At 71.6% G+C, this 90,334-nt stretch carries 83 protein-coding genes, 2 tRNA genes, 2 pseudogenes and 1 riboswitch (1 of these 88 running past the window's edge); of the genes and pseudogenes, 48 read left to right on the forward strand and 39 right to left on the reverse strand.

Features of this window, described 5'->3' with window-relative positions:
* The 5 genes from C2L58_RS11835 to C2L58_RS11855 all read right to left on the reverse strand — a co-directional run.
* Nucleotides 1–1,132, reverse strand: the beginning of a protein-coding gene (locus C2L58_RS11835) for a CHAT domain-containing protein (protein WP_103337616.1). Its footprint begins 1,925 nt before the window's first position; the window shows 1,132 of its 3,057 coding nt (coding positions 1–1,132); the start codon lies at nucleotides 1,130–1,132; its stop codon lies off the left edge, out of view.
* Nucleotides 1,129–2,001, reverse strand: coding sequence for a hypothetical protein (locus tag C2L58_RS11840; RefSeq protein WP_103337617.1), 873 nt, complete (start codon nucleotides 1,999–2,001; stop codon nucleotides 1,129–1,131). The genes C2L58_RS11835 and C2L58_RS11840 overlap by 4 nt, the downstream gene beginning before the upstream one ends.
* Nucleotides 1,998–2,849: a hypothetical protein gene (locus C2L58_RS11845; RefSeq protein ID WP_146073570.1), complete on the reverse strand. Its 852-nt coding sequence runs from the start codon at nucleotides 2,847–2,849 to the stop codon at nucleotides 1,998–2,000. The genes C2L58_RS11840 and C2L58_RS11845 overlap by 4 nt, the downstream gene beginning before the upstream one ends.
* Nucleotides 2,850–3,155: 306 nt before the next feature.
* Complete coding sequence (locus tag C2L58_RS11850; protein WP_103337619.1) at nucleotides 3,156–4,499, reverse strand: hypothetical protein; 1,344 nt, start codon at nucleotides 4,497–4,499, stop codon at nucleotides 3,156–3,158.
* Complete coding sequence (locus C2L58_RS11855; protein WP_103337620.1) at nucleotides 4,496–5,641, reverse strand: hypothetical protein; 1,146 nt, start codon at nucleotides 5,639–5,641, stop codon at nucleotides 4,496–4,498. The genes C2L58_RS11850 and C2L58_RS11855 overlap by 4 nt, the downstream gene beginning before the upstream one ends.
* 202 nt (nucleotides 5,642–5,843) lie before the next feature.
* Here C2L58_RS11855 and C2L58_RS11860 point away from each other — a divergent pair, with 202 nt between their 5' ends.
* Genes C2L58_RS11860 through C2L58_RS11875 form a run of 4 tightly spaced genes read left to right on the forward strand, consistent with a single transcriptional unit; the run spans nucleotide 5,844 to nucleotide 8,371 of the window.
* Nucleotides 5,844–6,353: a PadR family transcriptional regulator gene (locus C2L58_RS11860; protein ID WP_103337621.1), complete on the forward strand. Its 510-nt coding sequence runs from the start codon at nucleotides 5,844–5,846 to the stop codon at nucleotides 6,351–6,353.
* A complete protein-coding gene (locus C2L58_RS11865) occupies nucleotides 6,350–7,564 on the forward strand; it encodes a cytochrome P450 (RefSeq protein WP_103337622.1) in 1,215 nt (404 codons plus the stop codon). The genes C2L58_RS11860 and C2L58_RS11865 overlap by 4 nt, the downstream gene beginning before the upstream one ends.
* 4 nt (nucleotides 7,565–7,568) lie before the next feature.
* Nucleotides 7,569–7,766: a ferredoxin gene (locus C2L58_RS11870; protein ID WP_103337623.1), complete on the forward strand. Its 198-nt coding sequence runs from the start codon at nucleotides 7,569–7,571 to the stop codon at nucleotides 7,764–7,766.
* A gap of 41 nt (nucleotides 7,767–7,807) precedes the next feature.
* Nucleotides 7,808–8,371: a TetR/AcrR family transcriptional regulator gene (locus C2L58_RS11875; RefSeq protein ID WP_103337624.1), complete on the forward strand. Its 564-nt coding sequence runs from the start codon at nucleotides 7,808–7,810 to the stop codon at nucleotides 8,369–8,371.
* Here the strand turns inward: C2L58_RS11875 and C2L58_RS11880 are convergent, their stop codons facing one another.
* Nucleotides 8,372–11,107 carry an FAD-binding and (Fe-S)-binding domain-containing protein gene (locus tag C2L58_RS11880; RefSeq protein ID WP_103337625.1) on the reverse strand — a complete coding sequence of 912 codons (2,736 nt, stop codon included), beginning with the start codon at nucleotides 11,105–11,107 and terminating at the stop codon, nucleotides 8,372–8,374. It lies immediately after the preceding gene.
* Between the two features lie 84 nt (nucleotides 11,108–11,191).
* On the opposite strand from C2L58_RS11880, the gene C2L58_RS11885 reads away from it, so the two are divergent.
* The 8 genes from C2L58_RS11885 (at nucleotide 11,192) to C2L58_RS11920 (ending at nucleotide 18,830) form a co-directional block, all read left to right on the forward strand.
* On the forward strand, nucleotides 11,192–12,331 hold the full coding sequence (locus C2L58_RS11885) for a GAF domain-containing sensor histidine kinase (protein ID WP_103337626.1): 1,140 nt from the start codon (nucleotides 11,192–11,194) through the stop codon (nucleotides 12,329–12,331).
* Between the two features lie 5 nt (nucleotides 12,332–12,336).
* On the forward strand, nucleotides 12,337–12,960 hold the full coding sequence (locus C2L58_RS11890; RefSeq protein WP_199191223.1) for a response regulator: 624 nt from the start codon (nucleotides 12,337–12,339) through the stop codon (nucleotides 12,958–12,960).
* Nucleotides 12,961–12,973: 13 nt separating this feature from the next.
* Nucleotides 12,974–13,783 (forward strand): PHP domain-containing protein, encoded by an 810-nt coding sequence (locus C2L58_RS11895; RefSeq protein WP_103337627.1) that lies wholly within the window; start codon nucleotides 12,974–12,976, stop codon nucleotides 13,781–13,783.
* A 195-nt stretch (nucleotides 13,784–13,978) separates the two neighbouring features.
* A complete protein-coding gene (locus tag C2L58_RS11900) occupies nucleotides 13,979–14,788 on the forward strand; it encodes an ABC transporter ATP-binding protein (protein WP_103337628.1) in 810 nt (269 codons plus the stop codon).
* Nucleotides 14,785–15,558: an ABC transporter ATP-binding protein gene (locus C2L58_RS11905; protein WP_199191224.1), complete on the forward strand. Its 774-nt coding sequence runs from the start codon at nucleotides 14,785–14,787 to the stop codon at nucleotides 15,556–15,558. Before C2L58_RS11900 ends, C2L58_RS11905 begins: the two co-directional genes overlap by 4 nt.
* A complete protein-coding gene (locus tag C2L58_RS11910; protein WP_103337630.1) occupies nucleotides 15,555–16,433 on the forward strand; it encodes a branched-chain amino acid ABC transporter permease in 879 nt (292 codons plus the stop codon). The genes C2L58_RS11905 and C2L58_RS11910 overlap by 4 nt, the downstream gene beginning before the upstream one ends.
* Nucleotides 16,426–17,583, forward strand: coding sequence for a branched-chain amino acid ABC transporter permease (locus tag C2L58_RS11915; RefSeq protein WP_233225679.1), 1,158 nt, complete (start codon nucleotides 16,426–16,428; stop codon nucleotides 17,581–17,583). The genes C2L58_RS11910 and C2L58_RS11915 overlap by 8 nt, the downstream gene beginning before the upstream one ends.
* Nucleotides 17,580–18,830, forward strand: coding sequence for an ABC transporter substrate-binding protein (locus tag C2L58_RS11920; RefSeq protein WP_103337632.1), 1,251 nt, complete (start codon nucleotides 17,580–17,582; stop codon nucleotides 18,828–18,830). Before C2L58_RS11915 ends, C2L58_RS11920 begins: the two co-directional genes overlap by 4 nt.
* Here the strand turns inward: C2L58_RS11920 and C2L58_RS11925 are convergent.
* The gene (locus C2L58_RS11925; RefSeq protein WP_103337633.1) at nucleotides 18,772–19,833 is read right to left on the reverse strand and encodes a Glu/Leu/Phe/Val dehydrogenase dimerization domain-containing protein; all 1,062 of its coding nucleotides are present in this window, start codon (nucleotides 19,831–19,833) and stop codon (nucleotides 18,772–18,774) included. The two genes, C2L58_RS11920 and C2L58_RS11925, sit on opposite strands and share 59 nt — an antisense overlap.
* A gap of 80 nt (nucleotides 19,834–19,913) precedes the next feature.
* Here C2L58_RS11925 and C2L58_RS11930 point away from each other — a divergent pair, with 80 nt between their 5' ends.
* The 3 genes from C2L58_RS11930 to C2L58_RS11940 all read left to right on the forward strand — a co-directional run bounded on the left by C2L58_RS11930 (nucleotide 19,914) and on the right by C2L58_RS11940 (nucleotide 21,379).
* Nucleotides 19,914–20,369 carry an Lrp/AsnC family transcriptional regulator gene (locus C2L58_RS11930; RefSeq protein WP_103337692.1) on the forward strand — a complete coding sequence of 152 codons (456 nt, stop codon included), beginning with the start codon at nucleotides 19,914–19,916 and terminating at the stop codon, nucleotides 20,367–20,369.
* A 139-nt stretch (nucleotides 20,370–20,508) separates the two neighbouring features.
* Nucleotides 20,509–20,766 carry a hypothetical protein gene (locus tag C2L58_RS11935; protein WP_199191225.1) on the forward strand — a complete coding sequence of 86 codons (258 nt, stop codon included), beginning with the start codon at nucleotides 20,509–20,511 and terminating at the stop codon, nucleotides 20,764–20,766.
* A gap of 40 nt (nucleotides 20,767–20,806) precedes the next feature.
* Nucleotides 20,807–21,379, forward strand: coding sequence for a GNAT family N-acetyltransferase (locus C2L58_RS11940; RefSeq protein WP_103337635.1), 573 nt, complete (start codon nucleotides 20,807–20,809; stop codon nucleotides 21,377–21,379).
* Nucleotides 21,380–21,421: 42 nt separating this feature from the next.
* Here C2L58_RS11940 and C2L58_RS11945 read toward each other — a convergent pair whose 3' ends face one another.
* Both C2L58_RS11945 and C2L58_RS11950 read right to left on the reverse strand, forming a co-directional pair.
* Nucleotides 21,422–24,124 carry a GH92 family glycosyl hydrolase gene (locus tag C2L58_RS11945; RefSeq protein WP_103337636.1) on the reverse strand — a complete coding sequence of 901 codons (2,703 nt, stop codon included), beginning with the start codon at nucleotides 24,122–24,124 and terminating at the stop codon, nucleotides 21,422–21,424.
* A gap of 225 nt (nucleotides 24,125–24,349) precedes the next feature.
* Nucleotides 24,350–24,982, reverse strand: a complete 633-nt coding sequence (locus tag C2L58_RS11950; RefSeq protein WP_103337637.1) for a YigZ family protein — start codon at nucleotides 24,980–24,982, stop codon at nucleotides 24,350–24,352.
* Between the two features lie 541 nt (nucleotides 24,983–25,523).
* On the opposite strand from C2L58_RS11950, the gene gltB reads away from it, so the two are divergent.
* Nucleotides 25,524–30,095 carry a glutamate synthase large subunit gene (gltB, locus tag C2L58_RS11955; protein WP_103337638.1) on the forward strand — a complete coding sequence of 1,524 codons (4,572 nt, stop codon included), beginning with the start codon at nucleotides 25,524–25,526 and terminating at the stop codon, nucleotides 30,093–30,095.
* Complete coding sequence (locus tag C2L58_RS11960) at nucleotides 30,088–31,539, forward strand: glutamate synthase subunit beta (RefSeq protein ID WP_103337639.1); 1,452 nt, start codon at nucleotides 30,088–30,090, stop codon at nucleotides 31,537–31,539. The genes gltB and C2L58_RS11960 overlap by 8 nt, the downstream gene beginning before the upstream one ends.
* A gap of 362 nt (nucleotides 31,540–31,901) precedes the next feature.
* Here the strand turns inward: C2L58_RS11960 and C2L58_RS11970 are convergent, their stop codons facing one another.
* Nucleotides 31,902–32,777, reverse strand: a complete 876-nt coding sequence (locus C2L58_RS11970) for an SDR family oxidoreductase (RefSeq protein ID WP_103337640.1) — start codon at nucleotides 32,775–32,777, stop codon at nucleotides 31,902–31,904.
* 83 nt (nucleotides 32,778–32,860) lie between these two features.
* Between C2L58_RS11970 and C2L58_RS11975 the strand changes: the two genes are divergently transcribed.
* Both C2L58_RS11975 and C2L58_RS11980 read left to right on the forward strand, forming a co-directional pair.
* Nucleotides 32,861–33,433, forward strand: a complete 573-nt coding sequence (locus C2L58_RS11975; protein ID WP_103337641.1) for a TetR/AcrR family transcriptional regulator — start codon at nucleotides 32,861–32,863, stop codon at nucleotides 33,431–33,433.
* 274 nt (nucleotides 33,434–33,707) lie between these two features.
* Nucleotides 33,708–35,104 (forward strand): annotated as a pseudogene (locus C2L58_RS11980) (Dyp-type peroxidase).
* Between the two features lie 52 nt (nucleotides 35,105–35,156).
* On the opposite strand, the gene C2L58_RS11985 reads toward C2L58_RS11980, so the two are convergent.
* On the reverse strand, nucleotides 35,157–36,053 hold the full coding sequence (locus C2L58_RS11985; RefSeq protein ID WP_103337642.1) for an ROK family protein: 897 nt from the start codon (nucleotides 36,051–36,053) through the stop codon (nucleotides 35,157–35,159).
* Nucleotides 36,054–36,246: 193 nt separating this feature from the next.
* On the opposite strand from C2L58_RS11985, the gene C2L58_RS11990 reads away from it, so the two are divergent.
* Together C2L58_RS11990 and C2L58_RS11995 are read left to right on the forward strand one after the other, a co-directional pair.
* The gene (locus C2L58_RS11990; protein WP_003069169.1) at nucleotides 36,247–36,456 is read left to right on the forward strand and encodes a CbtB domain-containing protein; all 210 of its coding nucleotides are present in this window, start codon (nucleotides 36,247–36,249) and stop codon (nucleotides 36,454–36,456) included.
* Nucleotides 36,457–36,475: 19 nt separating this feature from the next.
* Nucleotides 36,476–37,231 (forward strand): CbtA family protein, encoded by a 756-nt coding sequence (locus tag C2L58_RS11995; protein ID WP_103337643.1) that lies wholly within the window; start codon nucleotides 36,476–36,478, stop codon nucleotides 37,229–37,231.
* Between the two features lie 382 nt (nucleotides 37,232–37,613).
* Here the strand turns inward: C2L58_RS11995 and C2L58_RS12000 are convergent, their stop codons facing one another.
* The 3 genes and pseudogenes from C2L58_RS12000 to C2L58_RS12010 all read right to left on the reverse strand — a co-directional run bounded on the left by C2L58_RS12000 (nucleotide 37,614) and on the right by C2L58_RS12010 (nucleotide 40,529).
* Nucleotides 37,614–39,095 (reverse strand): cobyric acid synthase, encoded by a 1,482-nt coding sequence (locus C2L58_RS12000; RefSeq protein ID WP_103337644.1) that lies wholly within the window; start codon nucleotides 39,093–39,095, stop codon nucleotides 37,614–37,616.
* Nucleotides 39,092–39,334 (reverse strand): annotated as a pseudogene (locus tag C2L58_RS50370) (IS30 family transposase); the annotation flags it as partial. The gene C2L58_RS12000 and the pseudogene C2L58_RS50370, both read right to left, overlap by 4 nt.
* 211 nt (nucleotides 39,335–39,545) lie before the next feature.
* Nucleotides 39,546–40,529, reverse strand: a complete 984-nt coding sequence (locus C2L58_RS12010; protein WP_103337693.1) for a cobalamin biosynthesis protein — start codon at nucleotides 40,527–40,529, stop codon at nucleotides 39,546–39,548.
* Between the two features lie 36 nt (nucleotides 40,530–40,565).
* Between C2L58_RS12010 and C2L58_RS12015 the strand changes: the two genes are divergently transcribed.
* The 5 genes from C2L58_RS12015 (at nucleotide 40,566) to C2L58_RS12035 (ending at nucleotide 44,208) form a co-directional block, all read left to right on the forward strand.
* Nucleotides 40,566–41,246, forward strand: a complete 681-nt coding sequence (locus C2L58_RS12015; RefSeq protein WP_103337645.1) for a bifunctional adenosylcobinamide kinase/adenosylcobinamide-phosphate guanylyltransferase — start codon at nucleotides 40,566–40,568, stop codon at nucleotides 41,244–41,246.
* Nucleotides 41,247–41,259: 13 nt separating this feature from the next.
* On the forward strand, nucleotides 41,260–42,273 hold the full coding sequence (gene cobT, locus C2L58_RS12020) for a nicotinate-nucleotide--dimethylbenzimidazole phosphoribosyltransferase (RefSeq protein ID WP_103337646.1): 1,014 nt from the start codon (nucleotides 41,260–41,262) through the stop codon (nucleotides 42,271–42,273).
* Between the two features lie 128 nt (nucleotides 42,274–42,401).
* Nucleotides 42,402–42,692 (forward strand): hypothetical protein, encoded by a 291-nt coding sequence (locus C2L58_RS49195; RefSeq protein WP_158264103.1) that lies wholly within the window; start codon nucleotides 42,402–42,404, stop codon nucleotides 42,690–42,692.
* 23 nt (nucleotides 42,693–42,715) lie between these two features.
* Nucleotides 42,716–43,432, forward strand: coding sequence for an adenosylcobinamide-GDP ribazoletransferase (locus tag C2L58_RS12030; protein ID WP_103337648.1), 717 nt, complete (start codon nucleotides 42,716–42,718; stop codon nucleotides 43,430–43,432).
* Between the two features lie 89 nt (nucleotides 43,433–43,521).
* Entirely contained in the window at nucleotides 43,522–44,208 is a 687-nt protein-coding gene (locus C2L58_RS12035; protein WP_233225681.1) for a helix-turn-helix transcriptional regulator, read from the forward strand.
* On the opposite strand, the gene C2L58_RS12040 is transcribed toward C2L58_RS12035, so the two are convergent.
* The 5 genes from C2L58_RS12040 to C2L58_RS12060 form a co-directional block, all read right to left on the reverse strand.
* Nucleotides 44,192–44,548, reverse strand: a complete 357-nt coding sequence (locus tag C2L58_RS12040) for a VOC family protein (RefSeq protein ID WP_103337650.1) — start codon at nucleotides 44,546–44,548, stop codon at nucleotides 44,192–44,194. The genes C2L58_RS12035 and C2L58_RS12040 overlap by 17 nt on opposite strands.
* Nucleotides 44,549–44,629: 81 nt before the next feature.
* Nucleotides 44,630–45,646: an Rv2231c family pyridoxal phosphate-dependent protein CobC gene (gene cobC, locus C2L58_RS12045; protein ID WP_103337694.1), complete on the reverse strand. Its 1,017-nt coding sequence runs from the start codon at nucleotides 45,644–45,646 to the stop codon at nucleotides 44,630–44,632.
* On the reverse strand, nucleotides 45,639–46,976 hold the full coding sequence (locus C2L58_RS12050; RefSeq protein ID WP_103337651.1) for a cobyrinate a,c-diamide synthase: 1,338 nt from the start codon (nucleotides 46,974–46,976) through the stop codon (nucleotides 45,639–45,641). Before C2L58_RS12050 ends, cobC begins: the two co-directional genes overlap by 8 nt.
* Entirely contained in the window at nucleotides 46,970–47,584 is a 615-nt protein-coding gene (cobO, locus tag C2L58_RS12055) for a cob(I)yrinic acid a,c-diamide adenosyltransferase (RefSeq protein ID WP_103337652.1), read from the reverse strand. Before cobO ends, C2L58_RS12050 begins: the two co-directional genes overlap by 7 nt.
* Nucleotides 47,584–49,530 (reverse strand): putative cobaltochelatase, encoded by a 1,947-nt coding sequence (locus C2L58_RS12060; protein WP_103337653.1) that lies wholly within the window; start codon nucleotides 49,528–49,530, stop codon nucleotides 47,584–47,586. Before C2L58_RS12060 ends, cobO begins: the two co-directional genes overlap by 1 nt.
* Before the next feature lie 68 nt (nucleotides 49,531–49,598).
* Between C2L58_RS12060 and cbiE the strand changes: the two genes are divergently transcribed.
* From cbiE to C2L58_RS12090, 6 genes are read left to right on the forward strand one after another with little or no spacing between them, the layout of a single operon-like run.
* Nucleotides 49,599–50,783: a precorrin-6y C5,15-methyltransferase (decarboxylating) subunit CbiE gene (gene cbiE, locus C2L58_RS12065; RefSeq protein ID WP_103337654.1), complete on the forward strand. Its 1,185-nt coding sequence runs from the start codon at nucleotides 49,599–49,601 to the stop codon at nucleotides 50,781–50,783.
* Nucleotides 50,780–51,541: a precorrin-4 C(11)-methyltransferase gene (gene cobM / locus C2L58_RS12070; RefSeq protein ID WP_103337655.1), complete on the forward strand. Its 762-nt coding sequence runs from the start codon at nucleotides 50,780–50,782 to the stop codon at nucleotides 51,539–51,541. Before cbiE ends, cobM begins: the two co-directional genes overlap by 4 nt.
* Nucleotides 51,538–52,554, forward strand: a complete 1,017-nt coding sequence (locus tag C2L58_RS12075) for a Gfo/Idh/MocA family protein (protein ID WP_103337656.1) — start codon at nucleotides 51,538–51,540, stop codon at nucleotides 52,552–52,554. Before cobM ends, C2L58_RS12075 begins: the two co-directional genes overlap by 4 nt.
* Nucleotides 52,551–53,270, forward strand: a complete 720-nt coding sequence (locus tag C2L58_RS12080) for a cobalt-precorrin-6A reductase (protein WP_103337657.1) — start codon at nucleotides 52,551–52,553, stop codon at nucleotides 53,268–53,270. The genes C2L58_RS12075 and C2L58_RS12080 overlap by 4 nt, the downstream gene beginning before the upstream one ends.
* Nucleotides 53,267–53,926, forward strand: a complete 660-nt coding sequence (gene bluB / locus C2L58_RS12085) for a 5,6-dimethylbenzimidazole synthase (protein ID WP_103337658.1) — start codon at nucleotides 53,267–53,269, stop codon at nucleotides 53,924–53,926. The genes C2L58_RS12080 and bluB overlap by 4 nt, the downstream gene beginning before the upstream one ends.
* 18 nt (nucleotides 53,927–53,944) lie before the next feature.
* Nucleotides 53,945–57,037: an arabinosyltransferase domain-containing protein gene (locus tag C2L58_RS12090; protein ID WP_103337659.1), complete on the forward strand. Its 3,093-nt coding sequence runs from the start codon at nucleotides 53,945–53,947 to the stop codon at nucleotides 57,035–57,037.
* 61 nt (nucleotides 57,038–57,098) lie between these two features.
* On the opposite strand, the gene C2L58_RS12095 is transcribed toward C2L58_RS12090, so the two are convergent.
* From C2L58_RS12095 to C2L58_RS12110, 4 genes are read right to left on the reverse strand one after another with little or no spacing between them, the layout of a single operon-like run.
* Nucleotides 57,099–58,589 (reverse strand): precorrin-2 C(20)-methyltransferase, encoded by a 1,491-nt coding sequence (locus tag C2L58_RS12095; protein ID WP_103337660.1) that lies wholly within the window; start codon nucleotides 58,587–58,589, stop codon nucleotides 57,099–57,101.
* On the reverse strand, nucleotides 58,586–59,209 hold the full coding sequence (locus C2L58_RS12100) for a precorrin-8X methylmutase (RefSeq protein ID WP_103337661.1): 624 nt from the start codon (nucleotides 59,207–59,209) through the stop codon (nucleotides 58,586–58,588). Before C2L58_RS12100 ends, C2L58_RS12095 begins: the two co-directional genes overlap by 4 nt.
* Complete coding sequence (locus C2L58_RS12105) at nucleotides 59,206–60,282, reverse strand: precorrin-3B synthase (RefSeq protein WP_103337662.1); 1,077 nt, start codon at nucleotides 60,280–60,282, stop codon at nucleotides 59,206–59,208. Before C2L58_RS12105 ends, C2L58_RS12100 begins: the two co-directional genes overlap by 4 nt.
* A gap of 4 nt (nucleotides 60,283–60,286) precedes the next feature.
* A complete protein-coding gene (locus C2L58_RS12110) occupies nucleotides 60,287–60,601 on the reverse strand; it encodes a DUF6191 domain-containing protein (RefSeq protein ID WP_103337663.1) in 315 nt (104 codons plus the stop codon).
* A gap of 109 nt (nucleotides 60,602–60,710) precedes the next feature.
* Between C2L58_RS12110 and C2L58_RS12115 the strand changes: the two genes are divergently transcribed.
* The 3 genes from C2L58_RS12115 to C2L58_RS12125 are packed head-to-tail and all read left to right on the forward strand — an operon-like array spanning nucleotide 60,711 to nucleotide 62,721.
* Nucleotides 60,711–61,637 carry an ABC transporter ATP-binding protein gene (locus C2L58_RS12115; protein ID WP_103337695.1) on the forward strand — a complete coding sequence of 309 codons (927 nt, stop codon included), beginning with the start codon at nucleotides 60,711–60,713 and terminating at the stop codon, nucleotides 61,635–61,637.
* On the forward strand, nucleotides 61,634–62,485 hold the full coding sequence (locus C2L58_RS12120) for an ABC transporter permease (RefSeq protein ID WP_103337664.1): 852 nt from the start codon (nucleotides 61,634–61,636) through the stop codon (nucleotides 62,483–62,485). Before C2L58_RS12115 ends, C2L58_RS12120 begins: the two co-directional genes overlap by 4 nt.
* 2 nt (nucleotides 62,486–62,487) lie before the next feature.
* Entirely contained in the window at nucleotides 62,488–62,721 is a 234-nt protein-coding gene (locus C2L58_RS12125) for a helix-turn-helix transcriptional regulator (protein WP_013228830.1), read from the forward strand.
* Here the strand turns inward: C2L58_RS12125 and C2L58_RS12130 are convergent.
* Nucleotides 62,718–63,446 (reverse strand): hypothetical protein, encoded by a 729-nt coding sequence (locus C2L58_RS12130; protein WP_103337665.1) that lies wholly within the window; start codon nucleotides 63,444–63,446, stop codon nucleotides 62,718–62,720. The two genes, C2L58_RS12125 and C2L58_RS12130, sit on opposite strands and share 4 nt — an antisense overlap.
* A gap of 85 nt (nucleotides 63,447–63,531) precedes the next feature.
* A riboswitch (cobalamin riboswitch) is annotated at nucleotides 63,532–63,639 on the forward strand.
* A 49-nt stretch (nucleotides 63,640–63,688) separates the two neighbouring features.
* On the opposite strand from C2L58_RS12130, the gene cobN reads away from it, so the two are divergent.
* Together cobN and C2L58_RS12140 are read left to right on the forward strand one after the other, a co-directional pair.
* Nucleotides 63,689–67,252 carry a cobaltochelatase subunit CobN gene (gene cobN, locus C2L58_RS12135; protein ID WP_103337666.1) on the forward strand — a complete coding sequence of 1,188 codons (3,564 nt, stop codon included), beginning with the start codon at nucleotides 63,689–63,691 and terminating at the stop codon, nucleotides 67,250–67,252.
* A 177-nt stretch (nucleotides 67,253–67,429) separates the two neighbouring features.
* Nucleotides 67,430–68,635, forward strand: a complete 1,206-nt coding sequence (locus tag C2L58_RS12140) for a chitinase (protein WP_103337667.1) — start codon at nucleotides 67,430–67,432, stop codon at nucleotides 68,633–68,635.
* A gap of 4 nt (nucleotides 68,636–68,639) precedes the next feature.
* Here C2L58_RS12140 and C2L58_RS12145 read toward each other — a convergent pair whose 3' ends face one another.
* A complete protein-coding gene (locus C2L58_RS12145; RefSeq protein WP_103337668.1) occupies nucleotides 68,640–69,731 on the reverse strand; it encodes a dihydrofolate reductase family protein in 1,092 nt (363 codons plus the stop codon).
* 88 nt (nucleotides 69,732–69,819) lie between these two features.
* On the opposite strand from C2L58_RS12145, the gene C2L58_RS12150 reads away from it, so the two are divergent.
* Entirely contained in the window at nucleotides 69,820–70,071 is a 252-nt protein-coding gene (locus C2L58_RS12150; protein ID WP_103337669.1) for a hypothetical protein, read from the forward strand.
* A 58-nt stretch (nucleotides 70,072–70,129) separates the two neighbouring features.
* Here C2L58_RS12150 and C2L58_RS12155 read toward each other — a convergent pair whose 3' ends face one another.
* The 3 genes from C2L58_RS12155 to C2L58_RS12165 form a co-directional block, all read right to left on the reverse strand.
* Nucleotides 70,130–71,362, reverse strand: a complete 1,233-nt coding sequence (locus tag C2L58_RS12155) for an aldehyde dehydrogenase family protein (protein ID WP_103337670.1) — start codon at nucleotides 71,360–71,362, stop codon at nucleotides 70,130–70,132.
* Between the two features lie 458 nt (nucleotides 71,363–71,820).
* The gene (locus tag C2L58_RS12160; RefSeq protein ID WP_103337671.1) at nucleotides 71,821–72,606 is read right to left on the reverse strand and encodes a M50 family metallopeptidase; all 786 of its coding nucleotides are present in this window, start codon (nucleotides 72,604–72,606) and stop codon (nucleotides 71,821–71,823) included.
* Between the two features lie 156 nt (nucleotides 72,607–72,762).
* On the reverse strand, nucleotides 72,763–73,668 hold the full coding sequence (locus C2L58_RS12165; protein ID WP_103337672.1) for a DNA-3-methyladenine glycosylase family protein: 906 nt from the start codon (nucleotides 73,666–73,668) through the stop codon (nucleotides 72,763–72,765).
* A 148-nt stretch (nucleotides 73,669–73,816) separates the two neighbouring features.
* On the opposite strand from C2L58_RS12165, the gene C2L58_RS12170 reads away from it, so the two are divergent.
* The 3 genes from C2L58_RS12170 to C2L58_RS12180 all read left to right on the forward strand — a co-directional run bounded on the left by C2L58_RS12170 (nucleotide 73,817) and on the right by C2L58_RS12180 (nucleotide 77,046).
* Nucleotides 73,817–74,566: a class I SAM-dependent methyltransferase gene (locus C2L58_RS12170; RefSeq protein ID WP_103337673.1), complete on the forward strand. Its 750-nt coding sequence runs from the start codon at nucleotides 73,817–73,819 to the stop codon at nucleotides 74,564–74,566.
* A gap of 39 nt (nucleotides 74,567–74,605) precedes the next feature.
* The gene (locus tag C2L58_RS12175; protein ID WP_103337674.1) at nucleotides 74,606–75,928 is read left to right on the forward strand and encodes a M20 family metallopeptidase; all 1,323 of its coding nucleotides are present in this window, start codon (nucleotides 74,606–74,608) and stop codon (nucleotides 75,926–75,928) included.
* 98 nt (nucleotides 75,929–76,026) lie between these two features.
* Entirely contained in the window at nucleotides 76,027–77,046 is a 1,020-nt protein-coding gene (locus C2L58_RS12180) for a S1C family serine protease (protein WP_103337675.1), read from the forward strand.
* A gap of 115 nt (nucleotides 77,047–77,161) precedes the next feature.
* Here the strand turns inward: C2L58_RS12180 and C2L58_RS12185 are convergent, their stop codons facing one another.
* On the reverse strand, nucleotides 77,162–77,536 hold the full coding sequence (locus C2L58_RS12185) for a DUF3224 domain-containing protein (protein WP_103337676.1): 375 nt from the start codon (nucleotides 77,534–77,536) through the stop codon (nucleotides 77,162–77,164).
* A gap of 68 nt (nucleotides 77,537–77,604) precedes the next feature.
* Nucleotides 77,605–79,125, reverse strand: a complete 1,521-nt coding sequence (locus C2L58_RS12190) for a helicase HerA-like domain-containing protein (RefSeq protein WP_103337677.1) — start codon at nucleotides 79,123–79,125, stop codon at nucleotides 77,605–77,607.
* A gap of 113 nt (nucleotides 79,126–79,238) precedes the next feature.
* Between C2L58_RS12190 and orn the strand changes: the two genes are divergently transcribed.
* The 3 genes from orn to proP all read left to right on the forward strand — a co-directional run bounded on the left by orn (nucleotide 79,239) and on the right by proP (nucleotide 81,632).
* Complete coding sequence (orn, locus tag C2L58_RS12195) at nucleotides 79,239–79,847, forward strand: oligoribonuclease (RefSeq protein ID WP_103337678.1); 609 nt, start codon at nucleotides 79,239–79,241, stop codon at nucleotides 79,845–79,847.
* Between the two features lie 77 nt (nucleotides 79,848–79,924).
* Nucleotides 79,925–80,000 (forward strand) — tRNA-His (locus C2L58_RS12200).
* A gap of 225 nt (nucleotides 80,001–80,225) precedes the next feature.
* On the forward strand, nucleotides 80,226–81,632 hold the full coding sequence (gene proP / locus C2L58_RS12205) for a glycine betaine/L-proline transporter ProP (RefSeq protein WP_103337679.1): 1,407 nt from the start codon (nucleotides 80,226–80,228) through the stop codon (nucleotides 81,630–81,632).
* On the opposite strand, the gene C2L58_RS12210 is transcribed toward proP, so the two are convergent.
* Nucleotides 81,629–82,822, reverse strand: a complete 1,194-nt coding sequence (locus C2L58_RS12210) for a L,D-transpeptidase family protein (protein WP_199191227.1) — start codon at nucleotides 82,820–82,822, stop codon at nucleotides 81,629–81,631. The genes proP and C2L58_RS12210 overlap by 4 nt on opposite strands.
* A 166-nt stretch (nucleotides 82,823–82,988) precedes the next feature.
* Between C2L58_RS12210 and C2L58_RS12215 the strand changes: the two genes are divergently transcribed.
* A tRNA-Lys gene (locus tag C2L58_RS12215) sits at nucleotides 82,989–83,061 on the forward strand.
* 107 nt (nucleotides 83,062–83,168) lie between these two features.
* On the opposite strand, the gene C2L58_RS12220 is transcribed toward C2L58_RS12215, so the two are convergent.
* From C2L58_RS12220 to C2L58_RS12235, 4 genes are all read right to left on the reverse strand, one after another.
* The gene (locus C2L58_RS12220; protein WP_199191228.1) at nucleotides 83,169–84,485 is read right to left on the reverse strand and encodes a tyrosine-type recombinase/integrase; all 1,317 of its coding nucleotides are present in this window, start codon (nucleotides 84,483–84,485) and stop codon (nucleotides 83,169–83,171) included.
* 764 nt (nucleotides 84,486–85,249) lie between these two features.
* The gene (locus C2L58_RS12225) at nucleotides 85,250–85,576 is read right to left on the reverse strand and encodes a hypothetical protein (protein WP_103337696.1); all 327 of its coding nucleotides are present in this window, start codon (nucleotides 85,574–85,576) and stop codon (nucleotides 85,250–85,252) included.
* 341 nt (nucleotides 85,577–85,917) lie between these two features.
* A complete protein-coding gene (locus tag C2L58_RS12230) occupies nucleotides 85,918–86,556 on the reverse strand; it encodes a hypothetical protein (RefSeq protein WP_103337682.1) in 639 nt (212 codons plus the stop codon).
* Nucleotides 86,557–86,558: 2 nt separating this feature from the next.
* Entirely contained in the window at nucleotides 86,559–87,176 is a 618-nt protein-coding gene (locus C2L58_RS12235; protein WP_103337683.1) for a hypothetical protein, read from the reverse strand.
* A gap of 115 nt (nucleotides 87,177–87,291) precedes the next feature.
* Between C2L58_RS12235 and C2L58_RS12240 the strand changes: the two genes are divergently transcribed.
* Nucleotides 87,292–87,888, forward strand: coding sequence for a TetR/AcrR family transcriptional regulator (locus C2L58_RS12240; RefSeq protein WP_103337684.1), 597 nt, complete (start codon nucleotides 87,292–87,294; stop codon nucleotides 87,886–87,888).
* A 64-nt stretch (nucleotides 87,889–87,952) separates the two neighbouring features.
* On the opposite strand, the gene C2L58_RS12245 is transcribed toward C2L58_RS12240, so the two are convergent.
* On the reverse strand, nucleotides 87,953–88,588 hold the full coding sequence (locus C2L58_RS12245) for a hypothetical protein (RefSeq protein ID WP_233225682.1): 636 nt from the start codon (nucleotides 88,586–88,588) through the stop codon (nucleotides 87,953–87,955).
* Between the two features lie 17 nt (nucleotides 88,589–88,605).
* Between C2L58_RS12245 and C2L58_RS49810 the strand changes: the two genes are divergently transcribed.
* Nucleotides 88,606–88,779: a hypothetical protein gene (locus C2L58_RS49810; protein WP_199191229.1), complete on the forward strand. Its 174-nt coding sequence runs from the start codon at nucleotides 88,606–88,608 to the stop codon at nucleotides 88,777–88,779.
* Here C2L58_RS49810 and C2L58_RS51475 read toward each other — a convergent pair.
* Together C2L58_RS51475 and C2L58_RS12255 are read right to left on the reverse strand one after the other, a co-directional pair.
* Nucleotides 88,698–89,120 (reverse strand): putative zinc-binding metallopeptidase, encoded by a 423-nt coding sequence (locus tag C2L58_RS51475; protein WP_103337685.1) that lies wholly within the window; start codon nucleotides 89,118–89,120, stop codon nucleotides 88,698–88,700. The genes C2L58_RS49810 and C2L58_RS51475 overlap by 82 nt on opposite strands.
* A gap of 269 nt (nucleotides 89,121–89,389) precedes the next feature.
* Nucleotides 89,390–89,677: a helix-turn-helix domain-containing protein gene (locus tag C2L58_RS12255; protein ID WP_441296303.1), complete on the reverse strand. Its 288-nt coding sequence runs from the start codon at nucleotides 89,675–89,677 to the stop codon at nucleotides 89,390–89,392.
* Here C2L58_RS12255 and C2L58_RS51275 point away from each other — a divergent pair.
* A complete protein-coding gene (locus tag C2L58_RS51275) occupies nucleotides 89,636–89,770 on the forward strand; it encodes a hypothetical protein (RefSeq protein ID WP_255410526.1) in 135 nt (44 codons plus the stop codon). The genes C2L58_RS12255 and C2L58_RS51275 overlap by 42 nt on opposite strands.
* A gap of 175 nt (nucleotides 89,771–89,945) precedes the next feature.
* Here the strand turns inward: C2L58_RS51275 and C2L58_RS12265 are convergent.
* On the reverse strand, nucleotides 89,946–90,334 hold a 389-nt coding region (locus C2L58_RS12265), incomplete at its 5' end, for an aromatic-ring hydroxylase C-terminal domain-containing protein (protein ID WP_441296301.1).

Here is a 90,334-nt window from a genome sequence, read left to right on the forward strand (position 1 = left end):
ACGGCGCGTTGATGCCGATCTGGTGCCAGCACGCCTCGGCCACGTCGAGCCACGCCGCCGGCTCGACCTCCGCGCTGCAGTTGCGGTACCCGGCATTGGCGAGCGCGTACGCGGCGTTGCCGACCGCGATCAGCCGGTGCCGGGCGCCGGCCGCGTGCAGGCCGGCCACGAACGTCAGGACCTCCGACGGCGACGGCGGCGTGGTGCCGAACGGGCTCCCGGCTCGGGCCGCGATGGTCCCGATGCAGTCCTGGGCGAGTTCGATGACCCGGTCCCAGTCCCCCAGTGCTTCCGCGTTGCCCATCCGCATGCGGATGACCTCCGGGTGCGGCAGCCCGCCTTCGTCGGGGAACACCCGGCCCAGCTCGGCCTCGAGCCGGCGGAACGCGTCCCGGTCGCCCTGGGCGCGGGCGATCGCGGCCCGGTGCATCAGGCTTTCCGAGTACAGCGAGGACCGTGCCCCGATCAACGGTTCGGCGTGCCGGCGGAACCGCTCACAGGCGGCGGCCCAGAAGTCGTAGCGGCCGGTGGATTCGGCCACCCGGCACAGGAGGTGGAGGCATTTGCACACCAGGGTGCGGAGCAGGACTTCCGGCGGCGGCAGCCAGCTCGGCCCGCCCGCCGCGGCGGCGATCGTCCCGGCCGGCCGGGACACCGAGCCCAGCGCGTGCTCGAGGCAAGCCGCACCCGACTCGAGGTGGGCGATGGCGTCGTCCCAGCTCATCTGCCCGTAGGCCGCTTTCCCGGCCCGGAAGTGCGCCCAGCCGATGAGCTCGGGGGCACCGAGGGCGTTGGCGGCCACGACCGCCTGTTCGCAGGAGCCCCGGAACGCGGCGAGGTCGAGATCGAGGCGGGCACCGGCGGTCAGCCCCCGGCTCGGCGACGCGTACCGCGCGATCAAGCCGATCACCTTCTGGTGCGGCGTGGCTTCCGGGGAATCGAGGAGCATCGCCGCCGCCCGGCGCACGGTCCACCTGGCCGGCCGTCCACCCGGCCGGCCCTCGACCGACTCGCTGAACACGTGGTCGGCGACGATGTCGTCGCCTGCCACGCACAGCATCGCCAGGGTGCCGGCCGCGCCGTCGCGCTCGGCCGCCGCGAGCACCTCGGACCACTCCGAGCGAGCGGTCATGGATGGCGGAGCCGTGGCTCCGTACCGGACCTTCGCCGCACGACGGTGAGCTCGATGTCCATCGGCGCGGCGTTCAGACTGCCGTGGGGCAGTTCGAGCGCGCCCCGGACGAACTCGGTCGGCGATTCGCGGGTTTTGGGCTTCGGGTCGAGCGGAACGTCCCAGCGCCCCGCGTTCTGCATCACGACGGCGGTGATGTGCCGCCCGGGAACGGGCAGGTCCGGCACCGGCATCTCCAGGCTGAGCAGATCGACGCGGTCGGACCGGCTCAGGGAAACCTGGATCTCCGGCCACGATTCGGCGCGCCGCGGATCCCGGCCGAACGCCTCGCGGAAGAACACCAGGTCGTCCACCACGCGCGTCGCGTCGATGGGCCACAGCTCCTCCACGTCGCCGCGGGTACCGGCGCCGGACAGCTCGAGCTGCCCGGTCCAGCTCGCCAGGGAGACGCGCCGATCGTCGCCGCTCTCCGCCAGGAGCCCGCGCCACCTGGCGACCAGCGAACCGATCTGCCCGGCCGGCACGCTCGTCTCGGCCGACGCCGTCCCGGCGGCCGCGGTCCTGCGCGCGAACGCCCAGACCGGTTCGCCGACGAGCGCGCACACCCACGCCTCGTCCTCCGGCGACAATCCGGTGGGGTGGACGACGCACAGCGAAGTCAGGTGGGGTTCCTCCCCGGGGTCCGCGGTGTCGAAGCCCGCGGAGACGAACTTGCCGTGGTCGAGTTCGTGCGCGGCGGGCGCGTCGACGAAGCCGATGAGCACAGCGTCGGCTTCCGGCCGGAAGGCGATCTCGACGGTCGCGTTCGCCCGCCACCAGGCGCGCACGAGCAAGAGATCGAGGAGGTTCTCCCCGCGGTCATCGCTCATGACACATCAGTCCCGTCCCGGTAGAGGAAGACCTGCAGCTTGCGCACGGCGGAAACATAGACCTTCTCGAACTCGTCAGGCGCCAGAGCGGGTCCGGCGGTCTCAGCTCCGCCGGCCAGCCCCTCGACGTAAACGGTCTTGAGTACATCCGCTTCCTCCTTGGTCCACCCGACCGCCGTCCGGAACCGCTTGATGGCCCGCACCTTCGCTTGCCGGAGACTCGTCGCGCGCATCTTGGCCGACTCGCCGTCCCGAGCCGGGTCTTCCGCGACGGCCATGTCCTGCATCGACATGCCGGGGCTCGAGAGGAGCCGCTCGAAGATGGCGCGCTCGGTCTCGGTCAGGCCGACGCGGTCCAGCACGTCGCGCAGGAAGCCTTCCGCGAGCACTTCGTCGGCCGGGTCGGCCGTGGTCGCCACCCCGAAGGCGTGGACGTCGGTTTCCTCCGCCGCGTCGCCGAGCAGATCCGGCTGCCGGCGTTTGAAGAACTCGGCCACCTGCCAGCCGACCTGCTGGGAGACGAACGCCATCACCTTTTCGACGTCGTGATCCGGGTCGAACCTCGGATTGGCCAGCACGACCTGCAGCGCCTGCTGGACGATGTCTTCCGCGTGCCTGCGGTGCGCGCCCAGCTTCGCCTTGGCCTGCCGGACGAGCATGGCCCACCCGCGCTCCGTCACCAGGCCCAGCACGTCCCGCGCGCGCGTCGGGCGCGGCCGGGTGTGCTCGAAGTGGCGCCGGAGGCTCCGGGCGTCGGCTCCGGGCGTACCGGCCGCGCCCTCTTGCGGCGGCTCGCTCCCGGCCGGCGACGGGTCTTCCTCGTCAGGGACGCTTCGTGGTTCGGTCACGAGCTCACCCACGCATCGGCGGCACCGCGGCACCGGGATCCGGCCGTACTGTGGGATCGACTCGACGTACTGCGCGATGCGCACCGCACTCAGCCGGCAGGCCGGCCGAAGGTGCCACACCGAGCGGGTCTGGGTCTCCACCCCCTGACAACGGCTTGAAGCGGCGCGTGTGTGACGCGCCGCGGGGGAATTCCGGAAACCGGGTGAACCGGATCGCATGAATCACGCCAGGGGGTCGTTCACCCGCCACCGGACGCAACAGGGGTGCCGGCATCCGGTGGATGTCGACACCCCATCGTTACTCCGTCAGGCGACCGCGCCCCATGGTCCGTCCGGATCATCGGGTTCCGGTTCGCCGGGGTCGTCCGCGGGTTGTTCCGGCTCGAACAGCCGCTTCAACGCCTCGTCGACGGCCGACTTGTCGGCCCTGATCGCGCCGGCGAGCGTCTCGGGAGCGACACCGCCCTGGCCTTCGGCGGAATCGGGGAGGAGCGCGAGCCGCCCCGACCGCTGGTGCAGGCTCCGCGCCATCGTGACAACCTTTTCGACGAACGCGGCCTTTTTGTCGACCACACTCCCTTCCGTTTGACCGATCTTCTTCGCCCGCGCGTACAGCGATGCCGCCCGCTCCTTTTCCTTGGCCGCCGCTTCCTCGGATTTCAGCACCGCGTCGTTCGATTCCTGGACGATCTTCGTCAGCGCGTCGATCGTGCGGATTTCCAGCGAACCGGAACGCATCTGGTCGATGACGACCAGCCAGGGCGCCAGCACCGCGGCGGACGCGACCAGGATGCCCAGCACCCAGCCGAGAACGGGGTTGTCGATCTGGGTCGCCTCCTCGACCACCCGGGTGAGGATCGAAAGCCCGCTGAGCACGCTCACGACGAACAGGCCCAGCATCTTGGCTACGAGCGTCGCCTTGCGCGGCGGGAATTCCCCCGGCCACGGCGTCGGGGCACCCGCGCTGGCCGGCTTACCCGCTCCGCCGTCGCCGGCCGGGCGCGCGGTGGCCCGCGCTTCCCAGACCGTGTGCCCCGTCGAGTGCGCCAGGTGACCGAGCACGCCGGCGGCGATCACCGAGAACCCGCTGACCGTGACGAGCTTCGTCACGTCGAGCTCGGTGAACTTCACGTTGTAGAGCAGGGCGAACGCGTTGAAGATGGCCGCGACGTCGACCGAAACGAGCACGTAGGCGAAGCCCCGGCGGACCTTGGACGGCCGGTCGAGGTGCCGTGTCTCGCCCTGCTCGACCTCCTTGCGCACCTTCGCCTGCTGCTCGGTCAGCAAGCGCTGCGCGGCCGACGCGGTGATCGGCCCCGCCGCCACCGTCTTCACCTCGGAGACCGGCGTGCGGAGCCGGGCGCGCTCGTTCACCACCTCCCGCTGTTTGCGGGCGGCGGCGTAGAGGGCGGCCTGCTGCTCGGCGGCCAGGGCGTTGATCCGGGCCGCCGCCGCGGCGACCGAGGTCCGGATCCGCGCCTGGACCCGCACGAACAACGCCTTCTCGCCCCACGTCAGCGCGTCGGGCCGGACGTTTTCGGATTCGTGCCGGTGCGCCTCGCGGATCAGGAAGGTGATCCAGTAGGCCTGGATGGGGTGCAGCAGCCACAGCCACCAGCTGACCCTGGGGACGAGTCCACGCTGGATCATGACGACTCCTCGTTTCGCAGGTTGTGAATGGTGAGCACGACGACCCGGTTCCGTTCCGCCGCCGCGGGGATCAGCTGCCCCCGCGCGTCGACGTCGGGCTCGATCACCGGCCGGAACCCCACCCCGGTGACGCTGGTGAACACCGCGCGAGCCACGCCGAAGCCGATCAGGGCCTCGACGACCCGCCGGCTGCGCGCGAGCGACAGGTCCTGCGCGCCCGGCAACGGTCCCCAGGTGGCGGTGTGTCCCACCGCGGTCGCCGTGGCCCCGCGCCCGAACAGGCCGGTCAACCCGCGCAGCGCGTTCGCGGCGCCCGGCTGGAGGTCGGCGGAGTTCGGCAGGAAGAAGACGGCCGCCGGGATCGTGACCTCCTTGACGCCGTCGCCCTTGGGCACCACCGAGGAACCCACTTCGGGCACCGCGACCGTGGGCACGGGCTTCGTCCCGGACGGACCGCCGGCCGCGACCGACTCGGGGTCGATCGAGCACTCGTCGGCCCCCGCCTTGCGGCAGACGCCGAGCCACAGCCGCTCCACGTTCCGCCGCATCTCCTCGGGCAGCGCCCGCTGCGGACCCGCCACCTGGCCGAGGCCGGCGAACACGACCTTCTTGCCCGCGAGGTCGGGGAGGGACTTCCCGGGAAGCGCCGCCAGCGTGCGGTCGACGTCGAAGTCCGAGCCGGCCGGAAGCAGGTTCAGCATCCCCGTCGTCTGCAGGCCGCTGCTGTACACGAGCAGCTTCCGCGCGTCCGGAACGTGCGACAGCTGGACCAGCAGGCCGAACAGGTCGAGCTGGCCGGTCGTGTCCGCCGCCGTCCGCAGGCTCGACTGCACGGACTCGAGCTTCGCGGCGAACCCGTCTTCCACCCGCTGCGCGTTGTTCTCCTGATCCCGCCCACGGCGCACGGTCAGGTCCTTGTCGAACACGGACATCGGGCTCCCCGAGCGAAAGATCACCACGCGCGTCTCGCCCTGGGTGATCGCCTCGTGGAGCGTGTCCTTGCCCTTGGTGGTCAGCGCGATGGCGGGCTCGTTCGCGGTGGCCGTCACGCCCACCACGACGACCGTCTTGACCGGCGGCTGGCAGGCACCGACCAGGACGACCAGGAGCGTCGCGACCACGGCCGACGCAACCGAGCGCACCGCGCCGCCTGGGTGAAAACGCTTCGTGTCGGCATCCATGCCTGAACAAGGGATTGACTCGGCGCCGGTGTGACCGACCGCGACCGTTTCGTGTCATGGCGACTTCCGGACGGCCTGCCCCCTCGGTGCAACGGAAAGTTTCCGTCCGGATGTCACGGTGAGCCATTGCCGGGTCACCGAGTCCTAGGTTACGGTGACCTAGGTGTGGATCGAAATCCTTCTGCTGTCGAAGCTGGCCGTCGAGCCGATGCACGGCTATGAGCTGCGCAAGGCCGTGGAGGCTTCGACCGGCCACACCCTGTCGAACAACTCGCTCTACCCGACCCTGCGGCGCTTCGTCGACGCGGGCGCGGTGAGCCGCAGCGCGGAGGAGCAGGCCGCCAAACCGCCGCGGCACGTCTACACGATCACCGAAGTCGGGCGGGAACTGCTGCACGACATGCTCGCGGACTTCCCGGCCGACCTGGCGCTCAACGAGCCCGAGTTCCTGGCCCGCGTCGGGAACTTCGCCTGGCTGCGCCCGGCGGAACGAGCACGTGTGCTCGAGACCCGGACGACCGCGCTGACCGCCGAACGAGCCCGGCTCACCGGGCTCGCCGCCGGGCAGGCCGACCCGTGGAGCCGGGCCGCGCTGCAGCACGTGCTCGGGAAGTTCGACGCCGAACTCCGCTGGCTCGCCGACCTCACCACCGATCCGAGGGAAGACGCATGACCACCACCGAAGAGACGCCTCGCCTCCCCTTCTCCCGCGCGAACGCGCTCGCGATCGCCCCGGACTACGCAGCCCTCCGGCGGCGGGCGCCGGTGAGCCGGGTGCTCACCCCGGCCGGCGACCCGGCCTGGCTGGTGACGTCCTACGAAGAGGCCAAGGAGGTCTTCCGCGACCGCCGCTTCGGCCGGTCGCACCCGGCGCCGGAACAGGCGTCGCGGATCTCCTTCGCCGCCTTGCAGAACGGCCCGAACGGGGACTTCGACACCGAGGAGCGCGACCACAAGCGGATGCGCCGGATGCTGGCGCCCGCGTTCTCCGCGCCCCGGATGCGCGCCCTCGGCGACCGCATCGCGGAACTCACCGACCGCTGCCTCGACGACCTCCAGGCCGCGCGCGACGCAAACCCCGGCGAGCCGGTCGACCTGACCGACTTCCTCGCGTTCCCCCTGCCGGTGCTGGTGATCTGCGAACTGCTCGGCGTGCCCTACGCCGACCGGGAGCACTTCCGCGGGCTGTCCGAGCGGATCGCGGTGATGGACGGCGGCGAAGACGCCCAGGCGGCGATGGCCGAGTTCATGGCGTACATGACGAAGCTGGCCGACGCCAAGCGCGCGAACCCGCAGCCCGACGTCATCTCCGACATGGTCGCGGTCCAGGCCGAAGACCCGGCCTTCACCGACGAGGACCTCGCCCGGATGGGCGCCGGACTGCTGTTCGCCGGGCACGAGACGACGTCGACGCGCATCGCGATGGGCACGCTGTTCCTGCTGAGCGACCCCGCCCGCCGCGACCGGTTCGCCGCCGACCCCGATGGCCAGGTCGACCGGACCGTCGAGGAGATCCTGCGGCTGACCGCGACCAGCGGCACCGGCCTGCTGCGGTACGCGCACGAAACCGTCGAGATCGCCGGCACGCGGATCATGCGCGGCGACGCCGTGCTCATCTCCAGCGACGCGGCCAACCGGGACGCCTCGGTGTTCGCCGACCCGGACGGGTTCGACCCGGACCGGACGCCGAACGTGCACCTCGCCTTCGGCACCGGCGCCCACGTCTGCATCGGCGCCAACCTCGCCCGCACCGAGCTGCGGACGGTGTTCCCCAAGCTGTTCCGCCGCTTCCCGGGCCTGCGGCTCGCCGTCGGGATCGACGAGATCCCGGTGCGCACCAACCGCGTGGCCGGCGGCGTCGAGCGCGTGCCCGTGGAGTGGTGAGCCGATGAAGATCACCGCCGACACGGAAAGCTGCGTCTCGTCCGGCCAGTGCGTGCTGCTCGCGCCCGGGACGTTCGACCAGAACGAGGACGACGGCACGGTCGTGCTCCTCACCGAGGAGCCGGGCGCCGGCGAGGAGGAGGCGGTCCGGCAGGCGGAACTGACCTGCCCGGCCGCCGCGATCCGCCTGTCCGGCGCGTAAGCCGCCGCACCCCGGCCCGGCCCGGCGGTTAACCTTCACGGGTGACCGAACAGCCTGGCCGCAAGCGGGACGCGGCCGCGACGCGGCAGGCGTTGCTCGACGCCGGTGCGAAGCTGTTCGCCGAGCGCGGGTTCGACCGGACGACCGTGCGGGACATCGCCGACCTGGCCGGGGTCAACCAGTCGCTGCTGTTCCGCTACTTCGGCAGCAAGGAAGCGCTGTTCGAGGAGGTCATCGCCCGCAGCGGGCGCGAGCACCTCGAAACCCACCCGCCGGAGCGGCTGCTCAGCGCGTCGTTGCGCAGCATGCTCGAGCCGGGCGGCGACCGGAACCGGACCCTGGAAACGTACCTGCGTTCGTCCGGCAGCGGCGAAGTCGGGGCGGTGCTGCGCGAGGAGATCGGCGACGAGTACGCCCGGATCCTGGCCACGCTGACCGACGCCCCGGACGCCGAGCTGCGCGCCGACCTCGCGCTGGCCTGGCTGATGGGCATCGGGGTGGTCCGCGAGCTCACCGGCAAGCAGCCGCTGGCCGGGGCCGATCCCGACGCCATCGTCCGGCTCGTCCTCACCGCCGTCCGGACGCTGCTGGAGCGCGCCGAATGATCACGGGAGCGCGCGCCGCAGCAGTTCCGCCAGGTGCACCGGGGTCCGGCCCGACTCCTGGGCGATCTGCGTCCGGCAGCTGAAGCCGTCCGACACCACCACCGTGTCCGGGCCAGCCGCGCGGATCGCGGGCAGCATCCGGTCCTCCGCCACCGCCTTCGAGACGTCGTAGTGGCCGCGCTCGAAGCCGAAGTTGCCCGCCAGGCCACAGCACCCCGAGTCCAACGTGGTGTTCCGGACCCCGGCGGCCGCCAGCGCGGACTCGTCGGCGCCGAAGCCGAGGACCGCGTGCTGGTGGCAGTGCACCTGCGTGATCGCGTCGACGTCGAGGTCCGCGAACGGGATCGGGGCCCGCGCCAGCAGCTCGGCGAAGGTGAACGTCCGCGACGCCAGCAGCTCGGCACGCGCGTCGCCCGGCATCAGCGCGGGCAGGTCGCCGCGGAACAGGGCCGTGCAGCTCGGTTCCAGGCCCGCGACTTCGTAGCCTTCGTCCAGGTACGGCGCCAGCACGGAAAGCGTCCGGTCCAGGACGCGCCGCGCGACGCCGAGCTGGCCCGTCGACACCCACGTCAGTCCACAACAGACACCGCGGTCCGGCAGCACGACGTCGTACCCGGCCGCGGTGAGCACCTCGTGGGCGGCGTCGAGCACCGACGGCGTCAGGTAGTTGTTGAACGAGTCCGGCCACAGCACCACCCGCCGCTCCCCCGCGGCCTTCCGCCGGAGATCCGCACGCGACGACGTGAACGGGGCCGGAGCGAACGTGGGCAACGACCGCTCCGGCGCGATCCCGCCGAGCCGTTTCACCAGGCCCGCCAGGCGAGACCGGCCGACGGCGTTGGCCCAGCGCGGAGCAAGAGCGCTGAGCCGCAGCCACAGCGGCAGCCAGCCCATCGAATAGTGCGACGCCGGGCGCAGCCGCCGCCGGTAGTGCTGGTGCAGGAACTCGGCCTTGTACGTCGCCATGTCGACGTCGACCGGGCAGTCCGACAGGCAGCCCTTGCAGGACAGGCACAAATCCAGGGCGTCACGGACTTCGGCCGAACGCCAGCCGTCCTTGATCACCTCGCCGTTGAGCATCTCCGCGAGCAGGTGGGCGCGCCCGCGCGTCGAGTGCTGCTCCTCGCGGGTGGCCCGGTAGCTCGGGCACATCACGCCGCCACCGCTGGTGTTGCGGCACTTCCCCACGCCGACGCAGCGCCGCATCGCCTGACCGAAGTTCCCGCGGTCCTCCGGATAACCGAGGAACACACTGTCCTCAATGGACTGAGAGGTCGATCGCACCCGTAGATCGGCGTCGATCGGCCGCGGCGCGACCAGGATGCCGGGGTTCATCCGCCCGGCCGGGTCGAAGATCGCCTTGAACCGCGCGAAGACGTCGAGCATCTCCGGGCTGTACATGCGGGACAGCAGCTCGGAGCGCGCCTGGCCGTCGCCGTGCTCGCCGGACAGCGACCCGCCGTGCGCCGCGACGAGGTCCGCGGCCTCCTCCAGGAACCGCCGGAAGTCCGCCACGCCGGACGCCGACAGCAGGTCGAAGTCGAGCCGCATGTGCAGGCAGCCTTCGCCGTAGTGCCCGTAGACCACGCTGCGACGCCCGTGTGCCCGCATGAGGTCCTTGAACTCGCGCAGGTACGCGCCGAGCCGCTCGGGCGGAACGGCGGCGTCCTCCCAGCCCGGCCAGGCTTCCGAGCCGTCCGCGAGACGCGTCGCGAGCCCCGCGCCTTCCTCGCGGATGCGCCACAGTCCGCGTTGCGCCGCCGGGTCGTCGACGATCGCGAAGCCCGTCAGGTCGAGCGACGCGGCCAGTTCCCGCGCCCGCGAAGCCGGGTCGTCGCCGGCCAGCTCGACGAACAGCCACGCCCCGCCCGGCGGCAGGTCACCCGCGCGGCCGGGGAGCATCGCGACGAGCTCGGCGTCCACGCCTTCGACGGTCAGCGGCGACCACGGCAGGATCGACGGCACCGCGTCCGCCGCCGCGATATCGGAGGGAAAGCCCAGTACCGCAAGCACCTTCCGGTCCGGGAGCCGCGCGAGCGAAACCGTCGCCTCCAGGATCGTCACGCAGGTGCCCTCGCTGCCGACGAGCGCCTTGGCGACGTCGAAACCGTTCTCCGGCAACAGGTGCTCGAGCCCGTAGCCCGACACCCGGCGCGGCCACGTCGAGAGCTCCCGGCGCAGCAACGCCAGGTTGTCGCGCACCAGCGCGCGCAGCTCGTCGAAGATCCGGCCCTCGGCGGGCTCGTCCGGGCCCACCCGCAGCCGCGTGCCGTCGTAGAGCAGGACCTCCAGCGAGCGGACGACGTCGACCGTGCGCCCCCACGCCACCGAGTGCGAGCCGCACGCGTTGTTGCCGATCATCCCGCCGAGCGTGCAGCGGCTGTGCGTCGACGGGTCCGGGCCGAACCGCAGCCCGTGCGGGGCCGCAACCGCCTGCAGGTCGTCCAGCACCGTGCCGGGCAGGACCCGCGCGAGCCGCGCGTCCGGGTCCAGCGAGAGCACCCCGCCGAGGTGGCGGGAGGTGTCGATGACCAGGCCGGGGCCGCACGCGTTCCCGGCGACGCTCGTGCCGCCGCCGCGCGCGATCACCGGCAGGTCACGATCGCGGGCGGCGGCGATCGCCGCGACGACCTCGTCGACGGTCCGCGGCAGCACCACGCCGCGGGGCACGTGGCGGTAGTTGGACGCGTCGGTCGTGTACAGCGCGAGCGTGGCGGCGTCGGTGAGGATCTCCACACCCCCATTCAAGTCGACCGGGCGCCGCCGTACCTCTCCAGCCGGGTATGTCCGGAACCACACCCGGTGTGCCATCGTGATCAGGTGACGGCCAAGGAGCACGTCGCCGAGTACAGCGCGGTGCTGGGCGAGCTGCTGCGCGAGCGCGAGAAGCTGCTCGGCACGCTCGACCGGGTCGCCGCCCTGCACGGGACCGCGCGCCTGATCCGGGAGACGGTCGGCGCGAAGGCCGGGTTCGTCGCCGAGCTCGACCGGCCCGAGCTGGCGGTCATCCGCTGGATGTCCGGCACCCGGACGGACTCGCTGCAGGACCTCGAGGTGCCCGTCGGCCAGGGCATCGGCGGGCGGGTGCTGGCGCTGGGCCGGCCGGTGAAGGTCGCCGACTACGTCAGCTCGCCGGCCATCACCCACCAGTTCGACGCCCAGGTCCGCGGCGAGGGCCTGGCCGCGATGCTCGCCGTCCCGATCGTCGCGCGCGGCGAGACCGTGGCCATCGCCTACGCCGCCATGCGCGAACCCGCCGACTTCGGCGACGACGCCGTCCGGCGGATGGAAGAGGTGGCGCGCGAGGCCGGGACGGCGTTGCACCTGGCGAAGGTCGCCGAGACCGACCGCACGGCCGCGGTGGCCGGCGAACGCCTGCGCATGCAGAGCGCGCTGCACGACTCCGTCGGCGCGCTGCTGTTCTCCATCGGCGTCCAGGTGCGCGACCTGCACGAGGACCTCCACGGTAACCCGGGTCTGGAGGCGCGGCTGCGGCGCCTGGAAGGCGACGTCTCGGCGGCGGCCGGGGCGTTGCGGGAGTCGCTGCTGGCGCTGTCGGAGTGCAGCCCGGAGCGGGCGCTGCCGGTCGAGCTGGCCGAGCACTGCCGCTCGTTCCAGGCGCGCTGCGGCGTCCCGGCGCGGTTCGTGCAGCTCGCGGCGGTACCGCCGCTGGACGCCGAACGCACCGCCCTGCTGGTGGCCGCGGTCCGCGAAGGGCTGCTCAACGTCGAGAAGCACGCCCGGGCGTCCTCGGTGATCGTCAGCCTGCTGCCCAGCGACGACGGCGTCCAGGTGGTCGTCGCGGACGACGGCACGGGCGCCGACGCGGTGCCCGGCACCGGCATGGGCCTGCGAACGCTGTCCGGGCGGGCCGCGCGGCTCGGCGGCCGGGTCAGCCTGGTCCGCGACGACGACGACGGCTGCACCCTGCGCGCGTGGGTGCCGCTGGTGCGACGGTGACCCCCATGACCCCCGCGACCGTCTTCGTCGTCGACGACCACCCGGTGGTCCGCGACGGCGTGACGCTGCTGCTGCGCTCCGACCCGTGCCTGACGGTGGTCGGCTCGGCGGAGTCCGGGCGGCTGGCGATCGAGCGGGTGGCGTCGCTGGCCCCGGACCTGATCCTGCTCGACCTGCGGCTGCCGGACATGCTCGCGCCGGAGGTCGTCACCGAGCTGCGCCGGGCGCACCCCGAGGGCAAGATCGTGGTCTTCACCGCGCACGGCGACCACCAGGGCGCGCTGGCGGCCCTGGAGTCGGGCGCGCACGGCTGCCTGCTCAAGGACGCCGCGGGCGCGCAGCTGGTGACCGAGCTGCGCCGGGTCCTGCGCGGCGAGCGGGTCGTCGACCCGCGAATTCTGCCCGACGCGGGGCAACGCTCGGACGCCCTGGCCCGCAGCGGCCTGACCCGCCGCGAGTACGAGGTGCTGCGGCTGGCCGCGCAGGGCCAGACGAACCCGGAGATCGCGGAGTCGACCGGCCTGGCCCGCAACACGGTGAAGACGTACCTGCAGTCGGCCCTGCACAAGCTGGGCGCCCGCAACCGCGTCGAGGCCATCGGCAAGGCCAGCGAAGCCGGGCTGCTGTGAGATCCTCCCCCGGGTGACGATCGACCTGCACGCGCACAGCACGGCCTCCGACGGGACGACCCCGCCTGCCGAACTGCCCCGGCTGGCCGCCGAAGCCGGGCTGACGGTGCTCGCCCTCACCGACCACGACACCTTCGCGGGCTTGGCCGCCGCTTCCGCGGCCTCCTCCGGGGTCGAGATCGTGCCCGGCGTCGAGATCTCCTGCCGGCTCGACGACGCGGAGGTGCACCTGCTCGGCCTCTTCGCCGACCCGCTGTTCGCGCCGCTGGCGGACGAGCTGGAGCTGATCCGCACCGACCGCGTCCGCCGCGGGGTACGGATGGTGGAGCGCTGCCGGGAACTCGGCGCGCCGATCACCCTGGCGCAGGTCGAGGGCATCGCCGCGGGCGCGCCGCTCGGCCGTCCGCACATCGCCGCGGCGCTGGCCGCGGTGGGCGTCACCGACGCCTTCACCTCCGAGTGGATCGCCGACGGCGGCCGCGCCGACGTGCCCAAGCACGTCCTGTCCACTGTGGACGCGATCGCGCTGGTCCGCGCGGCCGGCGGTGTGGCGGTGCTGGCTCACCCGCGCTCGGTCAAGCGGCGGGCGGAGGTCTCGGACACGCAGCTGGCGGCCCTGGCCGAAGCCGGGCTCGCCGGGATCGAGGTGGACCACCCGGAGCAGCCCCCGGAGATCCGTGACCGGCTGCGGACGGTGGCCGCCGACCTGGGGCTACTCGCCACCGGGTCGAGCGACTTCCACGGCGACCGCAAGCCGGTCCGGCTCGGCGAGCACACGACCTCGCCCGACGTCTTCGCCGCGCTCTGCTCCCTCCGGTCGTGAGTGGTAAGGCGGGTTCTAACCCGCCTTACCACTCACGACCCGCCGCGGCAGACCACTCCGCCGTGTCCGTTTCGTAGCCGCCTACCTCTCCAGGTGGGGGTAACGGATCACTCCCGCCGAACGCAGGATGACCGCCACCGACCGTGACTCACGTCACATGAGTGGAGGAGGCCTCTTGCGTCCCGGAGTGAGCTCGTGCTGACCGTGCGTGGCCTGCGGGTGCGGTACGGCCGGTCGACGGCCGCCCTGCACGGGATCGATCTCGACGTCTCCGCCGACGGCGTGCTGGCCGTGCTGGGCAGCAACGGGGCCGGGAAGTCGACCTTGCTCCGCGCCGTCTCGGGCACGCTTCGCATGCACCGGGGCTCGATCGACGACGGCGAGATCCGCTACGACGGGCACGCGCTCGGCCGGCTCGACCCCGCCCGGATCGTGCGGCTCGGCGTCGCCGGCGTGCCCGAGGGGCGGCAGATCTTCGCGCGGATGACCGTCGAGGAGAACCTGCGGGCCGGCGGCATCGGCGCCCGGACCGCGGCCGAGCGGGCCACGGCCCGCGAGCGGGTCGACGCCCTGTTCCCCGTGCTCACCGAACGCGCCAAGCAGCGCGCGGGCCTGCTGTCCGGCGGGGAGCAGCAGATGCTCGCCATCGGCCGGGCGCTGATGGCCGCGCCGAAACTGCTGCTGCTCGACGAGCCGTCGCTGGGGCTCGCGCCGAAGGTCGTCGAGCAGATCGCGCGGACCGTCCGGGAGATCCACGACCAGGGCACCGCCGTCGTGCTGGTCGAACAGAACGCCGTGATGGCGCTCGGCGTCGCCGACCACGCCGTGGTGCTTGAGGTCGGCCGGGTCGCGCTGGCCGGGACGGCGGCGGAGCTCGCGGCCAGCCAGGACGTCCAGCGGCTCTACCTCGGCGGGCACGCCGAGTCGCAGGAGGCCGCCGACGCCGAAGCCGAGCAAGCACGCCGGCGCCTGGCCGGCCGGACACTGTCGAGGTGGGCCGGATGACGCCGCCGGAGCTGCGGGTCGAGGCCGTCTCCCTGCGGTTCGGCGGGATCCGCGCGCTCGACGACGTGAGCTTCACCGTCGCGCCCGGTTCGCTGCACGCGCTGATCGGGCCGAACGGCGCCGGGAAGTCCAGCTGCTTCAACGTGATCAGCGGCCTCTACCGGGCCGACACCGGCCGCGTGCGGCTCGGAGACACCGAGCTCACCGGGCTCGCGCCACACAGGCTCGCCCGGCTCGGCATCGGGCGGTCGTTCCAGAACGCCGCCCTCTCGCCCGGCTCGACCGTGCTGGACAACGTCATGCTCGGCCGGCACGCGCTGACTCGCGGCGGGTTCCTGGAGACCGGGCTGCGGCTGCCGTGGACGGTCCGCGCCGAACGCCGGCACGCCGAGCGGGCCCGCGAGATCTGCGCGTTCCTCGGGCTCGGGCCGGTCGTCGACGCACCGGTGGGCGTGCTGCCCTACGGCGCGGTCAAGCGCGTCGACCTCGCCCGCGCGCTGGCCGTGGAACCGGTGCTGCTCCTGCTCGACGAGCCCGCGGCGGGGATGAACGCGGCCGAGACCGCCGAGCTGGCCGGCACCATCAGCGGGATCCGCGCGGAGCTGGGCATCTCGATCCTGCTCGTCGAACACGACATGGGCCTGGTGATGGGCATCGCCGACCGCGTCACGGTGCTCGACTTCGGCCGGCGGATCGCCGACGGCACCCCGGCGCAGGTCCAGTCCGACCCGGACGTCATCAAGGCCTACCTCGGTACGGAGGCGGCGTGAACACTTTCCTGCAGCTCGTGGTGAACGGCCTCGGCAAGGGCGCGGTGTTCGCCTTGCTGGCGCTGGGGTTCGTCATCATCTTCAAGGCCACCGAGGTGGTCAACTTCGCGCACGGCTCGCTCGTGCTCTTCGGCGGCTACCTCGTCGTGGTGACGCGGGACGCGCTGGGCTGGGTGGGCGCGTCGCTCGTCGGGATCGTCTCGGCCGGGCTGCTCGGCCTGCTGGTGGAGCGGCTGCTGCTGTCACGCTCCCGGCACGCCGACGCGAACAGCCTGGCCCTGCTCACCATCGGCGTCGACGTGATCATCACCGAAGAGATCGTCCGCCGCCTCGGCGTCACGCTGCCGTTCCTCGGCGGCGCCTGGGACGCGAAGCCGTTCCAGCTCGGCGGGATCACGCTGTTCCGCACGCACCTGGTCGCCCTCGGCGTGGCCGCGGTGCTCATCACGGCGTTCTGGCTGGCCTTCAAGTACTCGAACTGGGGCGTGGCCATGCGGGCCCAGGCGGAGAACCGCGAGGCCGCCGCGCTGATGGGCATCCGCAGCTCGCGTGTCACCGCGACCGCGTGGCTCGTCGCCGGGCTGCTGGCCGGCGTGGCCGTGCTGTTCATCGCGACGCAGGACTTCTCCGGCGCCGGGCTGTCCCGCGGGACGCACTCGATCGCGCTGGCCGCGTTCCCCGCGGCGATCCTCGGCGGCCTCGACTCGACGGCGGGCGCGGTGGTGGGCGGCCTGGTCGTCGGGCTGGTGGAAGCGCTGTCCGCGCAGTACGTCTCGTTCGACTTCTCCAAGAGCGCGGTGTTCCTGGTGATGCTGGTCGTCCTGGTGGCGCGGCCGTCCGGGCTGTTCGGCACGAGGGAGCGCACGCGTGTCTGACCAAGCCGTGTCCGAAGTGGACACCCCGGCCGAACCGGCCGCGCCGCCGCGGCCGCGCCGCAGCCCGGCGAGCCTGCTCCGCACGGCCGCCTGGCTCGCGCTGCTGGTCGTCCTGCTCGCCGTGCCGCTGTACCTCGACGCGGCCTGGCTGAAGGCCGGGCAGTACATGATGATCGGCGCGGTCGGCGCGATCGGGCTGACGCTGGTGGTCGGGCAGGCCGGGCAGCTTTCCCTGGCCCACGCCTTCTTCCTGCTCGCCGGCGGCACCGCCTACACCCTCCTGTCCGGACCCACCGGGGACGACCGCGTCATCGGCTTCGGTCTCGACCCCGGCCTCTCGCTGCTGGGCGCGGTGGTCGTCGCGGCCCTGCTCGGGCTGGCCTTCGCCCCGGTCGCCGGCCGGCTGCGCGGGATCTACCTCGGCGTCGCGTCCCTGGCGCTGGTGTTCCTGGGCCTCTACTTCGGACAGTCCGCCGAAGAGCTCACCGGCGGGACGTCGACCGGGCGCGCGCCGGCGCCGTTCTCCCTGTTCGGCTTCCCGTTCACCAACGACGGCCCCGAAATCACCCTGCTCGGCGTGCCGATCCGGCAGGCCGAGCGCATGTGGTACCTGTTCCTGCTGCTCACCGTGCTCGCGTTCGTGATCGCGCGCGGGGCCGTCCGCGGCCGCGTCGGCCGCTCGTGGCGGGCGGTGCGCGACAACGAGGCCGCGGCCGCGGTGATGGGCGTCAGCGTCCTGCGCGCCAAGGCGGGCGCGTTCGCCGTCTCGTCGGCTTACGGCGGCCTCGCCGGCGCGATGACCGTGCTGTGGTTCGACATCCTCAAGCCGGACGAGAGCGAGTTCGGCACCTACGGCATCAACGTGTCGATCGCCTACCTGGCGATGGTGATCATCGGCGGCCTCGGCTCGGTCCCCGGCGCGCTGGTCGGCGCGCTGATCGTCAACGGCCTGCCGCAGGTCCTCGCCCTGTATTCGGCCGACCTGGGCTGGTTCTCCGGCACCGGCGACGGCGCGCTGACCCCGGTCCTCGTCAGCTCGTTCGTCTACGGCGCCGCGATCATCCTCGTCGTGCTGTTCGAGCCGGGCGGGCTGGCCGCGCTCGGCCGCCGGCTCACCCGTCTTCGCCGTCAACCCCCGGAGGAACCATGAAACGCACACACCTGGCGGCGGCGCTGGTGGCCGTCCTCGCGCTCTCGGCGTGCAGCACGAAGGCGAACAACTCGGGCTCGTCGGGCTCGGACAGCTCGGGCGTCAAGACCGGCAAGGGGGTGACGGCGACCGAGGTGACCCTCGGCGTGATGACCGACAAGTCCGGCGTGTTCAAGAACCTCGGCCTCGGCGTCACGCAGGGCAACGAGCTGTGGGCCAAGGACTTCAACGCCGCCGGCGGCGCGTGCGGGCGGCAGGTGAAGCTCGAAGAGGCCGACCACGGCTACAAGGCCGACACGGCGAAGACGCTGTACCCGCAGATCGAGCCTAAGGTGCTCGGGTTCGTGCAGCTGCTGGGCTCGCCGGTGGTGGCCGCGCTGAAGCAGAACCTGGCCACCGACAAGGCCGTCGCCGCGCCGGCGTCGTGGTCGTCGGAGCTGCTGGACAACCCGTACGTGATGATCGTCGGGACGACCTACGACCTGGAGATGATCGACGGCCTGTCGTACCTGCAGGAGCAGGGGCTGATCAAGGACGGCGACACGATCGGGCACGTCTACATCGACGGCGAGTACGGGAAGAACGGCCTGCGCGGGTCGCAGTTCTACGCGAAGAAGCACAGCCTGACGGTCAAGGAAGTGAAGATCACCTCGACCGACAGCGACCTCACCAACGTCGTCACCGGGCTCAAAGGCGCCGGTGTGAAGGCGATCGCGTTGACCACCACGCCCGCGCAGACCGGGTCCGCCGTCGCGGCGAACAAGGCACTCGGGCTGAACGTGCCGGTGCTGGGCAACAACCCGACGTTCGACCCGGTGCTGCTGAAGAGCCCGGCCGCCGGGGCGCTGGACAAGCTGACGGTCGTCGCGAGCAGTGTGCCGTTCTCCGCGGACCTGCCGAAGGCGAAGGACGTGGCGGCGAAGTTCAAGGCCGCGTACAAGGAAACGCCGAACGGTGGCGTCCCCTACGGCTACGCGGTGGGCGAAGTCTGGGGCGCGGTGCTGAAGAAGGCCTGCGACAACAAGGACCTCACCCGCGACGGCATCGCGGCGGCCCTGAAGCAGACGACGTCGGCCAGCACGGACGACCTGGTCGCGGCGCTCGACTTCTCCAAGCCGGGGACGCCGGCGACGCGCCAGGTGTACGCGGCCACCCCGGACGCCTCCGCCGAGGGCGGCGTCAAGTACGTCAAGCCGTTGTTCGAAGCGCCCGAGGCGAAGGAGTACGTGGCACCGCACCAGAAGTGAGCCGGCGCCCGGCCAGCGCGGCCGCCTCCCGCAGCGGGGTGGTCGCGTGGGCCTCGGCGGCGGCCAGCAGGCCCGCGACGGTCTGCTCGATCGTCTCGACGCGGGCGAGCGCGGCCTCGTGGCCGAGCCCCTCGGCTTCCCGCGAAAGCGTGTAGAGGATGCCGCCCGCGCTCGCCACGTAGTCCGGGATCCACAGCACGCCACGGGCCGCCAGCGCGTCGGCGACGGTGTCGTCGGTGAGCTGGTTGTTCGCCGGGCCGACGACGAGCGGCGTGTCGAGCCGGGCCACGGTTTCCGGGTCGAGCACCCCGCCGACGGCCGCCGGGATGACGACGTCGGCGGTGAGGGTGAGTGCCTTCGCCGGCTCGACCCAGGTCAGGCCCTGCTTTTCGGCATCGGCCCGCTTGGCCGGATCGATGTCGGAGACGACGACGTCGGCCCCGGCGGCGTGGAGGCTCGCCGCGAGGTGGGCGCCCACCGAGCCGTAGCCGCTGATCACCACCCGGCGTCCCGTCATGGCCGCCGAGCCGGCCGCGGCGCGGAGCGCGGCCAGCACCCCGGCGGCGGTCGGGCCGCTGGATGAGCCGGTGCCGCCCGCGGACTCGGGCGTGCAGAAGGCGTACGGCGAGGCTTCGCGGAGCACCAGCATGTCGGCCGGGCCGGTGCCCACGTCCGGGCCCGCCTGGTAGCGGCCGCCGAACTCGGCGATCAGGTCGGCGTGGTCGAGCAGGACGGCCCGGCGCTCCTCGGGCGAGAGCAGGCGGCCCGGCTCGGGCGCGATGACGCTCTTGCCACCGCCGAACGCCAGCCCGGCGACGGCGCACTTCGCCGTCATGGCGGCCGACAGGCGCAGGACGTCGCCGATGGCGTCTTCCAGGCTGCCGTAGGGCTTGAAGCGGCACCCGCCGACGGCGGGGCCGAGCGCGGTCGAATGGATCGCCACCATCGTGGTGATGCCGGATCGGCGGCCCCGGCGGACTACGAGCTGCTCATGTGCGGTCATGAGGGCCGAAGTTAGAGTGAACATCGGCGGCCGAGCGCGGTTGCCGAACGAAATTCGGTATGGATACGGAGGGCCCGGTGCTGGACGAACTTGATTCGGCGATCGTGCGGCTGTTGCAGGAGGATGCGCGCCAGACCAACCGCGACATCGCCCGGAAGGTCGGCATCGCGCCCTCGACGTGCCTCGAACGCATCCGGCTGCTGCGCGAACGCGGTGTCATCCGCGGCTACCACGCCGACGTCGACCTGGCGAGCCTCAACCGCGGCGTCCGGGCGCTCGTCACGGCGCAGGTGCGGCCGTTGAGCCGGGCGGTGATCGACTCCTTCCAGCGGTCGATCGCCGAACTCCCGGAGGTGCTCTCGGTGTACGTCACGGCGGGAAACGACGATTTCCTGATCGAGGTGACCACTCCGGACATCGACGCGCTGCACGCATTCCTGACCGACCGGCTGGCCCTGCGCCGCGAGATCGTCGGGTTCCGGACGTCGATCGTTTTCCGGCACCTGCGGAAGACGACGCTTGAACCCCTTCCCTAGGGGTATCCGGGGGCTACCCCTGTCCGGCACGACACGCCACCCCTAGGGAAACACCCGGAATACCCGGGTTCGCACGCTAAAAGGCGGAAACTGTCGGTGGCAGGGCGTCTAATGGGTACAACGGGAAGGAGGCGCCGCCATGATCACCGCATTGAACCATCGTGAGCGGGCCACATTGAGAGCCGTGGCCGGGGGCCACGCCGAGATCAGCTGCAGCTGCGAGCCCGACCTCTTCATCGACGGCCTGAGCTGCTGCGACCAGACCACCGTGCACCGCCTCGCGCGGCTCGGCCTGATCGCACCCGCACGGCCCGGCAAGTGCGGCGAGCGCGTGCCCGCGCTGCTCACCGAGGCCGGCTTCGCGGCGCTGGGCGAGGTCTTCGCCGCCGCCGCGTAAACACGTTGCCACACACTGGGGTCACTGACAGCATCACCCGATGCAGGTATTCCTCGAAACCGGGCGGCTGATCCTCCGCCGGTTCACCGAGAACGACGCCGATGCGCTCTTCGAGCTCTACGACGACCCGGCCGTGATGAAGTACCTCAATGGGGGACGGCCGGCGGACCGCACCGAGATCGTCACCCTGGATCTCCCCGCGTTCCTCGGCTACTACGAGCGTTTTCCCGGTTACGGGTTCTGGGCGGCGATCGAAAAGAGCACCGGCGACTTCCTGGGGTGGTTCCATTTCCGTCCCCGCCCGGACGACCCGCCGGACGAGCCCGAGCTCGGCTACCGGCTGCACCGGAGGGCGTGGGGCAAGGGCTACGGCACCGAAGGCTCCGCGGCCCTGCTCGCGAAGGGGTTCACCGAACTGGGGGTCACCCGCGTGACGGCGTCCACCATGGTGGTGAACGAGCGCTCGCGGCGCGTGATGGAAAAGCTGGGGATGACGCTCGTCCGGACCTACTTCGAGGAGTTCCCGGAGCACGAACGCGCCCCGGGCAGCGAGCACGGTGACGTCGAGTACGCCATCACCCGCGAAGAGTGGTCTACCGCAGCCCGGTCGTGAGTGTTTAGGCGGGTTAGAACCCGCCTAAACACTCACGAGGGGTCAGCGGTAGACCTCGAACTCGTAGATCCGCGCCGCGCCGTTGCCGTCGTTGGCCGGCGTGGTCAGGTTGAGCTTCACGTACCGCGCCGATCGGGTGGTGATCGGGTGGTACGTGCGGCTCGCCCGTGACCCGGTCACGGACGCGACCGTCGTCCACGTCGAGCCGTCGGTCGACGTCTGGATCGTGAAAGCGCCCGTGTTCCAGCCCGTGGTCTCGCCGCCGAGACCGGCGTGCTTGACCACGAACGAGGACACGTTCTGCGCCGACCCGAGGTCGACCTGCAGGTACTTCGTCGCGGCGGTGCTGCAGAACTTGCTGTTGTTCGCCAGGCTGCCGTCGACCGCGTTGGCCGCACCCTCGGCCGAGTTGCACGTCGCCGAGCCCGTGGCCGCCTTGCCCAGCGCCAGGTTCGTGCCCAGCTCCGGGGCGGCGGGCGGCGGCGTGAACCCGTCGTTGTACGACGGCGGCACGTCCGACACGTTCGTGCCCCAGCCGCTCGGCGACGAGCCCATCGTGTAGCTCAGCGTGCTCGCGCCCGCGATGTCGCCGTAGCGGATCCACGACTTCGTCGTCGAGACGCCGTTGACGCTCACGCTCTGCACGTACTGGGCGCCTTGGCCCGCGCCGCTGCCGGTGATCTGGATCGTCCCCGACGGCCGGATGATCGACGCCGACGGGAACAGCGGCCCGTGCAGGGCCAGGACGTCGGCGCCGGGCGTCGCCGGGTACATCCCCAGCGCGGCGAAGACGAACCACGCCGAGGTGGCGCCGAGGTCGTCGTTGCCGGGCAGGCCGCCCGCCCCGGTGGTGAACGACTCGTTCATCACGCGCCGCACCGCGGAGCTGGTGCCCTGCGGGTGGGCGGCGTAGTTGTACGCCCACGGCACGCCGTGCTCGGGTTCGTTGCCGATGTAGAAGTACGGCTGGGTCAGGCCGCCGTTGAGCTGGGTGAAGTGGTGGTCCAGCCGCTGCACGGCGGTCTGGCGGCCACCCATCAGGTTGATCACGCCCTGGTAGTTGTAGGGCACCATCCAGGTGTACTGCGAAGGATTGCCCTCGGTGTAGCCGCTGTTGCTCGACGGCACGACCGGCCACGCCCAGTTGCCGTCACTGCCCCGCGGCTGGATGTAGCCGGAATCGGGGCCGAACACGTTCTGCCACCACTGGGCCCGCTGCATGTAGGTGGTGTACTTCGTCGTGTCGCCGACCGCCTTCGCGAACTGCGCCACCGCGAAGTCGGACGCCGAGTACTCGAGCGAGTCCGACGGGTCTTCGTAGACGTAGTGCCGGCTGAGGTAGCCGCTTTCCCGGCCGCGGATCGCCTGCCCCTGCGTGGCGCCGCCGCTCGCGCTCTTGTCCATCAGCGTCAGCGCCGCCGCGGTGTCGAAGCCGCGGACGCCGAAGGCGTACATGCTGCCGACGATGATCGGCCCGGGGTCACCGGTCATCACGAAGTGCTCGTTGCTGTTGTGCGACCACTTGGGCAGCAACCCGCCCTGCTGGCCGTCCAGCACCATCGACTTCGCGATGTCGCTCGCTTCGTTCGGCGCGAGCAGCCCGATCAGCGCGGCCCACGAGCGGTAGATGTCCCAGCCGGAGTAGTTCTGGTAGACGGTGTGGGACGCGGTGTGCACCGCCTGGTCGAACCCGCGGTACTGGCCGTTCGTGTCGCTGGCGATGTTCGGGTTCTGGAAGACGTGGTACAGCGCCGTGTAGAACTTCTGCAGGTCCGCGGCGGCGCCTCCGGTCACCTGGACGCGGTTGAGGATGGTGTTCCAGCTCGTGTCGGCCGCGGCCCGGATCCCGGCGAAGTCGAAGCCGGGGTTCTCGGCGGCGAGGTTCGCCTGCGCGTTGGCCAGGCTGACGAACGAAATGCCGACCTTCGCCTGGACGGTGGTGTTGCTCGAGGTGTCGAAGGTGACGTACCCGCCGGAGTTCGTGCCGCTGGTGCTCGCCGACCCGGCGTTCACGGTGCCGCCGAGCCAGGTGCCGAACCCGCTGGGCGCGCGGTCGAACTGGATGACGTAGAAGATCTGGTAGGTCTTCGACGAGCCGCAGAACCCGCCGCCGGTCACCGAACCGGTGACCTGGCTGCCGTTGATGCTGATCGACCCGCTGCGGCTGCCGGTGGCGCTGCGGCTCGTGTTCACGAGCAGCCGCGCGGACGTCGTGCCGGGGTAGGTCAGCTTCATGAAGCCGGAGCGCTGGGTGGCGGACAGCTCGACGGTCGTGTTGTAGGTGTCGAGCTTGTTCTTGTAGTAGCCGGGGGCGGCCGACTCGTTCGCCTTGGTGTAGTGGCCCGCGTACCCGGTCCAGCCGGTGCCCGGCGAGGTGCCGATGGCGCCGGTGATCGGCAGCAGGCCGAGGTCTTCGTTGTTGGCGCAGCCGGCGCCGTTGAAGTGGGTGAGGCTGAATTCCTCGATGCTGCTGTCGCCGTAGCGGTAACCGGACGGGGACGCGGTCGGGGTGTCCGGGCTGAACTGCACCATGCCGAACGGCACGACCGCCCCCGGGTAGGTGCTGCCGCCGGCGCCACCGGGCACCGGGTTGGGCGAGTTGCTGTTGTCGGTGCCGATGAAGGGGTTCACGTACTGCGTGAGGGCGAGCGTCGCGGCGCTGGCGGCCGGGGCGACGAGCCCCGCTCCCACGAACACCGCGGCGAGCGCGGCCGCGCACACCCGTTTGGCCAGTGGTCTGGACATGGCCCTTCCTCTCCTTGTCGCACCTTTTCCGCTGGGCGACAACGTTGTCGGGCAAGCAGAACGAGCGGTGACAACGTTGTCAGCTTGGCTTGTGCCGCGCCGGCAACGTCCAGGGGGATCGAAGTGGTACCGGAACTCGGTGGCACGACATGGTGCCACGACAGGACCGGCCGGCGGAAGCACCGAAAGTTCGTTGTGCGCCAACCGGTTCCGCGACCGGACCACTCAGTGCCGGTGGACCACCCAGTGGTCGCCGCGCCCGGTCGTCGTCGCTTCGCCGTTCGTCAGGTCCGCCAGCCAGCTCGCGAACGCCTCGCCCTCACCCGGAGCCAGACCGACCTCGAAGCGGGCGCGCTCGTCGAAGCGGGTCGCGTGGAGCAGGTACGGCGACGCGCGCAAATCGTTCTCCAGCCGGCCCGCGCGGTCGTAGCTCACCGCCACCTCGACGAGCCTGAGACGCCGGTGTTCTAGTACACCAACAACTTCCAGAGCGTCCGAAACGGACTGACCGTACGCGCGGATCAAACCGCCCGCGCCGAGCAGCACCCCGCCGAAGTACCGCGTCACCACCGCGACCGTGTCGGTCAGTTCGCGCCGGCGCAGCACTTCCAGCATCGGCGTGCCCGCGGTACCGGCCGGCTCACCGTCATCACTGGACCGCTGCGTCCGCCCGTCCGGGCCGAGGACGAAGGCGTGACAGTGGTGCCGTGCACCCGGATCCGCGCGCCGGCGGGCCGCGATGAACTCGCGCGCGGCCTCTTCCGACGTCACCGGAGCGAGCGCGCCGAGGAACCGGGAGCGCTTGATCTCGATCTCGTGGACACCTTCACGAGCCACGGAGAGATAACGATCAGTCATCGGCCAAGTCCGCCATGCACCCAGCTTGCCACCCCGGACCAGGGGTACGACAGCCGCCTCGGACCACTTCGGACGGACATTTCCGCAGTTCAGCGGCGTTATCGCTCGCTCTGCGGGAGAGCCGGCCCGACATATGGGACTACCCCTGGTGCCGTCAACGCAAGCGTGGCATTTCCCACCCGGGCGCAACGACGTATGTCGATAACAGCGAATTCACACTATCGTCATAAGACCCGGCGAACCCGGGAGTAACACCGCGCGCTCCGGACGGCCCCCACCACAGTGGCCGGCCTGTGCGCGCTCGCAGCACCCGACATGTTCGGCTGCCCAGTGTTGTGCGGCCTCCCAGATGATCGCGTCCGGTTTCCGAGCATCGACGCTCGGCCGGTGCCGCGCGGCATCTTGCACTTCGACCACGCCGACAACAGCAACTGTTCTCGACTGACCATCGCGGTCCCGGACCACTTCGTTAACCGGTTCAGCTCGAACCACTCGATGGAGTGAGTACCGGTCGCGCCAACGCCTTGGGAGGCGGCCAGCCGTGACCCACCGTGCCAGTTCCCTGCCCCCGTCCGGGGAGCAGCTCAGCAACGCCGAGGCCGCGGGCCTCTACCGGAGCGACTACGAACACGACGCCTGCGGTGTCGCCTTCGTCGCCGACCTGACCGGGCGCCGAGATCATGCGATCGTCGCCAAGGCTTTGGTTGCGTTGCGCAATCTGGAACACCGCGGGGCTCGTGGCGCCGAACCGGACACCGGCGACGGCGCCGGGCTCCTGATCCAGATCCCGGACGAGTTCTACCGCGAAGTCGTGGACTTCGAGCTCCCCGAGCCGGGCACCTACGCCGTCGGCACGGCTTTCCTGCCGCAGGACGAAAAGCGCCGCGGCCGGGCCATGACGACCATCGAGCGCATCGCCGCCGAGGAGGACATGCGTGTCCTCGGCTGGCGCGAGCTGCCGGTGCACACCGAGCACTGCGGGCCGACCGCGGCCGAGACCATGCCGCACTTCACGCAGCTGTTCCTCGCCGCGCGCCGCCCGAAGCCGGAGCATTCGGACCCGCTGCACATCGAGCGCAGCGCCTTTTGCGTCCGCAAGCGCGCCGAGCACGAGCTCGTCGAAGACGACGTCTACTTCCCCTCGCTGTCGTCGCGGACGATCGTCTACAAAGGAATGCTCACCGAGCCCCAGGTCGAGCGGTTCTTCGCCGACCTGACCGACGAGCGCGTCACCAGCGCCATCGGGCTCGTGCACTCCCGCTTCTCCACCAACACGTTCCCGTCGTGGCCGCTGGCCCACCCGTACCGGTACGTGGCGCACAACGGCGAAATCAACACCCTGCGCGGCAACCGCAACTGGATGGACGCCCGCGAGGCGCTGCTGGAGACCGACCTGATCCCGGGCGACCTCAAGCGCGTCTACCCGGTGATCACCCGCGGCGCCAGCGACTCGGCGAGCTTCGACGAGGTCCTGGAGCTGCTGCACCTCGGCGGCCGCTCGCTGCCCCACGCCGTCCTGATGATGATCCCGGAGGCCTGGGAGAACCACCAGGAAATGGACCCGGCGCGACGCGCCTTCTACGAGTTCCACTCGACGCTGATGGAGCCGTGGGACGGCCCGGCGCTTGTCGCCTTCACCGACGGGTCCCAGATCGGGGCGGTCCTCGACCGCAACGGCCTGCGCCCCGGCCGGTACTGGGTGACCGACGACGGCCTCGTCGTGCTCGCCTCCGAGGTCGGCGTGCTCGACATCGACCCGGCGACGATCGTCCGGAAGGGACGCCTCGAGCCCGGCCGGATGTTCCTCGTGGACACCGTCGAAGGCCGGATCATCGAGGACGAGGAGGTCAAGACCGAGCTGGCCACCGCGCACCCGTACGACGAGTGGGTCGAGGCCGGCCTGCTGCAGCTCGAAGACCTGCCCGAGCGCGACCGCGAGGTCCCGCTGCACGCCGCGCTCGTCCGCCGCCAGCAGGCGTTCGGCTACACCGAGGAAGAGCTCGAAGCCATCCTCGAGCCGATGGCCCGCACCGGCGCGGAGCCGATCGGCTCGATGGGCAACGACTCGCCGATCGCGACGCTCTCGAGCCGCCCGCGGCTGATCTTCGACTACTTCATCCAGCTGTTCGCCCAGGTGACGAACCCGCCGCTGGACGCCATCCGCGAGGAGCTCGTCACCGCCCTCGGCACGCAGATCGGCTCCGAGCCGAACCTCCTGGAAGGCAACGCGGCCAGCTGCCGCCGGATCGCGCTGCCGTTCCCGGTGCTCGACAACGACCAGCTCGCCAAGCTGGTGCACGTCAACGACGACGGCACGCTGCCGGAGTTCCAGGCCGTCACCGTGCTCGGCCGGTACAACGTGCACGGCGGCGGCGAGGCGCTGATCAAACGGCTCGACGAGATCCGCGCCGAGGTTTCCGAGGCGATCGAGGACGGCGCCCGGCTGATCGTGCTGTCCGACCGCGGCCTCGACGAAAACCACGCGCCGATCCCCTCGCTGCTGCTGACCGGCGCGGTGCACCACCACCTCGTCCGCGAGAAGACGCGCACGCAGGTCGGCCTCATCGTCGAGGCCGGCGACGCGCGCGAGGTGCACCACATCGCGCTGCTCATCGGTTACGGCGTCGCCGCGGTGAACCCGTACCTGGCGATGGCGACCGTCGAGGAGATGGCCCACCAGGGCCTGATCCCCGGGGTGACGCCGAAGCAGGCCACGCAGAACCTGATCAAGGCGCTCGGCAAGGGCGTCCGCAAGACGATGTCCAAGATGGGCGTCTCGACGGTCGCGTCCTACACCGGCGCGCAGATCTTCGAGGCGATCGGGCTCGGCGAAGAGGTCATCGACAACTGCTTCACCGGCACGACGTCCCGCCTCGGCGGCGTCGGCTTCGAGACGCTCGCCGACGAGGTCGCGAAGCGGCACAAGTACGCCTTCCCGGCCGACGGCGTCCGGGCCGCCCACCGCGAGCTCGAAACGGGCGCGGACTACCAGTGGCGCCGCGAAGGCGAGCCGCACCTGTTCAACCCGCAGACGGTGTTCAAGCTCCAGCACTCCACGCGGGCCGGGAAGTACGAGGTCTTCAAGGAGTACACCAAGGCCGTCGACGACCAGGCCGAGAAGCTGCTGACGCTGCGCGGGCTGTTCGACTTCAAGTACGGCAAGCGGGCGCCGGTGCCGATCGACGAGGTCGAACCGGTTTCGGAGATCGTCAAGCGGTTCGCCACGGGCGCGATCTCCTACGGCTCGATCTCCATGGAGATGCACCAGACCCTCGCCATCGCGATGAACCGCCTCGGCGGCAAGTCCAACACCGGTGAGGGCGGCGAAGACGCGGAGCGGCTGTACGACCCCGAGCGGCGTAGCGCCGTGAAGCAGGTCGCGTCCGGCCGGTTCGGCGTCACGAGCGAGTACCTCGTCAACGCCGACGACATCCAGATCAAGATGGCGCAGGGCGCGAAGCCCGGCGAGGGCGGGCAGCTGCCCGGCGCGAAGGTGTACCCGTGGATCGCGAAGACGCGGTTCTCGACGCCGGGCGTGGGGCTGATCTCCCCGCCGCCGCACCACGACATCTACTCGATCGAAGACCTGGCGCAGCTGATCCACGACCTCAAGAACGCCAACCCGGACGCGCGCATCCACGTGAAGCTCGTGTCCGAGGTCGGCGTCGGGACGGTCGCGGCCGGCGTGTCCAAGGCCCACGCCGACGTCGTGCTCATCTCGGGCCACGACGGCGGGACCGGCGCTTCGCCGCTGTCGTCCATCAAGCACGCGGGCGGCCCGTGGGAGCTCGGCCTGGCCGAGACGCAGCAGACGCTGCTGGCCAACCGGCTGCGCGACCGGATCGTCGTGCAGACCGACGGCCAGCTCAAGACCGGCCGCGACGTCATCATCGCGGCGCTGCTCGGCGCCGAGGAGTTCGGCTTCGCGACCGCGCCGCTGGTGGTGTCGGGCTGCATCATGATGCGCGTCTGCCACCTCGACACCTGCCCGGTGGGCGTCGCGACGCAGAACCCGAAGCTGCGCGAGAAGTTCAGCGGCAAGGCCGAATACGTCGTCAACTTCTTCGAGTTCATCGCCCAGGAAGTGCGCGAGTACCTGGCGGAGCTGGGTTTCCGGTCCATCGCCGAGGCCGTCGGGCACGCGGAGTTCCTCGACAAGCGCAAGGCCATCGACCACTGGAAGGCGGCCGGGCTCGACCTGTCGCCGATCTTCCACGTGCCCGAGATGGCCCCGGCCGGGCTGCGCCTGCAGCAGACGAAGCAGGACCACGGCCTCGAGAAGGCCTTGGACAACACGCTGATCCAGCTGGCCGAAGGCGCGCTGAACTCCGGCGACAAGGTGCGGCTGGAACTGCCCGTGCGCAACGTGAACCGGACCGTCGGCACCATGCTCGGCTCCGAGCTGACCAAGCGGTGGGGCGGCGAAGGGCTGCCGGACGACACCATCGACGTCACCTTCACCGGGACGGCGGGCCAGTCGTTCGGCGCGTTCGTGCCGAAGGGCGTCACGCTGCGGCTCTACGGCGACGGCAACGACTACGTCGGCAAGGGCCTCTCCGGCGGCCGCCTGATCGTGCGGCCCCCGCGCGACGCGCAGTACGTGGCGGAGGAGCAGATCATCGCCGGCAACGTCATCGCCTACGGCGCGACCAGCGGTGAGATCTTCATCCGCGGCAAGGTCGGCGAGCGGTTCTGCGTCCGCAACTCGGGTGCGCTGGCCGTCGTCGAAGGCGTCGGCGACCACGGCGGCGAGTACATGACCGGCGGCCGGATGGTCGTGCTCGGCCCGATCGGGCGCAACTTCGCGGCCGGCATGTCCGGCGGTATCGCGTACGTGCTGGACCTGCCCGCGCACCGCGTCAACCCGGAGATGGTCGACCTCGACCCGCTCGACTCCGAGGACGCGGACTTCCTGCGGGAAACGCTGGAGAAGCACTACAACGAAACGGAATCCGCGGTCGCGCGGGAACTGCTGGCCGACTGGGACGCGGGCGTCGACCGCTTCGGGAAGGTCATGCCGAAGGACTACAAGCGCGTGCTCGCCGCCCAGGTGCAGGCCGAGCGCGACGGGCGCGACGTGAACGAGGCGATCATGGAGGCCGCACATGGCTGACCCCAAGGGCTTTCTGACCACCACCCGCGAAGAACCGAAGCGCCGCCCGGTCGACCTGCGGCTGATGGACTGGCGAGAGGTCTACGAAGACTTCGCCACGACGAAGCTGCAGAAGCAGGCCGGCCGGTGCATGGACTGCGGCATCCCGTTCTGCCACCAGGGCTGCCCGCTCGGGAACCTCATCCCCGAGTGGAACACGCTGACCTGGCGCGAGGACTGGCAGCAGGCCATCGAACGGCTGCACGCGACGAACAACTTCCCGGAGTTCACCGGGACGCTGTGCCCCGCCCCGTGCGAAACCGCGTGCGTGCTCGGGATCAACGACGACCCGGTGACGATCAAGCGGGTCGAGATCTCGATCATCGACCGGGCTTTCGACGAGGGCTGGGTGACACCCCAGGTGCCCATTGCCCTCACCGGCAAGAAGGTCGCGGTCGTCGGGTCCGGCCCGTCGGGTCTCGCCGCGGCGCAGCAGCTGACGCGCGCGGGCCACAGCGTCGTGGTCCTCGAGCGGGCCGACAAGATCGGCGGGCTGCTGCGCTACGGCATCCCCGAGTTCAAGATGGAGAAGTCCCGCCTCGACCGGCGGCTCGACCAGATGCGCGCCGAGGGCACGGAGTTCCGGGCGTCGGTCAACGTCGGCGTGGACATTTCCGCTGCCGAGCTGACTTCGTCCTACGACGCCGTGGTGCTGGCCGGTGGCGCGACCGACTGGCGTGACCTGCCGATCCCCGGCCGGGACCTCGACGGCATCCACCAGGCGATGGAATTCCTGCCGCCGGCCAACCGGGTCGCTTCGGGCGAGCTTTCCGAGTCGCCGTACTCCGCTGCGGGCCTCGACGTCGTGGTCATCGGCGGCGGCGACACGGGCGCGGACTGCGTCGGGACGTCGCACCGCCAGGGCGCGCGTTCGGTGACGCAGCTGGAGATCATGCCGAAGCCGCCCGAGGCGCGTTCGGACGCGCACCCGTGGCCGACGTACCCGATGATCTACCGGGTGTCCTCGGCGCACGAAGAAGGCTGCGAGCGGCTCTACGCGGTGAACACGCAGGAGTTCCTGGGTGACGCCGACGGTCGCGTGCGCGCGCTGAAGCTGGTCGAGGTCCGCAACGAGGGCGGCAAGTTCGTCCCGGTGCCCGGCTCGGGACGCGAGCTGCCGGCGCAGCTGGTCCTGCTCGCGATGGGCTTCCTCGGGCCGCAGAAGAAGGGCCTCATCGAGGACCTCGGCGTCGAGCTGGACGCGCGCGGCAACGTCGCCCGCGACAAGGCGTTCAAGACGAGCCTGGACAACGTGTTCGTGGCCGGCGACATGGGCCGCGGCCAGTCCCTGATCGTGTGGGCGATCGCGGAGGGCCGCAGCGCCGCGGCCGGCGTCGACGCGTACCTGACCGGCCGCGACGTCCTGCCCCGCCCGATCGCGCCGACGGACCGGCCGATCGCGTAGGACCCGGCGCCGGCGGAGGTGTCATCGTCGCCACCTCCGCCGGCGCTGTACCACCACTTCGCACTGCCGGAGAGCGGTCAGAACCGGTAGCGCGGATCGTCGAAGCCCTGGGCGGCGGGCGGTGTCGACGTGCGCGGTCAGCTCGCGGGTCATCCGCTGGAAGGCGTCGCCGGGCAGGAACGGCACCAGGCCGATGGCGGCGAGGAACCGCGTGTTCGAAGTCAGCGAGGCGCGGCCGGCCCGGATCGTCTCGGCGATCTGGCCGGCGGAGTCCTGGTCGGAGGAGTCATCGCTTTCCTCCGAGGAGTAGCTGGTTGTTTCAGTCCCGACTGAAACAACCAGCTACTTCAAGCACGAGTTCCTCAGCGGTCGTAGTACCCCTGCTCGAGGTCGTCCAGCAGCCCCGGCTGCGTGGGCCGCCAGCCGAGCAGCTCCCGGGTCGTGTTCGCGGACGCCGGCTGGTCGAGCGCCAGGATCGCGCCGAGGAAGCCGAGCTCTTCGGCCGTCACGGACTTCACCGGCAGGCCGAGGCGGCGGCCGGCCACCTCGGCGACATCGCGGATCCGCACGCCCTCGTCGCCGACCGCGTGCAGCACGGCCCCCGCCGGGGCCTGCTCGAGCGCGAGCCGGAACAAGTGAGCGGCGTCCAGGACGTGGACCGCGGGCCAGCGCTGCGTCCCGTCGCCGACGTACGCGGCGATGCCCTTCTCGCGCCCGAGAGCGACCAGGCGGGCGATGAGGTCGTGGGCGTCGCCTTCGCCGTGCACCGAACGCGGCAGGCGCACGAGGGACGCACGGACGCCGCGTTCCGCCGTCGCGAGGACGGCCCTGGCGATGTCCCCGCGGCCGGCCACCGGACCCGCGAAAACCGAATCGTCCTGCTCGGTCGCCGGCCGGCCGGGCACCATCGGCGTCCCCGAAGCGGCGACGAAGGGCTTGCCGGCCAGCACCGCGCTCATGGCGCCGACCGCGGCCGCGTCGGTCCGGATCGCGGTGTCCATCCGGCTGAAGTCGTGGCCGAAGGCGAGGTGGACGACGCCGTCGGCACTTTCCGCGCCCTTCTCCAGGACGTCGAGGTCGGTGAGGTCGCCGCGAAGGACGTCGGCGCCCATCGCGGCGACGGTCTCGGCCGCCTCGGCCGACCTCGCGAGCCCGACGACTTCGTGGCCTGAGCCGAGCAGTTCGGGCACGAGGGCCCGGCCGATCCAGCCGGACGCGCCGGTGACGAACACACGCATGAGGTTTCTCCTTTGATGATGACACCCGGTGCCATCACCATAGCACCGTAATGACACCCGGTGTCATCGCCTAGGCTGGGGACATGAGCCGCTGGGAGCCGAACACGCGCGAGCGCCTGCTCGACGCCGCGCTCGACCTGTTCGGCGAGCGCGGGTACGACAGCGTCACGGTCGCCGAGATCACGGAGCGGGCCGGGCTGACGAAGCGGACGTTCTTCCGCCACTTCAGCGATAAGCGCGAAGTGCTCTTCGCGGGCCAGGAACTGCTGAGCCGGATCTTCGCCGAGGCGATCGCGGCGGCCCCGGCCTCGGCGACCCCGATGGAGGCGATCGCGGCGGCCCTGACGGCGGCCACGGCCCCGTTCGGGCCGCAGCGCCGGGAGCGGGCGCGCCAGGTCCGGGCGGTGGTCGCCGGCCACCGCGACCTGCACGAGCGCGAACTGCTGAAGCTCGCGACGTTGCGGGCCGCGATGGCCGACGCCCTGCGCGCGCGGGGAGTCCCGGACCCGACGGCCCGCCTCGCCGCCGAAATCGGCGGCTTGGCGTTCTCGACCGGCTTCGCCCGCTGGGTCGCACCGGACAACGAGCGGGAGTTCGCCGAACTGGTCCGCGAGGCCTTGGCCGAGTTGCTGGCGGCGACCACCACGCTCGGCTGACTCGGCGGGCCACGATCCCCCTTTCCGCCGGGTTTCCCCGTCCCTTGTGGACGCCCACCAGGCGGCAGCACCGATCCGGCCGCCGGGCCATTTGTTTCCTCTCCGAAACTATTTCGCGCTCAACTTAATCTTTCGTGTGAAACCGGAAATCGGGTGGCACCGCCGGCCTCCGGCACTGCACTCTGTATTCAGGGGACCCGGTCGGCCGAGGGGGGATTCGGTCGGCCGGGTGCCCGCCGAGAGGCGGGCTTTTTTCACACGGGAGGGGACCCGAATGAGTGTCGATCTGTCCACCACGCTGTCCTGGACCACGGCGACCGGCGATGCCGCGACGATGCTCGGCGAACTGCAGCCGAACATCCTCAAGGCCCACGTCCGTGACCACCTGTCCGCCCTGTTCCTCGCCTTCGGCGACGCGGCGGAGGCGCGCGGCTTCCTCGTCTCGGTCACCGGGAAGATGAAGTCCGCCAAGGCACACCTCGACGAGGTGAGCGCGTTCAAGACCGCCGGCGGCGCGGGCACGCCGTATGTCGGCGTCGGGCTCACCGCGGCCGGCTACCGCGCTCTCGGCGTCGAGAACTTCCCGCAGGACGAGGCGTTCCTGCGCGGGATGACGGCTGCGGCCACGCGGCAGCAGCTGAACGACCCGCCGCGCTCGACGTTCGATCCGGGCTACCGCGGCGAAATCCACGCCGTCGTGCTCGTCGGGGACGCCACGGACAAGGCGATGACGGCCCGCCGCAACGAAATCCTCGGTCTGCTGCCGGATTCGGCCACCGTGCTCGCGGAGGAAACCGGCCTCGGCCGCGTCAACGCGCGCGGCGAGGGCATCGAGCACTTCGGGTACGTCGACGGCCGCAGCCAGCCGCTGTTCCTGGCCGAAGACGTCGACGCCGAGAAGAACAACACCGACGGCATCAACGTGTGGAATCCGGCGGCCCCGCTCGAGCAGGTACTGGTTCCCGACACCGCGGCGCCGGATCCCGGCGTGCATTTCGGCAGCTATTTCGTTTTCCGCAAACTGGAGCAGAACGTCCGGCGGTTCAAGCAGGCCGAAGCGGATCTGGCCGACACGCTCGGCCTCACCGGCGAAGACCGCGAGCGGGCCGGGGCGATGATCATCGGCCGCTTCGAGGACGGCACGCCGCTGACCACCCAACGGGAAGACGGCGCCGAGAGCCCGGTGTCGAACAACTTCACCTACGACAGCGACCGCGCCGCGCTGAAGTGCCCGTTCCAGGCGCACATCCGCAAGACGAACCCGCGCGGCTCCGGCAACGCCCAAGACCCGGCCGCCGAGCGGCGCCACCTGATGGCCCGCCGCGGCGTCACGTACGGGGAGCGCCCGGACGACCCGAACGCCGACGTGCCGCCCGCGGCCCGGCCGAGCGGCGGCGTCGGGCTGCTGTTCATGGCCTTCAACTCCGTCCTGGCAACCAGTTCGAGTTCACCCAGGCGGTCTGGGCGGACAACCCGGGCTTCCCGATCGTCAAAGGCGTCACGCCGGGCCTGGACCCGGTGATCGGCCAGGGCGAGCGCGGGTCGTCGGACTACACCGTGGAGTGGGGCGGCTCCACGCAGCGGACGGCCGGCCCGGTGCCGCAGGCGGTGACGCTGCGGGGCGGCGAGTACTTCTTCATGCCGTCCCTGGCCTTCCTGCGTTCACTCTGAGCTGGGGGCGAAGGCCACCACCGGGTTCGCCCGGTGGTGGCCTTCGGAGGAATCAGGCGTCGAGCAGGTCGAACGCCAGCAGCCCGGCGCCCAGCCGCCCGGCTTCGTCGCCCAGCTCGGCGATCCGCAGCTCCGGCATCCGCTGGAACGTCAGGTGCGCGGCCAGCCACTCGCGCACCGGCTCCAGCACGTAGTCGGCCGCGGTGAACAGGCCGCCGCCGAGCACGATCACCTCCGGGCCGAGCAGCGTCAGCAGCGTCCGGATCCCGTGGCCGAGCCCGTCGAGCGCGTCTTGGACGACGGCGACAGCGACCTCGTCACCGCGTCGCGCCAGCTCGACGACCTCACGGGCGCCGTCGGCCGGGCGGCCGGTGCGCTCGGTGTAGCGGCGGGCGATCGCGGCCGCCGACGAGATCGCCTCGAGGCAGCCGGTCGCGCCGCAGCCGCACTTGCCGGCGTGCCCGACGTCGATGTGCCCGACTTCGCCGGCCTGCCCGTGCGCGCGGTGGATCCGGCCGTCGAGCAGCAGCGCGGCCGCGATGCCGGTGCCGACCGGGATGAACGCGGCGTTCGTCGCGCCGCGCCCGGCGCCCACGCGGAACTCGGCGATGCCGCCCGCGGTGACGTCGTGCCCGAAGGCGACGGGCAGCCCGAGCCGGTCTTCCAGGAGCTCGCCGAAGGGGACTTCGCGCCAGTCGAGGTTGGCCGAGAAGTGGCAGACGCGGGTCTCCTCGTCGACGATCCCCGGCACCACCACCCCCACCGCCGCGGGTCGCCCGGTCCCGGCCTGCTCGGCCAGCGCGGCCACGATGTCCGCGGTCTGCGCGGCCAGCGCCGTCCCGTCCGCGCTGCGGGCCGTCTCCGCGCGCAGTGCCGCCTTGGGCTGCAGCTGCTCGTCGAGCAACGCGGCCTTGATCGTCGTCCCGCCCACATCGAGGGCGGCCACCATTCGAGTCACCGCGGCATTGTCACATTGACGCAGCCCAAACGGCGGACCTACGCTCAACCGGCCAGACGACGGATTCCGGAACGCGGTGCAAGTCCGCGCGGTCGCGCCACTGTGACCCCCGCCAGGGGGAAGCCAGACCCGGACCGTCGTGAGAGACCCCGATGAGGCCGCGAAAGCCCGAGGAGGCCACGCCATGACCCAGACGGCAGCTCCCGCCGTTCCGCTCCCGATCCGCATCCCGATCCGTGAGATCGTGCCGTGGGCGGTGTTCGTGGTGCTCCTGGCACTGATCGCGCTCTACTTCGTGAGCGCCGAGCAGGGCGCGACGGCGGTGTTCGCGAACATGTACGTCCACGAGTTCGTGCACGACGGCCGGCACCTGCTGGCCTTCCCCTGCCACTGATCGGCGGGCACGTACTCCCATGATGAAGACCTTGCTGGTCCGCGGCATGCTCGCGGGCCTGATCGCCGGTGTGCTCGCGTTCGGGTTCGCCTACGCCTTCGGTGAGCCGTCGGTGAACGCCGCCATCGGCCTCGAGGAGTCCGGCGGTCACTCGCACTCCCACGATGCTTCCGCTCCTGCTCCCGCTCCGTCCGCGGAAGAAGAAGAGCTCGTCCCTCGCGACATCCAGAGCACGCTCGGCCTGCTGACCGGCGTACTCGTCTACGGCGTCGCAATCGGCGGCCTGCTGTCGCTGGCGTTCGCGTTCGCCCAGGGACGGCTCGGTGCGCTGCGCCCCCGGCTGACGGCGCTGCTGCTCACGGCGGGCGCGTTCACGGTGGTGTTCCTGGTGCCGTTCCTGAAGTACCCGGCCAACCCGCCGGCGGTAGGCCAGCCGGGCACGATCGGCTCCCGGACCGAGCTGTACTTCGGCTTCGTCGCGGTCTCCCTGCTGGTGGGCATCTTCGCCACGGTGTTCGGCCGCAAGCTGGCAGACCGCCTGGGCGCCTGGAACGCGTTCCTCCTCGCGGCGGCGGGCTACCTCGCGGTGATCGGCATCGTGGCCTGGTTGATGCCGGTGGTCGACGAGATCCCGGCAGAGTTCCCGGCCTCGACGTTGTGGAGCTTCCGAACAGCCTCGGTCGGCACCCAGGTGACGCTGTGGCTGGCGCTGGGCTTGACGTTCGGAGCATTCGCGGAGAAGGCCCTGAACCGCCGAACCACAGTCACCGCCTGACCCGGCGGTATCAAGCCGGTCCGCGGTCGCGTCCGTCCGATCCGGGTGGGTTCTTGCGGGGACACGGCGGTGCCGCGGGTGGGCTTCGGCACAGTCGCGCCAGATCCGCCGGACCAACGAGCGACCGCGGACCGGCCATCGGCGGCGGTGCGGGCGCACCGGGCGGAAACGCTGCGCGGCGGGCCGGGCGTGCGGCGGGCCGGGCGTGCGGCGGGCCGGGCGCGCTCCGGGCGATCGCGCCGCCCGGCGGGGCCTTGGTCGGCAAGTCACCCGGGTCGCGAAGGCCCCAGCCAGCGAGGCCAAGGCCAGCAAGGCGGCAAACCCCGGCTGGCAAACCCGCGGCCGGCAAGGTTCCGGCCGGCCGCACTCCGGCCCGGCCGGGCTAAGGCGCGCCCGGCGGCACGAACGGCAGGTCCGGCGGCGCCCCGTGCTCCAGCAACGTCCGCAGCAGGTCCGTGTCCAGGTGTTCGTCGACCGCGTCCGCCAGCTTGTCCAGCATCTCCTCGCGCAGTTCACCGAAGCCGGGCGCGTCCGGCGCCGGCGTCCAGCCGACTCCCGCCTGCGCCGCCGCTTCGGTGAGCCATGCGCGGCGGAAGGCGTCGTTCTCGAAGGCGCCGTGCCACATCGTGCCCCAGACCGCTCCCGCGCGCCGACCGTCCAGGAAGGACTCTGCCGGGGTCGTGGCGATCACCGAGCCGTGGTGGATTTCGTAGGCGTCCACCGGATGGCCGCGCCACGCCCCCGCCGGCCGGGCGAGCACCTTTTCCGCGGCGAACGTCACCCGTCCGGGCAGCAGGCCGAGGCCCCCCACCTCGCCCGCGCCGGATTCGATCTCGTCCACAATGGACTCGGTGAGCATCTGGTAGCCGCCGCAGATGCCCAGGACCGGGCGGCCCGCGGCGGCCCGGTCCGTCAGCGCCGTGTCGAGGCCGCGCTCCCGCAGCCAGGCCAGGTCGGCCACGGTGGCGCGCGACCCCGGCAGCACCACGATGTCCGCCGCCGCGACGACATCGGGGTCGGCGGTGAGCGTCACCGTGACCCCGGGCTCGGCGGCCAGTGCGTCGACGTCGGTGGCGTTGGACGCGCGCGGGAACCGGACGACCGCCACGCCGAGGCCACCACCGAGCGTTTCGCGGCGCCAGCCCGCCACGGCGAGAGCGTCCTCCGAGTCGATCCACACCCGGTCCAGCCAGGGCAGCACGCCCAGCACCGGCCGTCCGGTGATCTTCTCGAGGCTGTCCAGGCCCGGCCGCAGCAGGCCGACGTCGCCGCGGAACTTGTTGACCACCCAGCCCGCGACCAGGGCCTGGTCCTCGGCCGACAGCAGCGCGAGGGTGCCGAACATCGCCGCGAGCACGCCGCCGCGGTCGATGTCGCCGACGACCAGCACCGGCAGCCCGAACCGCCGCGCGAGCCCCATGTTGACGTAGTCGCCGCCGCGCAGGTTGATCTCCGCCGGACTGCCGGCGCCTTCGCAGACGACGACGTCGAAGCGCGTGCGGAGGTCCTCGAACGCACCGAAGGCGATCTCGGCCAGCCCCGCGCGGCCGGTGGCGTACTCCCCCGCTTCGAGAGTGCCGAACGGCTTCCCGAGCGCGACGACGTGGCTGCGCCGATCACTGCCCGGCTTGAGCAGCACGGGGTTCATCGCCGCTTCGGGTTCCACCCCGGCGGCCCGCGCCTGCACCCACTGGGCGCGGCCGATCTCGGCACCGTCGGCGCAGACCATGGAGTTGTTCGACATGTTCTGCGCCTTGAACGGCGCCACCCGCACCCCCCGGCGCGCAAGCCACCGGCAGATCCCGGCGGTGACCAGGCTCTTCCCGGCATCGGACGTCGTCCCGGCGACGAGCAGCCCGCTCATCGCCGGTTGTCCAAAGCCAGCCCGGCGCGGGCCGAGTTGTCCACAGATCGCCGTGGTCGGTCATTGAGTTCGATCGTGACCGTGTCGAGGTGCCCGGCAGTGCGGACCGCGAGGTCGGCCCCTTGGGGAAAGTACTGGCGCAGCAGTCCGTTGGTGTTCTCGTGGGATCCGCGTTGCCAGGGTGCGTGCGGGTCGCAGAAGTAGACCGGCATGTTCGTGGCCGCGGCGAACCGTGCGTGCCGGTGCACCGCTGGCGCCGGCGGAAGTGCCGTGGCCTCGGCCCGCCAGCGTTTCACGGTCCGGTAGCCGACCCCGACCTCCAGGGCCGCTTCCCTGCTGCCAGTTCCTGCTTCCACCAGCGCCATGTAGGTCACCCGCTCGGCGGTCAACGGCCTGCCACCCCGCTCGGCCCACCGACCCGGAGCCCCCAAGGCACAGTCTCGATCCGGCCTAGGCATCAGCAACTCCTGAACACTCACGTGCTGCAACCACCCCTGGAAACCGCCGAGTGGCGGGGGCCGCGACGGCGGCGATGGCCGCCGCGGCCGCCCCCACCAGCCGGGAGAGGCGCACCGCTCGGCGCAGGTCCGTCGGCTGCGGGTCGCGGCCTTCGCCGAGGCGGGCCCGGCTCTCCACCTCGCCGCCGTAGCTGTTCGTCCCGCCGAGGCGGATGTCCAGCGCTCCCGCGAACGCCGCTTCCACCTGGCCCGCGTTGGGGCTCGGGTGGCGGCCGCCGTCCCGGCGCCACACCCGCCAGGACTCCGCGGCCCGGCCGCCCGCGCACAACGCCGTGAGCGCCGCCCCGATCCGCGACGGCACCAGGTTGACTACGTCGTCCGCGCGCGCCGCGGCCCAGCCGAAGCGGCGGTAGCGCGGTGAGCGGTAGCCGACCATCGCGTCGAGCGTGTTGAGCGCGCGGTAGCCGAGGAGGCCCGGCATCCCGGCGACGGCTCCCCAGAACAAGGGCGCGACCACGGCATCCGAGGTGTTCTCGGCGATCGACTCGGTGGCCGCGCGGGTCAGCTCGGCGGAGTCGAGGGCTGTCGCGTCGCGCGCGCAGAGGTGCGAAAGCCGCTGACGCGCTTCGGGCACTTCGCCCGCTTCGAGCAGGCGGGCCATTTCGGTGCCTTCGGCGGCCAGGCCGCGTCCGCCGAGGACAACCCACGTGGACGCGGCGGTGAGGACGAAGCGCGCGAAGGGACGTCGCCGCGTCGCCGTCTGGAGCGCGACGCCGAGGCCGACGGCGCCGAAGGTGCACAGCGCGGCGTACGCGGCCCCGCGCGGCTTCGAGTCAGCCCACAGACGGTGTTCCAGCCGGGCCGCGGCGGTACCGAACAGAGCGACCGGATGGCCCGTTCGGGGGTCACCGAACAGAGCGTCGGCTACGTATCCGGTCACGAGTCCGGCCGCGGTTGTCCCTAGACGGAGTGGCACGTGGCGCACGGTAGCGCGTGCACCAGAATGCCGGGTATGACAGTGCCCAATGCCGCCTCCGCGGAAAAGCCAACGTCGGCGGGGCCCCATGCCGCCTCCGCGAAGAAACGTCCGTCGGCGGGGCTGACGCACCGGCTCGCCGGGTATCTCGAAACCCTGGCTCGCGCCCTCCGCCGGTACGGGCGCGACGAAGGCAAGGTGCTGGTCCTCGGCGGCGTCCGCTCGGGGAAGTCGCGGCACGCCGAGCGGCTCGTCGCCCACCACTCCCACCTCGTCTACGTCGCGCCCGGCCTGCCCGCGGGCGAGGACGACCCCGAATGGGCCGCGCGGGTGGCCGCGCACCAGGCGCGGCGGCCGGCGAACTGGAAGACCGTCGAGACCACCGACTTGGCCGGCATCCTGCGCACGGCGACCGAGCCGCTGCTGATCGACTGCCTCGGCACCTGGCTGTCCCGCGTGCTGGACGACGTCGGCGCGTGGCGGCAGAAACCGGGCTGGGAGCATCGCCTGGACGACCGGCTCGAGGACTTCCTGGCCGCGTGGGCCGCGGCGCGTGTGCCGGTGGTCGCGGTGAGCAACGAGGTCGGCAGCGGTGTGGTGCCCGCAACGTCGTCCGGACGGCTGTTCCGTGATGTGCTGGGCGCACTCAACAACCGGGTGTCCGCCGACGCCGACCGGGTCGTGCTGGTCGTCGCGGGCCGGGCGCTCGACCTGTAGCCAGGAGGCGCCCGTGTTCGACGTACCCGTGCCCGACCCCGCCGCCCGCACCGCCGCGCTCGAGCGGCTCGACGGCCTGGTCAAGCCGCTCGGCGCGCTGGGCAGGCTGGAGGAGATCGCGGCCTGGCTGTCCGCGGCGCACGGCACCGTGCCGCCGCGCCCGCTGGACGACGTCCGCGTGGTCGTCTTCGCGGGTGACCACGGCGTGTCGGCGCTTTCGGCGTACCCGCGCGAGGTGACCGCGGCGATGGTGCGGGTGTTCCTGGCCGGCAAGAGCGGCGTGAACGTGCTTTCCGCCCAGGTCGGGGCGCGCGTGCGGGTAGCGGACATCGGTGTCGATTGGGACGGCGCGGACGTGCCGGCCTCGGTGACGGCGCACAAGATCCGCCGCGGTTCGGGCTCGATCGACGTCGAGGACGCGTTGCTGCCGGGCGAGGCCCAGGCGGCGTTCGAAGCGGGCCGGGCGATCGCGCTGGAGGAACGCGAGGCGGACGTCCTGATCCCGGGCGACATGGGAATCGGCAACACGGCGATGTGCGCGGCGCTGGTGGCGGCCTCCCTCGGCCTGCCGGCGACGGAGGTCGTCGGCACCGGAACGGGAGTCGACGCGGCGGGCTTGGAGCGCAAGACCGCGGCGGTCGCGGCGGCGTTGACGCGGACGGCGGGCCGGACCGAGGACCCGTTCGAGAGGCTGACGGCGCTGGGCAGCGCCTGCGTGGCCGCGACGGCGGGCTTCCTGGTCCAGGCGGCGGTGCTGGGAATTCCGGTGCTGCTGGACGGGGTCTTCTCCGGCGCGGCGGCGTTGGTGGCACGGGACATCGCGCCGGGGGCGGAGCAGTGGTGGCTGGCCGGACATCGGTCGACGGAACCTTCGCAGGCGTTCGCGTTGAAGGCGCTGGGGCTGGAGCCGATCCTGGACTTCGGCCTGCGGCTCGGCGAAGGCAGCGGCGCTGTCCAGGCTGTGCCGACCCTGCGAGCGGCCCGCGCGATCTTGGCCGAGATGGGCCTGTTGGCCGACCTGGCATGAAGAAAGCAGCCCCATGGTTTCCCGGCGTGGTTACCACACCTCCGCCGGTGCCGGCAGTCGTAGCCTCGCGGTTTCCGAGCCGGGGCGAGCGGGCCCGCCGGGTCCGCCCGCCCGGGACCTCGCTGCAGATGACCGCAGCGGAGCTGAGCGGTCCGGTGTCGGCGACCAGCCGGGAACCGGACCGCAACCGGCAGCCCGACGGCGCTTGCCAGCCCTATGCCACGCAAGCGATGGCCGCCACCCGGCGACCCGGGCCGAAGATCGGCAAGCCGGCCTCGAACCGGGTGTTGCGGCTGATGATCCAGGTTCGGCCGGATGCACGCCGCTCGGCGACCGAGGCTGCGGCTGCGGCTGCGGCTGCGGCTGCGGCTGCGGCTGCGGCTGCGGCTGCGGCTGCGGCTGCGGACAACCCGACGTGAGCCGGTGGGTCGATGCCGTGCGGATGGCCATTGGGACGCTGACCACCGTGCCGGTTCCCGCTCCGCGGGTCATCGATCGGGGTGTTGCCGGGCGGGCCATGCTGCTCGCTCCCCTTGCCGCGCTGCCGCTGGCCGCGGCCGCCGGGGTGATCGTCTGGGCCGGTTCCGCTGCCGGGCTGCCCGCGCTCGCCACCGCGGCGCTCGCCCTCGGCGCCGTCGCGCTCGGCAGCCGGGGGTTGCACCTCGACGGGCTCGCCGACACCGCCGACGGACTCGGTGCCTCCTACGACCGCGCCAAGGCCCTCGACGTCATGCGCCGCGGCGACTCCGGGCCCACCGGGGTGGCCACCCTCGTCCTGGTCCTCCTCGTCCAGGTCGGTGCCCTGACCGCCGCCAACCCGATCACCGCGGCCGCGGGCGTGCTCGTCGGCCGGTGCACGCTCTCCATGGCGTGTGCACGAGGCGTTCCGACCGCGCGGCCGGACGGGCTCGGTGCCACCGTCGCCGGCTCGGTGCCGCGCGCCGCCGCGATCGCCGTGGGCGTGGCCGCCGCCGGGCTGGCGGTGCTGCTGCCCGGGCTGCCGTGGTGGCGCGGGCCGCTCGCCGTCGGCCTCGCCTACGCCGTCGCGGGTGCGCTCCTGTGGCGGTGCAACAAACGGCTCGGCGGCATCACCGGCGACGTCCTCGGTGCCGGTGTCGAAGCCGCCGTCGCGGCCGCTCTGGTCGCGTTGTCGACCTAGGTCCGCCGGCCGGCCGAGACACCCGGCGTAAGGAGCTCAAGCGCCGCAAGTGACCGAAACTGTCATACCCCCTCCTTACAGTGATCCGCGTGAACCGGACCGATCGTCTCTACGCCCTTGTCGAAGAACTGCGCGCCGTCGCGCCGCGGCCACGCAGTGCGCGCTGGCTCGCGGAGCGGTTCGAGGTCAGCGTCCGCACCGTCGAACGGGACATCAGTGCCCTGCAGCAGTCCGGCACGCCGATCTACGCCGAGGCCGGCCGCACCGGCGGGTACTGCCTCGACAAGGCGCACACGATGCCGCCGGTCAACCTGACACCCGCCGAGGCCGTCGCCATGGCGCTCGCGCTGAGACACCTCGACGCCACTCCCTTCCGGGCCGAAGGACGCTCCGCGCTGCGCAAGCTGGTCGCCGCGATGCGGCGGGAGGACGCGGACGCCGCGCAGAACCTCGCCGCCTGTGTCCACCTGCTCGGCAGCGGGCCCATCCCGCCGATGCCGCACGTGCTCGGTATCCGCCGCGTGCTGCGCATCCGGTACACCGACCGCGCAGGTACCGTCACCCGGCGGGAGATCGAGCCGCTCGGCTACGTCGGCAAGCCCACGCACTGGTACCTCATCGCCTGGTGCCGGCTGCGCAAGGAGATCCGGGCGTTCCGCACCGACCGGATCGTCTCCTACTCCGTGACCGCCGAAGTGCCGCCGCTTCGCCGGCTGCGGCCCGAGGACCTCGACATCCCGTACGGCGACGTCGATCAGCTCACTTTGGCGGGGTGAACACGGAGAAGTGGTTGCCCGCCGGGTCGAGCACGTGCGCGAACGTCACGCCGACCGGGTTGACGCTCGGTGGCCGTTGCACCCGGCCGCCGGCTTGCTCGACCTGCCGGCAGGTGGCGTCGACGTCCTCGACCAGCACGGTGAAGATCGCGTAGTCCTCCGTTCCCGTGGAGAGCCCGCCACGTGAGCCGCCGGTGTCGATCACCCGGTAGGCCGGGTCGGTGCTGGCCGACGAGTCCTGGGCGATCTTCCAGCCGAACACCTCGCCGTAGAACCGTTCGGCGGCCGCCGGGTCCGCGGTACCGATCTCGAACCAGGCGACGTCGTTGAATCCGGGCATGTCGTTCCTTCCGCTGCCACGCCGGGTGTTCCCGGTGTGCGCCCAGTTTCGGCGGCGGTGACGACAACCCCCTGTCGGTGTTTACGAAACTTCTCGCAAAGTCGCCAGGAACGCGTCCGTCGTCGCGCGGTCCCGGACCGCCAGCCGCAGGTGGTCCGGGCCGAGGCCGGGGAACGTGTCCCCCCGCCGCACCGCGTAGCCCGCCTCACGCAGGCGCGCGCGCAGGGAAGCGCCGTCGGGGACGCGGACCAGCACGAATGGGCCGCGCGGGTCGCCCAGCACCGGCACGCCCGCCGCGGTCAGGCCGGAGACCAGGTACTCGCGGTCCGACTCCGCCGCGACCGCCAGCTTTTCCGCTTCCTCCACGGCGGCCGGCCGGCAGCACGCCACGGTCGCCACGCCGGCCAACGTCGACACCGACCACGGCACCTGCACTGCCCGCAGCCGCTCGACGACATCCGCCGGAGCGAGCACGTAGCCCGCCCGCAGGCCGGCCAACCCCCAGGTCTTCGTCAGGCTGCGCAGCACGACGACACCCGGGACACCGGACGCCAGGCTCTCGGCCTCGCCCGGGATCGCGTCCAGGAACGCTTCGTCCACCACGACCAGCCGGCCGGGGCGCACCAGGGAAAGCAGTGAAGACGCGGGGTGCAGGACCGATGTCGGGTTCGTCGGATTGCCGACGAACACCAGGTCGGCGTCGGCCGGGACCAGCGCCGGATCGAGGACGAACCCGTCCGCCTCGGCGAGGACCACCCGCGAGACCGCGTGTCCCGCCGCCCGCAGCGCCGCTTCGGGCTCGGTGAACTGCGGGTGCACGACCACCGCGTGGCGCGGCCGCAAAGCCGAGGCCAGCAACGTGAACGCCTCCGCCGCACCGGCGGTGACCAGCACTTCCGAGGGAGGACGGCCGTGGCGCGCGGCCACCGCCTGCACCGCGTCCGCGGTGGACGGGTAGGCGGCCAGGGCGTCCAAAGCGGACGCCAGTTCGGCCCGCAGCCAAGCGGGCGGGCGCGGCAGCCGGACGTTCACGGCCAGGTCGACCAGCCCCGGCCCGACCTCACGATCACCGTGGTGGTGCAGGTCGTAATCAGGCACGGCCATACGCCCGCACCCGCGCCGCGAACCGCTGGGCCAGCTCGGGATACCCCGCCCAGTGGACGTGCAGGTAGGACGCGTGCAGCGTCGGCGACGCGAAGCCGTCCAGCTGCCGGTCCCAGCCCCAGGCCGCCGACGCGCCGTGCGACGGCGTCACCTCGGTCCGGTGGAACTCGTGCCCGGTGACGCGCTGGCCGGCCGTCGCCATCACGTTGTCCTCGACGGCGACCGCGCGCCGGTAGCCGAGCTTGCCGCGGGCGGTCATCTTGGCGTCCGCGGGCACGGCGCCGGCCATCGGCACGCCGTCCAGGGACTGGCACAGGTACAGCAGCCCGGCGCATTCCGCACTCACCGGCATTCCACTCCGGACCGCCGAAGCCACTTCGCGACGCAACGCCGTGTTCGCCGACAGTTCCGCCGCGTGCACCTCGGGGAACCCACCGCCGAAGTACAGGCCGGCGCACCCGTCGGGCAATGCCTCATCACGCAGCGGATCCACGTCCACGACCTCGACGCCGCAAGCCGCCAGCAGCTCGATGTTTTCGGTGTAGCGGAAGGTGAACGCCGGACCGCCGGCGGCGGCGATCGTCACCCGCGGACCATCCACCCCGGACGGCTCCCACGGCGGCGAAGAAAGCCCCGGCGCCCCGGAAGCGATCCGGACGATCGCGTCGAGATCGACGCCGTCGCGCACCCACGCAGCCAGCGCGGGCAGCACGTGCTGAGCTTCCGCGGCCCGTTCCGCCGCCGGGACGAGCCCGAGGTGACGGCTCGGCGCGTGGATCTCTTCGTTGCGGTACAACGCCCCCAGCAGCGGAACACCGGTCGCTTCCAGCGCGGACGCGATCTCGTCGAGGTGGCGCTGCGAACCGAGCTTGTTGAGGATGACCCCGGCTAGCCGCACGCGGTTGTCGTAGTGGGCGAAGCCGAGGACGGTCGCGGCGACGCTGCGGGAGGCGGCCGAGGCGTCGACGACCAGCACCACCGGCGCGTCGAGCAGCCGGGCCACGTGTGCGGTCGAGGCGTAGCCTTCGGTGCCCAGTGCCCCGTCGAACAGGCCCATCACGCCCTCGATCACGGCGATGTCGGCGCCCGCGGAACCGTGCCGCAGCAACGGAACCAGCCGGTCTTCCCCCTGCAGGAACGGGTCGAGGTTGCGCGCCGGGCGTCCGGTCGCGAGCGCGTGGTAGCCGGGATCGATGAAGTCCGGCCCGACCTTGTGCCCGGACACCCGGTGCCCGGCCGCGCGCAGCGCCGCCATCAGCCCGGCGGCGATCGTGGTCTTGCCGTGCCCGGAACCGGGCGCGGCGATGACCACCCGCGCTACCACTCGATCCCCCGCTGACCCTTCTGGCCGGCGTCCATCGGGTGCTTGACCTTGGTCATCTCGGCGACCAGGTCGGCGGCCTCGACGAGTTCCGGCGGCGCGTACCGGCCGGTGATGACGACGTGCTGGTGCCCGGGCCGCGAGACCAAAGTGGACACCACGTCGCCGACGTCGAGCCAGCCCCACTTGAGCAGGTAAGAAAATTCGTCGAGGACGTAGAAGTCGTGCGTCTCGGCGGCGAGCCGGCGCTTGATCTCCGCCCACCCCTCACGGGCGTTCGAAGCGTGATCCTCTTCGGTGCCGGACTTGCGCGCCCAGCTCCAGCCCTCGCCCATCTTGTGCCACTCGACCGGCCCGCCCTCGCCGGTGTCGTCGTGCAGCTTGCCCAATGCCTTGAACGCGGCTTCCTCGCCGACGCGCCACTTCGCCGACTTGACGAACTGGAACACGCCGATCGACCAGCCCTGGTTCCAGGCGCGCAGCGCCATCCCGAACGCGGCCGTCGACTTGCCCTTCATTTCGCCGGTGTGCACGGCGAGCAGCGGCCGGTTGCGGCGCTGCCGCGTGGTCAGGCCGTCGTTCGGGACGGCTTCCGGTTTGCCCTGCGGCATCAGGCGGCCCTTCCGGTCCGGGCACGGACGGCGTCCGCCAGCGATTCGGCGGCGACATCGGCGAGGGGGACGTGTTCCGCGCCGAGGTGGGCGGCGAGGTCGGCGGCCAGGCCGAGGCGCATCTTGCCGCTCTCGCAGTCCATGACGACCGTCGTGACGCCGGCCAGGAGCCCGGCCGCGGCCTGGGCGCGGGCGACGGCGTCGGGACCGCTGGTGGCGCGGCCGTCGGTGACGACGACCAGCAGCGGGCGGCGCCGGGGGTCGCGGATTTCCTCGACGCGCAGCACGCGCGCCGCCTCCAGGAGCCCTTCGGCCAGGGGCGTCCGGCCGCCGGTCGGGAGGCCTTCGAGGCGGGACGCGGCCGCGTCGACGCTGATCGTCGGCGGCAGCGCGAGTTCGGCCGCGTCGCCGCGGAACGTGACGAGCCCGACCTTGTCGCGGCGCTGGTAGGCGTCGAGCAGCAGCGACAGGACCGCGGACTTGACCTCGCGCATCCGCGCCTTCGCACCCATCGAACCGGACGCGTCCACGCAGAACAGCACGAGGTTGCCTTCCCGGCCTTCGCGCAGCGCGAACCGCAGGTCTTCGGGACGCAGCTCGAGCCCGGCACCGGTGCGGCCGCGGGCTTTCTGGTGCGGTGCCGCGGCTTTCACGGTCGCGACCAGGTGGGGCCGGCCCTCGCGGACGCTCGCGGGCTGGACGCCGATCGTCCGGCCGCTGTCGGTGATCGCGCGCGAACGACGGCCGCGTTCGCCCTCGCCCATGCCCTTGACGCGGAAGACGCGTGCCTTGAACGTCTCGCCGGCCCCGACGGTCTTCTGCTGCCCGCCGCTCTGCGGCTTCGGTTCACCTTGCGGTGCGTTTTCGCTGCCCTGGGGAACTTCGTCTTGGGACGGCGCCGAACCTGAGCCAGGGCCGTCGTCTTCGGGGCCGGGGTCCGGTTCGGCGTCCTGCAGCGCCTGCTCCAGCTGCTCTTCCGAGATCCCCGGCGCGTCGAACGGGTTCCGGCGGCGCCGGTGCGGCAGCGCGAGCCGCGCGGCGACGCGGACGTCTTCGGTGGTCACCTCGTCACGGCCGGCCCAGGCCGCGTGCGCGACCGCCGTCCGCGCGGTGACGATGTCCGCGCGCATGCCGTCGACCTCGAAGGACGCGCAGACCTCGGCGATCCGGCGCAGAGCGTCGTCGGGGAGCTTGACGGCGGGCAGAAGCCGTTGCGCCGCTTCGATGTCCGCGGCGAGCTGAGCGTCTTCGCCGGCGTACTGCGCGGCGAAGGCGTCGGGATCGGCTTCGTAGGCCAGGCGACGGCGGACGACCTCGACGCGCTGCTCCGGATCGCGGCTGGAGGCGACCTCGACGGTCAGCCCGAACCGGTCCAGCAGCTGCGGCCGCAGCTCGCCCTCTTCGGGGTTCATGGTGCCGATCAGCACGAACCGCGCGGCGTGCGAGACCGAAACGCCTTCGCGTTCCACGGTCGCGCGGCCCATCGCGGCGGCGTCCAGGAGCGTGTCGACGAGGTGGTCGTGCAGCAGGTTGACCTCGTCGACGTAGAGCAGCCCGCGGTGCGCGGCGGCCAGCAGGCCGGGCTGGAAGTCCGTGACGCCTTCGGCGAGCGCGCGTTCCAGGTGCAGCGAGCCGATGACGCGGTCTTCGGCGGCGCCGACCGGCAGTTCGACCAGCTTCGCGGGCCGCCGGTGGCCGGTCGCGCCGTCGTGCGGGCCGTCCGGGCAGAGCGGGTCGGGAGCCGCGGGATCGCAGGAGAACCGGCAGCCGCCGACGACGTCGACACCCGGCAGGAGGCCGGCGAGCGCACGGACCATCGTCGACTTCGCGGTGCCCTTTTCTCCGCGCACCAACACCCCGCCGACCGCGGGCGAGATCGAGGACAGGACCAGCGCCAGGCGCAGGTCCGGCAACCCGACGACGGCGGTGAACGGGTACGGCTTCAAAGGCGCTCCTCCAGCTCGGCGACCGGCCGATCATCGCACAGCGGCCGCCTCGCTTAGGGTGGGAAATCGTGCGCGAAGAATCACGTCGATCCGCGGCGGAGGCGGGCTCCGCGAACCGCCTGACCGTGGTCGGGATCGGGGCGGACGGCTGGCCCGGCCTGTCGGAACAGGCGAAGGCCGCGGTGCTCGCCGCCGACGTCGTGCTGGGTGCGCCCCGGCAGCTGGCCTACCTGCCCGAGGAGGTCCCGGCGCAGGCGTGGCCGACGCCGTTGCTGCCGGGGCTGGACGCGGTCATCGCGGAGCACGAAGGCGCCCGGATCTGCGTCCTGGCCAGCGGTGATCCGTTTTTGTCGGGGGTGGGTGCCACACTGGTGGCCCATGGATACGAGGTCGAGGCGCTGCCTGCGCTCTCCTCGGTGACACTGGCCCGGGCACGGCTGGGCTGGTCCGCCGAGGAGACCGAGGTGGTCACCATCGTCGGCCGGTCGTCGGCCCGCGTCGCCCGGGTTCTGGCGCCGCGCCGGCGAGTGCTCGTCCTGGGTGCCGACGCGCCCGCTTTGCGCTCCCTGCTCACCGTGCGGGGTTATGGCGAGAGCGAACTGATCGCGTTGGAGAACCTGGGCGGGCCCGACGAGCGCATCTCCGACGGCTGGGCCGGCGATCCCGGACCGCTGACGGTGTTCGCGCTGGCGTGCGCGGGTCCGGCGTTGCCGCTGATCGGCATCCCGGACGACGTGTACGCCCACGACGGGCAGTTGACCAAGCGCGACCTGCGAGTGTCGGCGCTGGCCCGCCTCGCGCCGAGTCCCGGCGAGCTGTTGTGGGACGTCGGCGCGGGCGCGGGCAGCGTCGGCATCGAGTGGTCACGGCTGCACGGGCTCAACCGCGCGGTCGCGATCGAGCGTTCGGCCGAGCGGGCCGAGCGGATCGCCCGGAACGCATTGGACCTGGGAGTACCGGAACTGGAGGTGGTGGCGGGGGAAGCACCGGAAGCGCTGAGCGCGCTGCCCGCACCGGACGCGGTCTTCATCGGAGGCGGCGTGACGGCGCCGGGCGTACTGGAGGCGTGCGTGGCCACGGGCGCACGAGTGGTGGCGCACGGGGTGACGCTGGAGGCCGAGCAGGTCCTGGCGCGCGCGTACGAGGAGCACGGAGGGGAGCTGCTGCGGATCGGTGTGGAGAAGGCGGCCCCGCTGGGCGGCTTCACGGGCTGGACCCCGGCTCGGGTCGTGACGCAGTGGAGCAACCGATGACCGTGCACTTCATCGGCGCCGGGCCGGGGGCTGCCGACCTCATCACCGTGCGGGGCCGGGACCTGCTCGCCCGGTGCGGGGTCTGCCTCTACCCCGGCAGCATGACGCCGCCCGATCTGCTCGCCTACTGCCCGCCCGGGGCCGAGCTCGTCGACACGGCGAACCTCAGCCTCGAGCAGATCGTCGCGAGGCTGGTCGAGGCCCACCGCGCCGGGCACGAGGTCGCGCGCCTGTGCTCGGGGGATCCGTCGCTCTACAGCGCCGTCGCCGAGCAGGTGCGGCGGCTGGACGCGGCCGGGGTTCCCTACGCCGTCGTCCCCGGCGTGCCCGCCTTCGCCGCTTCGGCCGCCGCGCTGAAGCGGGAGCTCACCGTGCCCGAAATCGGGCAGAGCCTGGTGATCACCCGGGTCCAGGCCCGCTCGACCAAGATGCCGCCCGGGGAGACCCTCGCCGCCTTTGCCGCAACCGGGGCCACCCTCGCGCTGCACCTCGCGATCAACCACGTCGAGCGGGTGGCCGGGGAACTCCGGCCGCACTACGGCGCGGACTGTCCCGTCGCCGTCGTCGCGCTCGCGAGCCAGCCCGGGGAAACCGTCGTGCGCGGGGTGCTCGGCGAGCTGCCCGCGCTGGTCCGCGAAGCCGGGATGACGCGCGCCGCCACCATCTTCGTCGGGCGGGTGCTCGCCGCGACCGACTTCCCCGACAGCTTCCTCTACTCGAGTGCCCGTGACCGGGCGAACCAACCGGAGTCGTTGTGACGGAACTGCGCTGGGGCCTGCTGGCCGCCGGGACGATCGCCGCCCACTTCGCCGCGGGCGTCGACGAAAGCAAGCACGGCGTCCTCGGCGCCGTCGCGGCGCGGGACGCCGGGCGCGCGCGGGACTTCGCCACGCGCTTCGACATCCCGAAGGCCTACGGCAGCTACGAAGAGCTCCTCGCCGACCCGGACATCGACGCCGTGTACGTCTCGACGCCGCACGCGATGCACAAGCAGTGGGCCATCGCCGCCGCCGAGGCCGGGAAGCACGTGCTGTGCGAGAAGCCGCTGACGATCACCGCGGCCGATGCCGAGGAGGTGATCGCGGCCGCCCGCGCGTACGACGTCTTCCTGATGGAGGCGTTCATGTACCGGCTGCACCCGCAGACGCGGCGGCTGGCCGAGCTGATCTCGTCCGGCGCCATCGGCGAGGTCCGCGCGGTGGACACGACCTTCTCCTTCGACAGCAACCCGGAGGAGACAGCCCGGCTCGGCGACCCGGCGCTCGGCGGCGGCGGGATCCTCGACGTCGGCTGCTACTGCACGTCGCTGGCCCGGCTGGTCGCGCAGGCCGCGACCGGGCAGGACGTCGTCGAACCGTCCGAGGTCAGCGGGATGGCGCACCTGTCCGCCACCGGCGTCGACGAGTGGGCGACGGGCCTGCTGCGCCTGCCCGGGGACATCCTCGCGACGATTTCGTGCGGGATCCGGCTGACCCGAGAGGACGGCATCCACGTCTTCGGCTCGCTGGGGCAGATCCACATCCCGCAGCCCGCGTGGATCCACCCGCTGCGCAAGCCGGGCGTCTCGCAGATCATCCTGACCCCGGCCGGCGGCGAGCCGGAGGTCATCGAGGTCGAAGCCACGCAGGGCGTCTTCGCGCGCGAAGCGGACCACGTCGCCGCGCACGTCGAAGACCGGCAGGCGCCCGAGCTGACCTGGGCGGAGACCCTCGCCAACCTGCGTACGCTGGACCGCTGGCGCGAAGCCGTCGGCTACGGGCGTTCCTCGTGATCCTCATCCTCGGCGGGACCGGCGAAGCCCGGCAGCTCGCCGAAGCGCTCACCGCGCGCGAAGTCCGCGTTGTCACTTCGCTGGCCGGACGCGTCGCACGGCCGCGGCTTCCCGCCGGCGAAGTGCGCGTCGGCGGCTTCGGCGGCCCGGACGGCCTGGCGCGGTACCTGCGCGAAAACCGGATCGAAGCCGTCGTCGACGCCACGCACCCCTTCGCCGAGCGCATCGGCGCGAACGCGGCAAAAGCGGCGGAGCTGACGGAACTCCCCCTCCTCCGGCTCGCGCGGCCCGGCTGGCGGCCGGGCCCCGGGGACACCTGGCACTGGGCCGACGACCTCGCCGACGCCGCGCGCCGCCTGCCGGACCTGGGCGAACGCGTCTTCCTCACCAGCGGCCGCCAAGGTCTGCCGGCGTTCGCGCACCTCGATGACCTGTGGTTCCTGATCCGCTGCGTCGACCCGCCCGAGCCGCCGCTCCCGCGGCACCACGAGCTCCTCCTCGCCCGCGGGCCGTACGAGGTGGCAGCCGAGCGCCGGCTGCTCGAAAGGGTCGACGTCCTGGTCACCAAGGACTCCGGCGGCCCGCAAACCGAAGCGAAGCTGACGGCGGCCCGCGAACTCGGGAAGCCCGTCGTGGTGGTCCGGCGGCCGCCCCGGCCGCACACGGAGACCGCCGAAACCGTTCCTGAAGCCGTCGAATGGGTTCTGCACCGATGATCGAAGAGTTCTACGAAGTCCTGCGCAAGCGGCGGGACGTCCGCGGCGAGTTCACCGGCGCGCCGATCCCCGAAGCCACGCTGACGCGGATCCTCGAGGCCGCGCACGCCGCGCCGAGCGTCGGGCTCACCCAGCCGTGGGACTTCGTGCTGGTCGACGACTACGGGACGCGCGAGAAGTTCGCCAAGCACGTCCACGAAGAACGGGAGGTCTTCGCCGGGCAGCTCGGCGAAGAGCGCGCGAGCACGTTCGCGAACATCAAGGTGGAAGGCATCCTCGAGGCCAGCCTCGGCGTCGTCGTCACCTACGACCCGGCGCGCGGCGCGCCCGACGTGCTCGGCCGGCACGCCATCGCCGACGCCGGCCTGTACTCGGTGTGCCTCGCCATCCAGAACCTCTGGCTCGCCGCGACCGCCGAGGGCCTGGGCACCGGCTGGGTCAGCTTCTACCGCGAGCCGTTCCTGAGCGAGCTGCTCGGCATCCCGGACGGCGTCCGGCCGGTCGCGTGGCTCTGCGTGGGGCCGGTGAGCAAGCTGGAGACCGTGCCGGACCTGGAGCGCCACGGCTGGCGCAGCCGCCGGCCCCTGGCCGCGGCGATACACCACGGGCGATTCACCCCACGTGACCCGGGGGCTGCGTCAGCCGCCGACGTCTGACCCGTTAGCGTTGCGCCGATGCGTCTGATTGCCGTAGCGCTAGGGCTGCTCTCGGCCTTGTGCGCGCTGGCTTTCCCCTTCCTGCCGGTGGTGCAGGACACGGCGGAGGTCGTCTGGCCGACCGGCAGCGACACCCGCTCCGTCAACGCGCCCTTGACCGGGTACTGGGCCCAGGACCTGCGTGCCGAGCTGCCGTGCGCGGCCATCCGCTCGGTGGACGCCCGCACGAACGGGCCCGGCCTGCTCTTCGCCACCGTGCCGGACGGCCGCACCGACCCGAAGGCCGGCAACGGCGTCGGCATGCAGCTGCGCGTCGACAACGGCGTGCTGCTCGCCTCGAGCCAGGGCCAGCAGATCGCCCAGCAGCCGCTGCCCGCCGAAAAGTGCGACGTCGAACTGGACGTCGACGCGACGCAGATGACGCTCGCCGTCGCCGGGACACCGATCTTCCACGCGGGCGGCGACGTCCGTCCCCGCGTCGTCGGCATCTACTCCTCCATCAACTCGAGCAAGGACCCGATCGCCGGCCTGCACGTCTCGGTCGTCCCGGACACGCGGTACCAGACGTCGCCGACCGCGCTGAAGATCCTCGTCGGCGTGCTCGCCGTGCTGTCGCTCATCGGCTGCCTGATCGCGGTCTGGCGCCGCGACTCCGGCTTCGCGCGCCGCGCCCCGCGCTGGGCGCCGGTCGGCTGGTGGCGGCTGACGGCGCGGGACGTGACGGTGATCGTCGCGCTCGGCGCCTGGGTCTTCATCGGGCCGGTGACCTCGGACGACGGCTACATCCTCACGATGGCCCGGGTCACCGAGGCGACCGGCTACCTGACGAACTACCACCGCTGGTTCGGCGTCGCCGAGGCGCCGTTCGGCTGGTTCTACCACCTCTTCGAGCTGATGGCGCACGTCAGCGTGGTGCCGCCGTGGATCCGGCTGCCGTCGTTCCTGCTCGGCGTGCTCAGCTGGCTGCTGATCAGCCGCGAGGTGATGCCGCGGCTGGGCACCCAGATCCGCACCAGCAGCCCGGCCGGCTGGGCCGCCGCGACGGTTTTCCTGATCTGGTGGATGCCCTACAACAACGGCGTCCGCCCGGAACCGGTGGCCGCGCTCGGCTCGCTGCTGGCGATCTGCGCGGTCGAGCGCGCGCTGGTGACGCGGCGGCTGCTGCCCCTGTGCCTCGGCCTGACCGCGGCCGGGTTCACCCTGGCCGCGACGCCGACCGGGCTGATCGCGGTGGCGCCGTTCCTGGTCGCCGCGCGGCCGCTGTTCAAGCTGGTGCGCCAGCGCGCGAACGAGAGCGGCTGGCTGCCGGTGCTCGCGCCGGTCGCCGCGGCCGGGCTGCTGGTGCTGGTCGTGGTGTTCGCCGACCAGACCTTCGCGACCGTGCAGGAAGCGACCCGGATCCGGACCCAGGTGGGCCCGAACCTGTCGTGGTTCCAGGAGCTCGCGCGCTACCAGCTGCTGTTCGCCGACCTGCCGGACGGCTCGGCGCCACGCCGGTTCCCGGTGCTGCTGGTCGTCCTGTGCACCGCGACCTGCCTGGTGATGCTGCTGCGCCGCGGCCGCATCCCCGGTGCGTCGCTCGGCCCCGCCCGCCGCCTGATCGGCACGACGGCGGTGTTCTTCCTGCTGCTGGCCCTGACGCCGACGAAGTGGACGCACCACTTCGGCGCGTTCGCCGCGGTCGGCGCGTCGATGGCGGCGCTGACCGCGCTCGCCACCAGCTCGACGGTCCTGCGGTCCAAACGCAACCGCGCCGCCTTCCTCGCCGGGCTGCTGGTCGTCGCCGCGCTGGCGGCGACCGGCCCGAACACCTACTGGTTCGTCTCGCGCCTCGGTGTCCAGTGGACGAACGTGGCGCCGTCGATCGGCGGCATCGGCCTGTCCACGATCCTGCTGGTCGCGGCCGCGGTGGCCGGGGTGTACGCGTTCGTCGAGAACGTCCGCGCGCACCGGCCGGGCCTGCCGGACCAGCCCCAGGAAGGCCGGCTGCGCGCGCTGCGGCTCGGGTCGCTTTCGCTCGTGGTGGTCTGCGGCCTCGTCGCGGCGGGCGAGTTCGTCACGATGGCGTGGGCGATCCACAACCAGTCCGGCAGCTACAGCCTCGGCGCGGCCAACATCGGGCACCTGTTCGGCAAGAGCTGCAACCTCTCCGACCACGTGATGGTCGAGCGCGACGCGGCGACGAGCATCCTGCACCCGCAGGCCGAGCAGCGGACCGTCGCGGAGAAGGTCAAGGAGCCGGACTCCCCGCTGCCGAACCCGGACCAGGACAACGGCCGTGTCCAGACCGGCTTCCACACCCGCCCGGTCGACGACAAGGACCCCCTGGCCGAGCCCCCGCACGGGTTCACGCCGGAAAAGGTGCCGATGTGGTCGAGCTACCTCGACCCGGAGACGCGCGCCGGGCGGCTGCGCAGCGACTGGTACGCGCTGACGGAGAAGCCGGCGGACGGCCAGATCGTGGTGGCCACGGCGGGCGCGGCCCGCCGTCCGACGTCGGTCAGCCTCGACTACGGCGTCGACACCCCGGACGGCGTGAAGGTCCTGCGCAGCCAGTTCATGCTCCCGCCGGGCGCGGGCACCAACGGCTGGAACGACACCCGCATCAACCTGCGCGACCTGCCGCCGGAGACGAACGCGGTCCGCGTCAACATCGTCGACAACGACCTGACCGAGGACGGCTGGATCGCGGCCTCGGCCCCGCGCGTCCCGACGTTCACGACGCTGACGGACCGCATCGGCTCGAAGCCGGTGTACGTGGACTGGCCGGCGTCGTTCGTGTACCCGTGCGTCCAGCCGGTGACGTCCCACGACGGCATCTCGCAGGTCCCGGACTACCGCATCACGGCGGGTGGCCTGGCGGACGAGGCCCAGTGGGCGTCCTCGACGAACGGCGGGCCGATCGGCTGGCTGGAGGAGCTGGCCGAGGAGCCGGAGGTGCCGAGCTACCTGATCGGCCAGCCGAGCCAGTCGTGGGGCCAGCTGCTGCAGATCGAGCCGTTCACCGAGGGCATCGCGCCGACGGTGGTGCACGGGGAGAAGACGGTGCCGGGCTGGTGGTCACCGGGACCGGGACCGCGGCAGCCGAACGGCAAGGACCCGACGCGCTGACCGTCGTGAGTGGTAAGGCGGGTTCTAACCCGCCTTACCACTCACGACAAGCCGCGGCAGACTAGTAACTGCGGGGCGTCCAGACGGTGCCGTTCTCCGCTCGGGTCTTCGACGAGCCCACGATCAGCAGGCACCGCATGTCCACCGTCGCCGGATCGAGGTCGCCCAGCGTCGTGATGCGGATGTCCTCCTCCGGGCCGCCGACGTCCCGGGCCACCACCACCGGGGTGTCCGCGGAACGGTGGCGGAGCAGCACGGCACGCGCGTCGGCCAGCTGGGTCGTCCGGGTGCGGGACGCCGGGTTGTACAGGGCCAGCACCAGGTCCGCCGCGCCCGCCGCGTCGAGGCGCTTCTCGATGATCTCCCACGGCTTCAGCCGATCCGACAGCGACAGCACGCAGTAGTCGTGGCCCAGCGGGGCTCCCACCCGGGACGCCGCCGCCTGGGCCGCGGTCACTCCGGGCACGATCCGGACCCGGACGCCGGTGCCGTGCCCGGCGGACACCTGCTCCAGCACCGCCGACGCCATCGCGAACACGCCCGGGTCGCCCGAGGACACCACCGCGACCCGGGAGCCGGACGCGGCCAAGGACAACGCCTCGCGGGCCCGGTCCGCCTCGACGCGGTTGCCGGACGCGTGCCGCTGCTGGCCCGCCTTCTGCGGCACCCGCGCGACATACGGCCCGTACCCGACGACGTGCTCCGCCGCGTCAAGCTCCGCAGCAGCTTCGGGCGTCAGCCACTCGGGACCGGCCGGGCCGAGACCCACGACGACGACCTCACCGGCCGAAGGCGCGGCAGCCGGAGGGGAAGCCGGCGAAGACTGACGTGACGCGTAAGCCGGCGAAGGCAGCAACGCCAGCGAGAAGTACGGCACCGTCGAAGGATCCACCGAAGCCAACGGCTCCATGCGCTGCTGGCCCCAAGTCGCGCGCTCGACGTAGACGGCGTCGTCCAGCTTGCCCGCCTCCGCGAACGCCTCTCGCACCGACGAGAACGTCCGGCCCAGCTTCAGCACCGCCGCCGCGTCGGTGTCGGCGAGGCGCCGGGCCAGTTCCGGGGCCGGCAGCGTGCCCGGGAGCACCGTCAGCACCTCGTCGCGCTGCACCAGCGGGCGGCCGAAGACCGACGACGCCGCGCTCACCGACGTCACGCCCGGGACGACCACCGCCTCGAAGCGGCCGGAAAGCCGTTCGTGCATGTACATGTACGAGCCGTAGAAGAACGGGTCGCCTTCGCAGAGCAGGACCACGTCGCGGCCCGCGTCGAGGTGCTCGGCCAGCCGCTTCGCGCTCAGCTCGTAGAAGTCGGCGATCGCGCCCTCGTACCCGCCCGGGTGGTCGGTCGTCTCGGTCGTGACCGGGTAGACGAGCTTCTCCTCGAGCTGCCCCTCGCGCAGGTACGGCTCGGCGACCGACCGCGCGATGCTCCGGCCGTGCCGCGCGCAGTGGTAGGCGATCACCGAGGCTTCGGAAATCAGGCGCGCCGCCTTGACCGTCATCAGTTCCGGGTCGCCGGGGCCGAGCCCGACGCCGTACAGCGTTCCGGTCATTCTTCGGCGCTCGCAAGGGCGTTGATCGCCGCGACGGCCATCGCGCTGCCGCCTCGCCGGCCGTGCACCACCAAGTACGGTGCCGGGGCGCGCTTGGCCAGCTCCTCTTTGGACTCCGCCGCGCCGACGAAACCGACCGGGACGCCGATGATCGCCGCGGGCGCGCCGACGCCTTCGTCGAGGATCTCCAGCAGGCGGAACAACGCCGTGGGCGCGTTGCCGATGGCCACCACCGAACCAGGCAGCTTGTCGCGCCACAGTTCCAGCGCGGCGGCCGAGCGCGTGGTGCCCATCCGCTCGGCCAGACCGGGCACCGCCGGGTCCGAGAGCGTGCAGAGCACCTCGTTGTTCGCGGGCAGGCGACGGCGGGTGACGCCGCTGGCGATCATCTGCGCGTCGCACAGAATCGGTGCGCCCGCTTCGAGGGCGGCGCGGCCGGACTCGACGACGTCGAGCGTGTAGCGCAGGTCGTCGACCAGATCGACCATGCCGCAGGCGTGGATCATCCGGACCGCCAGCCCGGCCACGTCGTCGGGCAGGATCGCCAGGTCCGCCTCCTCGCGGATCGTGGCGAACGAGTGCCGGTAGATCTCGGCACCGTCCCGCAGGTAGTCGATCACAGCTTCCCTTCCATCTCGTCGAGCGGCACCCAGCGGCCGTCGATGCGGTAGCCCCCCGCTTCGGCGACAACGTCCACATAGGACTGCGACGGCCTTCCGCACCGCCGTTCACAGCCCGAGAAGTGCGCGCGCAGGCCCGGCCGGAACACCGCGTCGGCGCGGACGTCGGCGCGTGACTTCGCGCAGCCCGGACGGCCGATGCACGCGGTGGTCCCCAACGCCTCGCCCCCGAAGCCCAGCCGCTCGAAGACGTCGGTGGGCGCGTCCGGCAGGACCAGTGACTTCCACGGCGTGACCAGCGCCGTCCCGCACTCCGCCAATGCCCGCGCCTGCGTCGCGGACAGCTGCCCGAAGCGCGGGACGACACCGGCCGCGAAGCCGCTGCCGTCCTTGGGAATCAGCCCGGCCGGGACCTCGGCCGCGGTCCGCGGCACCGGCGTCCCGCGCCAGGCCGGGTCGTCGAGTTCGGCGACGCGCCAGGCGGCGCCTCGCACCCGGCAGAACTCCAGCGCCACCTCGATCAGCACCGCCACCGCGTCGGCGCGGGCCACTCGTCGTCCCGTGTCGCCGCCCGCGAGCAGCAGCGTTCCCTCGGCAGGGCCCGTCGCGCGCCAGCAGACGTCGGCGCCTTCGCCGGCGACGTCCCCGCGTCCGTCGTCGAAGGCGAAGAGGAACCGCCCGGGCAGAGCCGCCAGCTCCGGCGTCGAACACAGCACCAGGTCCAGCGCGGCCGCCAGGCCGCGGACGTCGGCGAGGCCGCCGCGCACTCCGCTCAGCGGTGACGCGAGGACGTTCCGGACCCGCTCGTGCGACGACGAAGGCAGCAGACCCGCTCCGGTCAGCCGGTCCGCGAGGCCGGGCTTGGTGACGCCGCGGAGCTGGACGTTGCCGCGCGAGGTGAGGTGGAGGTCGCCGTCGCCGCAGGCTTCGGCCGCGTCGGCCAGCGCGCGCAGCTGCACTGCGGAAATCGTGCCGCCGGGCAGCCGCACCCGCGCCAACGGGCCGTCGGCGGCGTCGTGGGGTGCGAAAACACCGGGGCACGCGTCGGCTCGCACGCGTGCTGGGGTCGGCATGAGGTCACTGTAGCTGGCCGTTCCGGGGCTCCGGCGGGTCCGAACGCGGCCGGATCCGGGCCGTTCCGGCGTCCAGGTCCACGTCACGCCAAGGAGGCGCGCCTTCGGCGTCCTGCTCGACGAGCATCGACATCGTTTCCCGGTGTTCCAGCTCACGCCGCTTGGTCCCGTAGAGGAACGCGGTGGCTTCTTCGATGGAGGTGGCGGACAGCCGCGCCTTGAAGCGCGAGCCGTTCTTGCGCGGCCGCAGTTCGATCGCGGCCATGACCAGCAGGATCACCACGCCGCCCGGAAGGGCGAGCCCCAGCCAAGTTCCCATGCCCGGCGAACCGGGTGACCGTGGGTCAAGTTCCCGGTACCGCAGAAGTCTGATTAAATGTAGTAGGTGTGCTACATTCAATCGCATCAGTCAGATGGGGGTGACCGTGATGAGAGATCCGTCCGATCCCGTCGTCCGCGTGCGCGGGCTGCGGATGCGGTACGCCGCGATCGACGTGCTCCACGGCGTCGAATTCGAGGCGTACCGGGGGGAGGTCGTCTGCCTGCTCGGGCCGAACGGCGCGGGCAAGACGACGACGATCGAGATCCTCGAGGGCTTCCGCATGCGGTCGGCCGGCGAGGTGAGCGTGCTGGGCGTCGACCCGGCGCACGGCGGCGAGGACTGGCGGGCACGGCTGGGGGTCGTGCTCCAGTCCTGGCGTGACCACGGGAAGTGGCGCGTCCGCGAGCTGCTCGCGCACCTCGGCCGGTACTACGCGCCGTACTCGACGGCGTCGCACCAGCGGCCGTGGGACACCGACGAGCTGATCGCGACGGTCGGGCTCACCGAGCACGCGCACAAGAAGCTCAAGCAGCTCTCGGGCGGGCAGCGGCGGCGGCTCGACGTCGCCATCGGCATCGTCGGGCGCCCCGAGCTGCTGTTCCTCGACGAGCCGACCGCGGGCTTCGACCCCGAGGCCCGGCGCGAGTTCCACGACCTGGTGCACCGCCTGTCCGACGAGCTCGACACGACGATCCTGCTGACCACGCACGACCTGGACGAGGCCGAGAAGCTGGCCGACCGGATCCTCATCCTCAACGGCGGCCGGATCATCGCCGACGGCTCGGCCGACCAGCTCAGCCGGCAGATCTCCGGCGAGGCCGAGGTCCGCTGGAGCGTCGGCGGGCAGCGCTTCGTCCACTCGACGACCGAAGCGACGAAGTACGTTTACGACCTGTTCAAGCAGCACGGCGAGGCCGTCGCGGACCTCGAGGTCCGGCGGGCGTCGCTGGAGGACACCTACATGACGCTGGTCCACCGCGCCGAAGCCGGCGGCGAGACGGAGCTCGGCCTCCAGGAAGCGGGTGCGCGATGAACGCCAGGACAGCGACACTGCGCAACGGGCTGGCCCGTGGCTGGATCGAGTTCAAGCAGACGTGGACCAACCTCGACGACGTGGTCGGCCAGCTCGTCTTCGTCACGCTCTTCCTCGGCACGCTGTTCTTCATGCGGAACGCGACCCTGCCCGGCACGTCGTTCTCGCTCGGCGCCGCGACCGTACCGAGTGTGCTCGGCGCCGGCATCGTGTTCCAAGGGCTGACCGGCGCGGCGGGCTACCTGGCCGTCGACCGCGAGGACGGCACGCTGCTGCGGGCGAAGGCGACGCCGAACGGGATGCTCGGGTACCTGCTCGGCAAGACGACGGCACTGTCGCTCGCCCAGCTCACGGGCCTGATCGCGGTCCTGATCCCGTGCCTGTTCGTGTTCTCCACGCTGGCGCCGGACGGCGTCTGGTCGTACCTGCACCTGCTCGGGGTGCTGCTGGTCGGCATGATCGCGACGATGCCGATCGGCGCGGCGCTCGGGTCCCTGACCAGCAGCCCGCGCTCGATCGGGCTGATCACCCTGCCGATCATGGGCCTGGGCGCGATCTCGGGGATCTTCTACCCGATCACGGCGCTGCCGGTGTGGGTGCAGGACATCGCGCAGGTGTTCCCGATGTACTGGCTGGGCCTCGGGATGCGCTCGGCGCTGCTGCCGGACAGCGCGGTCGTCGTCGAGATCGGCCAGTCCTGGCGGCCGCTGCCGACCCTCGCGGTGCTCGTCGCGTGGGCCGTGATCGGATTGGCGCTGGCCCCGGTCCTGCTCCGCCGCATGGCGCGGCGCGAGGCCGGCTCGTCGCTGGCCGAGCGGCGGGAAAAGGCCATGCAGCGTGTGGGGTAGTCATGAGTGAGGTCGTCTACAACCGGATCGCGATGCTGCGCGCGGAGCGGTCGATCTCGCGGCGGCAGCTGGCGGAGGCCCTCGGCGTGCACTACCAGACGATCGGCTACCTGGAGCGCGGCGAGTACAGCCCGTCGCTGTTCCTGGCCCTGCGGATCGCGGAGTTCTTCGAGGTCTCCGTGGAGGTGCTGTTCTCGACGAAGCCCTTCCCCCGCCTGGGAGAGCGGTCCGCCTAGGGCTTGCGCAGGTCGGCGTCGGCCAGGGCGCGGACGACGTCGTCGCGGCGGGTCTCGCGGATCGTCCGGTTGAGCTCGACGTGCAGGAACGGCGTGCCGCCGGCGGCCTGGCCCTGGACGTTCGTCGTCCCGGCCAGGCCGCGGCACGGCTCGGCCCAGGCCCGGCGGACGCGGAACCCGGCGGCTTCCAGGCGGTCCGCTGCCCGGCGGGCCGCGTCGCCGGCCTCCGCGGCGCCGGCCGAGAGGACGACGTCGGCCGCGGGCAGCGTGCGGTCCTTGAAGCCGTGCAGCTGGACCTGCGGCAGGCCGCGGCGGGCCAGCAGTGTGGTGACGACGTGGAAGACGGTCCGCGTCTCGTGCGCCGGGTCTTCCCGGCGGCGGTGCGCCCCCGCGACGGCCAGCACCGCGCCGGGCACCTGCTCGAAGAGGGCCAAGCCGATGAGGTCGGTCCGCAGGTCGGACGAGGGGTGCGGCACCTCGACGACCAGTGACGGCGGTGCGGACCGGTCGATCGCGTAGAGCCCCCAGGCTCGCTCGGTGCCGGTTTCCTGGACCACGAAGGCGTCGCCGGTCACGGAGAACCCCAGGTCAGGCAGGTGATGGGGGCGGCCGTCGAGCAGGGCGGCGAAGCCCGTTCCGGCGGTTTCGAGCTCGGCCGCGGTGGGGTGGCGGTACGGCTGCCGGGTCGACTGCGCGGCGGTGAAGCTCCGGAGAAAGGGTTCCAAGCCGCCAGGTTACCCAGGCAACGTCACCTTGACGCGCCTCGACCGGCACCGGAGAGTGAGGGCGATACCCACGCGTCGGCAGGTGGAGGAACCCGGTGAGAGTCCGGGGCGGTCCCGCCACTGTGACCGGAGCTGTGTTCGATGCCCCCTCCGCGGGAGGGAGTACGTCGGCGGCTCCGGGAGCCAGGAACTCCGGCCGGCGCGCCCGTCTACCCGGGGCGCGGACCCCGAGGAGGAACCTCGTGATCCTGCTTTTGTCCACTTCGGACACCGACCTGCTCAGCGCCCGATCGAGCGACCGCGAGTACCGGCTCGGCAACCCCGCCCGGCTCGACGTCGCCGAGCTGCCCGGGCTGCTCGACGGCGTCAAGATCGTCGTCGCGCGGATCCTCGGCACGCCGCGGAGCTGGCAGGACGGCCTGGACACGCTGCGGGCGTCGGGCGCGCACGTCGTCGTCCTGGGCGGGGAGCAGACGCCGGACGCCGAGCTGATGAAGCTCTCGACCGTCCCCGCCGGGATCGCCGCCGAGGCCCACGCCTACCTCGCGCAGGGCGGCCCGGCGAACCTCACCCAGCTGCACCGGTTCCTCTCCGACACGCTCCTGCTCACCGGCGACGGCTTCGAGCCGCCCGCCGAGCAGTCCACCTGGGGCGTCCTCGAACGTCCTTCGCGGGGCGACGGCCCGGTCATCGGCATCCTCTACTACCGCGCGCACCACCTGTCCGGGAACACGGCGTTCGTGCACGCCCTCGCCGACGAGATCGAGGCCGCGGGCGGGCGCGCGTTGCCGGTCTACTGTGCTTCGCTGCGGACACGCGAGCCGGAGATGATGGCCGAGCTGGCGTCCGTGGACGCCTTGCTGGTCACCGTGCTCGCGGCCGGTGGCACGCGGCCGTCCGAGGTGGGCGCGGGCGGTGACGACGAGGCGTGGGACGTCGCCGAGATGGCCGCGCTCGACGTCCCGATCCTGCAGGCGCTGTGCCTGACCAGCGACCGCGAGACGTGGGCGGCCAGCGACGACGGCCTCTCGCCGCTCGACGCCGGGAACCAGATGGCCGTGCCGGAGTTCGACGGGCGGCTGATCACGGTGCCGTTCTCGTTCAAGGAGCTGGACGAGGACGGTCTCCCCCGGTACGTGCCGGACGCCGAGCGCGCGTCCCGCGTCGCTCGCATCGCGCTGGCGCATGCCCGGCTCCGGTACACACCTCCGCCGGAACGCCGGATCGCGCTGATGCTGTCCGCGTACCCGACGAAGCACTCTCGCGTCGGCAACGCGGTCGGGCTGGACACACCCGCTTCGGCGATCGAGCTGCTGCGGCGGATGCGCGCGCTGGGCTACGACCTGGGGCCGGACGCCTTTCCGGGCGTCGACCCGACCGGCACCGACCAGCCCGACGGCGATGCGTTGATCCACGCGCTGATCGCCGCCGGCGGCCAGGACCCGGAGTGGCTCACCGAAGAGCAGCTCGCCGGGAACCCGATCCGCGTTCCCGCCGCGCGGTACCAAGAGTGGTTCGACGCGCTGCCGGCCGAGCTGCGCGAAGGCGTCGAGGAGCACTGGGGCCCGGCGCCCGGCGAGCTGTACGTCGACAACGGCGACATCGTGCTGGCGTCCCTGCAGAGCGGCAACGTGATCATCATGATCCAGCCGCCCCGCGGGTTCGGCGAGAACCCCGTCGCGATCTACCACAACCCGGACCTGCCGCCGAGCCACCACTACCTGGCCGCGTACCGCTGGCTGGAGGAGGAGTTCGGCGCGCACGCCGTCGTCCACCTGGGCAAGCACGGGTCGCTGGAGTGGCTGCCGGGCAAGACCGCGGGGCTCTCGGCGTCGTGCGCGCCGGACGCCGTGCTCGGGAACCTGCCGCTGGTCTACCCGTTCCTGATCAACGACCCGGGCGAGGGCGCGCAGGCGAAGCGGCGGGCGCACGCGACGATCGTCGACCACCTGATCCCGCCGATGGCGCGGGCGGAGTCCTACGGCGACATGGCGCGGCTGGAGCAGCTGCTCGACGAGCACGCGAACATCGCGGCGATGGACCCGGCGAAGCTGCCGGCCGTGCGCCAGCAGATCTGGACGCTGATCCAGGCGGCCAAGCTGGATCACGACCTCGGCATCGACGAACGGCCGCACGACGCGGAGTTCGACGACTTCCTGCTGCACATCGACGGCTGGCTCTGCGAGGTCAAGGACGCGCAGATCCGCGACGGGCTGCACGTCCTGGGCGCGGCGCCGGTCGGCGAGGCACGCGTCAACCTGGTGCTGGCGATGCTGCGCGCGTCCCAGATGTGGGGCGGCAAGCAGGGCGCGGTGCCGGGCCTGCGGTCGGCGCTGGGTCTCAAGGAAGACGCGCCGATGTCCGAAGTGGACGCGGTCGAGAAGACGGCGCGGGAACTCGTGCAGACGATGGAGATGCGGGGCTGGGACGCGACCGCGGTCGCCTCGGTGGCGCCGGACGCCCAGGTCGCGCGGGTGCTTTCGTTCGCCGCCGAGGAAATCGTCCCCCGGCTCGCCGGGACGTCGGCCGAACTGGACGCGGTGCTGCACGCGCTGGACGGCGGGTACATCCCGGCCGGGCCGAGCGGGTCACCGCTGCGCGGGCTGATCAACGTGCTGCCGACCGGGCGGAACTTCTACACCGTCGACCCGAAGGCCATCCCGAGCCGGCTGGCCTGGGAAACCGGGCAGGCGCTGGCGGACTCGCTGCTGAAGCGCTATCGCGAGGACACCGGCGACTGGCCGAAGTCGGTCGGGCTGTCGGTGTGGGGCACGTCGGCGATGCGGACGTCCGGTGACGACGCGGCGGAAGTCCTGGCGCTGCTGGGCGTCCAGCCGGTGTGGGACGAAGCTTCGCGGCGCGTCACGGGCATCGAGGCGATTCCCCTGGCCGAGCTGGGCCGGCCCCGGATCGACGTCACGATCCGGATCAGCGGGTTCTTCCGCGACGCGTTCCCGCACGTGATCGCCCTGATGGACGACGCCGTGCGGCTGGTGGCCGGGCTGGACGAACCTCTCGACGAGAACTTCGTCCGCGCGCACGTGTCCGCCGACCTGGCGGCACACGGCGACGACCGGCGCGCGACGACGCGGATCTTCGGGTCGAAGCCGGGCGCGTACGGCGCGGGCCTGCTCCCGCTGATGGACAGCGGGAACTGGCGCGACGACAAGGACCTCGCGGAGGTGTACGCGGTGTGGGGCGGCTTCGCGTACGGCCGCGACCTGGACGGCCGCCCGGCGCGCGAGGACATGGAGAGTTCGTACAAGCGCATCGTGGTGGCGGCGAAGAACACCGACACGCGCGAGCACGACATCGCCGACTCGGACGACTACTTCCAGTACCACGGCGGAATGATCGCGACGGTCCGCGCGCTGACGGGCGCGGCCCCGGCGTCCTACGTGGGCGACAGCACCTCGCCGGACGCGGTCCGCACGCGCACGCTGGGCGAGGAGACGGCCCGGGTGTTCCGCGCCCGCGTGGTCAACCCCCGGTGGCTGGCGGCGATGCGCCGGCACGGTTACAAGGGCGCGTTCGAGCTGGCCGCGACGGTGGACTACCTGTTCGGCTTCGACGCCACGGCCGGCGTGGTCGGCGACTGGATGTACGAGAAGCTGACCGAGTCGTACGTGCTCGACGAGGTGAACCAGGAGTTCCTGCGGCAGGCGAATCCGTGGGCGTTACGCGGGATCGTGGAGCGGCTGAACGAGGCGGCGGACCGCGGTTTGTGGGCGGAGCCGGATCCGGCGTTGCTGGAGAAGATGCGCGAGGTATACCTGTCGCTGGAGGGCGACCTCGAGTCGGAGTGACCGCAAGCGGACGACCGGCGGTGGTGGTCCGGACCACCGCCGCCTTGGCCGGACAAGTTTCGGATATTGCGGGACGTTTCGCCCGCCGATCGGGATTACCCGACCTTGGTGGCTTGACTTCGTTAATGGTCTAGTCCAATGATCTGTCCACCTCGATCCCCACCGGGAGGACAGCTCATGCGCAGGAGCAGACTGGCCGCCGTCGGGCTCGCCGCCGCCACTTTCGCCGCCACCGCCGTCAGCCTCGTGCTCGGCGCACCGTCGGCGACCGCGGCGTTGAGCAACAACTGGTACGCCGCGGCGCCGTACCTGATGCCCCAGAGCAACAACCCGCCCGACCCCGTGACCGTGATGAACGCGACCGGGCTCAAGGCGTTCCAGCTGGCGTTCATCCTCGCGCCGAACGGCGGCGGCTGCAGCCCGACCTGGGACGGCACCTCCGCCGTCTCGTCCGACACCGCGGTCGCGGGCGTCATCTCGCGGATCCGCGGCGCGGGCGGCGACGTCTCGGTGTCCGTCGGCGGGTACGGCGGCACGAAGCTCGGCCAGACCTGCGGAACGGTGGCCGCGACGGCCGCCGCCTACCAGCAGGTCATCACGAAGTACTCGCTCAAGGCGATCGACTTCGACCTCGAAGAGCCCGAGTACGAGAACACCGCGGCGATCGCGAACGAGCTCGGCGCCGCGAAGACGTTGCAGGCCGGCAACCCCGGCCTGTTCGTTTCGGTGACCATGCCGGGCACCGCGGCCGGCACCGGCTGGTTCGGCACGCAGCTGATCGACCAGGCGAAGTCGATCGGCTTCACGCCGAACAACTTCTCGATCATGCCGTTCGACGGCGGCTTCAACGGCGGCTCGTCGCAGGTGTCGGCGCTGGAAGCGTTCCACGGCCTGCTGATGTCCCATCTGGGTTGGGACAGCGCGACCGCCTACGCCCACGAGGGTTTCTCCGGCATGAACGGCAAGTCCGACGCGGCGGAGATGTTCTACACCTCGGACTTCCAGACGGTGTACGACTACGCGACCAGCCACGGCCTCGGCCGTTTCACGTTCTGGTCGGTCAACCGGGACCGCGCCTGCTCCGGCACGACGGACAACGGCGTCTGCAGCAACGTCCCGCAGAACGACTGGGACTTCACGAAGTTCAGCGTCCGCTTCGCCGGCGCGACCCCGCCGCAGACGACCCCGCCGGTGACGACGACCCCGACCACCCCGGGCAACGGCTCCTGCACCGCGGCGGAGTGGGACCGGGCGAAGGTCTACGTCAAGGACAACGTCGTCTCGCACAACAGCCACAAGTGGACGGCCAAGTGGTGGACGCAGGGCGAAGAGCCCGGCACGACCGGCGAATGGGGCGTCTGGCAGGACAACGGCGCCTGTTAGCCGGCTAGAAGTCGAGGTGGGTGTTCTCGCGCTGGACTTCCGGGGCCAGCGCGGGCACCTCGACGACGTGCCGCCCGGCCTGCCGCAGCAGTTCGGTGCCCCGGGCGTCGACGAAGACCGGCGGCTCACGCCAGGCGAACACGACCCGCGGAATCCCGGCGTCGAGGATCAGCTGGGTGCAGCTGCGCGGGTGGGAACTGCGGTGGCTGCACGGTTCCAGCGAGCTGTACATGGTCGCGCCGGCCAGGCGCGGGTCGCCGGCGCACTTGGCCAGCGCGGCCTCTTCGGCGTGGTTGCCCGGGTCGCCCTCGCCGGAATGCCCGGTGGCGACGACCTCGCCGTCGGCGTCGGTGATCACGGCGCCGACCCGGAAGGTGTGACTGGGCGGGCACTCGGCGGCGAGCGCGATGGCTTCCCTGAGGCGCTGGACGTCCCGGCCGGTCGGTTCGGCGGCGGCGCGGTACTCGAGGACGGCCATCCCCTGCAGTTCGTTCGCGGCGGTCAGGACCAGCGGCCGCGGATAGAGTCCCGGCCCGACGAACCGCGGCGCGTCCGGCTGCGCGACGAAGAACGGCGCGATCGCGAGCCGCAGTGCGTCGGCGAGGCCTTCGGTGAGGAAGCGGGTATGGATCCCGCCACCGCCTTCGACCAGCAGGTTCTCGATGCCGCGCGCGCCGAGGTCGTCGAGGACGCGCCCGAAGTCCGGCGGGTTCCCGGCGTCGACGACGGTGGCGACGTGCTTGAGCGCGTCCGCGGCGCCGGGCGGTGCGTAGACGAGCTTTTCGGTGTCCCCGACGGTGAAGAACTGCGCGTCCGGGTCGAGACCGCGGGTGGTCACGGTGACCTTGACGGGTTGTTCGGGCTTGCCCTGTTCCAGCCGTTTCCGCCGGAGTTCGGGGGACCGGACGAGCAGCCGCGGGTTGTCGGCCCGCACGGTCCCGGCCCCGACGAAGATGGCGTCGGCCTCGGCCCGCAACCGATCGACGATCGCGAAGTCGTCCTCTGTGGACAGCACCAGCCGCTCGGGTGAGGTGTCGTCGAGGTAGCCGTCGAGCGACTGCGCGGCGGACAGCAGGACGTGCGGCCGGGGGATCACCCGGCCCAGTATGCCGTAACACCCGGGGCGGTCCCCGCGTCCTACGACGTATCCCCCTGCCGTGCGCATCCCCCGGAGCTTTCTGAACATGACAACGCGAGGCTGGTACAAGGAGCGGACGCTCACCACGGTCGACACCGTCGGCCGGGAGGTGTCGGTGACGACCGGGCTCACCCGTGACCCCGAAGGCCGCTTGGTCGCGGCGATCGCGATCAGCGACGGACCGACGGCGATCTACCGCTATTCCGGCGACGCCGACGAGCGGACCGAGCTGGTCACCGACGCCGTGGACACGGTCAAGGAGCTGCGCAAGCTCGCCGGCGTCCCGCCGACGCGCTGACCTGGCCCGGCTTGGGCCGGCCCGCCTGGCCTGGCCGGCCTGGCCGGCCCCGCTCGGTTCAGGCCGGCAGGACCGCGTACTGGCGGACGTAGAGGTCGGTGTAGGTCACCGGGCCGCGCGGGCCGGGAACCTTGTCGAGGTTGATGCCGGTTTCCGGGACGGCGAGCAGCTTGAAGCCGTCGAGGAGGCGGGTCGGGGCGTTCCAGAAGACGCCCGTGCCGGTGTAGCCGTCGAAGAAGGCGTCGGCGGCCGACTCGTCCTCGGTGGAGATGCCCGCTGCCAGGCCGGAGGTGCGCTCGTTGGCGATGTCGACGGCGTCGGAGAGCGAGCCGACCTTGGCGACGGTGACGGTGGCTTCCCGGTCGGAGTCCAGCGCCCACTCGTAGCCGATGGGGTGCTCGTGCGGGGCCAGCGAAGGCGTGACGCCGCGCTCGGCGAGGGCGTCCGAGATCGCGGGCCAGGCGTCGTCGTGGATGTCTTCGTGGATGAGCAGCAGGTTCAGCCGGTTGCAGACGCCCAGCCGGTCGAGGCTGGCGTAGACGAGGTCGCGCGCCTTGGTGACGTCCGCCCCGCGGTCGACGTAGAGGACGCCACCGCCATCGGCGTGGGCGAGGGTGCGCACGCCGTGGACGGCCGCCTCGGTGGCGAGGGCGCGGGTGCTGTCCCCGCTGCCGCGCAGGATCACCAGCGGCACGAGGCCGGGCAGCCGGACGAGCGCGGAGGCCGCCTCCCGCTCCACGCGCGGCACGAGCTGCACGCAGTCGGCGTCGATGCCCGCCTCGGTGAGCGCCGGCGCGATGACGACCTCACGCAGCCGCTGGGCGGAGCCGAGCGCGGCCGAGCCGGTGCGCAGCACCCCGGCGTTGCGGGACTTGACCAGCTGAGAGGCCACGTCGACGGTGACGTTCGGCCGCGCCTCGTAGTTCGCCCCGATGACCCCGACCGGCCGCCGCCGTTCGACCAGCCGCAGGCCCCCGTCCAGGGTGGACACGTCGACGGAGCGCTCCTGGTGCGGGGCGCCGGCGAGCAGCCGAAGCTGTTCGGCCATGCCGGTGAGCCGCTCCGGGGTGATGGTGAGCCGGTCGAGCAGGCCGGCGCTCATCCCCTCGGCTTTGGCGCGCGCGACATCGGCCTGGTTCGCCTCGAGGATCTCGTCACGGTGCGCGAGCAGCCGCTCGGCCATCCCGGACAGAGCGTCATCGACGGCTTGGGCGCTCGCGGCAGCCAGCGACGGCGCGGCCAGCTTCGCCGCCCGTGCGCACTCCTCGACGGCCTTGGCGACCTCGTCCATCGTTCGTCTCCCTCCGCGCGGACCACCAGTTTGCCGCATGCACCCCGGTGACCGGCCACGGGCTCCACCGCCGGTGAGCGGGGACGCGCCTGGTCTGGGTGGCGCGGCCGCCGGGTGGCGCCCACGGCGGGGGGCGGCCTGCCGTCGGTGCGGTCGGGCATCGCGGCGGCACGTTGCGACGGGCGCGGCTGCCAACCGGCCACCGCCCGTGAGGTGCCGCCGCGACCGGCCGGGCCGGCCTGAGCACCGCACCTCGCGACCAGCGCGGCCGCCGAAGACGGCTGGCGAGCGTGGCGGCCGGCTCAGGCCGCCGATAGTGGGCCGCTCCACGCGGGTCTGTCCATGCCGGGCCCAGCGGGCATCGGGCAGCGGCGCGGGCAGCCTTCGTCGCCTGGCGGAGCGGCCCGGGTCGTGGCCAGCCAAGCCGGGCGCCGCGGCCGGGACCACCGCTGGCGGGGCTACTTGGCCACTGGCTCCAGGAGCCACAGGGCGCCGGCGATCAAGCAGCTGATTGTTGCCACCGCGAAGACCAAGACCCACAGCACCGGGGGGACCGCCGTGAGGCGGCCCAGCTGGTCCGCGTCCGAGTCGCGGGCCTGGCCGCGGCGGCGCTTGGTCTGGAGCTCGGCCACCGGCCGGACGCCTCCGAACAGCAAGAACCACGTCACCAGGTAGCTGAACGGGGCCTGCAGCTCGACCGGGGCCACGAACGCGATCAGCGCCAGCACCGCCGCGCTGGCGACCACCGTGAACACCCCGTACGCGTTGCGCACCATCACCAGCACGCCGAGCAGCAGCAGCGCGATCAGGACCAGCACCGTGCCGACCAGGTCGGCGCCCAGCAGGCTGGCGAACACCAGCCCCAGGACCGATGGCGCCAGGTACCCGGCCATCGCCGTGAACGCCATGCCCGGGCCCTCGGGCTTGCCGCGCGAGACGGTGACGCCCGAGGTGTCCGAATGCAGCTTGATGCCCTGCAGGCGCCGTCCGACCAGTACCGCGGCCAGCGCGTGGCCGGCCTCGTGCACCATCGTCACGACGTTCCGCGCCCGTCGCCACGGTGTCCCGCCGACCAGGACCACGAGCAGTGCGACGCCGCCGGCGATCAGGGTGATCACCGCGGGGGCCTGGGCCTGCTCCAGCAGCGAACCGGCCGGCGATGTGTCCGTGGCGGCAGCCGCGCGGAAAGCCGACAGGGCGTCACCGGCCGGACCACCGAGCGCGAAATGAACGGGCGAGCTCACCCGGACACCTCACCACAGGCGATATCTGGCTACCGTGAGTCCCCACCGCTCGCCGCTTCGCGGCTTCCGGTATTGCGTCGTGGCGCTCTCCTTTCTGTCGTCGGAACGCGGGCGGCAAGAGGCGCGGGCCGAGGCGTTGCCATCTCCCAGGTCAGGTCATCGCGACTCCCGCATCCGGGCCTCGCCCTCGACCCGGAACAGGAACGAGACCCAGCTCCGGAACGGCGCCCAGGCCTCCGCGATCTCCGCCAGCTCCGCGACGCCCGCGCCCGGGAGGTGGTACGCGTCGCGCATGATCTCGTGGAGGCGGGTTTCACTGCGGGGGAAGACGTCCGGGTGGCCGGCGCCGCGGATCAGGATCAGCTCCGCGCTGAACCGGCCGATGCCCGGCAGCAGCTGCAGCCGCTTCAGCGCCTCCTCCGCCGGCATTGCCCGCAACGCCGCCGCGTCCAGCATTCCGTCGGCCGCCGCCTCGGCGAGGGCGCGCAGGCGCGGGATTTTCGGGCCCGGCAGCCCCGGCTGGTACTCCATCTCCGCCAGCGCGGCCGGCGCCGGGAACGCCCTCAGCACGCCCCCGCCCACGTCGACCTCGGTGCCGTAGCGCTCGGTCAAGCGCCGGCGCAGCCGGACCGCCTGCGTCATCCAGATCCGGTGGCTCAGCACGGCCCAGCACGCCGCCTCGTACGGCGATGCGAAGAGGACCGGACGCAGGCCCGGGTGCAGCGCCTGCAGCAGCGAAACCACCGGATCACGGGCGCCGGCCTCCGGGAAGGCCGTGCCGTCGACGTCCAGCGAGCACATCCGCCGCACCTGGGCCACCACCGCATCGGTGTGCTCGGGCCGACCGTGGACCTCGACCGTGACCTCGCCGGGCGATCTCTGCCGCAGCACCGCTCCCACCGGCGTCCATTCGCCGTCGAGCGCGAACGCCACCCGCAGTGCGCCGGGTTCGGAATCCGGTTGCCCGGCCGGGGCGAAGCCGGTCAGGAAGCGGGCCGCCGCGGCCAGGTCGAACTCGCCGTGCACCTCGATGTCGGCACGCGGGCGGGAAATCGTCGTCATCTCTCCTCCTCGGATCGGAACCTTGCCCGCGACGTTAGGAAGGGGCACCGACAATTCCGGACCTCGAACGCCTGATCCCGGATTTGTTCACTCGATCGAGTGGCCGGGAGATGGGCATACTGCCGGTGTCCGAAAGGGAGGAGAGCCCGTGCCGACCACCGCATCCGACCGTCTCCAGGCCCTGCTCGAGACGCCGGCCCGGACGGACTCCGGCTACCTCGACCTGCTGGGCGCCGCGGACCAGGCCGGTCCGCCGACCGGGCTCACCCAGCGCCTGATGCGCACCACCCTGCTCCCGCAGGTCTACGAGCGGTACTGGCGGCCCGCCCTCGGCCGCGCGCTCAAGGGCCCGTTCGGGCCGAGCATGGCGGAAGAAGTCTCGCTTGCCACGAAGCTCCTCCGGCCGGCACCGGGCCGCACGGTGCTCGACGTCGCGTGCGGAACCGGCCGGTTCACCCGGGCGTTCGGCGCGGCCGTCGGCCCGGACGGGCTGGCGATCGGGCTCGACGGCGCCCGCACCATGCTCGCCAAGGCCGTCGCCGAGGGCGGCCCGGACACCGTCGCCTACCTGCGTGCCGACGCCGTGCACCTGCCGTTGAAGCCGTCCACAGTAGACGCTCTCTGCTGCTTCGCCGCGCTGCACATGTTCGCCGAGCCGGAGACCGCGCTGGACTCGTTCGCGCGCGTGGTGAAACCGGGTGGCCGAATCGTGCTGCTGACGAGCGCCCGCCGCGGCCGGCAACCCGCACGCCTGATCGAGTCGGCCGGCGGGATCGTGAGCGGCCAGAAGATGTTCGATCGCGGCGAAATCGGGGCGGCCCTGCGCGCCCGCGGCTTCACGAAGATCACCGAACGGTACGCCGGTGTCACGCAGATCGTGGCGGGCGAGTTCGGCTGAGCGCCGCGGATTGTCGGAGATGGCGGTTAGCATCGCCCCATGACCCACGCCGACCCCGTCCCGCCCGACGACAGCTACCTGCGTTCCCTGGTCGAGGCCACTGCCGACGCCGTCGCGGCCGCCGAACCGCTGTCCTCGCCGCACACCGGCGCGGACGAGGCGACGCGCGCCGAAGTGACCGCCGCGGTCGAGCGCAGCTCACCCGATCTGGTGACGTTGAGCCAAGATCTGCACGCCCACCCCGAGGAGGGCTTCGCCGAGCACCGGTCAGTGCGGGCGCTGGCCGATCTCCTGCACCGGCACGGCCACGAAGCCACGGTCGGCGTCGGCGGGCTCGACACCGCGCTGCGCGTCAGCACACCACCGCGAGACGGGCCGCACATCGCCGTGCTCGCCGAGTACGACGCGCTGCCCGGGCTCGGTCACGCCTGCGGCCACAACGTCATCTGCACCACCGCCGCGGGTGGCTTCCTCGGCGCCGCGACCGTCGCCGAGCGGCTCGGCGGCCGCGTCAGCCTGATCGGCACGCCCGCCGAGGAAGGCGGAGGCGGCAAGGAGATCCTCGCCCGCGCCGGCGTGTTCGACGACGTCGACGCGGTGATCATGCTGCACCCGTTCAGCCACGACATCGCGCTGCACCCGTTCCTCGGACGGCGTCAGCTGGAGATGATCTTCCACGGCGTCGGCGCGCACGCGAGCGCCCAGCCGTTCATGGGCCGCAACGCGCTCGACGCCGCCGTCGCCGCGTACCAAGGCGTCTCGGCGCTGCGCCAGCAGCTCCCGCAGAGCGACCGCGTCCACGGCGTGTTCACCGACGGTGGCGCCCGGCCCAACATCATCCCGGCTCGCGCCGCGCTGCTGTTCTACCTCCGGTCCCAGCGCCCGGAAACCCTGCGTGACCTCGCCGCCCGCATGACGTCGATCGCCGAAGGCGCCGCGGCGATGACCGGCTGCGGCGTCGAGCTGATCTGGGACGCCCAGGCGGCCTACCTGCCGATCCGGTTCAACACCGCGCTCGCCGGGCGGTGGACGGCCAACCAGGTGATCACCGGCCGCAAACCGCTGCCGCCGGGCATCGTGCCGGAGTCGCTCACGGGCTCGACGGACTTGGGCAACATCTCCTACCGTGTCCCCGCGCTGCACCCCATGCTGGCGATCTCGGGGCCGACGGTTGCGTTGCACACCAAGGAGTTCGCGGCCGCGGCCGGATCGGAGACGGGCGATGCCGGAGTCCGGGACGGCGCGCTGGGCCTGGCCCTGACCGCCGCCGACTACCTCGGTGACGCCGAGCTGCGGAAGGCCGTGCACGACGAGTTCGAGGCGGCGGGAGGAGTGCTGGACGTGCCGTCGTTCTTCGCCTGAAGCCTGAGGATCGGCTGAGTTTTCTCAGCTGATTCTTCTCAGCAAAGCCTGAGGTATTTCCACAGGCTGCTCACAAGCACGAGCGCGAATCTGGTCCTATGACCGAGAACGAGAGTCGGCCCGGCCCCGCCTCAACCGGTGGGCACCAGCCGCACCACAGCACTCAGCAGTACGGGCCGTACGCGCAGTACGCCTACCAGCAGCAGGCCGCGCCGAATCCGCTCTTCACCCCGCCGCCGGCCCCCGGCGCCCAGGCCCCCACGGCGTTGAAGACCAAGCCGCGCAAGGGTGGCCGCGTCGCGATGATCGTCAGCGCGACCGCACTCGGCGCCGCGCTGGTCGGCGGCGTCGGTGGCGCGGCGATCGTCGGGCTCACGTCGGCGGACGGCGCGACGACGTCGCTCAGCACGCCGGCCGCGAACGGGCAGACGGTCGCGAACTCGACCTCCGGCGACGTCAGCGCCGTCGCGGCGAAGGTCACGCCCAGCGTCGTCCAGATCAACGTCACGACGAGCCAGGGCGAGGCCATCGGCTCCGGCGTCATCCTCACCTCCGACGGCCGGATCTTGACCAACGCCCACGTCGTCGACGGCGCTCAGAACGTCGTGATCACCACGTCCGACGGCAAGAAGTACCAGGCCGGCGTGGTCGGCGCGGACACCAAGGCGGACATCGCCGTGGTCCAGGCCCAGAACGCCAGTGGCTTGAAGGCGGCGTCCCTGGGCGACTCGAGCAAGCTCGCCGTCGGCCAGGAAGTGGTCGCGATCGGCTCGCCGGGCGGCCTGCAGAACACCGTCACCACCGGCATCGTCAGCGCGCTGAACCGGAACCTGTCCGACATCGGGCAGGGCGAGCAGCAGCAGCGCTCGCCGTTCAGCCGCACGTCGAACCAGAGCAGCGACTCGCCCAGCTACACCGCGATCCAGACCGACGCCGCGATCAACCAGGGCAACTCCGGTGGCGCGCTGGTCGACGCCCAGGGCAACGTGATCGGCATCAACTCGGCGCTGTACAGCCCGTCGGCGTCGGCCAACGGCTCGGCGGGCAGCGTCGGGATCGGCTTCGCCATCCCGATCAACGACGCCAAGAAGATCGTCGACCAGATCGTGAACAACTAGGACGCGGACGGGCCGTGGTCGGGGCGGCCCGTCCCCCCGCTTCGGGGAGCGGGAGATCACCGCGAAGGCCGTTTCGAGAGTCAATCGGGGGCTCTCGAAACGGCCTTCGTGCTGCTCAGAGCGTGTAGGTGAGGGTCAAGTGGTGGTCCTCCCCGTCGATCTCGATGTTCGCCGTGCCGGAGATTCCGGTCAGCTCGCCCGCTCCGGAGCCGGTGAGGATCTTCAAGGTCAGCCCGGACTCGTCGGCCGTGTGATGCAGGACGAAGCTGCCCTTGCGGCCGTCGACCGAGACTTCGAGCCGCTCGAAGCCGACGTACGCGCGCGACGTCGCATTGGTCGCCGTCAGGAGTTCGACCGTGCTGGTCCCCTCGACCGCCCCGGTGAACGTCTTGGCGATCGCCACCCGGGCGAGCTCGTTGCCCCCGAACTCGTCGGTCGCCTGCGGCTCCCACTGGTCGACGGTGAACAACGCGGTGGCGGTGCTGGTCATGGCTGGTTCCCTCTCTTCGGTGTGGCACCACCTTGGCAGCGAAACCTGACGGGGAACGTCAGGATTTGTCAGCGCCTCCGGTTGCCGAACAGCCCACGCGTGATCTCGCGGCCCAGCGCACTCGCCGCGGACCGCATGAACGACTTCACGGCCGGGTTCTTCATGGCGGACTCGAGGAATCCCGGCTCGTCCCTCCCCGGCGCCGGCGGCGCGGGGGCAGCCTCGGGCGCGGGAGCGGCGGCGACCTTCGCGGAGAGCCGCTCGTAGGCCGACTCCCGGTCGATCGTCTCCGCGTACTTCGCGTGCAGATCGGACGAAGAGACGGCCGCGGCGACGGCCTCGTCGCCGATCGAGCCCATCTTCGACCGCGGCGCCCGCAGCCGCGTCCACGCCACCGGCGTCGGCGCACCGCGTTCCGACAGCACCGTGACGACGGCCTCGCCGATGCCCAGCGACGTCAACGCCGTGTCGAGCTCGTAGAACTTCGTCTTCGGGTAGGTCTTCACGGTCTTGGCGAGCGCCGCCTGGTCATCCGGCGTGAACGCCCGCAACGCGTGCTGGATCCGCGCGCCGAGCTGCGAGAGCACGGCGTTCGGGACGTCTGTGGGCAGCTGCGTGCAGAAGAACACGCCCACGCCCTTCGACCGGATCAGCTTCACGGTCTGCTCGATGCGCTCGAGGAACGCCTTCGACGCGTCGGCGAACAGCAGGTGGGCCTCGTCGAAGAAGAACACCAGCTTCGGCTGGTCGAGATCGCCCTCTTCGGGCAGCTCCTCGAACAGCTCGGCCAGCAGCCACATCAGGAACGTCGAGAACAACGCGGGCTTCGCCTGGAGGTTGTCGAGTTCGAGGAGCGTGACGACGCCCTTGCCGTCGGCCTGACGCATGAGGTCGTGCACGTCCAGCTCGGGCTCCCCGAAGAAGTCCTCGCCGCCCTGGGCCTCCAGATTGGACAGCGCGCGCAGGATCACGCCGGCCGTCGCCGCCGAGACCCCGCCGATCCCCTTGAGGTCCTCCTTGCCCTCGTCGCTGGTCAGGTGCGTGATCACCGACCGGAGGTCCTTCGTGTCCAGCAGGGCCAGACCGCGCTGGTCGGCCCAGTGGAAGATCAGCCCGAGCGTCGACTCCTGCGTCTCGTTCAGCCCCAGCACCTTGGCCAGCAGCACCGGCCCGAAGCTCGTGATCGTCGCCCGGATCGGCGACCCCTTGCCGCCGGTGCCCAGCGACAGGAACTGCACCGGGAACGCGGCGCCGGCCCAGTCGTCACCCAGCTCCTGCGAGCGCTTCGCGACCTTGTCGTTCGCCTCGCCCGCCGCGGCCAGCCCGGACAGGTCGCCCTTCACGTCCGCGAGCACCACCGGCACCCCGGCCGCCGACAGCTGTTCCGCGATCAGCTGCAACGTCTTGGTCTTGCCCGTGCCGGTCGCGCCGGCGACCAGCCCGTGCCGGTTCAGCGTCGCCAACGGCAGCCGCACGGCCGCCGCGGCGTCCACCTGCCCGTCGATCACGACCGCACCCAGCTCCAGCGCGGCACCCTCACTCGCATAACCAGCGGCGATCTCACTCGCCGGCGACTCCTGCTCGGCCACTGCCCGCTCCCCGATCTGTGTCCCGCACCACACCGAACCCGGCGTGGCGAGCGTAACGCGCCGTACGCGCAGGTAACGCCCTTCCTATCCCCGTGTCGGGTTAGGGTCACCAGGTGACCGACCGCCTAGTCTGGATCGACTGCGAAATGACGGGGCTCGACCTCGGCAAGGAAGCGTTGATCGAAATCGCCGCCCTCGTCACCGACGCAGAACTCAACGTGCTCGGCGACGGAGTCGACATCGTCATCCACGCCGACGAGGAAAAACTCGCCGGGATGCCCGAGATCGTCCGCGAGATGCACGCCCACTCCGGCCTCACCGAAGAAGTCCGCCGCTCCACGGTGACCCTCGAAGAAGCCGAGCGCCGCGTCCTCGACTACATCCGCGAGCACGTCCCCGAACCGGGCACCGCCCCCCTCGCCGGCAACTCCATCGCCACCGACCGCGGCTTCATCTCCCGTGACATGCCCGCCCTCGACGCCCACCTGCACTACCGCATGGTCGACGTCTCCTCCGTCAAGGAACTCGTCCGCCGCTGGTACCCGCGCATCTACTACGCCAAGCCGGAGAAGGGCCTCGCCCACCGCGCCCTCGCCGACATCCGCGAATCCATCGGCGAACTCGACTACTACCGGCGCGCCGCCTTCGTGCCCCAGCCCGGCCCCACCAGCGAAGAAGCCAAGGCCGCGGCCGCTGAAGTGCAGGAACGGCACCAAAGGTGACCCCCTGAAAAGCGGTCGCGAGCACCCGCTACGATTACTGCCAGCGAGGTGATCGCAAGCGGATCCCCTCGGCGATGGTGGGCGTAGCTCAGCTGGTAGAGCACCTGGTTGTGGTCCAGGAGGTCGCGGGTTCGAAACCCGTCGCTCACCCCATCACCCCGGCGTGGTCAGGGCCTTGCGGCCCTTTCCCACTGTCGGGGTTTCGCCTTTTTGTGGGGGTCGAACCCCCACAACCCCGCCGGGGGCACGCCCCCGGACCCCCATCCGAGTGGTCGCCTTGCGTTGCCGGGTGCGGTTTGGGGTTGGGCCGTTGGTGGTAACGCTCACGACTGGATGGCTCAGCGTGCGGGGGTCCCAATGGGGATGCACCGTTGAGGCGTGGAACGTTCAGGTGGGAAGGTCAGGGGCCGGAAGAAGCAGCTTCGGTATGAGGACATCACCGTCGTCGATCGGTCGCTTCTGAAACGGGCTGTCGGGGCTGCGGCCCTGGGCAATGCCATGGAGTGGTTCGACTTCGGGGTCTACGCCTACATCGCCGACACCATTGCCGAGGTGTTCTTTCCCCCCACCGTGTCTCCCGGGGTTCGGCTGATCGGGACCTTCGGGGCCTTCACCGCCGCCTTCCTCATGCGCCCGCTCGGCGGCCTCGTCTTCGGGCCGCTCGGGGACCGGATCGGGCGGCAGAAGGTGCTCGCCGTCACCATGATCATGATGGCCATCGGGACACTGTGCATCGGGTTGATCCCGTCCTACAGCTCCATCGGGGTCTGGTCGCCCATCCTGCTCGTCGTCGCGCGGATGGTGCAGGGGTTCTCCACCGGCGGGGAGTACGGGGGCGCCACCACCTTCATCGCCGAATACTCGCCCGACAAGCGGCGCGGGTTCATGGGGTCGTGGCTCGAGTTCGGGACGCTGTCCGGGTACGTGCTCGGAGCGTCCGTCGTCACCGGGATGAAGGCCTGGGTGCCGCACGAGACGCTGCTCGACTGGGGCTGGCGCGTTCCGTTCCTGGTCGCCGGGCCGCTCGGCATCATCGGGCTCTACATGCGGCTGAAGCTGGAGGAGACCCCCGCCTTCCAGAAGCACGCCGAGGAGGCCGAGAAGCGGGGGAAGTCCGGCGAACCGTTCTGGAAGATGTTCACCGAGTACTGGCCCGCGCTGCTCGCGTGCGTCGGCCTGGTGCTCGTCTTCAACGTCACCGACTACATGCTGCTGTCGTACATGCCGACGTACCTCTCCGAGCAGCTGCACCTCGACGCCACCCACGGGCTGCTGCTGATCATCGTCGTCATGGTCGTGATGATGCTCATCATCATGGTCGGCGGGCGGATCACCGACCACGTCGGCCGCAAGCCCGTGATGATGGCCGGCTGCCTCGGGTTCCTCGTGCTGTCCTGGCCGCTGATGCTGCTCGTCCACGACGGCGGCCTCGTCCTCACCTTCCTCGGCCTGATGGGACTCGGCCTGCTGCTGCTCTGCTTCGAGGTGTCGATGCCCGCGGCGCTGCCCGCGCTGTTCCCGACGGCCATCCGGTACGGCGCGCTGTCCATCGCGTTCAACATCTCGGTGTCGCTCTTCGGCGGCACGACCCCGCTGGTGATGCAGTCGCTGATCTCCGCCACCGGCTACGACTTCTGGCCGGCCTGGTACCTGATGGCGGCGGGCGCGATCGGCGCCGTCGCGGTGTACTTCAGCCGCGAGACGGCGAACAAGCCGCTCTGGGGCTCGGGACCCGCGGTGTCGACCGAGGCCGAGGCGCGGGAACTGGTCCGCGACTCGGGCTAGTTCGCCGCCGTCCGCCACTCGTCCCAGGACAGCTGCCAGACGCTCCAGCCGTCGGTCGGCTCGAGCTTCGGGCCGCCGCTGTTCTGCACGGTGACGACGTCACCCTTCTTGGACGTGTCCATCAGCCACTTCGTGTTCTCGGTGGACAGGTTCAGGCAGCCGTGGCTGACGTTGCTGTGGCCCTGCTGCCGCACCGACCACGGCGCGGAGTGGTAGAAGATGCCGCTGTAGGACAGCCGGATCGCGTACTGGACGAAGGTGCTGTAGCCGCCGGGCGCGTCTTCGGGCACGCCGTAGGTCGCGGAGTTCATCGTGTAGCCGGTGTGCTCGCTCATGACGGTGTAGGTGCCCTGCGGCGTGTTGTGACCGGGCTTGCCCATGGAGGTCGGCATGGTCTTGACCTCCTTGTCGTTGATCGTGACCGTCATCTGGTGGGTCACGCCGTCGGCGACGGCGACGAGCTTGTCGCCGACGGTGACGCTGGCGCCCTTGTCCTCCCGGCCGTAGCTGCCGTTGCCGAGCGGCTTGCCGTAGACGGCGGCGTCGACCTTGATCTTGGTGCCGCTCTTCCAGTACTCCTTCGGCCGCCAGGTGACCTGTTTGTCGCCGGACCAGCGGAAGGCGCCCTCGGTGGCCGGCTCCGCGGAGACCTTCAGCGCCTTCTCGGCCGCGGCCTTGTCGGTGACGTTGCCGGTGAAGGTGAAGATCAGCGGCATCCCGACCCCGACGGTCTCCCCCTCGTCGAGGTTCACCGAGACGCCGAGCTGCCGGGCGGGCTTGACGGTGCTGAAGGTCGACTCCGACGTGACCGGCTTGCCGTCGGAGCCGACGGCGGTCGCGGTCAGCTTGTAGGTCTTGCTGTAGCCGAGCGGCTCGGCGGAGTCCCACCCGGAGCCGTCGGCCCGCGGCTTCCCGGCGACGACCTTGCCATCGGCCCCGGTCAGCTTGACGTCCCCGACCTTCCCGTCCGCGACGGTGACGCTCACCGGCTCCCCGGGCGCGACGTCCTTCGCATCCTTGGCGGGCGTGACGGCGAGCACAGCGGGCTTCGGGGCCGGCTTGGGAGCGGTGCTACCGCTCTTGGGGGCGGTCTCCCGCGGAGGTTCACCCGAAGGGTTACTGCTGCACCCGGCCAAGGACAGGCCGATCACCCCGGCGGCCACCAGCAACCGCACCGTCACACCCCGCATGCCCACCCGCCCGTTTCGCCGACGATGTCCGACTACAGTGTGCCCGACCAGCCCCGACACCGGGGCGGCGATGCCGGAACCGGGTTGGGGGACCCCCCTGAAACGGGCCCCGGAGAGGGGTGCTAATCTTTTCCACGTCGCCGAGGGAAACCTCCGGCAGACACCGGCGCCATTAGCTCAATTGGCAGAGCAGCTGGCTCTTAACCAGCGGGTTCGGGGTTCGAGTCCCTGATGGCGCACAGCCGGAAAGCAAAGCTCACCAACAGATTCCCTGAATTTCAGGGAATCTGTTGGTGGGCTTTGCTTCGTGCGTGCAGCCCCGGTGCAGCCGACGTGTCGCCCCGGTTCAGTGACTTGGCGTCACCATCCGTGCCCGTGGTGACCCGCTGCGCTGCCGGGGCACCACCACCTTGTGAATCTTGGCCCCACGCTGGTACCCGGCGCGCCGGACCAGCGCCGCCGTCGCATCCGCCGCCTGCTGCGCCAGGCAGGGCAGGACACTGGTGTAGGTGTCCGCGGTGAGCACGATGCTGGAATGCCCGAGCAGGGCCTGCACCACCCGCAGCTCGTTCCCTGCCGCCAGCGACAGGGTCGCCGCGCCGTGTCGCAAGTCGTGGAACCGGATCGGCGGCAAGCCGACCTCGTCGACCAGAGCCCGGAAGGTGCGGGAGACGTAGCTCGGGCTCCACGACCGGCCACCGTCATGGGAGAACACCCAATCACCGGCCGGGTCCTCCCGGGCGAGCCGGCGCAGCAAAGCGGTCGTCCCCCGATCCAGCGCGACCATCCGGCAGCTCGCGTCGGTCTTCGGCAGGCACACACCGCGGCCATCACGTTCGACCAGCTGCCGCACCACCGACAACGTCCGGTTCGCCAGGTCAACGTCGCACCACCGCAAACCGACCGCCTCCCCACGGCGCAACCCCAGCAGCGCCGCCACGTGATAGAGCGGATACAGCTGGTAATCGCGGACCTGCTCGAGAAACGTCGCGGTCTGCTCCGCCGTCCACACCGCGACAGCCGGACGCTCCCCGGTCCTCCGCCACAGCTCGACCCGAGCCTCGGTCCACACCACCGCCCGCGGGCGACGCGCCGAGGGCAACTCCACCCACCGCGCCGGGTTGTGCGTGATCAATCCACGCCGGATCGCACCGTTGAGCGCGGCCCGCAGCACCTCGCGAATCCGCTGCACCGTAGTCGGCGACAACGGCCGCGACCGCACCGCGTTCGCCCGCAACAACGCCGTGAACGCCGCCTGCACCTTCCCGATCGTCAGCTCCGACACCGCGAGCCCACCCAACCGCGGCTGCAGATAGTCGCGGATCAGCTGCCCATACAGCCGGCGTGTCGACGGGCGAAGCGTGTTCCTCGTCGCCAGCCACACATCCAGCCACTGACCCACCGTCACCAAGGCCCGCCCCGGATCCACATCCTCACCCAGCCAGAACCCCCGCGCCCGTTCCGCCGCAGCTCGTGAAGCAAACCCGCCGCGCTGCACCCGACGACGACCACCGTCCCGGCCGGCCGCCAGCTCGACCGCGAAATACCACCGCCCGTGACCACGCTCACCCAGTCGCGGACAACGCAACCCCCACCGGTGACCATCGTCCGGATTGACGCAACCACACCGCTTGAAAACCCGCCCACCTGATCGCTTCGCCATGATTCCTCCGTCCACAGAGCACACCAACGCATAAACGATGCGCCCTTCACGCAAAACACTCCATCCTGGAGCTTGGCGCCGCACCGGCTCAGCTCACTGAACGCGTCTTCGGCCGACCGGATCGCTGTGTGTCGAGGATCGGCCAAGTCCTGCAACCGGAACCGCCAGAGGTTCGACGCGACCGCTGGCGGCTCGACGGGGTTGGGGGTCATGCCGCGCTCGCCGGCCAGCCGCCAGGCCAGCCGCGCCGTCCGGGTCGAGCCGATCAGCATCCGACCACCAGGCGCACGACATTGCTCATGCAGTGCAGCCCGCGGCCGGCGAGCCGCTGACGGATGCTTTCGGCCACCCGGCGCACTGAGGCCCTCTGTTGCGCACCTTAGGCGGAACGGATGATGCGTAGCGATTCCAGTGCGACCCCCGAGCTGCACGGGGGTCAGCGCGCTGGAGAAGGTCTGCGGACCGCCGCAGAGCCGGACGTGCTCACACGCCGCCGCAGACCGGTTCACCAAGAACCCACCGGTCGCGGCGACACCAGCCCACCGGTATCCTCACCGTAGCGTTCGCCGACCTGCCTCGTCTGCGCCGCCGGCTCGCCACCACCAAGAACATGAGGCGACGCACAGCCCACCAGCGACCGCCGGAAACTCCAAGCCCCATGCCCTGGCGGCCCCGCCGGGGCATCCCCGATGCCGGTGACGCCATTCCTCCGCCAAGCGTCGCAACGGGGCGGCCCGTGCACACCTGCCATCAAGGCCACTGCATCACGAGCGATTGCGCGCGACGGCCGCGCAGGGTATCGCATCGAGCCCGTCACAGGACACCTCCGCCCACACCGGTTTGCTGCCCCCGGGGTGCGGGAGCATCCCCCACGCGTCGGCGAGTTTGTCGACGATCTGCATACCGCGGCCACCAAGCCGCTCGAGTGACGGGACTGCGATGACGGGCGGGTCGGGGCAGCTGTCGTCGACCTGCGCCAGCGTGCGGGAAGCCCACCGGCGGACCTCCACCAACGCCGGCGCGGTCGTACCGCGAAGATCCAGCGACCACGGCGGCGATGCCCCGTCGCCGGCGTTGCTCCCCTCGGGCATGGCCACATCACCCTCTCCAGGTGTCCGTCCTCCCTGCTGAAGACGTCCGCACACCGGCGATACCCCGGCTGCGGCAGCCTCAATCTCTCGGAGCCGGGCCCGAAACACCAACGCATCCCACGTTGTCAGAGGATGGGGAGCGTGCCGGTGTTGGCGGCGTGGTCAAGGTCGGCTCGCCGGTCAGCGACTGCGTCGAGCAGGTCGGACGCATGACCGCCTCATCGCCGTCGACCACGGGGGCCACCGTTCAGGCCAGCTGGCCGCAGCCACCGAAGGTGGAAGCGGAGAACGCGCGGTTCTTGGGCTCTGGACTGCACAGCCCGGAGTGCTCCAACGGGGGGTCATCCCACCCGGTCGAGAAGCCAATTGTTCCGCAGCCGGAGTGCGCGCTCCACGCTCGCCAGCACCGCGCCGACGCTGAGCACGGTGTTGAGCCACGCCGGAAGTACGACGGGTGAGACGAAGGTGCCGAAACGCTGCGCGACCGGCGGAATCTTGAAAGCGACCTCGATGAGCTGCGGGACGAGCAGCAGCACCGAGATCACCAGCAACGCGACCGACGTGGCACCGATCACCCGGCTCAGCACGGGATGGCGGCGGGCGAAGTGCTCCCGCCGCCCTTCGGCCGAAGCCCGATCGGGGACCAGCCGGCCCTCTTCCCCTTCGTCGGTGACGTAGTGGCAGCGCTTCAGCCCGAACGGCGAATCCGCGACGTCGATCGTGCCGCCCGGAACCGGAAAAGCCGCGGGCAGCTTCGACTCGGCGTGATGCCGTCCGTCGAGGTAGAGATCGACCGTGCCTTTGCCGTCGTCGGAGAAGAACCGACGGCGATGGCGGACATCGACGGTGTACACCCATCCGGCGAGGTCGATCGAGTACAGCGAACGCGCAAAGGGCTGCCACCAGCGGAACGGCTGCAGTTCCCGTCCGGTGCCGGGCTTGATCCGCTTGGCCGCGCGACGTCGGCGCCACTCCCCCACGGTCAGGCCCCCAGCACGCGGGGGACGAGGAAGTAAATCTCGACGACCTCGTACGCCGCGCCGATGACGAACACCGCGAGCGCCGGCAGCCACAGCGAGGCGAGCAGTCGCAGTCCTCGCCGATATCCCTGCCCGTGCATGCCCGCCTCGACCGTGGCCGGCCGGAGCCAGGACCGGCCGAGCAGGTACGCGCCGAACACCACGAGTACGTACGCCTGGAACTCGATGAGCACGGTGAGCGAATGCGGGATCAGGGTCAGCCCGCTCGTCCGGTCGACTGGAGCGAGCGTGATGCCGATGTCGATCGTCTTGACCGCGAAGACCGCGAGCCCCGCGAAGGGGACCACCAGCGACGGCAGGGTGATCAACAGCAACGCGGTCGGGAACACGTTGACCAGGAAGATGACCACGGCGAACAGCCAGCCGTTGCCAACGACGGCGTTGACGAGCGCGCCCTGCGACCCGTCGGCGAACGACGCGGTTCGCGCGGCGCGCAGGTCCGGGAACAGCATGCCCAGCGCCATGCCGAGCAGGAACGCCCCATAGACCAGCAGGTTGACGAGCAGGTACGCGCGGCGGTCGGCGCGGATGATCTGGAACGGCCTGCGGAGGCGGTCCATCGGATGTCACGTCCACTTCGTTTGTCGAGGTGAAAGCCACTAACACACTGTGTTGGAAACGGTCGGCCGCGACTGTAGCACAGCGTGCTAGTACAGTGTGTTGGAGGAGGTGGGCATGACGGAGGGGACCGGCAGCCGGGAGAAGATCATCCAGGCAGCACTGGCGATGTTCGCGGAGAATCCGGGGGCGACGCTCAGCGTCCGGGCGGTGGCGGCGCGGGCCGGGGTGAGCACCGGTTCACTCAGGTACCACTTCCCGACGCAGCGTGTCTTGCAAGAGACGATCCTCACCGGCATCTACGACACGATCACCCCCGGAGACCTGATCCACGACCAGTCCGTACCGGCCGCGGAACGACTGCTCGGGTGCCTCCGCCAAGTGCTGGCCGCCGCCGGAGTGGGCGCACAAGCGCGAGCGGGCTGGGGCGAGATCTTCAAGACCTACATCGAGCCCGAACCGACCGAGGAAAACCGCGCCGCCTACTCCGCCATCGACCAAGCCGGGCACCGCCGGGTCGAGTACTGGCTCACTGTCCTCAGCGACGAGGGCGCCCTGACCGGGGGAGACAACGCCCGGCGGGCCCGGTACCTCGTCACCGTCCTCAACGGACTCTCGATCGCCCGAGCCCTGCCCTCGGACGAATCGATCCTCACCACCGAAACAGAGGTCCTGCAGGACGCCGTCGACCACGTCCTCGCCCAGCGCCCCTGACGAGGCACCCGCTGGATCGTGCTCGCGGTCTCGTCATCCCGGCGCCCACCACGGACTGCCGAAGTCAGCCCGGCGGGTGCACCGCGATCTCCTCACCCAGGGTCGCCCCGTCGATCAGGTCGAGGTGGTCGCCGCTCCAGAAGCGGCCCGGGTCGTACCAGTTCGGCCGCCTGCCCCGCGGCAGCAGGCCCATGGCTTCGTAGGTCAACGCGACGATCTCGGCGCAGAAACCGGACTCGAGGCCGGCCTCTCGCGCGTCCCGCTTGCGCGACGGCAAGCGCCCACCGAGCCACCGGGAGGCGAGCCGCGCTGTGGAGGGGAACGGTGTGCCGTTGAGCCGCGCGATCGTGCGCAGGGCGGCGTCCTCCATCGTCGCGGTGACCCGGTGGTCGAGCTGTCGCAGCCAGACCCGCTGGTGGTACCGCTCGGTCCAGACGAGCACCGCCTGGCGCAGGTCGTGCAGCTGGGCGCCGCGGTGGCGGGACCCCGACCAGACGTCCGGCAGGCTCTTCCCCAGCTCCGCGTGCCACATCAGCGGCGGCAGGTCCTCGATCACGACCGCCATGCCGACGTGGTTGACCGGGCTGTTCGTGACCACTCGGATCGCGCGGTCAGCCGCGGACCGTCCCCGGAACAGCCACAGGTCGCCCGTACGCGTCATGGCCACGGCTTCGTCGAAGTCGAGCTCGGTCCCCGGCACGGCAGTAGCCTAGGCCCATGCGCTGGTGGAAAGCACTGGGACTGGCCGGGCTTGTCGGGGTCGCCGCGACCGGGGCGGTGATGGCGCGCCAGGAACGACGGCGGCGTGCCTACACCCCGGACGAGATCCGGGAACGGCTGCACGCCCGCCTCGCCGCCACGCCACCGGCGTCCGGCGGCGAAACGGACTGAGGTCGCCGTGCGCCGGCCGGTTCGCCCAGGCGGGGTCCGGGCGCCATCGCCCCGGCCCTTGGCAGGTGCTGCGCGTGCTCAACCCGGACAAGACGTCCACGACGTCGACCGGGCCTTCGGGAGTGCGACGCGATCGGTGTTCCGGCGACAAGGACACCGAGCACGGCGGCCGTCTGGACGGTGTTGCGAATGTGCCGCACGTGAGCGAACGTCTCGGTCCAGTCCTCCCACGGGTGAGCAGCGGCGTAGTGACTGACGTGGTTTCGTTCCAGTCCGCGTCGGGGGCGGTCGCGTAATGCTCGGTCAGCGCTTGCTGGCAGTCGGCGCTTGCCGGTTGTCAGCGCAGTTCAGCTGGGCAGGCAGATCGTCGAGGTCGAGGGCTTGGCGCAACGGGGCACCACGTCCGCCCGGATGCGGTCGCGGATGCCGGCGAGGCACCGATCTGATCAAGCATTCTTCATCAGCTACCCTGAGAGGCGCACGACGCTCGTGGAGGGCGAGAGCCTGCTCAGTTGTGACCTGCCCAGGGTGCAGGGCGACGTGATCACCCGTCTGTCCGGCGTGCTGACCCAGCGCCGACCTGGCGCAGAGCGAGACGAGCGCCGACGGGTCAGCCAAGGATCGTCGCCGCCTGCCAAGTTCCTGGGCGCAGGCCCGTCGCGTTCCGGAAGAAGAGCGAGAAGTTCGACGGGTCGCGGAACCCGAGTTCGCTCGCACACCGCGCCGCGGTAACGCGGTCGTGGGCCAGCAGGCGCTTCGCCTCGAGCACGATCCGTTCCACGATGTACGCCTTCGCCGTGCGCCCGGTGACCTGCTGCACCGCCCGGGTCAGAGTGCGCGGGGCGAACCCGTCGACGTGCTGCGCCGCAACCTCCTTCCCTACCTCTCCGGACCGCAGTTCGCGGTGATCGCCGACACCGGGCACCTCATCCCGCTCGAAGCCCCCGACGAACTCGCCGACGCCATCACCGCCTTCGCACCGGCTGCCTGACCGGCGATCGACGGAGATCACCAGGCTGCTCGAGCCACGCTCTCTTCGGTCGGCACGACGTCGTCTTCCCCTGCGCGCCACGGTCTCCCGCTCCAGCGGGCCGGGGGTGGAACGGACCAGCCACGCGAAGTCCGTGGCAGTCCGGTTCGTTTCGACCGGGGGTGGCGGTGCGCGCCTACGCTCCGTCCAAACGGAACAGAGCGGTGCCGAGAACTCGGGTCACTGCCTCTCCGAGTGGTGTGCCGCACGCCGAGTGCCAGGCGACGATGACGTCCGGGCGCAGCAGCAGAGCGCCGTCGGCGGGCAAGCAGACCTCGGCGAGCCAGTCCTGGTGCGACACCGTCGCCAGGCGCAACCCGAAACGATCCGCCTCAGCGATCCAGCGTCCGTTGTCCGGACCGGTGAGCAGGGTCAGGCCGGGCCCGGCGAGGTCCACAGTGGACGTCTTGGCGTCGAGCCAGGCATGGGGCACGCGCGTGCCGGGACGGCCCACCGGGGCGTAGTGGTCGACGGGCGCGGGGCCGCGGCCGTCGGGCACGAACGCGCCTTCGGGGTACTGGGTGC

The sequence above is a fragment of the Amycolatopsis sp. CA-126428 genome (genome assembly GCF_002904335.1).
Classification (GTDB): domain Bacteria; phylum Actinomycetota; class Actinomycetes; order Mycobacteriales; family Pseudonocardiaceae; genus Amycolatopsis.

Bases quoted from the DNA above. Each gene is read 5' to 3' on its own strand.
- C2L58_RS11840 (WP_103337617.1), bottom strand. From the start codon at position 2,001: ATGAGCGATGACCGCGGGGAGAACCTCCTCGATCTCTTGCTCGTGCGC.
- C2L58_RS11850 (WP_103337619.1), bottom strand. From the start codon at position 4,499: ATGATCCAGCGTGGACTCGTCCCCAGGGTCAGCTGGTGGCTGTGGCTG.
- C2L58_RS11865 (WP_103337622.1), top strand. From the start codon at position 6,350: ATGACCACCACCGAAGAGACGCCTCGCCTCCCCTTCTCCCGCGCGAAC.
- C2L58_RS11870 (WP_103337623.1), top strand. From the start codon at position 7,569: ATGAAGATCACCGCCGACACGGAAAGCTGCGTCTCGTCCGGCCAGTGC.
- C2L58_RS11890 (WP_199191223.1), top strand. From the start codon at position 12,337: ATGACCCCCGCGACCGTCTTCGTCGTCGACGACCACCCGGTGGTCCGC.
- C2L58_RS11905 (WP_199191224.1), top strand. From the start codon at position 14,785: ATGACGCCGCCGGAGCTGCGGGTCGAGGCCGTCTCCCTGCGGTTCGGC.
- C2L58_RS11920 (WP_103337632.1), top strand. From the start codon at position 17,580: ATGAAACGCACACACCTGGCGGCGGCGCTGGTGGCCGTCCTCGCGCTC.
- C2L58_RS11925 (WP_103337633.1), bottom strand. From the start codon at position 19,833: ATGACCGCACATGAGCAGCTCGTAGTCCGCCGGGGCCGCCGATCCGGC.
- C2L58_RS11935 (WP_199191225.1), top strand. From the start codon at position 20,509: ATGATCACCGCATTGAACCATCGTGAGCGGGCCACATTGAGAGCCGTG.
- C2L58_RS11940 (WP_103337635.1), top strand. From the start codon at position 20,807: ATGCAGGTATTCCTCGAAACCGGGCGGCTGATCCTCCGCCGGTTCACC.
- C2L58_RS11945 (WP_103337636.1), bottom strand. From the start codon at position 24,124: ATGTCCAGACCACTGGCCAAACGGGTGTGCGCGGCCGCGCTCGCCGCG.
- C2L58_RS11950 (WP_103337637.1), bottom strand. From the start codon at position 24,982: ATGACTGATCGTTATCTCTCCGTGGCTCGTGAAGGTGTCCACGAGATC.
- C2L58_RS11960 (WP_103337639.1), top strand. From the start codon at position 30,088: ATGGCTGACCCCAAGGGCTTTCTGACCACCACCCGCGAAGAACCGAAG.
- C2L58_RS11970 (WP_103337640.1), bottom strand. From the start codon at position 32,777: ATGCGTGTGTTCGTCACCGGCGCGTCCGGCTGGATCGGCCGGGCCCTC.
- C2L58_RS11975 (WP_103337641.1), top strand. From the start codon at position 32,861: ATGAGCCGCTGGGAGCCGAACACGCGCGAGCGCCTGCTCGACGCCGCG.
- C2L58_RS11985 (WP_103337642.1), bottom strand. From the start codon at position 36,053: ATGGTGGCCGCCCTCGATGTGGGCGGGACGACGATCAAGGCCGCGTTG.
- C2L58_RS11990 (WP_003069169.1), top strand. From the start codon at position 36,247: ATGACCCAGACGGCAGCTCCCGCCGTTCCGCTCCCGATCCGCATCCCG.
- C2L58_RS11995 (WP_103337643.1), top strand. From the start codon at position 36,476: ATGATGAAGACCTTGCTGGTCCGCGGCATGCTCGCGGGCCTGATCGCC.
- C2L58_RS12000 (WP_103337644.1), bottom strand. From the start codon at position 39,095: ATGAGCGGGCTGCTCGTCGCCGGGACGACGTCCGATGCCGGGAAGAGC.
- C2L58_RS12015 (WP_103337645.1), top strand. From the start codon at position 40,566: ATGACAGTGCCCAATGCCGCCTCCGCGGAAAAGCCAACGTCGGCGGGG.
- C2L58_RS49195 (WP_158264103.1), top strand. From the start codon at position 42,402: ATGACCGCAGCGGAGCTGAGCGGTCCGGTGTCGGCGACCAGCCGGGAA.
- C2L58_RS12030 (WP_103337648.1), top strand. From the start codon at position 42,716: ATGGCCATTGGGACGCTGACCACCGTGCCGGTTCCCGCTCCGCGGGTC.
- C2L58_RS12040 (WP_103337650.1), bottom strand. From the start codon at position 44,548: ATGCCCGGATTCAACGACGTCGCCTGGTTCGAGATCGGTACCGCGGAC.
- cobO (WP_103337652.1), bottom strand. From the start codon at position 47,584: ATGCCGCAGGGCAAACCGGAAGCCGTCCCGAACGACGGCCTGACCACG.
- cobM (WP_103337655.1), top strand. From the start codon at position 50,780: ATGACCGTGCACTTCATCGGCGCCGGGCCGGGGGCTGCCGACCTCATC.
- bluB (WP_103337658.1), top strand. From the start codon at position 53,267: ATGATCGAAGAGTTCTACGAAGTCCTGCGCAAGCGGCGGGACGTCCGC.
- C2L58_RS12090 (WP_103337659.1), top strand. From the start codon at position 53,945: ATGCGTCTGATTGCCGTAGCGCTAGGGCTGCTCTCGGCCTTGTGCGCG.
- C2L58_RS12095 (WP_103337660.1), bottom strand. From the start codon at position 58,589: ATGACCGGAACGCTGTACGGCGTCGGGCTCGGCCCCGGCGACCCGGAA.
- C2L58_RS12105 (WP_103337662.1), bottom strand. From the start codon at position 60,282: ATGCCGACCCCAGCACGCGTGCGAGCCGACGCGTGCCCCGGTGTTTTC.
- C2L58_RS12110 (WP_103337663.1), bottom strand. From the start codon at position 60,601: ATGGGAACTTGGCTGGGGCTCGCCCTTCCGGGCGGCGTGGTGATCCTG.
- C2L58_RS12115 (WP_103337695.1), top strand. From the start codon at position 60,711: ATGAGAGATCCGTCCGATCCCGTCGTCCGCGTGCGCGGGCTGCGGATG.
- C2L58_RS12120 (WP_103337664.1), top strand. From the start codon at position 61,634: ATGAACGCCAGGACAGCGACACTGCGCAACGGGCTGGCCCGTGGCTGG.
- C2L58_RS12125 (WP_013228830.1), top strand. From the start codon at position 62,488: ATGAGTGAGGTCGTCTACAACCGGATCGCGATGCTGCGCGCGGAGCGG.
- C2L58_RS12140 (WP_103337667.1), top strand. From the start codon at position 67,430: ATGCGCAGGAGCAGACTGGCCGCCGTCGGGCTCGCCGCCGCCACTTTC.
- C2L58_RS12150 (WP_103337669.1), top strand. From the start codon at position 69,820: ATGACAACGCGAGGCTGGTACAAGGAGCGGACGCTCACCACGGTCGAC.
- C2L58_RS12155 (WP_103337670.1), bottom strand. From the start codon at position 71,362: ATGGACGAGGTCGCCAAGGCCGTCGAGGAGTGCGCACGGGCGGCGAAG.
- C2L58_RS12165 (WP_103337672.1), bottom strand. From the start codon at position 73,668: ATGACGACGATTTCCCGCCCGCGTGCCGACATCGAGGTGCACGGCGAG.
- C2L58_RS12175 (WP_103337674.1), top strand. From the start codon at position 74,606: ATGACCCACGCCGACCCCGTCCCGCCCGACGACAGCTACCTGCGTTCC.
- C2L58_RS12180 (WP_103337675.1), top strand. From the start codon at position 76,027: ATGACCGAGAACGAGAGTCGGCCCGGCCCCGCCTCAACCGGTGGGCAC.
- C2L58_RS12185 (WP_103337676.1), bottom strand. From the start codon at position 77,536: ATGACCAGCACCGCCACCGCGTTGTTCACCGTCGACCAGTGGGAGCCG.
- C2L58_RS12210 (WP_199191227.1), bottom strand. From the start codon at position 82,822: ATGCGGGGTGTGACGGTGCGGTTGCTGGTGGCCGCCGGGGTGATCGGC.
- C2L58_RS12220 (WP_199191228.1), bottom strand. From the start codon at position 84,485: ATGGCGAAGCGATCAGGTGGGCGGGTTTTCAAGCGGTGTGGTTGCGTC.
- C2L58_RS12225 (WP_103337696.1), bottom strand. From the start codon at position 85,576: ATGCCCGAGGGGAGCAACGCCGGCGACGGGGCATCGCCGCCGTGGTCG.
- C2L58_RS12235 (WP_103337683.1), bottom strand. From the start codon at position 87,176: ATGGACCGCCTCCGCAGGCCGTTCCAGATCATCCGCGCCGACCGCCGC.
- C2L58_RS12240 (WP_103337684.1), top strand. From the start codon at position 87,292: ATGACGGAGGGGACCGGCAGCCGGGAGAAGATCATCCAGGCAGCACTG.
- C2L58_RS49810 (WP_199191229.1), top strand. From the start codon at position 88,606: ATGCGCTGGTGGAAAGCACTGGGACTGGCCGGGCTTGTCGGGGTCGCC.